We start from the raw sequence: 115,343 nt of genomic DNA, 5'->3' as shown, positions 1-115,343 counted from the left end.
CGGTATGCGTGCGAGTGCTGGTGGTGGCGGGGTTATTCTCGAAGCCTTCAAGCCTGGGACCTTGCCACCTGATAGCTATTCCGTGATTGGTTTTACCGAAGATATGGGGCGGCCAATTTCTGCGCAGGAAGCGGAGCGGGCTTTGACAGATGGCACAGGTGGACTGTTCTAGCTATCGCCTGATACTCAAAAATATAGCGGACATGGCTTATCAAGCTGTGTCCGTTTTCGTTATTACGATGGACTTCTGCCAATGAGCGCAGTATTTAAAGCACTTCATGCGATTGCTGCATCGCATAGAGTGCTTTAACTCTTTGTTTTGAAGCGAGTTCTTGTCTGAAAAGTGCTGCAACTTTTCAGGAACGCGCTTTTGCCGCAACGAATAAGTGATGAATGAAAAGGCATTGGACGACTATGCGTGCTGAAATTCAGAATGTGGTTGATGAAATCAAGCAGGGTCTTGCTCTGCTGAGGAGGCATCTTTGACTGGGATGCATCCCAGAAAAGACTGCTTGAACTGAACAATCTGGCAGAAGATCCCGATCTTTGGAATGATCCGCAAAATGCCCAGAAACTGATGCAGGAGCGTCAGAAGCTGGAGAGCGCGATCAATGGCTATCTCAAGGCTAATCAGGATCTGGAAGATTCCATCGAGCTGATCGAAATGGGCGAGATGGAAGAGGATCAGGACATCGTTGATGATGCTGAAGCGACCATTCAGGGCTTGCTCGCAGATATCAACCGTCAGCAGATTGAAACGCTGCTGTCTGGTGAAGCTGATGGCAATGATTGTTATATCGAAGTGCATTCTGGCGCTGGCGGTACCGAAAGCCAGGATTGGGCTTCGATGCTTCTGCGCATGTATACCCGTTGGGCGGAGAAGGCTGGCTTCAAGGTGGATGTGATGGAAGTCACTGCCGGTGAAGAAGCAGGTATCAAGGCTGCAACCATCATGATCAAGGGCGAGAATGCCTATGGTTGGGCCAAGACCGAATCCGGCGTTCATCGTCTGGTACGTATTTCGCCTTTTGATAGTCAGGCGCGCCGCCATACCTCTTTCTCGTCGATCTGGGTTTATCCGGTGATTGATGATTCCATTGACATCGAGATCAATGAGTCTGATTGCCGTATCGATACCTATCGCGCGTCTGGAGCTGGTGGTCAGCATGTGAATACCACAGACTCTGCTGTTCGTATTACGCACCAGCCGACCGGGATTGTGGTGCAATGTCAGAACCAGCGTTCTCAGCACAAGAACCGTGCACAAGCCTGGGACATGCTGAAGGCTCGTCTTTATGAGCGTGAATTGCAGATCCGCGAGGACAAGGCCAATGCGGAAGCGGCATCCAAGACCGATATCGGTTGGGGACACCAAATTCGCTCTTATGTCTTGCAGCCTTACCAGTTGGTCAAGGACTTGCGTACTGGTGTTGAATCCACCAGCCCTCAAGATGTGCTGGATGGTGCATTGACACCTTACATGGAAGCGGCTTTGGCGCAGCGTGCATTTGGCGATGCAGATGAACAGGCAGTTGAAGATCTGGTATAAGCCAATTGGTTGATATCAAAATAGAAAAGCCCGGCACTGCCGGGCTTTTATGTCTCTGGTGTATGCTGAAGACGAAGGGTGAATGATGCTTAAATATCTCCGCGCAGCTCAACGCCTGCTAGAAGGAATGAGCTTGGGTTCACCGCTTTGCCACGAATGCGGGTTTCGAAATGCAGGTGAGGGCCGGTTGAGCGGCCAGAAGAGCCAACCTTGCCAACCACGGCACCTTTCTTGATTCTGGTTCCCTTGCGAGCAATGACCTTGCTCATATGGGCGTAACGGCTGGTTACACCATTGCCGTGATCAATTTCGACCATCAAACCATAACCTGATTTGCGTCCTGCATGGACAACCTTGCCATCACCCGCAGCACGAATAGGGGTGCCGCGACGATGGGCAATGTCGATGCCAGAATGCATAGCCATGCGTCCTACGAACGGGTCACGGCGCGGGCCAAAGCGACTGGTCAAACGGCCGGATGGCAGCGGGTGAGCAATCGGCAACTTGCGAATATTTTCCTTCAGTCTCATATATTGGTCGAGGGCGATAGCCACTTGCTCAGCGTCTCTGGCAAGACGTTTCTGATCTGAATGGTGGGCCAATGGAAGGAAAGGACCACCCATTGCTACATCGGAATCCAGCTTTACACCCAAAGATGCAATGCGGCGTTCGACTCTTTCGGTTTTCTTGCGAATGTCCTGCAGAATATTTCCAAGAATTACGGCATTGTCGAAGATATCATCGTCCAATTGCTGAGCTGCGTCTGCCAGGCGCATAATGGTGTTGCTTGGTTGAGGGACGGCGCTTGTTGGCTCGTTATCGATGCTGGTATCACTTGCTGCCAGCATGGAAGGCTGTTCGAGATCAAGGGATGCAACCTGGGTTAGCTGATCGGTCTGATTGACCTCTGCTCCGCTCATGATTGGTTTGCTTGATCGAAATCCCAGTGAAGCAAGTTCCGTGAAACTGGTCTGAATTCTGCTTTCGGTTGCTTGTTGGATTTCGGCTTTTGCCTGTTGATCGGATTGCTTAATGCGCCATGGAGCTGTTTTGGGGGTCGGCATATCCAGCGTGTCGCGAATCTTTACGCCAGCGGCCTCGGCTTTTTCGAGAATCGGAGCAAGCACCGATGAGTAGGCTTCATAGTCAGCCTGCTTGCGCATCAGAATTTGAACACGGTTTTCGATCTCTTGCTGATCGATCATCTGGCGGCTGGCAACACGGTCCAATTGTGCACGCAAATTGGTTATGCGGTCCTCGTAGGCATTATGAATCATTGCTTGTTCAGAGCGGGAAAAGCTAATGATTTCATCTCTAAAGACAAGGTAAGTGGTGGCGGAAAGGTAAAGTGCACTGAAAATCAGACCTATGACGAACAAGGTAGAAAAGACCCAAGGCCGGATTGTGAAATCCTGTACTACATCGCCATGTGCAATGATGATACGGTGCGGTTCATTCCTACGCCCGAATGTTTTGTTTCTGTCCTGAGAGAGCATTCGAAACCACTTAACTTTATGATGCTTCTAGTTGCTTCTATTAAGGCTCAATTAGGGTTAACAAAACGTTTAAATCGGATCCGGGCGCGTGGATGAAATACCTGTCAATGGCTTGTAAAATCCCGGAGTTAGGCCAGCTTCGGCCCGTGCCAAATCGTTAAAGGGTGGCTTGAGAGAACCGCGAAAGTGATTGCGAACCAATTTATGAAAGGTTGATTCCGGGGGCAGGTTTCGGCGATCACACATATAGCGGAACCATTTTACTCCGAATGCTACATGGCGCTTCTCGTCGCGATAGATGATTTGCAGGATATCTGCGCTGTCACTGTCACCATTTTCTCGCATGCGAATGACGGTTGAAGGGGTTACATCCAAACCTCTTGCTTCCAGTACCAGAGGAATCAGAGCCAGCCGTGCCAGCAGATCGTAACTTGTATCCTGTGCTGCCTGCCAAAGACCATCATGAGCGGGAAGGGCACCATAGTGACTTCCCAGCTTTTGCAAATGATCGCTTAGGAGATTGAAGTGACAGGCTTCCTCCAGTCCAACCTGGACAAACTGATCGAAGAAGCTACGCGGCATTGTTTGATTGGCGTAGCGTCCTATCAGATCCCAGGTTAAATCAATGGCGTTGAGCTCAATATGTGCAAGGGAATGAAGAAGGGCAAGTTTTCCTTGTCCTTTTCCTTTTGAGCGCTTTGGCATTCTGTTAGGAGGCAGGAGTTCCGGTTTGTCCGGTCTTCCTGGGCGATCCGGCATACTATGAGCATGATGATCAGTTAGCGATAGCTTGCGGCCATACCAGGCGCGTGCTGCATCATAGGATAATTGTACCTTTTCACCCAGATCTGGCGTTGATGTGATTGCCTTTGCGTAGTCTGCGAGAGATGAATAATTCTGGGCATCGCGCATCGGAGCGGTTTTTAGATATGGATGGCTTAGCATTTGAACTTCAGAATTTCATATGGGTGCTGACAGCCGTTTGATAGGTTGCGGCAAAAGTTGATGATGTTTGGATGGTTCATGGATAGACATTCATGAACCCTGGATGGTCATGATAAGGTTTTTGCTGCTGTCAGCACTTCTTCCGCGTGACCTTTGACTTTTACCTTGCGCCAAATTCGGGTGAGCTTGCCGCTGGAATCCATCAGGAATGTTGCGCGCTCAATGCCCATGAAGGTTTTGCCATACATCTTCTTCTCTACCCAAACGCCATAGGCATTACACACTTCAGTGTTTTCGTCGGAAGCGAGGGTGATCCCAAGATCATGTTTGGTGATGAAGTTGTCATGCTTGCGCACGCTATCGGCAGAGACCCCGATGATTGCGGTATTCGCATTCGCGAATTGATCCTTCAGCGATGTAAAATCCAATGCTTCGGTGGTGCAGCCAGGCGTATTATCTTTGGGATAAAAATATACAACGACATTCTGGCCCCTTAGCTCAGCTAGATTGATTGTTCCGCCACCATTGGTTGGTAGAGAAAAGCTTGGTGCTGACATGCCTTCAACGAGTTCTGTTGTCATTTTGCCTTCCTTTTGACGATTTTAGGACGCAATGTGGTCCTGTATGGACAGGTTTGAAAGTAATGATGATTCGTTTGGTTTTACGGTGGCAATCAGCAATTGGATCCATTTTATTCTGTCCATGATATGAACAGAATAAAAGTATCGCCGGGGTCTTTGGTTCGTCGACAAATTTCTTTTCATTCCAATCGAATCTGGCATAACAAAATCAGAAATGCCAGCATCGCGTTGGTCTTGTACAGAAACAGTTCGGGACAGGTGGCGAGTTTTTGGAGGCTTCCCGTTTGGGTGGATCAGGATATTTCAAATACTCACGGACACCACAATGATTATGAGGCTCAAGACATGCCTTTATCTCCCACCATTCTCAGCAAGTAACGCCGAATAGTCGAGACACTTCTGCTATGCAGACAAACACTCAAAATGAAACAGACAAGCAGTCTTCATCTCGACGAACCTGGGGAATGAGGTTGCTGAAATATGCATCCATTGCGCTGTTTGTTTGTGTCATGGTGATTGGGCTTGTTTTTGTCCGGATTGCCATTTCTCCAATGTCCATTTCATCAGTGGCTGACAGGATTGAAAGCGCTGCTTCGGATTTGATGGCACCTGGACAGATATTGGAATTGGAGGATGCACAGGTCAGTCTGGCGGAGGGAGGAGGTCTGGCGCTACGCCTTACCGATGTTCGGCTAACCGAGGGCTCTGTTTCTCTTTTCTCAGCTCCGAGGATCGATCTGGAAATTGATTTTCTCTCCTTGTTAAAACAGAAGTTCATTCCCAGCCAGATTTATGTGCCGCAACTTGAAGCACAACTGGTTCGCGACAAGTTGGGTCGTTTCATCATTGCGGGACAAGATCCGGGCGGACTCTCGCAAACGTTTGGTCCTCCAGTGCGTTCGCAAGCCGACTATTATGATCCGGATGAGCCGGAATTTGTGTCGCTCATATATGGCATGAGACGTGCCATGCGCCCGCTTGCAGAGGAGGATTTTGACAAACGCCCGCCACGTATTCTTATTCGCGATACCAAACTTCACTTTACCGATCTTCTCGCCGACAAGTCGCGACTGCTGGATAATGTTGCTTTCTCCTACAAACCCAAGGGAGATGATGACAATGATTGGCGTATAGATTTTGCCGTTGATGGACGAAAAGGCCGTATCGCTTTTGCCATGGCAGAATATAAGCTGGATCAGACAACGGACGGGATTCCGGGAAAATCGATCGAATTTCGTTTTGCAGATGTGTCCTTGGCAGATATTTGGCCGCGCTTTTCCGAAAAGGCGAGACGTTTCAAGTTCAGCTCTCCGTTTTACGGTGCTGCTCGAATGGATTTTGATGGCCGCGAAAGCCTGATCGATATGAAGATTGCTCTGGATGTCGGGGCTGGGCAGCTTGATTTTGGTGACAATGATACTGCGCTTTTGGATGAGGCAAATTTCAGATTGGATTGGGAGCCTGAAAATCGGGTTCTGGCACTTGAATTTGCACAAGTTCTGTTCGGGGAAACCGGAGGACAATTCAAGGGAGTTGCTGTCTGGCCGAAAGACAGTGCTGGCGAAGTGAAGATGGTCGTTGAAGGCCAGGACATTACACTTGATGCCAGGGACAATCCTAACCCGTCAAAGAAACTCAATGAGATATTTGTGAAAGCTCGCATTGGGCGGGAAAGCGGAATTATGACTGTTGATCGCTTTGCGGCGATTGCAGATGAAGGCAAGGTTGAGGGATCTGGCTCCTTGGCGTTGGTTGATGATGTCTTGACGTCTGGCATGGCGTTTGATGTTTCGCCTATGCCCTATGATCTGCTATCGCAAATGTGGCCGGTCAATATTGCTGGCGGTGCGCGACGATGGGTTCTGGAGAATATTGAGTCTGGCCATACTACCGGGGGTACGATTGAAGCTACCCTTACGGATAAGATGTTTGAGAGAACGCCGGATGATCGTTTGGAATTACCTGATGAGGCGGTGAATGGTGTCTTTGGTTTGAAAGACGTATCCCTTAAGCCTTTTGGGGATTTGGCACCTGCTAAAAATATTTCCGGGACCGGGATCTTTACTGGTCGAACATTTCTGGCCAGCTTTACCAATGGAGAGTTCGTTTCCAATTCGGGCCACCGTCTTCCAATCTCCAGTGGACGTTTCGAAATTCCTGATCATGCTCAACGCCCTGCAACCGGGGTCTTGGTGCTTGAAACCAATGGTAGTGCCGCCGCATTGGGGGCGATTGTTGATCATGAGCCTTTGTCGGTTCTGAAAACAGAGAAGTTGAAAGCAGATAAGTTACGCGGCAAAGCTACGGCTAGGGTCAAGCTTAGTTTTCCCTTCAAAAAGAACTTGAAGAAGGAAGATGTTACTTACAGCGCCAAAGTGAATCTAAGGCAGTTTTCCTCTGCTCTGCCTGTGCGGGGGCGCAGGATCGAAAAAGCCAATCTCGCGATTAATACAGATGGCAAGCGTGTCGATATTTCGGGGAAAGGCATCATTGATGGGCTGCAAGCAAATATTGATGTGGAGACATCAACTGATGCGTCGGTCAAACTGAAGTCAAATGTGAAACTCGTTATGTCGGAGCGAGATCGCGCAAAAATCGGGCTGGATCTGGGGGAATGGTTGCAAGGACCAGTCTCTGTTGCAATCAAGCAAAATGGTTCACTGAAACACCGCTACGATGTGGAGGTTGACCTAAGCAAGTCTGTTTTGCGGTTGGATGAGATTGGATGGATCAAGAAATCGGGTGTGAAAGGTAAGGCAACTTTTCAGGTTTTGACCAAGGGTAACCTTTATGAAGTTTCGTCGCTGAACATTTCCGGTCAAGGCTTCAAAGCAACTGGTGAGGCAAAAATTCATGCCAAGCAAGGCCTGAAATCTCTCGTAATCCATAATCTTTCACTGAGCCGCGGAGATCGATTGTCTGTTCGTGCGACACAGAGAAAAGGAAAATTGCTAGATATCTTTGTTTCAGGCAAGTTGTTGGATTTACGCGGGAAATTGGTACAAGGCCCATTGAATTCACAAGGTTCATCATCGAAAAAAAGTACAAGCAGCTACCATCTCAAGGCCAAGATCGACCGTGTGATCGGTATGAATGGAAGTGTCATGTCTGGCTTAAATGCCCGTCATAGTGTGTCCAGGGGCAAGGATACGGAAATTTTCATATCGGCCAAATTGAACGGGCGCTCAGATTTCAAGGTGGATACAAAGAAAGGGACATCGCCAACATTTCATATCTCGGCGAGTGATGCAGGAAGCTTCCTGCGTTTCATGGGTGCTTATGATAAACTGGTTGGCGGTCGTTTGATCATTTCTGCTCAGATAATGAATGATCGGCGAAAAATGGCCGGCTCGGTATTCTTGAAAAAGTTTGCCATCAAAGGCGTTGAACGTCGTAATACGTCCAGTGGCAAGATAGAACGGGCTGATACAAGCTTTGACAAGTTGACCATGAATTTCTCGGACACGGATGGTGTGATTTCGATTTCCAATGGCGTCGTCAAAGGTCCCGCTTTGGGAGCTACAATGTATGGCACCGTGAATATGCGTAATAAAAACCTGCGTTTGACAGGTGTTTACATTCCAGCTTATGCGGTCAACAATCTGTTTTCTCGCCTGCCGGTGATTGGACGTGCGTTGGGAAATCGGAAGAATGAAGGTTTGCTGGGCATCACTTATAAGATCAAAGGAAATTTGAAAGATCCGAAAGTGTTTGTTAATCCGGCATCGGTTCTTGCGCCGGGAGCCTTGCGCAAGATTTTCGAGTTTGGTCGCAACTAGATCAAATAGACTAGGGAAATGAAAAGGCCAGCTGATGAGATCAGCTGGCCTTTTTTGTTTGGGTCTCAATGCTTGTGAGCAATTAGTCAGCCAGCTTGAGGAGAATGTGCTTTTTCTTGCCCATGGAGAGCTTGATGACACCGTCATCATTCATGGCATCCATGGTCAGAGACAGGGAATCATCTGTGATGGCCTTGTCATTCAGCTTCAAGGCGCCGCCTTTGATGTTACGGCGGGCTTCGCCGTTGGATTTTGCGAGACCCGCAGCCACAAAGGCATTGAGTATGCCCATGCCGGCTTCAAGATCTGATCTGTTGATCTCGATGGTTGGCAGATTTGCAGCTGCAGCCTGACCCGCTTCAAATGTTTTGCGAGCGGTTTCTGCGGCCTCGTCAGCTGCTGCGCGGCCATGAATGAGAGCTGTTGCTTCTGTTGCCAGAATCTTTTTGGCTTCGTTCAACTCATTGCCTTCCAGGGCTGCCAGACGGTTCACTTCGTCCATAGGCAGAGTGGTATAGAGCTTGAGGAAGCGGATGACATCAGCATCGCCGGTGTTCCGCCAGAACTGCCAGTAATCATAGGGGCTGTACATGTCTGCACGCAGCCATACAGCACCATCGACTGACTTGCCCATCTTGGAACCGTCAGATTTGGTGATCAAAGGCGTGGTCAGAGCAAAGGTCTCGGTGTTGTTCATGCGACGGCAGAGATCGATACCAGACACAATGTTGCCCCACTGATCAGATCCACCCATCTGCAGGCGGCAGCCATATTCCTTGTTCAGACGGGTGTAATCGTATGCCTGAAGAATCATGTAGTTGAATTCGATGAAGGAAAGCGGCTGCTCGCGCTCCAGTCGCAGTTTCACGGAATCGCGCGCCAGCATTTGGTTGACCGAGAATTTGGATCCGACATCGCGCAGGAAGTCGATATATTTCAGATCCAGCAGCCAATCGGCATTATCAGCCTGGACTGCGTCGTTGGGGCCATCACCAAAGTCCAGCAGGTTGGCGAAGATTTCGCGGATGCTTTCCTTGTTGGACTGAATTTTTTCTGCTGTCAGCAACTGACGGGTTTCATCGCGACCGGATGGATCGCCGACCATGGTTGTGCCGCCTCCCATCAGAGCGATCGGACGGTGACCGGTTTTCTGCAACCAGTGCAGCATCATCATGGAGACCAGATTGCCGACATGCACGGAAGGAGCCGTGCAGTCATAGCCGGTATATGCAGTGACTGTTTCGGTTGAGAAGAGTTTATCCAAACCTTGTGGATCGGAACATTGGTGGATGAAGCCACGCTCATTCAACGTGTGTAGAAATTCGGATTTGAAGGCGGTCATTGCCGCATTCCTCCTTAAATTCGGGTGTCACTGCTAAAGTGGCGTTCAGGGGCTGTCTTGGAACAGATAGTTCGCTATGCTGCACAATTGACAGATCTGAAGCCTTTCAAGGCGCACTATCTAACAAACTTCTTTTTAAAGATCACTATCTAGTGGGCCGGATTCGAGAGGAAATATAAAAAAATGCAGAAGAAAGCGCATTTGATGGAATTGGAAGCTCCTGTTTTGGCTCTAGGGCTGATGAGTGGCACCTCCTGTGATGGTGTTGATCTGGCTCTGATCCGAACGGATGGCGAGGATGCGTTTGAACCTGTAGCCAATGGATTTCATGCCTATTCTGCAGATCAGAAGGCTCTGCTCGGGCAAGCCATCAAGGCAGCGAAGGGAATGGAAGATCGAACGGATCGCTCCGGTGTCCTCGCGGAAGCGGAAGCTTTGGTTACCCAACACCATATTGAAGCGGCTCAAGTCTTTCTGGACTCTTTGGATGAAAATGTTTCTCGACCAGATTTGATTGGCTTTCATGGCCAGACGGTTTGGCATGATCCTGCAAAAGGCGTGACTGTTCAACTTGGAGATGGGGAGGCGCTGTCAAACATCCTGAATTGCCCGGTTGTTTTTGATCTGCGGGCCAATGATATGGAGCATGGAGGTGAGGGAGCACCAATGGTGCCTGCATTCCACCGCCTACTTGCAGCAAAACAGGAACTGCTCCGACCCTGTGCCTTCGTCAATATCGGCGGCGTGTCCAATATCACCTGGATTGGATCTGAGGACGAGCTGACGGCGTTTGATTGTGGTCCGGGCAATGCTCTGATTGATGATCTGGTGCGGCGAAAACTGAATAAGGATATGGATGAAGGTGGTCGTCTTGCCATGGCAGGACAAGTGGATTTCCTGGCATTGGTCGGCCTGATAGGCAATCCTTATTTCCAAAAACGTGCACCAAAATCACTGGACCGTAATGCTTTTGATGCTTCTGTGGTTGAGAGCCTTGGGGTTGAGGATGCTGTTGCCACATTGACCGCCTTTACTGTTGAGACCATTTGCCTGGGGTTGGAACAAATGGAGCAACTCAAGGGTGAACAACCAACCTGCCTTGTTGTGTGTGGTGGAGGACAGCATAATCCGGCAATTATTGGCCAATTGCAGGGTGCTCTGGATTGTGAGGTTAGACGAGCCGATGATCTTGGTCTTCAAGGCGATGCACTGGAAGCGCAAGCTTTTGCCTATCTGGCCGTTCGGTCAAGTCGGGGGCTTCCCTTGACCTTTCCAGGAACAACGGGCGTTCATGAGCCTGTGAGTGGTGGCGTGATGGTTGGAGGGTAACTTCAAATCTTGAGGGTTAGTCGGTAGCCTTTGATGTCGAGCTGATACCTTTTGATTCTCTTTGCTTTCGTTCCCACATTTCCGGATGTTCGATTTCTTTGAATGACCAGATACCAAGCTTGTGTTTCTGAGCATTGAGTACGGTGGCTGGAGATTTGCCGTTGTTTGTTTGAAGCCAGTTTCTCTGAAATGCTCCGCGTCAGCTGATGGCTGAAACTTGATAAAAATAGGATAAAGGGTAAAAAAGGCCGCCCAGATGGGCGGCCTGTAAATGGTGTTTATAGCTGGATAGCGTCTTCGCTTTTGTCATCACTGTCGGTGACGTCCAATAGCTGGGACGAATCAAAGCCGATGCGTTGATCCAGATAGTTGGCGCAGACATTGATGAGCTGATCCGTTTCTTCCTTGAAGAAGTGGTTGGCACCCGGAATGATTTCCTGATCAATCACGATGCCTTTTTGAGTTTTCAGCTTGTCCACAAGTGCCTGAACATCCTTGTGAGGTACAACCTTGTCCATTCCACCATGGGTGATGAGCCCTGAAGATGGGCACGGAGCCAGGAAGGAGAAATCATAGAGGTTTGCCGGTGGGGCAATGGAAATGAAACCTTCCACCTCTGGACGACGCATCAAGAGCTGCATGCCGATCCAGGCGCCGAAGGAGAAGCCGGCAATCCAAACGCCTGGGGCTTCTGAATGGAAGGTCTGAACCCAATCCAAGGCCGCTGCAGCATCTGATAACTCGCCTACACCATGGTCGAACTGACCTTGAGAGCGACCAACACCACGGAAGTTGAAGCGCAGAACAGTGAAGCCACGACGCGCAAACATGTAGTAAAGATGATAGATGATCTCATTGTTCATCGTCCCGCCGAAGCGTGGATGAGGATGCAAAATGAGTGCAATGGGAGCTTTGCGGTTTTTGGACGGATGTAGCCGGCCTTCCAAGCGCCCCGCAGGGCCGTTGAAGATCACCTCTGGCATAGGGTGCCCGATCCTCTCCTGAATACGATTGTCTTAATCATGATCTTGCCCGACCAATAATGCCCAAATACGTAATTTTGGGTATATCAGGCTGTGTTTAACTTGACTCAAAAAGACAAGTTCACTAGCTTCAATTTAGAATTATTCCAAATTGGAACTGGCAAGATCTATTTCTCAGTTTCTTTCATAGCATAAAGAAATGGGGAAATTTCAAGTCTTTTGGGATATTTACCGTCAATAAATCGCATATGCCCTTGTTCATTGGTTAAGAAGGCAGATCAAGGGCTGGTTGTCAGGTGTGAACAAAGCGAGTGATAGAGTGAGACATTATCTCGATTATAACGCTACTGCGCCGTTACGTCCCCAAGTGCGAGAGGCGGTGATACAGGCCATGGATCTAGTCGGTAATGCTTCGTCTATTCACGCGGAAGGACGCAAGGCGCGCGCGGCGATCGAACGAGCACGGTCGCAAGTTGCGCAACTTGTGAATGGTGATTCTGGTTGTGTAATTTTTATGTCTGGCGCGACAGAGGCCAACATGCAGGCCCTGACCCCAAATATGAAATGGGATTACGAGACAAAATCGGCTTCTCATCTTTATTACAGTGCGGTTGAGCATCCATCTGTTTTGGCCGGTGGACGCTTTGCTGAAAGCCAAATGACCTCAATTCCTGTTGACGAAAATGGTGTTGTGGATCTTGTGGAGCTGCGTGGCCTGCTCGAACAGCATGATGGTAGTCACGGCGTCGCCATGGTTGCAATTATGGCAGTGAATAGCGAAACCGGTGTGATACAGCCGATTGAAGAGATTGCGAAGCTGGCAAAAGAGTTCGACGCTTATTGCCATATTGATGCTGTTCAGGCAGCTGGTCGCATTCCACTTGATATTGGTCAGGTGGGATGCACATCGATGTCGCTATCTTCGCACAAACTTGGTGGCCCAAAAGGGATCGGGGCGCTGGTGATGGCGCGTGAAGGACTGGAACCAGAGCAGCTGATTACCGGTGGGCCGCAGGAAAATCGCAATCGGGCTGGAACAGAAGATGTTCAGGCCATTGTGGGCTTCGGAATTGCTGCCGAGTTGGCGTTCGAACAGGCGCAAGATACGAGTAACGACAGCGAGATGGCGCGCCTGCGTGGTCTGCGAGATCGCTTCGAGGCCGGTTTGCGGGACTTGGTACCGGATGTTGTGATCTTTGGTGAAGGAGCTGCCCGTATAGATAATTGCAGTCAGTTCGCCATCCCTGGCATGCGGGCTGAAACTATGTTGATTCAGCTGGATCTGGCCGGTGTTGCGGTGAGTTCTGGTTCTGCCTGTTCTTCGGGCAAGATTTCAGCCTCTCATGTGCTGATCGCCATGGGAGTTGATGCTGTTTTGGCTGGTGCTGCTGTTCGCGTCAGTCTGGGCTGGGCAAGCACGACGGAGGACGTCGAAAAATTATTGAGTGTCTTGGCGAAAATTTGTGCCAAACACTCAAAAAAGCTGAGTTTGGCATTGTGAAAGGGCCCCCCGGCCTCCTATATGATGCTCAAAATCAGTTATGCGTCACTTTGGCGGACCAACAGAGTGATGAAATAAAGGGTGTGTCGCAATTGCAAGTAAGGTTTGCTGGCGACATTTGATTGAAACGGAATGCTTTAATCTCTGCAATCAGGCATTTCGGGACGGTTTCAGTCAACTGGTAATGATTAAATTGCCAGACCGTGATAAGGCAGTTCAATGGACCGGCGGTCTTTGAAACCGCTTAGGATGGAGTAGCAGATGGCTGCTGTTAAGGAAACGGTCGATCAAGTACGCGAGATCGACGTTGACCAGTACAAATATGGCTTTGTTACCGATATTGAAACAGAAAAGGCTCCGAAGGGCCTGAATGAAGATATCATTCGGTTTATCTCTGCCAAAAAAGATGAACCACAATGGATGCTGGATTGGCGGCTTGATGCCTATAAGCGCTGGCAGACCATGGAAGAGCCAAGCTGGGCGCGAGTAAATTACCCGAAGATCGATTTCCAGGATTTGTATTATTATGCAGCTCCTAAAAATACCGAAGGCTTGAAGAGCTTGGATGAAGTGGATCCGGAGCTTCTACGTACCTATGAGAAGCTGGGTATTCCGCTTCAAGAGCAGGAGATTCTGGCTGGCGTTTCCGAAGAAAACCGCGTTCATACCAAGGTAGCAGTCGATGCGGTGTTCGATTCCGTTTCCGTTGCTACCACCTTCAAGGAAGAGTTGAAGAAAGCTGGGGTCATCTTCTGCCCGATTTCGGAAGCGGTCAAAGAATATCCTGAACTGGTACAAAAATATCTTGGTTCCGTTGTACCTGTAACAGATAATTTCTATGCGACACTGAACAGTGCGGTCTTCACTGATGGCTCATTCGTTTACATTCCCGAAGGCGTTCGTTGCCCAATGGAATTGTCGACCTATTTCCGTATCAATGAACAGAATACGGGTCAGTTCGAGCGCACGCTGATCATTGCAGACAAGGGCTCTTATGTGTCCTATCTGGAAGGTTGCACCGCGCCGCAGCGTGATGAAAATCAGCTGCATGCGGCCGTGGTTGAGCTGGTGGCTCTGGAAGACGCCGAGATCAAATACTCAACCGTCCAGAACTGGTATCCGGGTGATAGCGAAGGCAAGGGCGGAATTTATAATTTCGTGACCAAGCGTGGCGATTGCCGTGAGAAAAATGCCAAAATTTCCTGGACGCAGGTTGAGACTGGTTCTGCCATTACCTGGAAATATCCAAGCTGTATTCTGCGCGGTGAGAATAGCGTCGGAGAATTCTACTCCATTGCGATTTCCAACGGTCGTCAGCAGATTGATAGTGGCACCAAGATGTTCCATCTGGGCAAGAATACCTCCAGCCGTATCATCTCCAAGGGTATCTCCGCAGGTCGCTCCGAGAATACTTATCGTGGTCTGGTATCAGCACATAAGAAAGCCTCGAACGCTCGTAACTTCACCCAATGCGATAGCTTGTTGATCGGTGATCAGTGTGGTGCTCATACCATTCCATATATCGAGAGCAAGAATGCTTCTGCGGTGTTCGAGCATGAGGCGACAACCTCCAAGATCTCTGATGATCAGATGTTCTATTGCCGTGCACGCGGTATTGGCGAAGAAGAAGCCGTGGCGCTTATCGTCAATGGCTTTGTGAAGGATGTGATCCAGCAATTGCCAATGGAATTTGCAGTTGAAGCTCAGAAGCTGATCAATATCTCGCTTGAAGGAAGTGTTGGCTGATACAGGCTGAACATTCTTGGAAATATTATCTTAGGCGCGCTTGAAACAGCTGCGCTGACAAGGACAGACTACAATGCTCGAAATCAAAAATCTTCATGCTGAAGTGGATGGTAACAAAATCCTGCGTGGCATCAACCTCACCATCAATGCTGGTGAAATTCACGCCATCATGGGTCCAAACGGCTCTGGTAAATCCACCCTGTCATACGTTCTGGCTGGTAAGGATGACTATGAGATCACCGAAGGCGAAGTGCTTTTCTTCGGTGAGAATGTTCTGGAAATGGATCCGGAAGAGCGTGCTGCTGTTGGCCTGTTTCTGGCTATGCAATATCCGATCGAAATTCCAGGTGTTGCCAACATGACATTCCTGAAAACCGCTCTAAATGCTCAGCGTCAGACCCGCGGTGAGCCGGAAATGAAAACTCCGGATTTCATGAAGCGTGTGAAGGAATTGTCTGCCAAGCTCAATGTTTCTCAGGAAATGTTGCGTCGCCCGCTGAATGTGGGCTTCTCCGGTGGTGAGAAAAAGCGTAATGAGATCCTGCAGATGGCACTGCTTGAGCCCAAATTCTGCGTGCTCGATGAGACTGATTCAGGTCTGGATATCGATGCTCTGCGCATCGTGTCCGAAGGCGTGAACGCGCTTCGCTCAGAAGAGCGCTCCATGCTGATCATCACTCACTATCAGCGTCTTCTGGACTATATTGTGCCCGACATGGTGCATGTGATGTCTCAGGGCAAGATTGTGAAAACCGGTGGCAAGGATCTGGCGCTTGAGCTGGAAGAAAAAGGCTATGCTGAATATACCAGTGGAGCTGCGGCTTAGGGCCGGGAAGGGAGCATTTTGCGATGACTTTGACTATCGTAAAGACCCCTTCCGAGGAGGCGCTCGGAGCGCTTCTGGATGGGGCACAGGCCAAGCTGCCGGGTAAGGGGTTTTCCTCCCGCCGTGCTGATGCCGTTGCCAGGTTTCGTCAGGATGGTCTGCCAAATCGACGTGTTGAAGAATGGAAATATTCCGATCTGAAACGGGTTATGCCTGCAGATCTGTCTCTGGCAGGTGATGTCAGCGCAGACGATGTAGCCAAGCAGATGGCTGTTGTACCACGCCTTCGTGGTATTGAGTGTGATCGTCTTGTCCTGGTCAATGGTGTGTTTCGGGCAGATCTGTCTTCCATGGATGCACTGGAAGGCAAGGTAAGCATCATCCCAGTCGCCAAGGCACTGGAAGAGGGCACCTTCGTTCTGGATGATCCGGAAATTGCTGCCAATGACCATGCATTGAACCTCAATACCGCTTTGTTGCAAGATGGTGTCATCATTGATGTGGCGGATGGTGTCGAAGTCGAGCGTCCAATCGAGATCCTGTCTCTGATGATTGGTGGCGGAATGGCGACCACCCGCAATCGTGTAAGTGTTGGCAAGGGTGCCAAAGCGTTTATTCTCGAGACCTTTGTTGGCGACGAAAATGCCTATCAGGTCAATGAAGCGATTGATTTCCGCATTGCTGATGGTGCAAGCCTTTCTGTCTCCCGTCTGTTGTCGGAAGGCAAGAATGCACTTCATCTTGGATCGACCACTGTCGTTCTGGGTGAAAAATCTCATTTTGAGCATTTCACCATGTCCACTGGTGGTCAGTTCACACGCAACACTGCCTTTGTGAAGTTCACAGGTGAATATAGTGATGCGGAGCTGTTTGGTGCGACCATCATTGGTCGTGATCAGCATAGTGATCAGACATTACTCGTGGATCATGCTGTGCCAAACTGTAATTCCAAGGAACAGTATCGCACTGTGATGGATGACAAGGCGCAGGGTGTTTTCCAGGGCAAGATCTTTGTGCGTCAACCAGCGCAGAAGACCGACGGTCAGATGATGAGCCAGGCTTTGCTGCTCAGCGAAGATGCTGCCTTCTTCAACAAGCCAGAGTTGGAAATCTTTGCTGATGATGTGCAGTGCGCCCATGGTGCGACATGCGGTGAGCTGGATGAAGATCTGCTCTTCTATTTGCGTGCCCGTGGCATTCCTCTGGATCAGGCCAAGAAAATGTTGGTCTTGGCCTTCCTGGCGGAAGCTGTCGAGCATGTATCAAATGAGAGTGTAGTGGAAGCGCTGGAAGGTTTTATCGCCGACTGGTTGGGGCTGGACCACTAATTGTCATTGCTTTGAAGGGGCTGGCTTTGGACAGTCCCTTGAAGTGGTGGGGCAAGGAAATGGCATTATGAATGAGTATTCTGCAAATGTTGTGTCACTGGAGCCGTATGACGTAGAGGCAATTCGGGCTGATTTTCCGATCCTGTCTCGCGAGGTTTATGGCAAGCCTTTGGTTTATCTCGATAATGGTGCATCAGCTCAAAAGCCTCAGGCTGTGATTGATGCAATCAGTGAGTGCTATTCCAATGAATATGCCAATGTGCATCGCGGTCTTCATTATCTGTCCAATACAGCAACGGATCGATTCGAAGCAGCGCGCGAAACTGTTCGCGGTTTCCTGAACGCATCTTCGGTAAATAATATCATTTTCACCCGTTCTTCGACCGAAGCCATCAATCTGGTTGCATCTTCCTATGGTGGCATGGTGTTGGGTGAGGGGGATGAGATCATCCTTTCCATCATGGAGCATCATTCCAATATAGTGCCTTGGAATTATCATCGTGAGCGTTCTGGTGCCGTTATCAAATGGGCGCCGGTAGATGGTGATGGCAATTTTCTGATGGAAGAGTTTGAGGCTCTTCTGACAGATCGTACCAAGATCATCGCCATCACTCAGATGTCCAATGCGCTTGGCACTATCGTTCCGGTGAAGGAAATCATCAAAAAAGCCCACGAGCGTGGTATCAAGGTTCTGATTGATGGCAGCCAGAGTGCTGTTCATATGCCGATTGATGTACAGGATTTGGATGCCGATTTCTTTGTTATGACTGGCCATAAACTCTATGGACCTTCAGGCATTGGTATTCTCTATGGCAAGCACGAGCTGCTGGATGCCATGCCGCCTTACATGGGCGGTGGTGAGATGATCAAGGATGTTACTGTAGACGGTGTGACTTATGGCACAGCGCCTCACAAGTTTGAGGCTGGAACGCCACCAATTGCGCAAGCTATTGGATTGGGTGCTGCGTTGGACTACATGAACAAGATTGGCCGGGATCGTATTGCAGAGCATGAGGAAATGCTGCGTGCCTATGCCCATGAGCGTCTTGGTCAGATCAACAGTCTGCGGATTTTGGGTCAAGCCAAAGAGAAGGGGGCGATTGTTTCTTTTGAAATGGAAGGGGTTCATGCCCATGATATTTCAATGGTTATTGATCGTTCTGGTGTTGCAGTTCGTGCGGGGACGCATTGTGCTCAACCATTGTTGCAGCGCTTCGGTGTGACGTCTACCTGTCGTGCTTCTTTTGGTATGTACAACACTGTGGAAGAAATTGATCGTTTGGCTGAGGCCTTGATCAAGGCTCAGGATTTTTTTGCATAGCCGTTACCGGGTCTGACGGCTTACTGAAAATGCCCTCCATGTTTCGTCTGGGCTGTTTATGGTAAACTGCAAGACACGATCGGCTGGAAAGAGTATGACATGAGTGAGACGACTTCGAATATGGAAGAGATCGAGCCAAATGTGCCCGCTATGGAGCCTGGCTCCAATCTGGCTCCAGAAGAGCTTGAGCGTTTGACGCAAGATATCATTGCGGCGTTGAAGACTGTCTATGATCCAGAAATTCCATCAGATATCTACGAGATCGGCCTGATTTATCGTGTTGATATTGATGATGATCGTAATGTGGAAGTGGATATGACATTGACGGCTCCAGGATGCCCGGTAGCTGGCGAAATGCCGGGTTGGGTGGAGAATGCTGTTAGCTCCGTCGATGGAGTTGGTTTGGTGACAGTGAATATGGTGTTTGATCCACCATGGACGCCGGATCGCATGTCCGAAGAAGCAAAGGTTGCTATCAACTGGTATTGATCCCATATAATGCATAACAGTTGGTCTATGTGATTGTGATTGGTTGAGGGACCGGTACAAATTGTGTAGGAGCAAAGCGAGATTGATCAGGAAGGACGGCTAAATGACTGGACGGTTTCAAGTTCTGTCAATCACGGATGAAGCAGCGGAACGTATTCGCAGCATTGTCGATGGATCAGATGATTCTCTGCAAGGTATTCGCGTCGGCGTAAAGAATGGCGGCTGTGCGGGTATGGAATATGTCTTGGATAAAGTTACAGATCCTGATCCGAAGGATGATCTGGTCGAAGACAAGGGTGTCCGTGTTTATGTGGATCCCAAGGCTGTCTTGTTCCTGTTGGGAACCGAGATGGGTTATGAGGTCACCAAATTTCGCTCTGGTTTCACCTTCAATAATCCCAACCAATCTTCAGCATGTGGTTGCGGTGACTCGGTGTCTCTGACGCCAGTTGACCCCTCTGCGCTGGAAAAGCTGCGTGAGCATGCCTAACATTGATGGTTCAGGAATTCATTTAATAAAAAAGCGGCTTCAAAGCCGCTTTTTTGTTTCGATTTAATCTTAGGTCTTATGCGACATCGCTATTTTCTTGCAGTATGCCCGGATCGGTTTCTGCTTTTACGATATTGCGACCACCGCGTTTTGCCGCATAGAGGCACTGGTCTGCACGCTCAATCAAGCTTTGCGGAGTGTCGCCCGGTTTAAAAGTAGATGCACCAATCGAGATGGTGATACGACCCAGGTTTTCGCCAGTTGAGCGTTTTATCAGCTCTTTTGCCATGACGGCTTTGCGAATACTCTCGGCAACAGCGACCGCTTGGCGCAGATTGGTACGAGGCAAGATGACACCGAATTCCTCGCCACCATAGCGGCATGGAACATCCTGACCCTTCACATTCTGCTTTACGGATACAGCCACAAGACGCAAAACCTGATCACCGGTTTGATGGCCGAAAGTGTCGTTGAATTTTTTGAAATGATCGATATCCGTCATAAGCAAGCAAAGAGGTTCACCGGATTCGGCGGCTTCTTCCAAAGCATTTTCCAACGAACGGTCGAAATGCTTGCGATTTGCCAGAGTGGTCAGATCATCCGTCAAAGATTCGTAACGGATGGTGTCCAGACTTTCTCGTAATTCCAATACTTGTTCCTGGGAAGCTGCAAGTTGTTCGCTCAGGGCACGGTTTTGAGACTCAACCTCTTTTGTCTCAGAAATGAGCTGAGCAACGATCTCTCGAATGACCTGACGATCTTCAGTATTTGACAGATCTTGAGATGCCCCTACGAGAGAGTCGCCGTAACTTGATGCAGTTGAAACATAATCCTCAACTTCACGGACAATAGAGCGCAGCTCTCGTGAAATCTCGCTTCCCACCTCATCCACTCTGTCGCTCAGGCGACTAGGGGAAAGGTGTTCGTTATAAATGGTGTCGAGTTCCTGGGTCGATATCTTGCCCTTGGCACGCAAGATATCATTAATTGCTTTGTTCAGACCACGATTGAAACCTGCGGCGTAGGTATACCAGATTTCGTAATTGCGCGGATAGGCGGGAGTCTGGTTCTTCTTGAGATTCCCCAAGGCCGACTCTCCGTATATATATGTGCGCTTGAAGTCTATGTTATCCATTCTTATCACACACGCTAGCTAGAAGCGTGACCCCTCATTCGTCATCCCCGATTGGGATCAGATTAGAGGTTTAACCTTTAAGACGACGTTAAATACGGCATGTCAGCTACACAAAAACCTATATTTCTCAAAGGGTGCATGAGGAAATTCCCTATGTGCAGTTGTATTCCGGTAATACCGAAATCACCAAGTTGATATTGGCTTTGATCTCATTGTCTATTTTAAAAAATTTTGACTAAATGGGATGAAATAGAGACCGCTATTTCCCCGCCTTGAGGCGTATTTTGACAATCTGGTTGAGAAATTTGGGCATAAAAAACCCCGCTTGAAGCGGGGTTGATTTTATTCAGCGCTCTTGCTTTCAAGCTTTTTTGTTTTGCGTTTGGGAGGCCTGATCGGCGCCAACAGGAAGGCAGGCACATGGTCGCCCATACCGATGACTTGTTTGTCGTCACGATCTCTGCCTCGTCTGCCGCGCCCTTGCGGTGAGCGATTTCTGCTTGCACTTTCGGAGTTTTCGCTATGGCGCTCTTGGCGATCCTTGCGTGGGCGTGGTCTACGTTCCTCTTGGCTTTCAGATGAAGCCGGGCTTTCTTTTCTTTCGCGAGCCTCGCGTTGTGGTGAATTGTCCTTGTCTTTCTTTCCGGAGCGGGTGCGACGAGAATTACGGGACCCTTTGCGAGATCTGCTGCTCTCTTCGTCTTCATCGCTGCGTTCGGGGAATGATCCATCGCCTTGCCACGCTATTTTCTCGTCAATGAGTTTTTCAATGGAATCGAGATATTTGGTGTCATTGCGGGTGGCAATTGAAAGGGCAACTCCTTCGCGGCCAGCGCGTCCTGTACGACCAATTCGGTGGACATAGTCTTCTGCATGGGTTGGCAGATCAAAATTGAAGACGTGGCTTACCGTTGGAATGTCCAACCCACGAGCAGCAACATCACTGGCTACCAATATGCTCAGCTCACCAGACTTGAATTTATCCAATGTGGCCATACGTGAGGTTTGATCCATGTCACCATGCAAGGCTCCTGCATTGAAGCCATGTTTGTTCAGTGATCGGAACAGAGTTGCCACGTCACGCTTTCGGTTGCAGAAAATGATCGCATTTTGCAGCTCTTGTGCCTCTGTGATCAAGTTGCGCAACACTTCGCGCTTTTCCCAAGGCTTGTTGCCGGAAGCAACTATGCCTTGTGTGATTGTCTTTGCAGTTGAAGAAGGCGGAGCAACTTCAATTCGTTCCGGATTACGCAAGAACTGATCTACAAGAGATTGGATTTCCGATGGCATAGTCGCGGAGAAAAATACAGTCTGCCGAGATGGCGGTAGCAGTTTGCAAATCCGTTCGATATCAGGAATGAACCCCATATCCAGCATCCGGTCAGCTTCATCGACAACGAAAGTATCGACTGCATTCAGCAGCAATTTTCCGCGCTCAAAGTGATCCAATAGTCGACCAGGTGTGGCAATCAGAACATCTGCACCGCGATCAAGCTTCTTGAGCTGATCTGCAAATGAGACACCACCGATGAGGAGTGCTACAGTCAGGCGATGATTTTGCCCGTAAACAGTAAAGCTTTGTTCTACCTGTGCAGCAAGCTCACGGGTTGGTTCCAGAATGAGGGTCCGGGGCATTCTTGCCCGAGGACGACCACTTTCCAACAAGGACAGCATCGGCAAGGTGAATGATGCTGTCTTGCCGGTTCCGGTTTGGGCGACGCCAAGAACATCCTTGCGAGCAAGGACATGAGGAATGGCTTGCGCCTGAATAGGGGTGGGAGTTTCGTAACCAGCTGCCTCTACAGCAGCGAGCACTTTGGAACTCAGACCTAAATCCGAAAATTTCATCCGATGATGGAACCATATGTTGCTTTGTGCTCTCAATAAATGACAGCACAAGGGTTGCCGGAAATGTGGGCGAACCATACGATTTTGACACGATTTGTCAATCAAATGCGCTAAATAGGGTTGATTTGAGTGATTTTTTACCCTGTTTGCTGCCTTTTCCCCAATGTCGAACAAATTGAGCTAATCACTAGCGGTGAAATAGTGCCAGGTTCCGTCCGGACCTATAGCGATGCGATAGAACATATAATGTCCCAAAGCCTGCATTTCGGAATAATCACCTGCGGTTATCAATCGAAACAGTTCCACTCTTTGTGGTCTGGTAAGGCGTGACAATGGATAGTCAGCGAAATAGGGCCAAATATAGAGCTCCTGCGGAGTGCCTTTGTCTTGAATGATGTATCCGGCTTCCAGGATTTCATTCATGATAGCAAGAATTTCTGAACCCTCTGGGTCTCCTGATAGGGATCGTAATTGTGCGATCGGGTCCGTTTCACCTTCGTCAAAACCAATTATGGGAGGCAATTCATTGATCTCGATGGCTATGCGCATCTTTTCCATATCGCCGCTCTGTGTGGCTTCCAGCAATGTCGCATGCATTCGTTGTACACCACTGGGTGCACTGGAGATATCATAGAAAATTCTTGGCAATGGGGCATCGGGCGCAATAGTGATGGGCAGATCAGCCTCCAAAGGAGGGACAGCAAGCTGTCCTTCAGCACCTTCCGGTTCCTGGTTGATGATTTCATCACCATTCAGGCTTGCTCCGCTACCGGCAGAGTTGTTTATGTCACCGTTTAGCGTCGCCGGAGTCTCTTGACTTGACGTTGAATAGTTGGGAAGTCCGATGATGCGTTCCGTGGTGACGGAGCTCGCGGCAATTGCAGTAGGATTGCTGACAAGAGACGCCGCGAGGCAGGAGAATAAGGGAACAAGTCTTATTGACTGACGACGCATGAGCTGCTGTCCCATCCTGATAAACCGAAGAGCTTTTGAGAAAGGCTACCATCTTGAGCAAAAACTGGAAATATGTTTGTCCGGTTTTGTTTAAGATGGTATTGAACTGTGTTCTTCGGATCATAGAGGAGCGCTTATTGCAGGATGCGTCCGACTGTATAGTCGCCTGCCATGACGCGGCTGGACAGGTTCTTGCACATGTCTGAAACAGCTTCTTCACCATAAGCGAGAACGAAGCTGGAAAGAGCTTGAAATAATGCTGCATGGGCCAGCAAATCCTGATCAACACCTTCGTCTGATGCTTCATCCCAAAAATCATTCAGCAATGTCAGGACATGCTGTTTTTGACGCTCCAGTTCGATGCCTTCCAAGTCTGATGAATGCTGTTGTGTGGAATGATCATCGAATTTCATGGCCTGTCCCTCGCTGTTGATTGCCGGATTCTTCCTCGTGTCCGGATTGGCCAAATCTCCAGAAGCTTGATTTGTGTTACAAGTTATCAGTGGAGATATGGCACTGCTTCAACATAGGGATAGCACATTAGCCACGGGTTGCGTCTGTATGATTAAGAAAAAGTTAAAGTTATTCGTCGGGTTTTAAGAAATTTGGTTAACGCGCGTGTTTGAGCTGCAGATTTGTCAAAATCGATGTTGCTTCTTCGCGATACAGGCTGGTGACTTTGCGTGCCTGATTGTTACAAGTTTCATAGGTGGAAGAATAGGTGCGATAACTCTGATTGAAGCGATCGGTCAGCTGGCGGTTGCGTACATCATCAGGGTTTTCGGCCTTGAGGATTGCTGTCATGGTTTTGTGCCAGCTTTTGGGATCTGATTGATTGCAGAGAGGATCGAGATGCATCAGAGCTCCTACGATGGAACTCAGACGACGAAGCTGCGTCTCATAAGGTGGCAGGTTTTTGTCTGCTGCCCAGATCATCGTGGGAGAAATGCAAAGAAATAGCATCAGTATAAAGGGCAGGGCCAGTATCTGTACTTTTTGCAATTTCTTGTTCCAGGAAGCTGTCATTGCACGCCCAATCATCCGTATCAGATATCCAGATCAGTCGCAAATTCTGCATTTTCCTGAATGAACTGAAAGCGTGATTCCGGTTTATTGCCCATCAGGCGTGTTACCGCGTCCTTGGTTTCGCCCGGCTCGTTATCGATGATCTGTACTTTCAGCAAGATACGTTTGGAAGGATCCATGGTGGTTTCCTTCAGCTGTGCTGGCAGCATTTCACCAAGGCCCTTAAATCGGCCGATATCGATTTTGCCTCTACCAGTGAACTCGGTTTCCATCAACTCATCTTTATGAGCATCGTCACGGGCGTAAAGTGTTTTGCCGCCTTGGCTGATGCGATAAAGCGGTGGAATGGCCAAATAGAGATGACCATTCTGGATCAACTCTGGCATTTCACGTTGGAAGAATGTGAGCAGAAGTGAGGCAATATGGGCACCGTCGACATCAGCATCTGTCATGATGATGACGCGGTCATAGCGAAGCTCATCATCACTGTAGGTTTTGCGTGTTCCGCAGCCCAAGGCTTGGGTCAGGTCGGCCAACAACTGGTTGGCAGCAAGCTTGTCGCGACTGGCATTGGCCACGTTCAGGATTTTGCCGCGCAGTGGCAAGACCGCCTGGGTGGAGCGATTACGAGCCTGTTTGGCAGAGCCACCGGCCGAGTCACCCTCCACGATGAAGATCTCGGTATCGCCTTTGGCATTTTGTGAGCAATCAGCCAGTTTGCCCGGCAAGCGCAATTTGCGCACCGCTGATTTACGACTGACGTCTTTTTCCTTGCGGCGACGCAAGCGCTCTTCGGCGCGATCAACCACCCATTCCAGCAGACGATTGGCCTGTTGTGGGGCATTGGTTAGCCAGTGGTCAAACTGGTCACGCACGGCTTGATCAACTATGCGAGTTGCTGCAGTCGTTGCCAAACGATCCTTGGTCTGACCGACAAATTCCGGTTCGCGAATGAAGACGGAGAGCAGGGCGCCTGCGGATGTCATGACATCATCTGCCGTGAGCAAAGCGCCTTTTTTGTTGTTGGTCAGCTCGGCATAATTCTTCAAACCACGGAGCAGGGCGGTACGTAGGCCACTTTCGTGGGTGCCGCCCTCAGGCGTCGGAACAGTGTTACAGTAAGAATTTGAGAAACCGTCGCCTGCATACCAGCAAACGGCCCATTCTACAGCGCCATGGCCGCCTGTCTTTTCGGTCTTGCCCGCAAAGATTTCCGGTGTGACAAAGTTTTGCTTACCCAGTGATGCTGAGAGATAGTCCTTCAGACCGCCAGGGAAGTGGAAAGTCGCTTTAGGTGGAATCTCAGGTAGATTTTCCAGAAGTTCCGGTGCACAGGTCCAGCGAATTTCAACGCCACCAAAGAGATAGGCCTTGGAGCGTGCCATTTTCATCAGAATTTCCGGGCGAAAGCGTAGCTTGGTACCGAAAATCTCGTGGTCAGGTTTGAAGGAAACCTTGGTGCCACGACGATTATGGACATCACCCAGATGTTCTAGCGGACCTTGCGTTATACCACGTGAAAAGGTTTGACGGAAAAGCTTCTTGTTTCTGGCAACTTCCACAACAAGCGTTTCAGACAGGGCGTTTACCACAGAAACACCCACACCATGCAGACCACCGGAGGTTTCATAAACCTTGGAATCAAATTTACCGCCTGCATGCAGGGTGGTCAGGATTACTTCCAGAGCGGATTTGTCTTTGAATTTGGGGTGAGGGTCGACAGGAATACCACGTCCGTTATCTGTAACATTCAGGGTTCCATCTGCGTCAAGTTCGACCTCAATCCAGCTGGCAAAACCGGCAACGGCCTCATCCATCGAGTTGTCGATGACTTCTGCAAACAGATGATGAAGGGCTTTTTCATCCGTGCCACCTATATACATGCCAGGGCGACGGCGAACAGGTTCGAGACCTTCCAGTACCTCAATGTCTGCCGCTGTATAGTCAGCCTTGGATGCGGGAATAGGGGTAGGTGCGCTGGCCGGTTCTGGAGCCTTGGATTGTGACTTGGGTTTTGCTACCGCTTTGCTGGGTACTGGTTGAGCAGCAGGATCGGCAAAAAGATCGTCGGACGCAGACATCTATTTCCTTGGCTTTGCTTTTGAGGGCCGCACGAATCATACCTGTTTGACAGGCAGCCATTTTCGCACTTTTGGCGTCATCAGGCTGCTCAAGCCTTCTCAGAACGGCTCGAATCAACAGGGTTTGGTTTGCCCCACTTTGGCTTGTCGGTCTTTGCCGGGTCAATAGTGAGCGTAGAAAAAGTAACGATTTTCCCTTGATGGAATGGCAATTTATATTCTGGGTATGAAACTGGTCGTCTCAATCTGCACCTGATCAATGCAGAGCCGTTTTGTCTTTTCTAATCTGAGTGATCATTGGAAAAGAGGATTTAAGTTCCTTTGCTGGATGAGGCCAGATAATGCTTATCCTTTGAAATCAATATGAAATAACTCACTCACCAATGCTCTTGTTTTTGGGGAAAAGTGATATGGTTAATGTTTGTTTACTATTTGGGCGCTACAATGTCGGCTGAAATCGGGGGAGAGATTTGGGGCGCTGTATGGATAAGGTCGACGCAGAAATCGAGAATGTGCGTGCACATGTGTTTGAACTCAAACATACTTTGTATCGTGCTGATCGCGCGCATGCGAATCGTATCACGCCTACCCGTCTATCCATTGGCCTCAATTTGCTTTTTACCTCTCTTCTTGGTCTTTTCTTTTTGCTCATTTAAGCACTTGGCCCTAATCTGTCTGCATCTACCAATCGGGATGAGGCAAACATGCTGGTGCGTTACCTGACCCACCCTCAAATTGAGATCGAACCCTATATGCCAGTGCGGCAGTGGAGCTTGAGTGATCAGGGACAGGCCCGTATTGAGGCACTCATGAGTCAAAGCTGGCTTTTGGGCACCAAGTCCATCTATTGCAGCGATGAGCCCAAAGCTCTGGAGACGGCTGCTCCAATAGGGCGAGCTTTGGATATTCCCGTTATCGTGCGAGCGCAGATGGTTGAGAATGACCGATCTTCGACGGGCTTTGTCCCACCTGAAATGTTTGAAGATCTTGTTTCGCTCTTCTTTTCCAATCCGGATAAGTCGATCAGGGGTTGGGAATGTGCGAGTGATGCGCAAGCCCGGATCGTTGGGGCGTTCGAGTTGGCAATGAGTGAAGTGAAAGGGCGAGACCGCATGGGGGATGTGCTTATGGTAGGCCATGGAGGTGTTGGCACTTTGCTCTATTGTCATCTGACCGGACTGCCGATTGATGGTCGGTATGATCAGAAGAGCGGTGGTGGTTGCTATTTTACCTATGACTGGGCAGAGCGATCCATGCTGCACAGTTGGCTTCCCATGGAAGAGGAATTCTGAGTAAAAGGCTCAGTCCTTGGTGTCCAGTTTGTTTTCATTTTGATTATGCTTGATTTCATATATGAAAATCTTCATGTTTTGGTCAATCACATGATGAGGGGATTGCTCTATGGAATGGTCAGAAATAGCTTCTTTTGCCTTGGTGGCGTCACTTTTGGTGATTTCGCCAGGTCCCAATGGAGTGCTTGTTGCTCGAACAGTGCCTACATCCGGGCGCTCTGCCGGTTTTGCCAATGTCGCGGGATTTGTAACCGGCTTTTATCTGCATGGAGCATTTTCGATTTTCGGTATTTCGGTGATCCTTCTGCAATCGGCCACGGCATTCGCCATCGTGAAGCTTTTAGGAGCGGCATATTTGTGTTGGATTGGTATCAAAGCGCTCTATGCTGCTTTTCGGGGCGAAAGTGAGGTGCGTGATATCACACCAGCCAAGAGACCTCGCACTTTGGTCAAGGCCTATTTCGAGGGATTGCTGACCAATGCATTGAATCCCAAAGTTTCAATGTTTTATCTCGCCGCCTTTCCTCAATTTATCTCGATTGAAGAAGCATCTCTTACTTCGTCCTTCCTGCTTGTCTCTGTTCATTCTCTCATCAATGCGGTGTGGTTTGGAGCCATGGTTCTGTTGTTGAACAGGCTGACATCTGCTGCACAAAGTGGTGCTTTTCAGCGTTGGTTGAAGGGGGTGACAGGTGTTGTCTTCATTGGCTTTGGGGTGAAGCTGGCAAGCTATCGTTTGGAGACTTGAGATTGGCGATCCTGCTAATGAGGCAAACAAAAAAGGGCAGCTGAAAAGCTGCCCTTTTGTATTCTTGGTCTATCTGTCTGATTAGACAGAATAGTACATGTCATATTCGACCGGATGCGGGGTGTGCTCGAGTTTGATGACTTCTTCCATTTTCAGTTCGATGTAAGCATCGATCTGATCGTCATCAAATACACCACCAGCTTTCAGGAAGTCACGGTCAGCGTCCAGAGAGTCCAGAGCTTCGCGCAGGGAACCTGCAACGGTTGGGATGTCCTTCAACTCTTCAGCAGGCAGATCATAGAGGTTCTTGTCCATTGGATCGCCAGGATGGATCTTGTTCTTGATGCCGTCCAGGCCAGCCATCAGCAGAGCGGTGAAGGCCAGGTATGGGTTGGCAGCAGGATCCGGGAAGCGGATTTCCATACGTTTCGCCTTCGGAGAGGTGGAGTATGGAATACGGCAAGAAGCAGAACGGTTACGTGCAGAATAAGCCAGCAGAACAGGTGCTTCGAAACCAGGAACCAGACGCTTATAGGAGTTGGTTGATGGGTTTGTGAAAGCGTTGATGGCTTTAGCGTGCTTCAGAATGCCGCCGATATAATACAGAGCGTTTTCAGACAGATCAGCATACTGGTTGCCAGCGAAGGTTGGCTCGCCGTCTTTCCAGATGGACATGTGGCAGTGCATGCCGGTGCCGTTGTCGCCATATACTGGCTTTGGCATGAAGGTTGCTGTTTTGCCGTAAGCATGTGCAACCTGATGTACTACATATTTGTAGATCTGTTGCTTGTCAGCCATGGAAACCATGTCTTCAAACTGAATGCAGAGCTCATGCTGGGCAGCAGCCACTTCGTGGTGGTGCTTTTCAACGCGCACGCCCATTTCTTTCATCACAGCAAGCATTTCACCACGGAAATCCTGGCCAGAATCGATTGGAGGTACCGGGAAGTAGCCGCCTTTCATGCGTGGGCGATGGCCCATGTTGCCTGCTTCATATTCAGCGTCGGTGTTGGATGGCAGTTCACCGCAATCAACTTCGAAACCGGTCTTGTAAGGATCTGCAGAGAAACGTACATCGTCGAATACGAAGAATTCTGCTTCAGGGCCGAAATAGATGGTGTCGCCGATACCAGTGGACTGCAGGTAAGCAACAGCTTTTTTCGCGGTCATGCGTGGATCGCGGCCATAGCCTTCGCCAGTGGATGGCTCAAGCACGTCACAGGTCATGATCAGGGTGGACTGAGCAAAGAAAGGATCCATAACAGCGGTGGATGGATCAGGCATCATCACCATGTCGGAATCGTTGATGGCTTTCCAGCCTTCAATGGAGGAGCCGTCGAACATCATGCCATCGGCGAAGAAATCTTCATCACAGAAGTCTGCATCAATGGTGACATGCTGCCACTTGCCGCGTGGGTCGGTGAAGCGCAGGTCGACATATTTGATGTCGTTGTCGGCAATCATCTTGATTACGTCAGCTACGGTGGTCATTCCACTTTTCCTTTACTGCCTGAGGTCGCCTGATTCTGATCGGGAATGTCAGAGAGACAGGGACAGATTTTGTGTTGTTACTTTGACCAATCCTGTCCGAGCGGTTCAATGACTTGTTCTATTGAGCCGTTGTCATATTGGTCGGAATAGCATGTCTTGCTTGTTAAGTTGCCTAGATAGCTTCGTTACCAGTTTCGCCGGTACGAATGCGAATAGCCTGCTCAACAGAGGAGATGAAGATCTTGCCGTCGCCGATGCGACCGGTTTGGGCAGCCTTCTGAATGGCTTCAATTGCAGCATCTACCTGCTCGTCTGCCAGAATGACTTCAACTTTTACCTTGGGGAGGAAGTCGACGACATATTCCGCACCGCGATACAGTTCGGTATGGCCTTTTTGGCGCCCAAAGCCTTTGGCTTCAATGACGGTAATGCCCTGCAGGCCAACTTCCTGCAATGCTTCCTTCACTTCATCAAGCTTGAAGGGCTTGATGATTGCCTCGATCTTTTTCATGGCACTCAGGCTCCCGAATATACCCGTTGACTGGGTATCTGCTTTGCGTAATTTGTGACTTCGGCTCTAATTTTTCTCGCTGGACTATAAAAATCCTAAACGATGAAATTTTAAGCAGAGCCTATGCCAACTCAATTCGGGCACATAGAAGCAGAGTTTTATGACCCAAGCCAGTGTCAGAAGGTCGAATTATCAGGCAAAATGGGGAAAGCTTCTGGTGCAAAATTGAGCAATTGCCTAAAAATTGTGCAATTGTCAATTTTGTTCCGTAATCTGTGTCTTTTGGGGTATGGCGATGTGCCGGTGGACAGCCTGCCAAAATACTATTTTGTTGCCTGCTGTTTGCTATCCTTTCTTCAGGATGAATTGGGCTGTTATTGAGTCTCTATTCGCCTTCGATCAGATTGAAGGAGGAAAGCATGAGCTTGTCACGTGATCCCTTGGAAATTCTTCTCCCTGACCAGATGTCGGAAGCTGACCGTCTGACTATTGAAGGCGGGATCCCCGGCTATGATCTTATGGAAAAAGCAGGAGAGGCGGTCGCACGTGCCGCACAGGATTTACTCGAGGAGCAAACCGGGTCTTCGGCTTCCGGTATGGTCTGTATACTTTGTGGCCCCGGAAATAATGGTGGCGACGGGTTGGTTGCTGCTCGTTTACTGGAAGAAGAAGGCTGGAGCGCGATTGTTGGCTGCTCGGTTGAGGTGGATATGCTGAGGGGGGATGCACGACTTGCGGCGGATGATTGGGGGGAGGAGATTTACCCTCTGAGTTCAGGACTTTGGCAAGATGCAGATCTTGTGATCGATGCCCTTTTTGGTGCAGGACTTGATCGCCCGGTAACAGGTGAGCTGTCAGAGCTGGTTGATAAACTTAATGAAAGCAGCTTGCCGGTGTTGTCGGTTGATCTACCCAGCGGTGTCGAGGGTGCCAGTGGATTGGTTCGCGGAGCTGCCGTGAAGGCGCAGAGGACAGTAACTTTCTTTGCTCGCAAGCCAGGTCATCTGCTTTATCCCGGTTCGGCTTATTGCGGGGATCTGAAGTTGGCACAAATTGGTATCGAAGCAAATGTGTTGGACGAATGCGGTTTTGTTGCTTTGGTCAATGATCCGTGGTTGTGGCGATCTGATCTGCCAGAAGCAATAAAGCCGATAGAACAAATGGATGCATTCCGTTTGGCAGATCACAAATTTCATCGGGGTCATTGTCTTGTGGTGAGTGGAGGGGTGTCATCAAGTGGTGCGGCAAGGCTTGCCGCGCGGGCTGCTCTTCGTGCTGGCACTGGATTGGTCACGTTGGCTCCGCCTCATGATGCGGTTGGCGTGGTTGCGGCGCAAGTGACGTCCGTAATGGTGGAGCCGATTTCAGAGTTCATGTCATTCAGCAAAATTCTCTCAGAGCGTAATTATGATGCGCTTCTTCTCGGACCGGGTATGGGGCTGGATAAGGAACATGCGGGTCTTGTCTCTGAAGCTCTTCAGCAAGATGGCGTTGTTGTTCTGGATGCGGATGCTCTTACCTTGGTTGCCAGATTTGGTATGGATGGTATCGAAATGCTGGGTGCCAGTGTACCTGCAAAAAATGGGCAATTGATTCTGACGCCACATGAAGGTGAGTTTGCGCGGCTCTTTCCTGATCTATCCCATCGCTTGCGCGGACAGAATGGGAGATCGAAACTCTCTTGTGCAATCGAAGCATCCAAACGAAGTGGCGCCATCATTATATTGAAGGGCGCTGATACCGTGATCGCCAGTCCGGAAGGAGCTGCGGTCATTCAGTCTGATGGTGTTCCGTATTTGGCAACCGCCGGGTCGGGGGATGTTTTGGCTGGAACCGTAGCAGGTCTCGCCGGGCAGGGCATGATTCCCTTTGAAGCAGCATGTGCCGCAGTCTGGTTTCACAAAGAAGCAGGCAAGATACTTGGTGCCGGGTTGATATCTGAAGACCTGCCGGATTGTATGCCGATGTTGTTTGCCAGACTTTTTGGAGAATAACTGAAAAAGTGGGGGGCTTTTTTTGCTTTGATTGCTGGTTTGAGATGGCTTTTTAGCGCAATAAATCAGGGGAAAAGGTGACTTTTTTGTCAAATTCTCTTATATGTGTGGGGAATTGGGGGCAAATGCAGAAAATGTCTTTGCTCTTTTGAAAAGCTATTGCTATAGAGGCCCCGCTCGATTTGCTGGCGCTGGGCGCCAAATGTGCGGGTGTGGTGGAATTGGTAGACACGCCAGATTTAGGTTCTGGTGGCGCGAGCCGTGGGGGTTCAAGTCCCTCCACCCGTACCAAATCTCTCCCTTGCTTTGTTGGTTCGGGGGTGGCTGGATTGAAGTGTGGCTGCTGCGGCGGCCTCTCTTCGTTGGGCGACAGGTGAATCAGCAAGTGAAAGGGTGAGGACGATGCACGACCTCCCCAAGAGTACAGAAATTTGATCTAACTACGAAAGCAGATTGATATGCAGGTGACTGAAACCCTGTCCGAAGGACTGAAACGCGAATTGAACGTCGTTGTTCCTGCTTCTGATCTTGAAGCTCGTCTGGTGAGCAAGATTGAAGAGATCAAAGGGCAGATCCAGATCAATGGTTTCCGCCCGGGCAAAGTGCCAGCATCTCATGTCCGCAAACTGCACGGGAAAGCTCTGATGGGCGATATCGTGCAGGAGCTGATCGGTGAGACCACTCGCACCTCTTTGGAAGAGCGTAGTGAGAAAGCTGCCATGCAGCCTCAGTACAAACTGACCGAAGATCAGGACGAAGCCGATAAAATCATGGATGCAAAAGCCGATCTGGTTTTTGATATCGTCTATGAGATTCTGCCAGCCATCGAAGTTGCTGATGTTTCCGGTGTTGAGATCGAGCGCCCGGTCGTTGAAGTTGAGGAAGCTGAGATTGAAGAGCGCCTCAATATGATTGCTGAAGGCTCTCGTCCCTTTGAAACAAAAGAAGGCGCAGCCGAAGATAAAGACCGTGTTCAGATGTCCTATCTTGGCAAGGTTGACGGTGAGCCTTTTGAAGGCGGTGCCGATGAGAATGCTCAGCTGGTTCTGGGTTCTGGTCAGTTCATTCCTGGCTTTGAAGATCAGTTGATCGGCTGCAAAGCTGGTGATGAGAAAACCATCAAGGTGACGTTCCCTGCTGATTATGGTGCTGAGCATCTGGCTGGCAAGGATGCCGAGTTCGATGTTGTTGTCAAAGAAATTCAAGCTCCTGGTGAGTTGGAAATGGATGATGAATTCGCTTCCAAGCTTGGTCTTGAATCCATGGAAAAACTGAAGGAAGTGGTCAAGGATCAGATCACCTCTCAATATGGTTCCATGACCCGCCAGCGTGTTAAGCGTCAGCTGTTGGACAAGATGGACGAGCTGCACAAGTTCGACGTTCCACCAACCTTGCTGGAGCAGGAATTCAACAACATTTGGCAGCAAGTGACTGCTGAAATGAACGAAAACAGCAAGACCTTCGAAGACGAAGACACCACTGAAGAGAAAGCCAAGGAAGAATATCAGACCATCGCGGAACGTCGCGTACGTCTGGGACTGGTTCTCTCTGAAATCGGTGAGAAAAACGAAATCCAGGTTTCTGACGAAGAAGTTCAGCGCGGCATCATGTCCCGTGCGCAGCAGTTCCCAGGTCAGGAGCGTCAGGTGTTCGAATATTACACCCAGAATGCTGAAGCTCTGGCTTCCATTCGCGCTCCAATCTTCGAAGAGAAGGTTGTTGACTATCTTCTGGAGCTGGTCAAAGTCGAAGACAAGACCGTCTCCAAAGAAGAACTGGAAACCTTGGTTTCTGAAGACGAAGAATAAAGTCTTCTCGTCGGTTGAAAATTCTGAAGGCGCCCCTAGCTTTGGCTATGGGCGCTTTTCTTGTCTCTAGGTGAGGTTGTCGGATGATCGATGGCGAGATTTGGAAATATTTCTTTCGGTTTCTGTATATTGCCAATATTGGCCTTCCGCTTGTCTTGTGTGTTGTTTCCATGGTGCCAGTGTTGCAAAACGCCTCACAATTATTATGAAGAGCGAGGGCAATCCATTTTCATTGAAAAGCGGAAGAATATTTTTCGGTTTTTTGTAGGATTGATATGGGTTGGCCTGACCCTGTTTCTCTCATCAGTTATCGCTCCCTATATAAACTGAGCAATGATCCATGCTTTGTCTGGGGAGTATGATGCTTGAAGAGTTGCTGGATAGAGTAACCTTTTCTTGGGGCAGGACTTGATCGGGATAGAGAGAATCCTATTTAGTAGGGCTGTGCATTTGTTCCATATTTTCCTCTGTATGGTTGGAATGCTCGGCTATCTGCATATTCGTCAGTAAATTATTTATGTTCCTGCGTTTATCTGGAAAACACCATGTTGGTGTGATTCGAATGCAGATTGCCGTTGAGAGGGAATTTCTAACTTTCTCGCGGTATGGTCTGGGATGAGCAAATTTTTCGCAGTTGGATTTGTTAAATCCAGTTGCCGAGAATTTGAATTGAAGTTTGGTCTTGCGACGAGGAAGAGTGATGAAGGATCCAATCGATCTTGCGATGAATCTGGTGCCGATGGTTGTGGAGCAATCCAACCGTGGTGAGCGCGCCTATGATATTTATTCCCGCCTTTTGAAAGAGCGGATCATTTTTGTGACTGGACCGATCGAGGATCATATGGCGACCTTGATCTGTGCCCAGCTTTTGTTTCTGGAAGCAGATAACCCCAAGAAAGAGATTTCTCTTTATATCAATAGTCCAGGTGGTGTGGTGACTGCTGGTATGTCGGTTTATGACACCATGCAATTCATCAAACCCCCTGTTGCGACCCTTTGTATGGGACAAGCCGCTTCCATGGGCTCACTGTTGCTATGCGCGGGTCACAAGGATATGCGTTTTGCGCTACCAAATGCTCGCATCATGGTGCATCAGCCTTCCGGTGGCTTTCAGGGGCAGGCCTCTGATATTCAGCGTCATGCGGAAGACATTCTGAAAATGAAGCGCCGTTTGAATGAAGTTTATGTCAAGCATTGTGGTCAGGACTACGACACGGTTGAAACGACACTTGATCGCGATCATTTCATGACGGCCGATGAAGCCAAGGAATGGGGCTTGGTCGACCGTGTTGTCGAGAGCCGTGAGACATTGGCCGAAGATTCCGAAAAGTCCGAAGGCGACAAGGATAAAAGCTGATCACGCACTTTGCCGGATGAATCTGGCAAAGTTTGATTAAGCTTGGTGATTGAAAAATCGCATCTTTCTGGGGAAGCTGGCTACAACTGGTTGCTGTTAAGCGAATATTGAAGTTTTGATGGCCAAGCTAACAGAAACATATGAACCGGGTACCAAGTGTTCTATTTTGTAGTAAAATAATACTCTTGGTGCCAATTTTAGGGTCTGGTTTTGCTTGCAGTGTTTGTCAGGCACCATAAACTGAGACTGGTAAGGGGCTTAGGCCCGATTGATAACCGAAAAGAGGCAATTACATGAGTAAGGCCGGTGGTGGCGATAACAAGAATACGCTGTACTGCTCCTTTTGTGGTAAGAGCCAGCATGAAGTGCGCAAGCTGATCGCAGGTCCAACTGTGTTCATCTGTGATGAATGTGTCGAATTATGCATGGACATCATCCGTGAAGAGAATAAATCTTCTCTGGTGAAATCCAAGGATGGCATTCCAACGCCACAAGAGATTTGCGAAGTTCTGGATGATTATGTAATCGGTCAGGCGCAAGCCAAGCGCGTGCTGTCTGTTGCGGTTCATAACCATTACAAACGTCTCGCGCATGGTAAAAAGAATGCCGACATCGAACTGGCCAAGTCCAATATCATGCTGATTGGTCCGACCGGTTGCGGTAAAACGCTTCTCGCACAGACACTTGCGCGTATCATTGACGTGCCCTTCACCATGGCCGATGCGACCACATTGACAGAAGCTGGCTATGTTGGTGAAGATGTCGAGAATATCATTCTGAAGCTTCTTCAGTCTGCCGACTATAATGTTGAACAGGCTCAACGTGGTATCGTTTATATCGATGAGATCGACAAGATCTCCCGCAAGTCCGATAACCCAAGCATCACTCGTGATGTGTCCGGCGAGGGGGTTCAGCAGGCTCTGTTGAAGATCATGGAAGGCACTGTTGCTTCCGTTCCGCCACAAGGTGGTCGCAAGCATCCGCAGCAGGAATTCTTGCAGGTGGATACAGCGAACATCCTGTTCATCTGTGGTGGTGCGTTTGCTGGCCTCGATAAGATCATCTCTGCTCGTGGGAATGACACCTCCATTGGCTTCTCTGCCAAGGTGGAAGATCCTGAAGAGCGTGGCGTCGGCGAATTGTTCAAGGAACTTGAGCCGGAAGATCTGCTAAAATTTGGTCTGATTCCTGAATTTGTTGGTCGTTTGCCTGTTCTGGCAACACTGGAAGATCTGGATGAAGATGCGCTGATCACCATTCTGTCCGAGCCAAAGAACGCTTTGGTCAAGCAGTATCAGATGCTGTTCGAGATGGAAGGTGTTCGTCTGACATTCCACGAAGACGCGTTGCGCGCTATTGCTGCCAAGGCGATTGAACGTAAGACTGGTGCTCGTGGTTTGCGCTCCATTCTGGAAGGCATTTTGCTAGACACCATGTATGAGCTGCCTGGAATGGAAGGTGTGGAAGAGGTTGTCATCTCTGGCGATGTCGTCAAGGGAGAGGCAAGACCGCTCTATATCTATAGCGATATTCAGAACGAGGCCGAGTCAACTTCTGCCTGATCCAATCAGGTATAGTGAGTTTGAAAAAGGCGGCCTCAGGGTCGCCTTTTTTGTCGGTTAGGTTGGGATAACGATTCTCAAGGGATTTCCTCAAGAATCACATGCTGATATCTGAGGAAGCTGAATTTTGTTGGCGGGCTTATTCACATTCACATCATTGTAATTGTGGAGTGCCTTGAAAGTTATTGAGGCAAGCCCCACCTAGGATGATACCGTGGTGAGAGTTGGTTTTGAGTCTTTGCCACAAATCGTCGCCGATGACACTGATCGGACTTTTGGGCTGTGTAGCGAAAAGGCCTTGTATCGGCTTCAGGCGGGCCATTGTGTGCCGCATTTGGAATATCCCTTGGCTATTATGCAAGGGACAAAACAGAAAGGTAGGAGAGCATGACCGAAGGAACCCATATTACTGATGGAGATCCAACGGCCGGGACCATGTATCCCGTCCTGCCCCTCAGAGACATTGTTGTCTTCCCTCATATGATTGTGCCTCTCTTCGTTGGTCGCGAGAAGTCTATTCGCGCATTGGAAGAGGTGATGCAGTCCGACAAGCAGGTGTTGCTTGTTACCCAAAAGAATGCCGGTGATGATGATCCTGCGCCGCAGGATATATACAAGATTGGTACCCTTGCCACCGTATTGCAGCTGCTGAAGCTGCCAGATGGAACTGTAAAGGTACTGGTTGAAGGTCTGGACCGTGCATCACTGGATGAATTCTCTGATCGCAAGGATCTGTTCGAAGCGACCGCTACCATTTTGCCGGAAGAAGACGGTGATAAGGTAGAAGTGGAAGCCTTGGCGCGTTCCGTTGCGACCGAGTTTGAAAATTATGTGAAATTGAACAAGAAGGTTTCTCCGGAAGTCATCGGTGCAGTTTCACAGATTGAAGATTATTCCAAGCTTGCTGATACCGTTGCTTCTCATCTGGCTATCAAGATCCAGGAAAAGCAGGAAATTCTCGGTATCGTCAGCGTTGTTGAGCGTCTTGAGCAGGTCCTTGGCCTTATGGAGAGCGAGATTTCCGTTCTTCAGGTGGAGAAGCGTATCCGCACACGCGTGAAACGTCAGATGGAGAAGACCCAGCGCGAATATTATCTCAACGAGCAGATGAAGGCCATTCAGAAGGAATTGGGTGATTCTGAAGAAGGTGGAGATGAGATCAAAGAGCTGGAACAGGCCATCGAGAAAACCAAGCTGTCCAAGGAAGCCCGCGAGAAGGCCGATGCTGAGCTGAAGAAGCTCAAGCAAATGAGCCCGATGTCCGCTGAGGCGACCGTGGTGCGCAACTATCTGGATTGGTTGATTGGTATTCCTTGGGGCAAGAAAACCCGCGTCAAGGTTGATCTGGAAAAGGCTGAAGATGTGCTGGATACAGATCATTACGGTCTTGAGAAGGTCAAGGAACGTATTGTTGAATACTTGGCCGTCCAGAAGCGTACCAACAAGCTGAAAGGCCCGATCCTGTGTCTGGTAGGACCTCCAGGTGTTGGTAAGACCTCTCTTGGCAAGTCCATCGCCAAGGCAACCGGCCGTGAATTCGTTCGTATGGCCCTTGGTGGTGTACGTGATGAAGCTGAAATTCGTGGACATCGTCGGACGTATATCGGTTCCATGCCGGGCAAAGTCGTTCAATCCATGAAGAAGGCCAAGAAGGCCAATCCGCTCTTCTTGCTCGATGAGATCGACAAGATGGGTATGGATTTCCGTGGTGATCCGTCTTCTGCGCTTCTGGAAGTGCTTGATCCGGAACAGAACCATGCTTTCATGGATCATTATCTGGAAGTGGAATATGACCTGTCCAATGTCATGTTCATCACCACAGCTAACACACTGAACATCCCGGCACCTTTGATGGACCGTATGGAAGTGATCCGTATTGCTGGTTACACCGAAGATGAGAAAGTCGAGATTGCGCGTCGTCACCTGATTCCGAAAGCCATGAAAGACCATGGTCTGAAAGAGAAGGAGTTCTCGCTGGATGATGCTGGTCTTCGCAAGGTGGTTCAGCTTTACACCCGTGAAGCGGGCGTACGTAACCTCGAACGCGAGATGATGAAACTCGCACGGAAGGTGGTCAAGGAGCTCTTGATGAGCAAAAAGGACCGCATTGAGGTAAGTGTCGACAATGTCGAGGAGTTCCTTGGTGTGCCGCGCTTCCGCTTTGGTGAGGTTGAATCGGAAGATCAAGTTGGTGTTGTCACTGGTCTGGCTTGGACTGAAGTGGGAGGCGAATTGCTGACCATTGAAGGCGTCATGATGCCGGGTAAAGGCAAGATGACCGTTACTGGTAACCTGCGTGATGTGATGAAGGAATCCATTCAGGCAGCGGCATCCTATGTTCGCTCACGTGCCGTGGATTTCGGTGTCGAACCTCCGGTCTTTGATCGCAAGGATATCCATGTTCACGTGCCAGAAGGTGCAACACCAAAAGATGGTCCATCTGCTGGTATTGCCATGGCAACGGCGATTGTCTCGCTGATGACCGGTATTGAAGTGCGCAAGGATATCGCCATGACAGGTGAAATCACCCTGCGTGGTCGTGTTCTTCCAATCGGCGGCTTGAAGGAAAAGCTGCTGGCAGCGCTTCGTGGTGGTATCAAGACCGTTCTTATTCCGGAGGAAAACGCCAAGGATCTGGCCGATATTCCGGATAATGTAAAAAATGGTCTGGAGATCATTCCTGTCTCAAATGTTGGCCAGGTACTGGAGCATGCGCTTGTCTCCCAGCCTGTCGCCATCGAATGGGATGAAGAGGCCGCGCTGCTGGAGAAGAAGGCCCTTGAGGCAAAGAATGAGAGTTCTGCCACAATGCAGCATTAGGTTTTGATTCTGATTAATGACCTGAGAATCCCTGAAATCCGCCAATTTTTCGGATTTTGTCTGTGGGAAAATGAGGTTGTTCTGCAAAACATTCTGCTGAAAAGGCGCATCTGGTGCTAGATGCGCCTTTTTTATGAAAGGTCAAGCATTCTTTTTTGTTTAAAGCTTGAAAAATGGCGGAATTCCGCGAATTTTGGCCTTGATTTCTGAGTGATTTAGCCAGATTGTCCAAGTTCACGTCTGGAAATGAATCTGGTGAATTTGATTCTGATGACGAAGAATTGCCTGGTTGCAAAGAGGCATTCGTTATTACATCGAGAAGGAAGAAACTATGAATAAGAATGAGTTGATCTCTGCCGTTGCTGACAAGTCTGGTCTGACTAAAGCGCAGGCTGGCGATGCAGTTGATGCATTGTTCGACACCATCTCTTCCACCCTCAAGGGTGGTGACGAAGTTCGGGTCATCGGCTTTGGCAATTTCTCTGTAACTGAGCGCGCTGCGACCGAAGGCCGTAACCCACGTACAGGTGAAACCATTCAGATCCCTGCGTCCAAGACTCCTAAGTTCAAGGCTGGTAAAGGCCTGAAGGATGCCGTGAACGGCTAATCTTGCCGCTGTAGCTGGATTTAAAGACCCCCGGTCGCTGAAAAGCGCCGGGGGTTTTTGTTTGGTGACACATAGCATGGAAGATTATCTGTTGGTCTTGGGATCTTCCACATAAAAACCCCGAGGACATAGAACATGCGTCTGCTTGTATTTCCGATTTTATGAATATTTTCAACGCATTGATATCACAACAGGTTTGGCCGGTGATGCGATTGGGGAAATCTGCGTATCAGATGAAGTGAATGGCAAAGTGGTGAAATTGAACAGATTTTAAATTGACTCTTATACTCATATTATAATTATTTGCGGGGTGCCTTTGGGCTCGTTACTCATCTGCAGACTTTGACTCTGTTAAAGGATACCTCATGAAAAACAATAGTTTGTTTCACCTGGTTGCCAAGGCTGCCATAATTGTTGGTCTTGTTGCTGGTTTGGGCAGTACATCTGCGCTGGCCGAGAAAATTACAGTGACTGACATTGCCGGTCGTAGTGTTTCCCTGGAAAAGAATCCGTCCAAGATTGTTTTGGGTGAGGGACGGATGATCTATTCAATCGCGTTGTTGGATCGGAAAAATCCGTTTGAGCGTGTGGTGGGATGGAAAGACGATCTGATCCGTTTTGATCCAGACCATTATCGTAAATATAAAGCCAAATTTCCTGCCGTCGACAAGATCAAGAATTTCGGTAGCCCGTATTCCAGTGAGTTCAGCTTGGAGGCCGTTGTGGCGTCTGGTGCTGAAGTCATGATCCTCAATTTGGGCAAGTTGTTGCAGGCGCAGGAGAGTGGACTGCTGGAAAAGCTCGAAAAAGCAGGAGTAGCCGTTCTCTTTGTCGACTTCCGCCAACGCCCGACACAAAATACTGTCCCAAGCCTACAACTTCTGGGGCGTGTTCTGGACCGTCGGGAACAGGCTGATGAATTCATCGACTTCTATATCCAGAATATGCAGACGGTGTTGAACCGGGTTGAGAAGATCAAGGAATCTGATCGTCCTGTCGTTTTTGTAGAGCGAGCTGCCGGTTACAATCCGGATAAATGCTGCAGTACCTTTGGAGATGCCAATCTCGGCCGTCTGGTTGATCTTGCTGGTGGAGCCAATTGGGGTAGCAAGAAGTTTTCCGGTCATGGCGGCAAGGTCAACCCGGAAGCCATTTTCGTTGATGACCCTGATGTGATCATTGGTACCGGTGCCAATTGGGCAGAAGCAAACCCAGCGACCACCGCCGTTCTGTTTGGCTATGAGGCTGATGACAAGATGGTCCAGGAACGTCTTGGCAATCTGGCTGCTCGCAAAGGTTGGGAGGAGTTGAAGGCGGTCAAAAACGGTAATTTCCGCTCCATCTATCACCAATTCTACAACAGCCCATATCATTTTGTTGCTTTGCAGACATTTGCGAAATGGTTCTATCCGGATGAATTCAAGGATGTTGAACCAGAAAAAACCTTTACCGAGCTGCATGACCGTTTTCTACCAATCGATTATAGCGGTGTCTTTTGGGGCACCCTCGAAAAATAGAGCGTAAAACCAAGTGGCCCTGTCTGCATTCGGTGGGCAGGGCTTTTATTTCGGATCAGGAGATGATTTCATGGTGATTGCAATTGAAAGCGATCATATGCAAGCTCGCTATCGTGGGCGGATAGCAAGACGATTTGGTACGCTCGGTGTCGTGTTTGCACTTTTAGTGATTAGCTTTTTTATCGATATTACCAATGGTCCGGGTGATTTCCCTGTTAGCGTCATATGGGATGTTTTATGGGATAAGGCATCCCATGGCGTTCAGATGGAAGTGGTGATCTGGGATTACCGGATCGCAGTTGCTGTCACTGCAATTGTGGTTGGTGCCATCTTGTCTGTGGCCGGTGCGCAAATGCAGACGATTTTGAACAATCCTCTGGCTGAACCTTTCACCCTTGGCGTTTCCAGTGCTGCAAGTTTCGGCGCATCCCTAGCCATTGTATTGGGTTGGAGCATCATACCCAATGTTGGCCATCTGATCGTGACATTGAATGCCTTTCTGTTTGCTCTTGGGACTTGTGCCTTCATATTGTTTGCGACCAGATTGAAGGGGGTAGGGGCCGAGACCATGATATTGTTTGGTATCGCCATCTTCTTTACGTTCAATGCGGCACTTGCCATGATGCAGTATATTGCATCGGAAGATCAGCTGGCACGTATCATTTTCTGGATGATGGGTTCGCTATCGCGTGCCAGTTGGGACAAGATTTCCATCGCGGTTTTATTGCTCGCCGTAGCTGTTCCTTTTTCACTGTTCCGTACCTGGCAACTGACGGCATTGAGGATGGGCGAGGAAAGTGCCATCAGTCTTGGTATAGATGTTTCCCGGTTGCGAATAGAGATGCTGATACTGATTTCTTTTCTGGCGGCAACTGCGGTGGCATTTGTCGGAGCGGTCGGGTTTATTGGTCTGGTTGGGCCCCATATTGCCCGCATGATTGTGGGTGAAGATCAGCGTTTCTTCATTCCGCTTTCTGCGCTGGTTGGAGCCTTGGCTATGTCCGTTACATCCATTGTCAGCAAAAGCATCACTCCCGGGGTGATATATCCTATTGGCATCATAACGGCATTGATTGGCGTACCTATCTTCGTCTCGGTTATTCTTTCGACCAGAAAGGATCGCTTGTCATGAGTTTGCAGATATCAAGTCTCAACGCGGGTTATGGGAGACAGCAAATTCTTCATGACGTCAGTATCGACGACATGAAATCTGGTGAGATGGTTGGTGTTATTGGACCCAATGCGGCTGGAAAATCTACCTTTTTCAAGAGCCTGACAGGTATTGTGAGGCCGCGATCAGGTTATGTGAGCCTTGATGATCAGGATATCTTGTCCATGCGGCGCAAGCAAAGGGCCCGTCAAGTTGCCTATATGCCGCAGAGCATTGGCTGCAACGCTGCTCTTACGGTTTTTGAAAGTGTATTGCTTGCCTTAAAGCAAACAACAGGATGGCGGGTTGGCGCAGATCACTTGAACAAGGTTTCCAATATTCTATCCATGCTTGGCCTTTGTCATTTGGCGGATAGGGGAATTGGAGCGCTAAGTGGCGGACAATCGCAAATGGTGGCTGTCGCGCAAGTGTTGGTTCGCAAACCAAAACTGCTTTTGCTGGATGAACCGACCAGTGCGTTGGATTTGCATCATCAATTATCTATCCTTTCTGCCATTCGCGATGCGGCAAAGGAGTTCGATATCATCGTGATGGCGGCATTGCATGATCTAAATCTGGCTGCAAAATTTTGCGATCGCCTGGTTCTGATCCGGGAAGGGCGGGTTTTGGCAGATGGGGAGCCACGGGAGATCTTGGGGCTTGAGGCTCTTAACGAGACCTATCGCATTCGGGCCTCTATCGAGAAATCCAGTCTTGGTACCTATTATGTGGATGCGCAATTGCCCTGATGGCGTATTTGACTGTGCCGATTGCTATCAATAAACCAACTTGAAATGCTCAAGACTGAGCATTTCATCTTCCGACATGGATTGGCCAATCTCAGCCAGTTCGCGGGTGAAGAAGTCCCAGTGGATCTTTCTCCACCAGTGATAGCTTTTGTCGCCTTCCCCTTCTTCAATCGCGAAGCTGGCGTCGACGTCCTTGAAAGCGCATTTCTGGATATTCGTGAACTCAATTATGCAAACGGGATTACGGTTCCAATCCTGTACGACCATCAAGTCGCCAGCCTTGATCTGTTGCTCCTTTCCCAGATCATACCAGCGCGTCAGTCCGCAGGTCGCTCGTTTTTCGCCCTGTTTGATCAGTTCGGCGCAAATATTGGCATTTTCTTCGTCTGCACAAAAATAGTCGTAGTGAACCGCACGTTCTTTTTGTCGCAAGGGTAAGGGAAGGGTTGCCAGATAGGCATGCAGGAATTTTTGAGAAGAGGAATTCATTTCACAGATAAGCACATGCCGTCGGATAGAGGCGACTTGCATAGTTCAAGTATGTAGGCAAGAAATGGTGGGTGATGAGAGATTCGAACTCCCGACCCCCTCGGTGTAAACGAGGTGCTCTAACCAGCTGAGCTAATCACCCTTCACGGTTCTGCAGAAATGGTGGGTGATGAGAGATTCGAACTCCCGACCCCCTCGGTGTAAACGAGGTGCTCTAACCAGCTGAGCTAATCACCCGCTCTGCATTTCGTGTGAGGTGCTTTTAGGGGTTGGCAACCAGACATGCAACAAAAAAATGACAAGGATTTTTATTCCTTGGGGAAATCTGAATATCTGATTGGGCGATAACTCCTTTAAACAATTCTCTTCTGTCTGCTGCAAACAAATATCAAATATGGGTTTGGATGCATGTCGATTCAGTATTTGTTTTCAGAGCATTGATTTTTGAGACTTTCTTTTGAGAGGAGAAGAAAAGGTGGTTTGGTGGTGCTACAAATCTGCAGGCTCGTCCACATCTGATTTTGGCCAGCTTTCTGCCAGTTTGCGACATAGATGTGAAATACACACAGAAAGAGTTTACTGCGTGCTTGACTTCAAGTGACCGGCGTCGTATTTCAGCGCCACTCCACACGAACGGAGCGTATAAAAACGCTTCATCATGTGGTCCGGGTAGGGGGGTGTAGCTCAGTTGGTTAGAGCGTCGGCCTGTCACGCCGAAGGTCGCGGGTTCGAGTCCCGTCACTCTCGCCACCCTGTTCCAAACAAGATATCTTGTGGCGAGATATCTTGTAACCCTGTTGTGGGGGTGTAGCTCAGTTGGTTAGAGCGTCGGCCTGTCACGCCGAAGGTCGCGGGTTCGAGTCCCGTCACTCTCGCCACTTCTGGATTGTCTGACCAGATAATCTGGCCCACGTTATTGGGGGTGTAGCTCAGTTGGTTAGAGCGTCGGCCTGTCACGCCGAAGGTCGCGGGTTCGAGTCCCGTCACTCTCGCCACTTTCCCGTGAACGCCCGCTCGGATGAGTGAGGCGTTTTTTCGTATCCATATTTCCTTAGTGTTGCAGATTTTATTGATAGAAAACCCTGCCGACTTCAGCAGGGTTTTGAAGTATTGTTGATGTGACTGTTAAAGGTGTTCATTTCAATTGAGTTGCCGGGGCTCTTGCTGCCATGGCCAGAATTGAATGGGTAGTTTGTCGACATGGATCTTGAGGCGCTTCTTCAATTCGTCCATGGATAGCAGGCCTGTTTGGGTGTCGACATATTCCACCACGCTGGATGCATTGATTGAAGCCAGCTGTAGAGCTTTTGCAGGTTCTGTTCCTGCGGCCAACTGTAGGCCGGACGTGGATGTGAAGCTGTCACCTGCGCCAGCGGAACCTTTTACCTCTGTTTTCAAAATTGGGCAATGATAGAGGCCCTCCGGTGTTGCCAGATATGCACCGCCTGTGCCGTCAGTTACCAGAACGTGGCGGCAGCCAAGATTTTGAATAGCGCTCATGAAGCCTGCAAGTGTGCAATGATGATGTTCATTCAAAAGCCCGCGTGTTAGCAGGCCGGACGCGTGATCGTCTGATATCTGGATGGATTTGATTGCAGAGCCTTTTGTCTGTTTCATCAGCAAGGGAAGGAGTGTCTCGGCTTCATGGCGGTTGATGTTGATGAGATCAAGATTCTGAATGGAGCCAAGAAGATCTTCGCCTCTGCGCGTGATCTGTCTTTTGCCTGGATTGGCAACAACAAATGCGCCTGCTTCTTTGCCTCGTTTTGCAATCGCGGGGAAGGCATCTGCAGATTCGTTCGACATTGGTGCGATGTGCAGAAGATCTATGCCGGCAAATAGCTCTTGCGTGATCTCTTTCTCCGTAATCAGGCAGTTTGCGCCGCGCATGGTGAAAATGGATGCGTTGCGGTCATGAGAGGCGATTATGACAGAGCGACCGGTGGTGGCTTTGTCTGTCTGCATGAGGTTGCTGGTTTTCAGTCCCTCTCTGTCCAATAGAGCCTGAACCTGTTTTCCTTCCAGATCTTTGCCGATTTTTACCGTTGGTGTTGTTTCGTGTCCCTGACGGGCAAAGGCTACCGCTGCGTTGATTGCGCCGCCGCCAACATGGGTAGTTATGTTAAGGGCGTCGATCTTGCGACCTTGTTCCAGCATGAGGAAGGAATTGTCGGCATTGGTCATGGATATGCGTTCAATGTCATGATCGGCGACAACGGTGATGATGTCGATCATGGCAGAACCAATGGTAGCTGTCTTCATTTGCTTTGTTCCACCTGAATGGGGATGAGATTTCTCAAAAACAGGTTAGGCTCTATGATGTATGGATCAAGTGAAAAGCGAGTGTCTGCGAAAGAATTTACAGGTGTTTTTCGAGGCGGAGGTGAAAACTGTTACCGGTAACAGTACGGGATGTCTGAATGTTGTGGATGGCGCGTTCGAATGTCGGGTTTCCGACAAGAATATGATTTTGGTCAAAAACTGACAAACGGATCTGCATAGGATAAGCTGGGGTAGTTTCGTTATTTGGTCAACCTGTTACGACTTTCAGAGTTTAGTCACAGGAGGGTCGGATCGTTAGGCTAGTATGGGTTTAAATGTGACAAATTTGCACACTTGCTCTTGCCTCTTTGCGGTCGCTGCTTTAAGCGTGCCACCAACAAGTGATACATCTTAGCTGGATGTGCTCTTGATTCTATTTTGAAACGCCTAGGGAGTCTCGGGGTCACATCTGGGGCATCAGATTGACCGTCTTGCTGGGCATTGAGGACCGGAACACTATGGAAGACCTGCTAAGGGAATACCTTCCCATCGTTATCTTCATCGGTATCTCGCTTGTTATCGGACTGGCGCTGCTTGTGTCCCCTTTCTTGCTTGCCTATAAAAATCCTGATCCGGAAAAATTGTCGGCATATGAATGTGGCTTCAATGCGTTTGACGATGCTCGTATGACCTTTGATGTGCGCTTCTATCTTGTCGCAATCCTGTTCATCATTTTCGATTTGGAAGTTGCTTTCTTGTTCCCATGGGCGGTTGCCTTTGGTGATTTGGGCATGTTCGGTTTTGTTTCGATGATGATTTTCCTGGGTGTGTTGACCATCGGCTTCATCTATGAATGGAAAAAAGGAGCCTTGGAGTGGGATTGATGACTGAAAATCAGACTCTGGTTTCGCCTGAGCCGAAGGGAATCCTGGATCCGAAAACCGGTAAGCCAATCGGTGCGGAAGATCCGTTCTTCATGCAAGTGAATGAAGAATTGTCCGACAAGGGATTTATTGTCACTGCAACGGATGATCTGATCAATTGGGCGCGCACCGGATCCTTGATGTGGATGACGTTTGGTCTTGCCTGTTGCGCGGTCGAGATGATTCAAATGTCCATGCCGCGTTATGACTGTGAGCGTTTCGGTTTCGCGCCTCGCGGTTCCCCGCGCCAATCTGACGTGATGATCGTTGCCGGTACGCTGACCAATAAGATGGCTCCGGCTTTGCGCAAGGTTTATGACCAGATGCCAGAGCCACGCTATGTGATCTCCATGGGTTCGTGCGCCAATGGCGGTGGCTATTATCACTATTCCTACAGTGTTGTACGCGGATGCGACCGGGTGGTTCCCGTGGATATTTATGTCCCCGGATGTCCTCCGACGGCCGAAGCGCTTCTCTATGGTGTGATGCTATTGCAGAAGAAAATTCGCCGCACCGGTACAATTGAGCGGTAGGCTCAAGAATTCATCATCGCCACTTCTCAAGTGAGCGATGATTTCTGTTTGACCCGATTGGGTAGGAAGGAGTTTCTTTATAGCTTCTTCTGTTAAGGACCTCTTAGGGCAGTCTTGCCCGCAACAGGACATTAAGCCATGGACGAGACACTTAAGGATCTCGGCGATTATATCGCGTCCAAGCTCGACACCAAGATTGTTGGCTGGGATGTTGCTTTTGGTGAGTTGACCGTAAATGCAGCACGCGCCGATATTGTCGAGGTTGTTCGGTTTCTGCGTGACGATGCGCGTTGCCAGTTCATCTGCTTCATTGATGTAACGGCTGTTGATTATCCCGAGCGCGAAGAACGCTTCGATGTTGTCTATCATCTTTTGAGCCCAAAGCAGAATGTACGGATCCGCGTGAAGGTGACCACTGATGAGACCACTCAAGTGGATTCCATTTGTGATGTCTTTGCGGGTGCGAACTGGTTCGAGCGCGAAACCTATGACATGTATGGCATCCTGTTTGCCGGTCATCCTGATTTGCGCCGCTTGCTGACGGATTATGGCTTTGACGGGCATCCTTTGCGTAAGGATTTCCCGCTTACCGGCTATTATGAAGTCCGCTATGACGACGAGAAGAAGCGTGTGGTTTATGAACCTGTGAAGTTGGCGCAGGAATTCCGATCCTTTGATTTCCTGTCTCCGTGGGAAGGCACTGATTATGTCATCCCTGGTGATGAAAAAGCGAACGGCTGAGAGGAAGGCAAAATCTGATGGCTGAAGCTCACGTACGCAATTTTAATATCAACTTCGGACCACAGCATCCTGCTGCGCACGGCGTGTTGCGCATGATTTTGGAGCTGAATGGTGAGATCGTTGAGCGTGCCGACCCGCATATCGGCTTACTGCATCGCGGTACTGAGAAGCTGATCGAGCACAAGATTTATGCTCAGGCGACCCCGTATTTTGATCGTCTGGACTATGTTGGCACCATGAACCAGGAACATGCTTTCGTCATGGCAGTTGAGAAACTGCTGGGTCTGGAAGTTCCGCGTCGTGGTCAGTTGATCCGTGTTCTATACTGCGAAATCGGTCGTATTCTGAACCATATCCTGAACATCACCACACAAGCTTTGGACGTTGGTGCCTTGACGCCGCCGCTCTGGGGCTTTGAAGAGCGCGAAAAGCTCATGGTATTCTATGAGCGTGCTTGTGGTGCCCGTCTTCATGCCAACTATTTCCGTGTTGGTGGTGTTGCGCAGGATCTTCCAGAAGATCTGATTGATGATATTGAAGACTGGTGTGATCCGTTCCTCAAGGTTGTCGAAGACATTGATGGCCTTCTGACCGAAAACCGTATCTTCAAGCAACGTAATGCTGATATCGGTATCGTGAAGCTGGATGACGCTTGGGCATGGGGTTTCTCTGGTTGTATGGTTCGCTCTTGTGGTGTTGCATGGGATCTGCGGCGCTCGCAGCCATATGAATGCTATGAAGAGATGGAATTCGATATTCCTGTCGGCAAGAATGGTGACAACTACGACCGTTATCTGATGCGCATGGAAGAAATGCGTCAGTCTGTACGGATTATGAAGCAGTGCATTACCAAGTTGCGTGAACCGGAAGGCAAAGGCCCTGTGGCCACTGAGGACCAGAAGGTTGTTCCACCACGTCGCGCCGAGATGAAGCGCTCGATGGAGGCGCTGATCAATCACTTCAAACTGCATACTGAAGGGTTCCATGTTCCTGCCGGCGAGGTTTATGCCGCAGTGGAGGCGCCTAAAGGCGAGTTTGGTGTCTATCTCGTCTCCGATGGCTCCAATATGCCATACAAGTGCAAGATCCGCGCACCGGGATATGCCCATCTGTCGGCCATGGACTTCCTGTCCCGTGGTTATCAGCTGGCCGATGTCTCTGCGATCATCGGATCTCTGGACGTCGTGTTCGGTGAGATTGACCGGTAAAGATATTGAGTGGTGGCTGAGGGTTTCGCCCCGGCCACTGTGAAATGCAACAAGATCCAGCTTTCGGACTTTGATCCGTCGGGTAGATCTAACCAAGAATAGGAACGGCAGACATGAGTGTCCGTCGCCTGCATAGCGAACAGCCAGCCTCTTTTGAATTCTCACCTGAGAATATGGAATGGGCGAAGCACACAATCGGCAAATATCCTGATGGCCGTCAGGCGTCTGCCGTAATTCCTCTTCTCATGCGTGCGCAGGAGCAGGAAGGCTGGGTAACCCAGCCTGCGATCGAATATATCGCTGACATGCTATCCATGCCCTATATCCGCGTTTTGGAAGTTGCTACTTTCTACACCCAGTTCCAGCTTCAGCCCGTTGGCAAGAAAGCCCATATTCAGGTATGTGGCACCACCCCTTGCCAATTGCGCGGTGCGGAAGATCTGATCAAGGTCTGCAAAAACAAGATTTCCAAGCAGCAATTCACTCTTTCCGAGGATGGTAATTTCTCTTGGGAAGAAGTGGAATGCGCGGGCGCTTGTGTGAATGCTCCGATGGTTCAGATCTTCAAGGACACTTATGAAGATTTGACACCAGAAGTTCTGGAAGATCTGATTGGCAAGATCGAACGCGGTGAAGAGATCCTTCCGGGCACACAACAGCCGGGCCGCATTCATTCTGCGCCAGCTGCTGGTGCCGTAACGTTGACTGATCCATCTCTCTTTGACGGTTCCATGGTCAAATATGGCCTTGGTGCTGGCATGGGGGATGATGCTGCTCCTGCTGCTGAAAAATCGGAAGAGAAAGCTGCTCCCGCCAAGGCAGAGAAGAAAGCCAAGGCTGAAAAGCCGAAAGCTGACGCTAAACCCAAGGCGAAAGCTAAAGCAAAGAGCGAGCCTGCTCCTGCAGTTGAAGCAGAAGAAGTGGCTCCTGCGCTTCTGGATGCGCCAAGTGGTGGTGTTGCAGACGATCTGAAACAAATTTCTGGCGTTGGTCCCGTGATTGAAGGCAAGCTGAATGCAATGGGTGTTTATCACTTTGCGCAGGTTGCTGAATGGACCAGCGAGAATTGTGCTTTTGTCGACAGCAAGCTGTCCTTCAAGGGCCGCATTCAGCGTGAGAACTGGATTGAGCAGGCCAAGGTACTGGCCGCTGGTGGTGAGACCGATTTCTCCAAACGCGTTGAAGCCGGAGAAGTTGCTTCCAGCAAGGGCGAGGAGGACTAATCCATGACCACAATGCTTGAAGATAAGGATCGCATCTTTACCAATATCTATGGCATCCATGACTGGGGCTTGGAAGGCGCTTTGAAGCGTGGTTCTTGGGATGGTACCAAAGGCCTGTTGGAAAAAGGGCGTGACTGGATCATCAACGAGATGAAGGCCTCCGGCCTGCGCGGCCGTGGCGGTGCTGGCTTTCCGACTGGTTTGAAATGGTCTTTCATGCCGCCAAAGCAGGAAGGTCGTCCTCATTATCTCGTCGTCAATGCCGATGAATCCGAGCCTGGCACCTGTAAGGACCGCGAAATTTTGCGTCATGACCCGCACCATCTGGTGGAAGGCTGTCTGATTGCCGGTTTTGCGATGCAGGCCGAAGCTGCTTTCATTTATGTCCGTGGTGAGTTCATTCGTGAGCGCGAGCGTCTGCAGGCAGCAATTGATCAGGCATATGAGAAAAAGCTGATAGGCAAGAATAATATCCATGGTTATGATTTCGATATCATCGTGCACCATGGAGCAGGGGCTTATATCTGCGGTGAAGAAACTGCATTGATCGAGTCCATTGAAGGTAAGAAAGGCCAGCCGCGCCTGAAACCTCCATTTCCTGCCAATGTTGGCCTTTATGGTTTGCCTACCACGGTGAACAATGTGGAATCCATTGCCGTTGCGCCGACCATTCTGCGCCGTGGTGCTTCCTGGTTCAAAAGCTTTGGTGCGGAGAACAACCACGGCACCAAGCTGTTCTGTGTGTCTGGCCATGTGAACCAGCCAGCAACCTTTGAAGAGGCCATGTCTGTGCCTTTCAAAGAGCTGATCGACAAGCATTGTGGTGGTATTCGTGGTGGTTGGGACAATCTGCTGGCAGTTATTCCAGGCGGTTCTTCCGTTCCCATGGTTCCAGCGTCCGAGATCATGGATTGTCCAATGGACTTTGATAGCCTGCGTGCGAAAGGCTCCGGCCTTGGTACGGCTGCTGTCATCGTCATGGACAAGTCGACTGATGTGATCAAGGCAATTGCCCGTCTGTCCTACTTCTACAAGCATGAGAGTTGCGGTCAGTGCACTCCATGTCGTGAGGGCACAGGCTGGATGTGGCGCGTCATGGAACGCATGGTGCGCGGCGAAGCACAGAAAAAAGAAATTGACATGCTCTTTGAAGTTACCAAGCAGGTGGAAGGTCATACCATTTGCGCGCTTGGTGATGCTGCGGCATGGCCGATCCAAGGTTTGATCCGCCATTTCCGCCCTGTGATTGAAGAGCGAATTGATCAGTATACGGCCAATCCGAAACCGGACGAAGCCCCACTGGTTGCGGCTGAATAGTCGCGCAATTGAGACTGGAGAAACGATCGATGGCTAAGCTGGTCGTTGACGGAAACGAAGTTGAGGTACCTGCGGAATATACGCTTCTGCAGGCTGCTGAAGAGGCAGGCGCAGAAATTCCGCGCTTTTGTTTCCACGAGCGTTTGTCGGTAGCGGGTAACTGCCGCATGTGTCTTGTCGAGGTGAAGGGCGGACCACCCAAGCCTGCGGCAAGTTGCGCCATGCGAGTAGGGGATCTGCGGCCTGGGCCAGAGGGACAGGCACCGGAGATTTTCACCAAATCACCTATGGTCAAGAAGGCACGCGAAGGTGTGATGGAGTTTTTGCTCATCAACCATCCGCTTGATTGCCCTATCTGTGACCAGGCTGGTGAGTGCGATCTGCAGGACCAGGCCATGGCCTACGGAAAAGGTGGGTCGCGCTATGGTGAAAACAAGAGAGCCGTCGAAAATAAATATATCGGCCCGTTGGTAAAAACCATCATGACGCGCTGCATTCACTGCACCCGTTGTGTTCGTTTCACCACCGAAGTTGCCGGTATCCAGGAATTGGGTCTGATTGGTCGCGGCGAAGATGCCGAGATCACCACCTATCTGGAAGCCGCTCTTTCTTCCGAACTTCAGGGCAACGTGATTGATCTTTGCCCGGTTGGTGCTTTGACCTCGCGTCCTTACGAGTTTACGGCACGTCCCTGGGAGCTGAACAAGACCGAGAGCATTGATCTGATGGATGCCGTTGGCTCCAATATTCGTGTCGATACCCGTGGTCGTGAAGTGATGCGTATCATGCCTCGTCTGAATGAAGAGGTGAATGAGGAATGGATTTCCGATAAGTCCCGTTTCATCTGGGATGGTTTGAAATCACAGCGCCTCGATCGCCCATTTGTCCGCAAAGCCGGCAAGCTGGTTCCAGTTGGCTGGGGTGATGCATTCGCTGCTATTTCCGAGAAAGTATCGAGCACGACTGGTGACAAGATCGGCGCGATTGCAGGCGATATGGCCAGTGTTGAAGAGCTTTACGCTCTGAAAGCTCTGATGTCTTCTCTTGGCTCTGGCAACATGGACGCCCGTCAGGACGGCTCTGTGCTGTCTTCCAGGGATGGCCGCGCTTCCTATCTCTTCAATTCCACTATCGAAGGCATTGAAGACGCTGATGCGATCTTGCTGGTTGGTGCCAATCCACGTCTGGAAGCTGCCGTTCTGAACGCACGCATCCGCAAGACATGGTTAGCTGGTAACACAAAGATCGGTCTGATCGGTGAACAGGAAGATCTGAAATACAAGTATGATTATCTTGGTGCCGGTTCTGATACATTGGAAGGCCTTGCTTCTGGCAAAGGTGACTTCTTCAAGGTTCTGAAAGATGCCGAGCGTCCGCTGATCATTGTTGGCCAAGGTGCAATCAACCATGAAGATGGGGAAGCAGTTCTGGCTCAAGCCGCGAAGCTTGCCGTTGAGGTTGGTGCTACTGGCGATGATTGGAATGGTTTCAGCATCCTGCACACTTCTGCAAGTGCCGTTGGTGCCTTTGAAGTTGGCTTCGAGCCAGCCGAGGGTGGCAAAGACATTGCGCAGATGCAGAATGGCGGCGTTGATGTTGTGTTTCTGCTGGGGGCTGACGAGCTTGCATTCGATGCTCTGGCAGACAGTTTCAAGGTTTATATCGGAACACACGGTGATGCTGGTGCACATGCTGCGGATGTTATTCTGCCAGCATCGACCTACACCGAGAAGTCCGGTCTTTATCTGAATACTGAAGGCCGTGTTCAACAGGCAAACCGTGCGAATTTCGCACCGGGCGAAGGTAAGGAAGATTGGGCCATATTGCGTGCTCTGTCTGACGTGCTTGGTCACAAGTTGCCGTTTGATAGCCTTGCCGCACTTCGCAGCCAGTTGTTTGAAGCGCATCCGGATCTCGCAAATGAGGGCGAATGCGTGAAGGGTGATGCTGGTGCGATTGCTGATCTTGCCAAAAAAGCCGGTGCAGTCAAAGGTCAGGCCTTTGTCTCTCCGATCCATGATTTCTATCTGACCAACCCGATTGCGCGGGCCTCTGCCATCATGGCCGAGTGTTCCCAGCTCAAAAAGGGTCTGGCCGCTGATGCAGCAGAGTAAGAGGACTGATTGATGGAAGATTTCCTCTATAACTGGCTCATTCCCGGAGCAATCATCGTAGGGCAGTCCTTGCTGCTTCTGGTGCTGCTTTTGGTCATGATCGCCTATATCCTTCTTGCCGACCGCAAGATCTGGGCTGCTGTTCAGATGCGCCGCGGACCGAACGTCGTTGGTCCTTGGGGACTGTTTCAGTCCTTTGCGGATTTGCTGAAGTTCGTGCTGAAAGAGCCTGTGGTCCCTTCTGGTTCCAACAAGGGCGTCTTTTTGCTTGGCCCTTTGGTCACAGTGACTGTTGCGCTAGCTGCTTGGGCTGTTGTGCCGGTCTCGGAAGGCTGGGCGATTGCAGACATCAATGTCGGTGTTCTCTACATTCTGGCGGTTTCCTCGCTCGGTGTTTATGGCATCATCATGGGTGGCTGGGCATCCAACTCCAAATATCCGTTCCTGTCGGCTTTGCGCTCTGCTGCGCAAATGGTGTCTTACGAAGTCTCTATCGGCTTCGTGATCATCACCGTTCTGCTCTGCGTTGGTTCGCTGAACCTGACCGACATCGTGAATGCGCAGAAAATTGGCCTTGCCAGCTGGATGGGGGTGCCAAGCCTGACATTCCTGAACTGGTACTGGTTGCCATTGTTCCCGATGTTCATCATTTTCTTCATCTCTGCTCTGGCAGAGACAAACCGTCCTCCATTCGATCTGCCAGAAGCGGAATCCGAGCTGGTTGCCGGTTTCATGGTAGAATATGGCTCCACGCCATACATGATGTACATGCTGGGTGAATATGTGGCGATTGCACTGATGTGCTCCATGACAGCGATCCTGTTCATGGGCGGTTGGCTGCCACCGTTTGATTTTGCACCATTTACCTGGGTGCCGGGCGTTGTCTGGTTCATCCTGAAATCCGGTGCAGTCTTCTTCATGTTCGCGATGGTGAAAGCATTTGTTCCCCGTTATCGCTATGATCAGTTGATGCGTCTTGGCTGGAAAGTCTTCCTGCCGATCTCACTGTTCTATGTGGTTCTGGTTGCGGGTGTACTGCAATTCACCGGATGGGCTCCTTAAGGTGTGAGCCTTGAAGGGCAGGAGATAAGTTTGATGGATCTGTCTTTACCCGGAATGATCGGGGCGGCAATTGGATTGGCCATAGGTTGGGTCGACTTCAAGATGCTTGGCGGCATGATCCGAGCGAAGTATTTGCAAAAGAGGAGAGATGCTGGACTGGCTGATCATCCGAACACCGTAAAAACTGCTGACATGATACAGGCAGCAATTTTTGTCCTCACTATCGGGCTCTTTCCCTTCATCGGGTATTGGGCAGGATCATCCCTCACGGGAAGCTAGAAAAGCGCTCACTGGAGGCTAGTAAAATGGCACTTGCACAGGCAGCAAAATCGCTCATGCTCAAGGAGTTTGTTCACGCATTCGTCTTGTCCATGCGCTATTTCTTTGCGCCGAAGGCGACGGTTAACTACCCGTTTGAAAAAGGGCCGGTTAGTCCGCGTTTTCGTGGAGAACATGCATTGCGCCGATACCCCAATGGGGAAGAGCGCTGCATCGCGTGTAAATTGTGCGAGGCAATTTGCCCAGCGCAGGCCATCACCATCGAGGCCGGTCCTCGACGCAATGATGGGACACGCCGCACCACACGTTATGATCTGGACATGACAAAATGCATCTATTGCGGCTTCTGTCAGGAAGCTTGTCCGGTAGAGGCAATTGTTGAAGGACCAAACTTCGAATTCGCTACCGAAACGCGCGAGGAGCTCTTCTATACCAAGGAGAAGCTGCTTGAGAATGGCGAGCGGTGGGAGCAGGAAATTGCGCGTAATATCGCAATGGATGCACCTTATCGATAAGTTTTGAAGACCGGGCAGGGCGTCTGGTCTTTCATTGAGAGAGCATGGGGGCGCCCGTCAGGGCGAAGAGGGCCAAAAATGATCCTTCAAACCTTTTTCTTCTATCTGTTTGCAGCCATTTTGCTTGGCTCGGCCCTGATGGTCATTGCCTCACGCAATCCGGTGCATTCAGTATTGTTTCTCATTCTGGCCTTTTTCAACGCCGCGGGTCTGTTCGTGCTGGTCGGTGCTGAATTCCTGGCGATGTTGCTGGTTGTTGTTTATGTCGGGGCTGTGGCGGTTCTGTTCCTCTTCATCGTGATGATGCTGGATGTGGACTTTGTCGAGCTGCGATCAGGTTTCCTGCAATATTTGCCAACCGGTCTTGTGGTCGGCATTGTGCTGGTTGCCGAGCTGCTGATCGCGCTGGGTGGTTGGGCGCTAAGCCCGGATGTGACCGCGAATATCGCAGAGCCTATTCCGGCACTGGCTGAGAAATCGAACATCGAGGCAATCGGTGCGCTGCTCTATACGAAGTATATCTACTACTTCCAGAGCGCAGCAATGATCCTTCTGGTGGCGATGATTGGTGCAATTGTACTTACCTTGCATCATCGCAAGGATGTTCAGCGTCAGAATATCTCTCGTCAGGTTGGTCGTACGGTGGCCAATTCCATCGAAATCAAACAAGTGGAATCTGGCAAGGGCATTTAGACCCGTTGCCGGTTCCGCTAGAGTTTAACTCTAGAGGACCGAGAAGTCGGTAAGGCAGACCAAAAATGGAAATTGGACTTAGCCATTATCTGACCGTTGGAGCGATCCTGTTCGTGATCGGTATGTTCGGTATTTTCCTGAACCGGAAAAACGTGATCGTCATTCTGATGTCGGTCGAACTGATCCTGCTCGCGGTCAACATCAACTTCGTTGCCTTCTCGTCCTATCTGGGCGATTTGGTCGGGCAGATCTTTGCTCTGCTTATTCTCACTGTTGCGGCTGCTGAAGCTGCAATTGGCTTGGCAATTCTGGTAGTCTTCTATCGCAATCGTGGCTCGATTGCTGTTGAAGATATCAATATGATGAAGGGCTGATAATCATGTACTCGGCCATCGTCTTTCTTCCGCTGATCGGTTTTTTGATTGCAGGCCTCTTTGGTCGCTCAATCGGCCATAAGGCGTCTGAATATATTACTTCCAGTTTTCTGGTTATCGCAGCACTCCTTTCATGGATCGCATTCTTCTCGGTTGCCCTTGGTTCCGGCGAGACAGAGAAGGTTCCGCTCCTGAGCTGGATTGCATCTGGTACGCTTGTTTTTGACTGGGCCATTCGCGTTGACACGCTGACTGCTGTCATGCTGGTGGTTGTGAATTCGGTATCTGCGTTGGTGCATATCTATTCCATCGGATATATGCATCACGATCCAAACCGTTCACGCTTCTTTGCTTACCTGTCGCTCTTCACCTTTGCCATGTTGATGCTTGTCACCTCTGACAACCTGATGCAGATGTTCTTTGGCTGGGAAGGTGTGGGTCTGGCTTCTTACTTGCTGATCGGTTTCTGGTTTCAGAAACCGTCTGCGAACGCGGCCAGCATGAAAGCTTTCGTTGTCAACCGTGTTGGTGACTTTGGTTTCCTGCTTGGTATCTTTGGCGTCTATTACATCTTCGGTTCTACCGATTTCGATGTGATCTTCGGTAAAGTTCCTGAGATTGTTTCTCAGATCAACGCTGCTGAAAACCCACTGCGTCTGACATTCCTTTGGAGTGAGTGGAACCCGCTGACCGTTATCTGTCTGCTGCTGTTCACCGGCGCGATGGGTAAATCAGCTCAATTCCTGCTGCATACCTGGTTGCCAGATGCGATGGAAGGCCCAACCCCAGTGTCCGCGCTGATCCATGCTGCGACAATGGTGACGGCTGGTGTCTTCATGGTGGCGCGTATGTCCCCACTGTTCGAGGTAACGCCAGATGCTCTGGTTGTTGTGACCTTCGTCGGTGCGACCACTGCATTCTTTGCGGCGACAGTTGGTCTCGTACAGAACGACATCAAACGTGTGATTGCCTATTCCACCTGTTCCCAGCTCGGTTACATGTTTGTAGCTCTCGGTATCGGTGCATATGGTGCAGCTATCTTCCACCTGTTCACGCATGCCTTCTTCAAGGCTTTGTTGTTCCTTGGTGCGGGTTCTGTGATCCATGCCGTCTCTGACGAGCAGGATATGCGCAAGATGGGTGGTTTGGCCAAGCATGTCAAAATCACATACTGGATGATGATGATTGGTACGCTGGCGCTGACCGGGGTTGGTATCCCAGGCACAGTGATTGGTTTCGCTGGCTTCAATTCCAAAGACGCGATCATTGAGAGTGCCTTTGCTGCAACGAACCCGTTTGCTGGTTATGCATTTGCTCTGACGGTCGTTGCGGCCCTGTTCACCAGCTTCTACTCCTGGCGTCTGGTCTTCATGACCTTCCATGGCAAAGAGCGGATGAGTGCTGATGTGAAAGCGCACATTCATGAAAGCCCGCTGGTCATGACCGTTCCGCTGATGCTTCTGGCGGTAGGCGCTGTCTTTGCCGGTATGATCTTCTCCAGTTTCTTCTATGGTGCCAATTTCGATGCCTTCTGGAAAGGTGCGTTGTTTGTCGGTCCTGAGAACAATCTGATCGAAGAGTTCCATCACGTGCCATGGGCGGTCAAGCTTGCACCATTCGTGATGATGCTGACCGGCCTGGTGACAGCTTGGTATATGTATATCAAGAATCCAAGCCTGCCGAAGCAATTGGCTAATCGTCACCATGGGCTCTATCAGTTCCTCTTGAACAAGTGGTACTTCGATGAGCTCTATGATCTCATCTTTGTCCGTCCTGCCATGAAGATCGGCTCCTTCCTCTGGAAGAAAGGCGATGAGCGTACCATCGACTATTATGGTCCAAATGGTATTGCCGCTCGTGTCGTCGACATGACCAACCGTGTCGTTCGTCTTCAAACTGGTTATGTTTATCACTATGCCTTTGCCATGATGATCGGTGTTGCCGTTCTCATCACTTGGGCCATGTTTACCGGAGGGGCACACTAATGAGTGAATGGCCACTTCTCTCAACGGTCGCTTTTTTGCCACTGGTCGGTGCATTCCTGATCCTGCTGGTCAAAGGCGACAGCGAAGTCTCCCGACGTAACATCAATAATGTTGCGCTGTGGACGACGATCGTGACATTCCTGATCTCTCTATTGATCTGGAACCAGTTTGATCCGACCACCGCCGGTTTCCAGATGCAGGAAGAGGCCGCATGGCTTTCCTCCAGCATCAGTTATCGGATGGGCGTTGACGGCATTTCCATGCTGTTTGTCATTTTGACCACCGCCCTGATGCCAGCTGCCATTTATGCTGGTCGTAACTCAGTGACCAAGCGCGTGAAGGAATATATGATTGCTTTCCTCGTGCTGGAAACGATGATGATCGGAGTGTTCTGTGCGCTGGACCTGGTGCTCTTCTATTTGTTTTTCGAAGCAGGCCTTATTCCGATGTTCATCATCATCGGTGTTTGGGGCGGTCAGAACCGCGTTTATGCCAGCTTCAAGTTCTTCCTCTATACGCTGATTGGCTCCGTGCTGATGCTGTTGGCCATCATGGCCATGTATTGGGAAGCGGGCACCACAGATATCATCACGCTGCTGAACTATAACTTCCCGCCTGAGATGCAAACATGGCTGTGGTTGGCTTTCTTTGCGTCCTTTGCCGTGAAGATGCCAATGTGGCCGGTTCATACCTGGTTACCAGACGCGCACGTTCAGGCCCCGACTGCAGGTTCCGTAATTCTGGCTGGTATTCTGTTGAAGATGGGGGGGTACGGCTTCCTTCGTTTCTCCTTGCCAATGTTCCCGCTGGCGTCTGAGTTCTTCGCGCCGATGGTCTATGTGATGAGCGTTGTTGCCATAATCTATACCTCCTTGGTTGCCTTGATGCAGGAAGATATCAAGAAGCTGATCGCTTACTCATCTGTTGCCCATATGGGCTATGTGACCATGGGTTTGTTTACCATGACCATGCAGGGTGTGCAGGGCGGTATCTTCCAGATGCTGTCCCACGGTATCGTGTCTGGTGCGCTCTTCCTCTGTGTGGGGGTTGTGTATGATCGCATGCATACTCGTGAGATCGCTGCTTATGGTGGACTGGTTCACCGGATGCCGTGGTTTGCGACAATCTTCATGATCTTCACGATGGCCAATGTCGGTTTGCCTGGTACATCTGGCTTCGTTGGGGAATTCCTGACCTTGGTCGGTGCATTCCAGGATAATACCTGGGTTGCCTTCTTTGCGACCACCGGAGTGATCCTCTCCGCTGCCTATGCTCTATGGCTCTATCGCCGCGTGGTGTTTGGCAAGCTGGAAAAGGAAAGCCTGAAAACCATTCTCGATATGAACATGCGTGAGAAAATCATCCTCGTGCCGCTGGTCGTGCTGACCATTTTGTTTGGTGTTTATCCTGCGCCAATCATGGATGTCACGGCCGTTTCCGTCGAGAATCTGATCAATAATTACGAAGCAGCTCTGGCTGCTGCGGACAAGGTTGCTCTCCTCAGTAATTGAGGGGAGTTGACCGCAACATGAAGAGAGAAAGTTATGGCAACTGAAATGGCTATGCTTCCAGATCTCATGCCGGCACTGCCGGAAATTCTGTTGGCCGTGGGTGCTATGGTGCTGCTGATGCTGGGTGCCTTTGGTGGGCAGAAATCCACCATGGCGGTTACCGGCCTCACCGTTGCCTTGATTATCATTGCAGGCGCGATCCTTTTGCTGAGCCCGGTTGAAAAGGCTGTCACCTTCAATGGTGCCTTTGTGCTGGATTCCTTCGCGCGTCTGATGAAGATCATCATCCTGATTGGCGCCGGCTTTGCCATTGCCATGTCTGTTGGATATGCCCGGGCCGAGAAGTTCGAGAAATTTGAATATCCGATCCTGATCATGCTGGCGACGCTTGGTATGATGATGATGGTGTCGTCCAACGACATGATCGCCGTCTATCTGGGTCTGGAGCTCCAGTCTCTGTCTCTGTATGTGATTGCATCCATCAAGCGTGATAGTGAGCGGGCAACTGAGGCGGGTCTGAAATATTTCGTTCTTGGCGCTCTGTCTTCTGGCATGCTGCTCTATGGTATGTCACTGATTTATGGCTTTACCGGTCATATTTCTTTGGAAGGTATTGCAGAATCTTTGCATGCTAGCGAAGCGGGCATTGGTGCGATCTTCGGTTTGGTCTTCATTCTGGCTGGCCTGACCTTCAAGATCTCTGCGGTTCCATTCCATATGTGGACACCGGATGTATATGAAGGTGCACCAACGCCAGTAACGGCATTCTTTGCAGCCGCTCCGAAAGTTGCTGCGATGGGGCTCATCGTTCGCGTCGTGTTTGGTGCCTTCGAGCCTTTGGAAGCACAATGGCAGCAGATCATCGTCTTTGTGGCGATCCTGTCCATGGTATTGGGTGCGTTTGCGGCAATCGGTCAACGTAACATCAAACGTCTGATGGCTTACTCCTCCATCGGTCATATGGGTTACGCGCTGGTTGGTTTGGCGGCTGGCAGTCAAGCCGGTGTCGAAGGTGTGATCATCTACATGATTACTTATGTCATCATGACGCTTGGTGCCTTTGCTGCTATTCTGGCAATGCGCCGCAAGGATGGTATGGTTGAGACCATTGATGAACTCTCTGGCTTGTCCAAGACAAATCTGCCAATGGCCTTCTTGCTTGCCATGATCATGTTCTCGCTTGCTGGTATTCCTCCTCTGGGTGGTTTCTTTGCCAAGTGGTTTGTCTTCTCAGCAGCAATTGAAGCTGGTCTCTATCCATTGGCGATCATCGGTGTTCTGGCATCTGTTGTGGGTGCCTATTATTATCTACGTATCGTCAAGATCATGTTCTTTGATGATCCAGCACCAATGTTCGAGAAGATGACAAGCGAATTGCGTGTCGTTCTTGGTGCGAGCGGTATCATCGTTCTGACCATGGTCTTTTATATCGGCTCCATTCGTGAAATGGCCGAAGTTGCAGCCAAGAGCTTCTTCTAGTTCTTGTCTTTTGCGCTGAAACAGTTTAAGGCCTGCCAGACTCTTAGCTGGCAGGCCTTTTTCGTTAAATGTTGGCGGAATGCCAACGATTGGCACAATGTGATAAATATAGAGGGACCCTTGAGCAGTTTTCCAAGCCATTATCGTCATCAGGCATATGACGCTGTTGTTTCCACCAATGAGCTGGCTTTGCAAGCTGGTCAGAGGGGAGAGATAGGAAATCTATGGATTACTGCTCGGGAGCAAACGGGAGGTCGTGGCAGACGTGGGCGCGCATGGGTGTCGGAGACTGGTAATCTCTATTCTTCTCTGTTGCTCATTAACCCAGCGCCTTCGGCTAAGGTTGCACAACTTCCTCTGGTAATTGCAACGGCCGCTCATAGAGCTGTCTGTAATGCTCTACCGCCCAATCTTCGCGCGCAGGTCTCGATCAAATGGCCCAATGATCTCTTGATGGAAGATCGCAAGATTTCGGGTATTTTGCTGGAAGGCTCCAACCGTGGCAATGGTGATCAGATCGTAGTGGTTGGTATTGGTATCAATTGCCGAACGCATCCAGGTCAAACGGATGGGTTGGGTGCAGCCAATCTGTCTGAAGGTGGCTTTGATATTGACCCTGATATTCTGTTTCCGCTATTGGCGCAGCAGGTTGATCGCCAGATTGGCGTATGGCGACAGGGTGCAGGTTTTGATGATATTCGTCGTGATTGGTTGATGCGTGCCAGAGGCGTTGGAAAACCGATTGTGGTACGTCTGCCCAATGAGGAATTGCATGGGCATTTCGAGCATCTGGACGATGATGGTGCGCTTGTGCTGCTAATGGACAAGGGATCGCGGCGCAAAATTCTGGCCGGTGAGGTCTTTTGGCCGCAGTGCTGATCAAAGCTGAAGTTACCTGATCGGCTAATTGGATGGATGGCCGCAAGATTTTGAATAGGATTGATAATGATTTCTTCTGAACTGATATTCATGCCATTGGGTGGTGTTGGCGAAATCGGCATGAATATGGCGCTCTATGGTATTGGACCGGAGGGCGATAAAAGATGGATCATTGTTGATTTTGGCGTGGCCTTTGCCCATGAAGCGCATCCCGGAGCCGATCTTATTTTTGCCGATATCCGGTTTCTGGAGGAAGAGAAAGACCGGATAGAAGGTATTGTGATCACTCACGGTCACGAAGATCATTTCGGGGCTCTTCCTTATCTTTGGGAAAAGCTGGGCATACCAGTCTACGCTACGGGGTTTCTGGCTGATCTTGTTGAAGCCAAAATGGCGTCTGAGCCTGGCGCGCCAAAGGTTCCGGTCAAGCGTGTAGAGCAAGGTGGCCGTGTGAAACTCGGGCCGTTTGAGGTCGAGTTCGTGCCAATGTCTCACTCCATTCCGGAAGCCAATGGTTTGGCCATTCGGACCGAGCATGGCCTTGTGTTGCATACTGGTGATTGGAAATTGGACGATCAACCCGGCATTGGACGTGCAACCGATAAGAAACGTCTTCAGGAACTGGGCGAAGAGGGTGTGCTGGCACTGATATGCGACTCTACCAATGCCATGAGTGAAGGATCTTCGATTTCAGAAGCGGATGTTGAGGAAGAGCTTTATCAGCAGATCCGAAATGCCCCCAAACGCGTGGCCGTGACGACCTTCGCCTCCAATGTTGCGCGTGTTCAGGCTGTTGCTCGTGCGGCAAGGAAAGCTGATCGTCAGGTTGTTGTGGTTGGTCGGGCTCTTTGGCGCTTCATTGAAGTGGCTCAGGAGCAAGGCTATCTGAGCGATGTTCCAGAATTTCTGTCTGATGAGGAATATGGCTATCTTCCGCGCAACAAGGTGGTTGCCATTCTGACGGGCAGTCAGGGTGAAAAACGCGCAGCGTTAGCTCGGATCGCCGGAGGTGAGCATCGTTCCGTGCAATTCACCAAAGGCGATCGGGTGATCATGTCATCCAAGGCGATCCCTGGAAATGAACGGGCTATTGGTGAAGTGATCAACAATCTGGCACAGCAGGGGGTTGAGGTGATCACGGATCGCGATGCTCCTGTTCATGTGTCCGGCCATCCACGTCGTGATGATCTGCGCAAGATGTATCAATGGACCAAACCGAAGATCGCGATTCCCGTTCACGGTGAAGAGATGCATCTGAAAGCCCATGGTGCATTGGCGGAAGATATGGGTGCGCGCGAAGTGGTACATGTGCGCAATGGTTGGATGGCGCGTCTGGCTGGCGGTACGGTCAAGAGCTGGGATGAATATCTCGGCGGGCGTCTCTATAAAGATGGCGATGTGATCGGCACCTTTGAGGAATGTGGTATCCAGCAGCGGCGGAAACTGTCCTTTGTTGGCCATATCTCTGTGGCACTGACCGTCAATCGCAAGGGTGAGATCTTGGGACATCCGCAAATGGCGTTGGCGGGTATTCCTGACCGAGATAAGGACGACAAACTGTTTATGGAGATCGTGGAAGCTGGAGTCTTTGGTGCTTTGCGCGGTATGCCGGGTAAGAAACGCAAGGATGTCGAGGTTTTGAGAGAGGCGGTGCGTCGCTCGGTTAGGAATGAAGTCTACCAACACTGGGCCAAAAAGCCCATTGTTGCAGTGATGGTGAACCTTGTATGACTGGTATGAGTTGTTTTGCGCCTGACGGTGATGGTTCGGGCGAGCTTATATAAGGATTATTATCATGATTGGTCGTCTCAACCACGTCGCCATTGCTGTATCTGATCTGAAAGCTGGTGTGGCTACTTATGCCGGTGTGCTGGGCGCAAAGGTTTCGGACCCACAGGACGAGCCTGATCACGGTGTTCGAGTGGTGTTTGTGGAATTGCCCAATACAAAGATCGAACTTCTTGAGCCACTTGGCGAGAATTCTCCAATTGCTAAATTTCTTGAGAAGAATCCTGCTGGCGGTATTCATCATGTTTGCTACGAAGTGGACGATATCATCGCCGCTCGTGACAAGTTGAAAGCCGAAGGCGCGCGCGTGTTGGGTGATGGTGAACCTAAAATTGGTGCCCATGGCAAACCAGTTGTGTTTTTGCACCCAAAAGATTTCTGCGGCACATTGACAGAGCTGGAACAGGTCTAGAATGTAAGGACTTATCCTTATCTCGATGATGAGGAATTGGACCTCAAGAACAAGAAAGTGATGCTCCATGGGATTGATCAGCGGATTGGCTATTTATTTCATTATCTGGTGGATCTCACTGTTTCTGGTTTTGCCTTTTGGTGTGCGCACCCAAGCTGAGGCGGAGGATATGCGTCTTGGCACCATGCCTAGTGCACCTGTCCGCAGTCGGATGTTATTGCGGGTGATTGCCACAACCATTTTGGCCACGGCACTTTTTGGTGCTTACTATTGGGCAGTTGAGATCAAAGGACTTGGGCTGGATGATCTGACTTTCCTGCCTATGCCAGACAGTTTGCGTTAGATCTGCATCCTACGAAGTTTGAAAGGCTCCCATTGAGGAGCCTTTTTTGTATGAAATTTCAATGGAACCGGGTTGGTCAGAAATTCAGGCAAAAAAAAACAAGGCCAGAAGCCTTGTTTGAATAGGGTACGCGATGGTGATCCCATTGCTCTTACTGCTTTTTGATTTTTGCTAGATGAGAGCGGCTGCGGGTTAACGCGCCAGAGATCTGTATCCTCCCAAGACATTTATCGCGTTGGATATTGAGATATCAGTGGTGAGCGTATCTCTTATCATTATGGCAGCACATTACTTGCCCACTTGGCATTTGTCATCATTCTTTTTTGACTAACAGGCATTTTTTTTTGATTTGGCTAATTTTTCGCATTTTGCGCCATTCTGACGCACTAGGATAGCGTTTGAGGGTAGAGGTTGTTTCCGGATTTTTGCGTAGAAAATGGGCTTGCCTGTGTAAAAGAAGCTGCGATCGAGGCATTTAAGCTTATTTGCTGCCTTCATCGATTTCTCACGCTATAAAGTGCGCAAACCAACAGATCCGCGATGGCCGCATTCGGGAATGTCCCTTTGCTTGCTGCGCGAAAGTGAAGGAAGAAGTTGCTATGCGTCTTTCCCGTTATTTTCTGCCAATTTTGAAGGAAAACCCCAAAGAGGCTGAAATTGTTTCTCACCGCTATATGTTGCGCGCAGGTATGATTCGTCAGCAACAAGCGGGGATCTATTCCTGGTTGCCATTGGGGCTGAAAGTTCTGCGTAAAATTGAACAGATTGTACGTGAGGAGCAGAATAGAGCAGGGGCAGTGGAGCTGTTAATGCCTACCATGCAGCCAGCTGATCTGTGGAAAGAAAGTGGCCGTTACGATGATTATGGCAAGGAAATGCTGCGTATCGTCGATCGTCATGAACGCGATATGCTGTTTGGTCCAACCAATGAAGAGATGATCACTGATATTTTCCGCTCATCTGTCAAATCCTATCGTGACCTGCCACTCAACCTTTATCATATTCAATGGAAGTTCCGCGATGAAATCCGCCCTCGCTTTGGTGTTATGCGTGGTCGTGAGTTTCTGATGAAGGATGCCTACAGTTTCGATATGGATGAGGAGAGTGCACGCGAGGCTTACCATCGCATGTTCGTGGCTTACCTGCGCACCTTCAAGCGACTCGGTTTGACCGCAATCCCGATGAAAGCCGACACTGGCCCAATTGGAGGTGATCTCAGCCATGAATTCATCATTCTGGCCGATACCGGCGAGAGTGAAGTTTTTTGTCACAAGGATTACCTTTCCAAGGAAATTCCGGGTGATGGTGTTGATTTTGACGGCGATCTGTCGGGCATCGTTGCAGATTGGACCAGCGAATATGCTGCAACCGAAGAAATGCATGATGAAGCTGCCTTCAATGCAGTCTCAGAGGCTGATCGTATCGCCGCACGTGGTATCGAAGTTGGTCATATCTTCTATTTCGGGACCAAATATTCTGATGCGATGAATGCCAAGGTCACAGGTGCTGATGGCAAGGATGTTCCTGTTCATATGGGATCTTACGGAGTTGGTGTGTCTCGCCTTCTTGGCGGTATCATCGAGGCTTGCCATGATGAGAACGGTATTGTTTGGCCAAAGTCAGTTGCTCCATTTGATATTGGTCTGATCAATATGAAAGCTGGCAATGAAGACACCAACAGTGCTTGCGAGCAGATTTATGAGCGCCTTGGAAATGCCGGATTTGACGTGCTTTATGATGATCGTTCCGGTCAGGCTGGTGCCAAATTTGCTACTATGGATCTTATCGGTCTTCCATGGCAGGTCATCGTTGGTCCACGTGGCCTGAAGAGTGGCGAAGTGGAAATCAAAGAGCGCGCGACTGGCAAGAGGGAAATGGTTTCCCTTGATGCGGTCGTTGAGCGTATGATTGCCGAGAAATGATTCTGATTTGGAATCACAATAAGTAAGAGGGACCTTCAGGCAGTGCGGTTTGTCTGAGGGTCTTGCTATCAAGTTGGAGATGTGAATGTCCGCTGAAGAGGCCAAACGGCCGTTCGCATTGTTTGAATGGATGATGGCATTTCGTTATTTGCGTTCGCGCAGGCGGGAAGCTTTTATTTCCATCATTTCATGGTTATCTTTTTTTGGAATCATGCTGGGTGTAGCTACCCTTATCATCGTCATGGCGGTGATGAATGGTTTTCGTTCGGAATTACTGGACAAGATTCTGGGCATTAACGGTCATTTGGTTATCCAGCCAGTGGATTCTGATCTCACCGACTATGATGCTGTTGCCAAGCGTATCGAGGGTGTGAATGGTGTTAGCTATGTCATTCCCTTTGTGGAAGGGCAAGTTTTGGCATCTGGCTCTGGCGGTGCTGTTGGTGCATTGGTTCGTGGTATGTCGCGCGAAAGTTTGGATAAGCTAAAGCTTGTTTCAAACAATGTTTTACAAGGAAACCTTGAGAAGTTTGATGAAGAAGAAGGCATTGCCATTGGCTCTCGTCTGGCCCGCTCACTCGGTGTTGTTGCTGGTGATCATATCAAACTGATCTCTCCAAAAGGTGCTGTTACTCCAATGGGAGTTGCGCCTCGTATCAAATCCTATCCGGTCAAGGCCATCTTCGAAATTGGCATGTCCGAATATGACAGCACTTTCGTGTTCATGCCTCTGCAACATGCCCAACTCTATTTCAATCATGAAGGCAAGGTTTCGGCGATTGAAGCCTATGTTGAAGATCCTGATATGGTTGGTGAGATGAGAGCTTCTGTTGAAGAAGCTGCTGGCAGGCCGATTTTTGTGACGGATTGGCGCTTTAGAAATGTGACCTTCTTCTCCGCGCTGGAAGTTGAACGCAATCTGATGTTCATTATCCTGACATTGATCATTCTGGTGGCGGCTCTGAACATCATTTCCGGCCTTATCATGCTGGTAAAAGACAAAGGGCATGACATCGCTATTTTGCGCACAATGGGAGCGACCCGAGCATCCATCATGCGGATCTTTGTGATAACCGGTGCCGCTATTGGCTTTGTCGGAACCATGGCGGGTTTCATTCTCGGGTTGATCGTATGTCTGAATATTGAAGCCATTCGCCAGTTCGTTTCCTATATCACTCGTACTGAATTGTTCAGCCCTGAGCTCTATTTCCTCTCCAAACTGCCTGCCGATATGGATGTTAGTGAAACTGTAAGCGTCTTGGTGATTGCACTTCTTCTGTCGTTCCTGGCGACGCTTTATCCTGCATGGCGCGCGGCGACACTCGATCCGGTGGAGGCATTGCGGTATGAATGATCTTCCGACGGATGAAATGAAGACGGTGGAGAATACTCAACCAGCATTGGAAGAGAGCCGTTTGATCGCTAATGACGAGCTTCTTGTCTTGAGAGACGTTCAGAGGAGCTATATTCAGGCAGACAACGAGTTGCCGATTTTGGTTGGAGCCAATCTTAGTGTCAAGGCTGGTGAGATGGTGGCGTTAGTTGCTCCGTCCGGGGCTGGTAAATCTACATTGCTGCATGTCGCAGGTCTGTTGGAGCGACCGAATGGTGGCGAAGTTTATATCGCTGGAAAACCACAGAGTGGAGCGGTTGATCGGGCTCGTACTGTTACCCGACGGGATGAGATTGGTTTTGTCTATCAGTTTCACCATCTGCTTGCTGAATTCTCGGCTTTGGAAAATGTGGTTCTGCCACAATTAATCAGCGGTGCGAATAAATCCGAAGCAGAGAGCAGGGCGCTGGAATTGTTGAAATACATGCGCGTGGATCACCGCGCGGCTCATCGTCCTGCAGAATTGTCCGGTGGTGAACAGCAACGTGTTGCCATTGCCCGTGCCATGGCCAATGGTCCGCGTGTGTTGTTGGCTGACGAACCAACGGGAAATTTGGATCCGACTACCTCTGACTATGTGTTCAAGGCGCTCAATTCTCTGGTGAAACAGTCTGGAATTTCCGCGCTGGTTGCTACTCATAATTTGTTTCTTGCGGAACGTATGGATCGCCAGATTACTCTGGTGGATGGTAAGGTTGTCGAGATCTGATAGGCCATATTGTCGAATTTTGAACCCCGTGATCAGTTTCTGACTGCGGGGTTTTGTTTTCTTTTTGTTCTTATTGTTCTGATTTGTCATGCTTTTCTCGGGGTACGATGTTTATTGAAAAAAACGCTTGAAATAAGAACAAAACATATACATAATAAGTTCAAATAAAGAACTTTGAGGTGTAGTAATGATTATTCGTGATGTGCTGGCGCTTGGTTCCCTGATCACCTTCATGTCCATGTTGAGCCTTTGGACTGAAGTCCTGGCTCGACTCTCAAGCTAAATTCCTTATTGCTGCCTTCCTTTGAAGCTTGCTGTAAAAAACGTCACAAGATTTATCGGAAAGCAGGGGGGAACAAGAATGCCGGTCTTGGTGTTTTAGCATCGGTCTTTTAGACTGCATGCTTGGCTAGGAAAGGACGTCTTGTTATGGCTGAACTAAACAGTGATTTGAAATTCATTCATCTTCATGTGCATTCAGCCTATTCCTTGCTGGAAGGTGCTCTCCCTGTCGGCAAATTGATCAAGCAGGCATTGAAAGCCGATATGCCTGCGGTGGCCATGACAGATACGCGTAATTTGTTTGGCGCATTGGAGTTTTCGCAAAAAGCTGTAGGTGAGGGCCTGCAACCTATTCTGGGATGCCAGATCGAGGTTGATTTTGGTGATCCAGCGCAAGCAGATGCATCCGGCTTCAAACTACCATCTCTTGTCTTCATTGGTATGAATGATGAAGGATGGTCTAATCTTGTCCGCCTCGTCAGTCGCTCATTTCTTGCCTCTCATGATGACGCAGATCCCCATGTTAGCATTGATGATGTTCGCGAATTTTCGAGCGGCATGATCTGTCTTACTGGTGGGGGCAATGGACCGATTGATGGCCCTCTCGTTCACCATCATGTGGAAGTTGCCGGTGCACGTCTTTCTCAACTGAAAGAGATGTTTGGTGATCGCCTCTATATAGAGGTGATGCGTCATGGTTTGCCGGATGAACATGTCGTTGAACCGCAACTACTCGATCTCGCCTATGAAATGCATCTGCCGCTGGTCGCTACCAATGACGTTTATTTTTCTGAACGAGAAGATTTCGAAGCCCATGATGCGTTGATTGCCATTGCCGAAGGCAAGGTGCTTGTTATGGATGATAGACGCCGTCTGACACCAGAGCATTATTTCAAAAGTCAGGAGGAGATGGCAGAGCTCTTTTCTGATTTGCCAGAGGCAATAGAAAATACAATCGAGATTGCAAGGCGATGTCACGCGAGAGCCCGAACCATCAATCCGATCTTACCACGTTTTGCTGGTGCAGATGCCGATCCTGCCGAAGCAGAAAAACATGAGGCGGCTGAATTGCGCCGTCAGGCGGAAGAGGGTTTGCGTCGCCGGATTGAAATACATGGTATCTCTCCAGATATGCAGGAGCAGGACTATTGGGATCGACTTAAGTTTGAACTTGATATCATTGAGAACATGAAATTCCCCGGTTACTTCCTGATCGTTGCGGATTTTATCAAATGGGCCAAGGATCAGGATATTCCAGTTGGCCCGGGCCGTGGTTCCGGTGCTGGCTCGCTTGTGGCTTATTCCCTTACCATTACTGATCTGGATCCCCTGCGATTTGCCTTGCTGTTCGAACGTTTCCTCAACCCGGAACGCGTCTCCATGCCCGATTTCGATATTGATTTCTGTCAGGATCGGCGTGAGGAAGTGATCCTCTATGTTCAGCGCAAATATGGCCGCGATAATGTAGGGCAGATCATTACATATGGTACGCTTCAGGCTCGCGCAGTGTTGCGAGATGTCGGTCGTGTCTTGCAGATGCCATTTGGTCAAGTCGACAAGCTCTGCAAAATGGTGCCGATGAAAGGTGCTGTATCAGTTTCCCTGCCTGAGGCGTTGGAGCAGGAACCCCGTCTAACGGATGCGCGCAAGGAAGAAGAGATTGTTGATCGCCTGATCAATATGTCGCTCAAGCTCGAAGGGCTTTATCGACATGCGTCCACTCATGCCGCTGGTATTGTTATTGGGGACCGCTCGCTCGATAAATTGGTACCGATGTATCGAGATCCACGCTCCGATATGCCGGTAACCCAATATAATATGAAATGGGTCGAGCAAGCGGGGCTGGTGAAGTTTGACTTCTTGGGCCTTAAGACCCTGACGGTGCTGGATACGGCTGTTCGGTTCGTGAAACAGCGCGATATTGATATCAACCTGGCTGAAATTCCGATTGACGATAAAGCTTCCTATGAGATTTTGGCCAAAGGTGAGACCGTTGGGGTTTTCCAGCTGGAATCCATGGGCATGCGCAAAGCACTTTTGGATATGAAACCTGACCAATTCGAAGACATCATTGCTATCGTGGCGCTTTATCGTCCAGGACCAATGGCCAATATTCCGACCTATTGTGCGCGAAAGCGTGGCGATGAAACCTTCGAGTATATGCATGAGTTGCTCGAATCCGTTCTCAAGGAAACCTATGGCATCATCATCTATCAGGAACAGGTGATGCAGATCGCCCAGATTCTCTCCGGCTACTCACTTGGTGAAGCGGATATGCTGCGCCGAGCCATGGGTAAGAAAATCCGTGAGGAGATGGAAAAGCAGCGGGTTCGTTTCTGTGATGGTGCGGAAGAGCGTGGCGTGAAACGAGAACAAGCGTCTGAGATTTATGATCTTGTTGCCAAATTTGCCGACTATGGTTTTAACAAATCACACGCTGCTGCCTATGCTTTGGTTGCCTATCAAACGGCTTATATGAAAGCCAATTACCCGGTTGAATTTCTGGCAGCGATCATGACGCTGGATATGAACAATACCGATAAGCTGTCGGAATTCCGCCGTGATGCCATTCGTTTGGGAATTGAGGTGCGTCCTCCTTCCATCAATGAATCGGGTGTTGAATTCGTTGTGAAGGAAGGTGCCATTGTCTACTCCATGGCTGCGATCAAAGGGGTGGGTCAGCCTGCAGCTGAGCATGTTATGGAGGTGCGCGGGGACAAGCCGTTCAAGGATCTGGCAGATTTTGCCAAACGTATCAGTCCGCGGGTTCTTAACAAACGTACCATTGAAAATCTGGCCGCTGCAGGTACCTTTGACTGTCTTAATCCAAACCGGGCGCAAGTTGTTGCGTCAATTGATGTGATCATGGGTGAGGCGGCGCGTGCCAGTCAGAATGCTTCATCCGGGCAAGGTGATATTTTCGGAACTGCCGATATAGAAGTCGCGCCCCTTATTCTTCCTGATATGCGTCCGTGGACCAATGAAGAGAAATTGCAGCGCGAATATGGTGCTGTGGGGTTTTATCTTTCCGCTCACCCATTGGACGACTATATCTCTGTTCTGGAGGAAAAGCGTATTCAGCTCTGGCAACCATTTGAGAATGCGGTCAAGCAAGGTGCCAGTGCTGGTCGATTGGCAGGCACCATTACGGGTCGACAGGAGCGCAAGACCAAAACCGGTAATCGTATGGGGATCATCAATATCTCGGATCCAACTGGTCAGTATGAAGCAGTGCTGTTTTCTGAAGCTTTGCACCGGTTTCGAGATATGCTGGAGCCGGGAAAGACTGTAATTCTGGAAGTGGGAGCAGATGAGCGCCCTGAAGGTGTATCTGTTCGTATCAACAATGTGCGTCCGCTTGATGGGGGGGGCTTGCAGAAGAATATGCGCGTTTTTGTGCGTGATGAGAAACCACTGACGTCCCTTCGCAAACAGCTGGATGAACGTGGTGATGGCGATGTCTCTGTCATCGTCATGATTGATGAGGGCGAATGTGAAGTTGAAATGCGTCTCAAAGGAACATTCTATGTGTCCAATGAGGTGGGCCGTGCACTGAAAGCCATCCCTGGTATTGTCGATGTTCAGGTGGGAAGCTTTTAGATTTCGACGTTTCCCAAATTCTGAAGAGCGTGCATTCTTGCTAAAACCAGTCGAGATTCCTGATTTCTTCGGTTAACAAGTGAATGAAATGGTCCAGTTCCGGCCTTGGCCCCTGACGTGACTGGATGGCGCAATAATAATTGATGCTGATTTGTGGCTCAAACCGTCGTTGTACAACACCGTGATGCCGCCATAGATGGGCCGCCAGTGGCTCGACCACTCCGATTGCCAGACCTTGAGCTACAAGGGAGTAGGCTGTGTGAGAATTGTTGATTTCATAGTTTCTTTTGATTGTTACGCCACGGTCAGCCAATGTTCGATCCAATTCGTCCCAATGCATTGGTCCGTCTGGCATGATGCCAATTACTGATTGTCCGGATAGATCTTCTGGTTCGATGACTGATTTCTTTGCCAATGGATGATCGTGACGGATTATGCATGCCTGGGGTGCCGTTCCCAAAAGCAAGCGTTTGGTATTCTGAAGGTTTGGAAGACCTGAGGCGATGGCTATGTCGACGGAGGCATTCTGCAATCGCATGACGGTTTGTGCCAATCGATGAGAATGGATCGAAATGCGGGTGTTTGGATGTTTTGCGGAAAAACGGCCTACGACTTGCGGAAGTAGCGTGGTGGCTACTGAATGCCCTGCTGCTACGCGAAAAACGTCTGTGCTATTTTCGCGAATGTCTCTGGCAATATTTTCAAGACGATCCAACCCAAGAAAATTTTCCTCTACACTCTCATAGAATTGCAAGCCCGCTCTGGTCAATTCCAGCGATCCCTGTTTGCGTTCGAACAGCTTGAATTTCAGGTTATATTCCAGATCACGGATCAATCGGCTGATAGCCGATTGCGTGACATGCATTTGTGTAGCAGCCCCAACCATGGAACCGGTGATCATGATATAGCGGAATGCTTCCAGTTGACGAAACTTCATGATGATTCCCTATCACATTTTTGCATAACATATTCGATAAAATGATTTGATAAAATGCCTGCTTTTTGGTCTGTAACAGAAAAGAAGATTTAAAGACCATTGAGGGGTCAGGCGTTTATGATCGATTTTCGCGATTGCTATTCAGCAGATTATTTTGAAGCGCGAGAAAGATTTCTCAAGCATGCGAAGGAGTTGGATCTACCCAGTGAGACTTTTTTGCACCCTCAATCCAGCGAGTTTGATCAGGATGTTGCCGTTGATGTGGTTAGAATAGGTTCGATCGAGGCCAAATATGTTCTCTTTGTCACATCTGGCGTACATGGTACTGAATTAACCGCTGGATCTGGCCCGCAATTGCAGATGCTGTCCCATTTCAACGAAAGCTTGCCAGCGGATACGGCTTTGGTTCTCGTTCATGCGATGAATGCTTATGGTTCTGCCAAGCTGACCCGTACCGATGAGAATAATGTCGATCCGAATCGTAACATTCGTGCCGACTTCTCAAAACTCCCCGTAAATGAATCTTATAGAGAGCTGCATTCTGCTCTTTGCCCTAAAGAGTGGCAGGGAGAGGGGCGTGAGAAAGCGGATGCAGGTATCACGCATTATGTAGAAGAGAAGGGCGTGCTGGCGCTGACACAGGATGTGTTGCAGGGACAATATGAATATCCTGATGGGATCTTCTATGGCGGCAAAACTGAGAGTTGGTGTGTGAGCAATTTCACGCAGATCGTCAAAGACCATGCCAAAGATGCTGATCAAATTGCTATTGTTGATATCCATACTGGTGTCGGCCCTTACGGGTTTGGCGAAGTCATGCGCGTTGATCGTCCTGCACCTGCTGATGTGGAGTGGGAGAATATCGGCGGTTTTGTCTGCGATATTCTGGATCGGGCAGATTGCCCGAAAGCACCTATCAAGATTCTTCTTGAGTTTGGTACTTATGAGTTCGATCGGGTGCTGACAGGTTTACGTGGGGACAATTGGCTTCGTCATCATGGGGATCCGCAATCGTCGTGGGGACGGCAGATCAAGCGGAACCTGCGAGATGCCCTTTTTGCCAATGACGAGAAATGGTTGGGTGACATCTCTCGGCAGAGTTTGGAAGTGTGCGAGGCAACATTACAGGAATTGAAAGGTGCAAGTGAAACTATTTAGTCTGTGGTTGTGGATTGGTTGAATTTCTCTGTGAGAGAGTGGGGATTGTTCAGACAAATAGCTGAAATGTCCATATTTACTCTTTTCAGATGGTGAAACACCTGTTTCAATTGCGCGACCAAAGTTTATCAGACTTCGGTCGTATCTTCGGCGATAGTCCATTCGTCAGTTTTCAATCGGAAATGCTCTGTTTCTGTATCTTGAATATGTTCAGTCTAATGAGGGGCTATGCAACACGTCAAAGACATGATTTCGAAACTGGTATCATTTGATACGGTCTCGTCGAAAAGCAATCTTCCCATTCTTGATTATATCGAGGCTTACTTGGCCGAGTATGGTGTCGAGAGCCATCGCGTGTATAACGCAGAAGGCGACAAGGCCAATCTTTATGCCACGATTGGTCCCAAGGTTGCGGGCGGTGTCGTACTGAGTGGTCACACCGATGTTGTGCCGGTAGACAATCAGGATTGGAGCACCGATCCTTTCGACGTGATTGAGAAAGATGGTAAGCTCTATGGCCGTGGTACTGCGGACATGAAGAGTTACTCTGCCATCAATCTGGCTTTGGTGCCAGACATGATCAAGGCTGATTTGAAGCGTCCAATTCATCTGGCTTTGTCTTATGATGAGGAGGTCGGCTGTCTTGGCGCGCCAAGCATGATCGACGAGATGGTCAAAACTTTACCTCCAGTTCATGCCGTGATCGTTGGTGAGCCCACAAATATGCAGATTGCCAATATGCATAAGGGCATGAATGCGGGCCGGGTTTATGTTCGTGGCCTGGAAGCCCATTCCAGCCAGCCTCATCTTGGTTGTTCGGCCAATCTCTATGCGGCCAGACTGATGGTCGAAATTGGAAAGATCTCTGATGAGCTGAAAGAGAACAAACTTGAAGGCATTGATCTGGAACCAAATTACAGCACACTGAATATGGGGATCGTGCAGGGTGGTATTGCCGCCAATATCATCGCACGTGATTGCATGTTCAGCTGGGATTACCGCAATTTGCCAGATGATGATGTTTCTATCGTTCTCAATCGAATTTACGACTATGCCAATAAGCTGGAAGCCGAGATGAAGGCTATCTATAGTGAGGCATCCATCCGTATAGAACTGCTACAAGTTACCGGCCTGAAGCCGGAGCATGGCGGAGCGGCGGAAACACTGGTTCGAGAATTGTCTGGTCGGAATTCCGTGATGGCTGTGCCATATGGCACGGAAGCCGGACAATTTCAGGAGAGGGGCTATAGCACAGTAATTTGTGGCCCTGGTTCCATTGATCAGGCTCACAAGCCTGATGAATTCATCACTCTCGATCAGGTGCAAAAAGGCTTGGCCTTTACCCAGCGCCTGATTGCAAAACAAGCACAATAACCTATCACCACCACCTCATTACAAAGCAAAACAAGCGAATAGAACCGTATAAGGGGAATATAATGAGAAAATCATCAAAGCTGCTTACCGCTCTCGCGGTTACCACCATGCTGGCTGCTCCAGCTTCTGCTGAAACCTTCAAATATGCCTTTCAGGGCGATGCGCAGGGTCTTGACCCGCATGGTCTGAACGAAACTTTCTCTCTGGGTTTTCTTGGCAACGTCTATGAAGGTTTGACCAAATATGATGGCAATCTTCAGTTGCAACCTGCTCTGGCTACGTCTTGGGAAACAACAAGCCCAACCACTTGGAAAGTAACCCTGCGCAAGGGCGTCAAATTCCACAATGGCAGTGATTTTAACGCCGATGATGTGATCTTCTCCTGGAAGCGGACACTGACAGAAGGATCTGATCAGAAGGCCCGCGGCGGCATGATTTCCGATATCAAGAAGATTGATGATCATACGATTGAGCTGATCACGGCTGTTCCGCAACCGGTCCTCATGCAGGAACTGACCTTCATCTATATCATGGACAAGGAATGGTCAGAGGCCAATGATGCTGCCGAAGCAGCGAATGTGAAAGACACCACCAAGACCGGTTACGCGTCCAACCATTCCAATGGTACGGGTCCTTTCAAAATTACCGAGCGCAAGGCTGGCGTCAAATCGGTGTTCGAGCGGTTCGATGGCTATTGGGACAAGGATATTCCAACCAATCTGACACGCGTAGAATTCACCCCGGTCAAGGAAGCCGCGACCCGTGTTGCAGCCCTGATTTCAAAGCAACTTGATCTGGTTTTCCCAGTTCCTGTACAGGACTGGCAGCGTCTGGAAGATGCGGAAGGCGTTCGTCCGTTGGCTGGCCCTGAAGCTCGCACCATCTTCCTTGGCATGGACCAGGGTCGTGATGAGTTGCTGCATTCATCCGTGAAAGGCAAAAACCCGTTCAAGGACAAGCGCGTCCGTCAGGCTTTTGCCCATGCGATCAATCTGGATGCCATCAAGAAGAAAATTATGCGTGGAGCTTCAACGCCGACCGGCCTGATGGTTGCTCCGCAAATCAACGGCTTCAACAAGGCTCTGAATACTCCATATGCCTATGATCCGGAAAAATCCAAGGCTCTGCTTGCCGAAGCCGGATATGGCGATGGCTTTACCGTGACCATGGATTGCCCGAACAACCGCTACGTGAACGATGAGAAGATCTGTCAGGCTGTTGCGTCCATGATGGCTCGGGTTGGCGTGAAAATCGATCTGTTGGCTCAGCCAAAGTCCAAATATTTCGGTAAGGTTCTGGCGCAGAATGGTTATGATACCAGCTTCTATCTGCTGGGCTGGACCCCAGGTTCTATTGACAGCCACAATGTCTACCAGAACCTGCTTTCCTGCCAGAATCCCGAAAAGCGTCTTGGTGCGTTCAACCTTGGCAATTTCTGTAATGCCCGCGTTGATGAAATCGCCGGTCTGATGGGTTCCGAGACGGATCCTGCAAAGCGTCAGGCTCTGATCGATGAAGGTTTCAAGATTGTGCAGGATGAAGTTGGCTATCTGCCTCTGCATCAGCAGCCTCTCTCTTGGGGTGCGTCCGAGAAGGTTGAAGCTGTTCAGCGTGCAGACAATATTCTTGATCTGCGCAATGTCGTCATCAAGAAATAATCTTTGAAAACAGACCTGCCGCGAGAGAGCTTCTTCTTCGCGGCGGGTTTTTTATATGTCTGACAAGCTTGCACTGCAAACAACAAGAACAAGCAGGTGCAAAGACAGATAGGTAAACTTTATGTTGGGATTTATCGTCAAACGGCTGCTTCAGAGCATCTTGGTGATGCTTGCCGTTGCCTTCATAACATTCGGGCTGTTCCGCTTCGTCGGCGATCCGATCAATAACATGGTCGGTCAGGATACGACGGTCGAAGAGCGTGCTCAATTGCGCAAGGATTTGGGTTTGGACGACCCATTTGTTGTTCAGTTCGCCCGGTTCACTGTCAATGCGATGAAAGGCGAGTTCGGCCAAAGCTATAGCTTGCGTGTGCCAGTCAGTGAGCTTATGCGTGAGCGTCTTCCGGCAACGCTCGAATTGTCCATCATTTCAGCCATCCTGGCGCTGGTGCTTGGCTTGCCCATGGGGATTTATGCCGCTATTCGCCGCGACAGTTGGGTGACGAAATTCTTCCTGACCAGTTCGCTTGTCGGGGTCTCGTTACCGACCTTTCTGATCGGTATTCTGTTGATCCTGATTTTTGGTGTGATGCTGCGTTGGTTGCCGACCTTCGGTCGGGGAGAGGTGGTCTATATCGGGTGGTGGTCCACCGGGTTGCTGACCGTATCCGGTTTGAAAGCCATGATCCTGCCAGCGATCACACTTGCCATTTTCCAGATGACTTTGATCATGCGTCTGGTTCGTGCCGAGATGCTGGAAGTCTTGCGGACTGATTTCATCAAGTTTGGCCGTGCGCGTGGACTTGGTAATCGGTCGCTGCATTTCCGTCATGCGTTGAAGAATACCCTTATTCCTGTGATCACCATCACGGGTCTTCAGCTTGGATCCATCATCGCCTTCTCACTGATCACAGAGAGTGTGTTCCAATGGCCAGGTATGGGCTTGCTGTTCATTCAGGCGATTGGTAATGCCGATATTCCGATCATGGCTGCCTATCTGGTTCTGATTGCCTTCATTTTTGTGGCGATCAACCTGATTGTTGACATTCTCTATGTTCGCGTCGACCCGCGTTTACGCGTAAGCGGAGGCAAAAAATGAGCGATATAAGTAAAGTTCCCGCTCAGGAAGAGCGTGGTGCTCTTGCCGATTTCATTCACCGCTTGCGTGACAATGATGTCTGGTATTCCTTCTGGCACACGCCAATGGCGATGATTTCTGCTGCCATTGCGATTGTGATGATTATGTCTGCGGTCTTTGCTCCGGTTCTAGCACCGCAGAACCCGTTTGATTTGTCTGTGATTGATCTGTTGGATTCCAATTTGCCACCAGCATGGATGGAGGAGGGTGACCCTCGTTACCTTTTGGGAACTGACGATCAGGGGCGCGATATTCTGTCGACTGTTTTGTATGGTTCTCGCATTTCCCTGCTTGTCGGCTTTGCCGCGGTGGTCCTTTCACTGATCGTCGGTGTCGGTCTTGGTTTGATTTCTGGCTATGTCGGCGGCCGTACGGATGCGATCATCATGCGTATCGCTGATATTCAGTTGTCTTTCCCGGCTATTCTGATTGCGCTACTGATCGACGGTGTCGTGCGGACGATCATGACCAAGGAAAGTCATGAATCTCTCGCGCTGTATGTGATTATTTTCGCTATCGCCATTTCCGGATGGGTGCAATATGCCCGTACTGTTCGCTCATCGGTCATGACCGAAAAAGTGAAGGAATATGTTCAAGCCGGTCAGGTGATCGGTCTTGGTTCCTTCACCATCATGATACGTCATATTTTGCCAAATGTTCTGGGTCCTGTTTTCGTGATTGGTACCATCCACCTGGCTTTGGCGATCATCATTGAAGCTACCCTGAGTTTCCTTGGTGTCGGTTTGCCGCCGACCACGCCTTCTCTTGGGACGCTTATTCGTGTCGGTAACGAATATTTGTTCTCAGGCGAATGGTGGATCACCATTTTCCCAGGCATGACCCTCGTAATTCTGGCTCTCGCGGTGAACCTCTTCGGTGACTGGTTGCGTGACGCCATGAACCCGAAATTGCAGTAAGGAGCGGCTTATGTCTTTATTGGAAATTGAAGACCTTAAGGTCGAATTCCCGTCTCGTCGCGGCAATTTCGTGGCTGTAGAAGGTGTGGATCTGACGATCAATCCCGGCGAAATTCTGGGGGTTGTAGGGGAATCCGGCGCCGGTAAGTCTACCGTCGGTAATGCTGTGATTTCACTGCTGCAGTCTCCGGGTCGTGTTGCCAACGGTATCATCAAACTCAAAGGCGAGCGGATTGATGATCTGGATGAAAATCTGATGCGGGCCATTCGTGGCCGCCGTATTGGTATGATCTTTCAGGATCCACTGACCTCGCTTAACCCACTTGAAACTGTCGGGGCTCAGCTGATTGAAACCATTCAGCTGCATTTGAAGCTGAATGATGCAGATGCGCGTGCTCGTGCGGTTGATCTACTGACGCAAGTCGGAATTTCTGATCCGGATATGCGTATTGATCACTATCCGCATCAATTCTCTGGCGGCATGCGTCAGCGAGTTGTGATCGCCTTGGCACTTTGTTCTGATCCTGAAGTGGTGATTGCTGATGAACCCACTACTGCACTGGATGTATCGGTTCAGGCGCAAATACTTGAACTGCTCAAAAAGCTCTGTTCCGAACGCAATGTCGGTATGATGCTGGTGACCCATGATATGGGGGTGATTGCAGAAACGGCTGATCGTGTTGCAGTCATGTATCGCGGTAAGCTGGTGGAACTCGGAACAACCGAACAGGTTCTCAAGGATCCTCAGCATGATTATACCAAATCTTTGATTTCTGCTGTGCCACGTCCGGACAAGCGTATTCATCGCTTCCCGTTGGTGACCTATATCGAAGACGCTCATGACAGCAAGGAAGATCTGGACATTGCCAGTCACTGGCTTGGCAAGACGCGTGATTATGAAAGCGTGGATGGTCCACTTTTGAGCGTTGATAACCTTCACATGCGTTTCATTACCAAGCATGCCTTCTTCAAACGGAATGAAAAGTATCTTGATGCTGTGAAGAATATCTCCTTTGATATCAAGCAAGGGGAAGTGTTTGGTCTGGTTGGAGAGTCGGGATCTGGCAAGTCGACCGTTGCACGTATGATTACGGGTATCTATCACCCAACAGGCGGTGCGGTGAACTTTGCGGGCGCTGATCTTACGCAGATCAATCTACAGAAAGATCTGAACCATTATCGTCGTCAGATGCAAATGGTGTTTCAGGATCCGTTTTCCTCTCTCAATGGTCGCATGAGGGTTGAAGATATCGTTGCTGAGCCGATCCATTTCCATAAACAGGCAGGTTCCAAAGCCGAAGCCAAGGAAATTGTCCATGATCTTCTGGAGATTGTTGGTTTGGGCGCGCAGGCTGCGCGCAAATTCCCGCATGAATTTTCAGGTGGTCAACGTCAGCGTATTTCCATTGCACGTGCTTTGGCGACCCGTCCGCGCTTTCTGGTTTGTGATGAGCCGACATCTGCACTGGATGTGTCCATTCAGGCGCAGATTCTCAACCTGCTGAAAGATTTGCAGGAAGAGCTGGGGCTGACCATGCTCTTCATTTCCCACGATTTGCCGGTTATTCGTCAGATGTGTGACCGCGTTGGAGTGATGCGGCATGGGGAATTGCTGGAAGTGGCAGAGACAGAGAACCTCTTCCAGAATCCGCAGCATGACTATTCCAAGCATCTGCTGGATCTCATGCCCAAGTTCGAGGGACCGGCACTGGCTTCCTAGATTGTTTGCCAGTTTGATGATAGAAGAGGGCAGCTCAATCGGGCTGCCCTTAGTTTTGGGCTATTGATACTCGTTTGAGTGCGAATGATGTGCTTTGAAAAATGCCAGCAATGCTTATCGGTGTAGAAGCAATCCATTGGCTCTTGCAATGCTGCGCAAAGCTGGTATAAAGCGCCTCGAATCCACATGCGGGATCGGGTAGATGCTGGAGAAATGGCCTCTATCCATCCGGTGCCCAATCTGGCCACTTCCCGCAGAGGTTAAACCGGTAAAAGGATAAAGACATGGCTCTTCCTGAAGTCTCCATGCGTTCCCTGCTTGAAGCAGGCGTGCATTTTGGTCACCAGACTCACCGCTGGAATCCGAAAATGGGCAAGTTCATTTTCGGCGCTCGCAACAATATTCATATCATTGATCTGTCCCAGACCGTTCCTCTGATGAACGAAGCTCTGAAGGCTGTTTCCGACACGGTTGCTCGTGGTGGTCGCGTTCTGATCGTTGGTACCAAGCGTCAGGCATCTGCTCCTGTTGCTGAAGCTGCCAAGTCTTGCGCTCAGTATTATGTGAATTCCCGCTGGTTGGGTGGCATGCTCACCAACTGGAAAACCATCACCCAGTCCATTCAGCGTCTGCGTAAGCTGGACGAAATCCTCGATAACGAAGGCAAAGGTTTCACCAAAAAAGAAACCCTGACCCTGACCCGTGAGCGTGACAAGCTTGAGCGTGCTCTTGGTGGTATCAAGGATATGGGCGGTGTTCCTGACCTGATTTTTGTGATCGATACCAACAAAGAAACCATTGCTATCAACGAAGCGCGCCGCCTGAACATTCCTGTGGCTGCGATTGTTGATACCAACTCCGATCCAGATGGCATCGACTTCCCGGTTCCTGGTAACGATGACGCTTCCCGCGCTCTGTCTCTGTACTGCGATCTGATCGTTGGTGCTGCCATTGACGGCATCTCCCGTGCAGAAGGCGATTCTGGTGTTGATCTTGGCGAATCTGAAGAAGGTTTGCTGGAGCCAGCACTGGCTGAAGCCGGGGAAGGCGAAGAAGCTGCTGTTGAAGCATCTGCAGAATAAGACAATTCGGGGTGAGCTTCTCGCCCCGCTATGAATAATGGGCCGCCCCGCGATTGTGCCGGGCGGCTTCTGGCTTGTTTAAAAAGGACGTGAGGCTGCAATGGCGATTACAGCATCAATGGTTAAAGAACTGCGTGAGACTTCTGGCGCAGGTATGATGGACTGCAAAAAAGCTCTTACCGAGAATGACGGCAACATGGAAGCTGCAATCGATTGGTTGCGCACCAAAGGCCTCTCCAAGGCTGCCAAAAAATCTGATCGTGTTGCAGCAGAAGGTCTGATCGCTCTGTCTGGCGCTGGTAACAAAGCTGCCATGGTTGAAGTGAATGCTGAGACCGACTTTGTTTCCCGTAACGAACAGTTTCAGGATCTGGCTCGCAACATTGCTGGTGTTGCTATTGAAGCAGGCTCTGACGCTGAAGCAATTCTTGCAGCAAACTATCCTGGTGGAGCTTCCGTTGCTGAGACGATCACCAACGCGGTTGCCACCATTGGCGAGAACATGAACCTGCGTCGTGGTGTGGTTCTGAGCGTAGAAAAGGGCTCTGTTGCTTCCTACGTTCACAACGCTACCGCTGCTGGCCTTGGTCGTCTTGGTGTTCTGGTTGCTCTCGAATCTGATGGCGATGCGGCTGCTCTGGATGCATTGGGTAAGCAGATTGCGATGCATGTTGCTGCGACCAATCCACTTGCTGCCACTGTTGATGAAATCGACGCAGCGACTGTGGAACGCGAAAAAGCTGTGTTCTCCGAGCAAGCTCGTGAATCCGGTAAGCCGGATAATATCATCGAGAAGATGGTTGAAGGTCGTCTGCGTAAATTCTACGAAGAAGTTGTTCTGCTGAAGCAGACCTTTGTTATTGATGGTGAAAATACCGTTGAGCAGGCGATCAAGAATGCCGAAGGCTCTGTCGGTGCTCCGATCAAGCTGGCTGGTTTTGCTCGCTTTGCCCTGGGTGAAGGCATCGAGAAAAAAGAAGAAGACTTCGCTGCTGAAGTTGCTGCTGCCAGCGGTCAGGCATAAGTTCTGTCTTCGCACTCCATTTTACATGGAGTTGAAATGTTGAAAAACGAAGGGCGTTGGGGATGACGAACCGACGCCCTTCGTGTATGCAAGGGCAACAATTGGACCCTTGGGCATTACGCACTTTGGGTGTTGAAGAAGATCGACGGGATTTGGAAATGGGGCAACTGAAATATAAACGGGTTCTGGTCAAGGTTTCTGGTGAAGCGCTCATGGGCGAGCAGGAATTTGGCATTGATCAGGATGTGGTCAATCGGGTTGCTGGCGAAATTCGTGATGCGCGTGATCTGGGGGCCGAAGTTTGTGTTGTCATAGGCGGCGGGAATATTTTCCGTGGAGTTTCAGTGGCGGCCAAGGGTGGTGATCGCGTGCGCGGCGATCATATGGGCATGCTGGCGACTGTCATGAATTGTCTGGCCATGACCAATGCTTTGGAAAGCTTGGATGTTCCAGCTGTACCAATGTCTGCTATTGCCATGGACGAAATTTGCGAGACATTTACTCAGCGTGGCGCAAAAACGCATCTTGAGGCTGGCAAAGTGGTTCTGTTTGCTGCCGGTACCGGCAACCCGTACTTCACGACTGATTCTGGTGCTGCCCTGCGTGCAGCCGAGATGCAATGTGATGCCTTGCTGAAAGGCACCCAGGTCGATGGCGTCTATTCCGCCGATCCGAAGAAAGACCCGAATGCTGTTCGGTTTGAGACCATTTCCCATGGTGAAGTTCTGGCAAAAGGCCTCAAGGTTATGGATGCTGCTGCGATTGCGCTTGCTCAGGACGGGAATATTCCGATAATTGTATTCTCAATTCACGAATCCGACGGGCTTGTTGAGGTTTTGCAAGGCAAGGGGCGTGCAACTGTTGTGTCGGGCTAACTCAGGTTTTACAAGATCCTGTGACAAATAGAAATTTCAAATAAGAGGCTTTACCATGTCTGCCGAAGAATTGGACCTTGATGATCTGCAACGTCGTATGAACGGTGCATTGTCTGTTTTGAAAACCGAGTTGTCCGGATTGAGAACTGGTCGTGCCTCTATCGCGCTGGTTGAGCCAATTACTGTCGAAGCTTATGGTCAATCCATGCCGATCAATCAGGTCGGTACCGTTTCTGTGCCGGAGCCACGCATGCTTTCCATTCAGGTTTGGGATAAAGGTATGGTGAGCGCGGTCGAGAAGGCTATTCGTGAATCCAACATCGGAATCAATCCTGTTGTTGATGGTCAATTGCTGCGTCTTCCCATTCCCGAAATGAACCAGGAACGTCGACAGGAAATGGTCAAGGTCGCTCATTCTTATGCAGAGGGTGCCAAAGTGGCCATTCGTCATGTTCGCCGTGATGGAATGGAAATGTGTAAAAAGGCTGAGAAAGACGGTATGAGCGAAGATGAAGCTCATATCTATCAAGAGGAAATTCAGGAACTTACCGATAAGGCTGTCAAGGATGTCGATGAAATGCTGGCAGTAAAAGAACAGGATATCATGCAGGTCTAAACCTGTATTACGAGCACTTTATCGTGTTTGTTCTGTCCAGCTTCAAATATTTGATCTCGGGGGAGTTTAGAGACGAATGAGTGGTCATGGCACAATTGCAGATCTACCATCTCTGGTGGAACAGATGGCCATTCCTCGTCATCTTGCAGTTATCATGGATGGTAACGGGCGCTGGGCCAAAGAGCGTGGACTCAGCCGTACTCAAGGACACCGTCAGGGTGTTGTTGCTGTTCGCGAGATTGTGAAGAACTCCATCGAACTGGGTATTGATTATCTGACCCTGTTCAGCTTCAGCTCCGAGAACTGGTCTCGCCCGGAAAGTGAAGTGCGAGATCTGATGGGCTTGCTCAAGCTTTTCATCCGTAATGATCTGGCCAAGCTGAACAAGAAAAATGTAAAGGTTGTTGTGATCGGATGTCGCGAGAGCCTGACATCCGATATTGCTGATCTTCTGGTTGAAGCTGAGGAGAAGACCAAGGATAACACGGGCCTCAATCTTGTAATCGCATTCAATTATGGTGCTCGTCAGGAATTAACGCAGGCGGTGAAGCAATTGGCTGGTCGTGTTGCAAAGGGTGAGTTATCGGTGGATGAGATCGATGAAGCTGCTGTATCAGCTGCTCTCTATTCAAACTCCATTCCTGATCCCGATGTTATTCTGCGTACATCTGGTGAGCAGCGCCTGAGTAATTTTCTTCTCTGGCAAGCTGCTTATTCCGAGTTTGTTTTTGTTGATTGCTACTGGCCCGATTTTGATCGTGTCAGGCTTGAAGAGGCTCTTGTGGAATATTCAGGACGTGACCGCCGTTATGGCGGTGTCGTGACCCAAAATCGTGCTGCAGGAGGCGCGTAATGGGAGACCCTGAACATCCTGTTGAACCTGTATCATCTCCTTCAAGAAAATTGTGGGCAGATCTGGCACCAAGGGTAATGTCTGCAATTGTCATGGCGATTGCTGCTTTTGCCGTTACCTATTGGGGTGGATTGGCCTTTGCTGTTTTCTTTGGTCTTGTCTCGCTTCTGATTTATCATGAATGGGCGCTGATGGTAGGAGAGAAGAGAGCCGGTGTACCAGCTTTGATTGGTCATATTAGCATTGCTGGCAGTCTGATTGCATTTTATTTGGGGGCATGGCAAGCGGCATTGATTATCCCATTCATCGGTGCCGGTTTCTTATGGTTTGCGCGATGTTCTTATGATACTGCGCGCTGGTGTGCATGGGGTATCCTCTATGCCAGTATTTTTGGGCTATCCATTATATCGTTGCGAGCGGATGCAGACTATGGATTTGCGGCGATCATTCTGTTGTTTGCGCTGGTATGGGGGACGGACATCGCCGCCTATTTCAGTGGTCGTTTGATTGGTGGGCCAAAATTACTTCCACGTGTTTCTCCCAAAAAGACCTGGTCTGGCTCTATTGGAGGCCTGACTGTTGGTACGGCTTTGGCTCTTGGGGCAGCAGAGATGTTTGGCATTGACGCTACATTGAAACTCGCTGTGTTGCTGGCATTCTTATCGATTGCGTCTCAGTTGGGCGATCTTGCGGAATCTCATATGAAACGAATGTTTGATGTTAAGGATTCCAGCAACTTGATTCCCGGGCATGGTGGAGTTATGGATCGGGTTGATGGCTTGCTGGTTGCTGTAGTGTTTGCCGCTATTTTGGGCCTGATTTTCGGCGAGGGGGATGCCCTCGCTACCGGATTTCTGATCTGGTAGTGCCATTGATCATTCCAAAGAAGGATCTTGAATTGTATGCGTCGTGTTAAGAGTGAGCCCAAGGTAATATCCATTTTGGGAGCGACGGGATCCGTTGGTCAATCCAGTCTTGATATCGTTTCCTCATCGCCTGAACGATACCGTATCAATGCTTTGAGTGCTCATAATAGTGTGGAAGGTTTGGCACAGGCTGCTTTGTCTTGCGGTGCCGAATTTGCCGCTATTGGGGATGTCCGAGCTTATTCCAAACTGAAGGAATTTCTGGCTGGCAGCGATATTGAAATAGCAGCTGGTGAAGATGGGTTACTGGAAGCTGCGTCTCGAAACTGCGATATCGTGATTGGTTCCATCGTGGGAGCTGCTGGAATTCGTCCGACTATGGCGGCTTTGCAGGCAGGCAATCAGGTCGCATTGGCCAATAAGGAAGCATTGGTTTGTGCAGGTGATCTGATCATGGCCGAGGCCAAACGTCAGCGCTTGCGTATTTTGCCAGTCGATTCCGAGCATAATGCAATTTTTCAGATCTTTGATGAAACCAGTATCGAAGAAATTGAAGAGGTCACGATTACCGCCTCTGGCGGACCCTTCCGAACCTGGCCGCAGGAAGAAATCGAGAAGGCTACGGCCGTTCAAGCGCTGAAGCATCCCAATTGGGATATGGGTGCCAAGATCACGATTGATTCCGCTTCCATGATGAATAAAGGATTGGAAGTGATCGAGGCGCATCATCTCTATGATGTTCCTCAGAGTAAATTCAACGTCGTCGTGCATCCTCAGTCCATCATTCATGGTATGGTCAGCTATAGCGATGGATCTGTGCTGGCTCATCTCGCTGCGCCGGATATGCGTACGCCAATTGCTCATTGTTTGGCATGGCCTGAGCGTGCAGCGGCAAATACCAAGCGGCTCAATCTGGTTGAGTTGGGGCAGATGACATTTGAAGCACCGGATCCGGTTCGCTTTCCCTGTTTGCGTCTTGCACTGGAGGCGATGGGTGAAGGAGGAAATTTACCCAACATCATGAATGCTGCCAACGAGGTTGCTGTTGCTGCATTCTTGAAGGGCGAGATTGCATTTGGTGGTATTCCGAAGCTTGTTGAGGCTGTTATGAGTAAAATGGCAGAGCAGGGACGGTTGCCTGTTTCCAGCTTGGATCTTGTTTTGGAACTGGATGAAATGGCGCGCATATATGCGCGAGAATTGCTTTCAGAGTTGACCATATTGGAAGTGTAAATTGAGGGCATTGCCTCATATGTCTCTGTAACAAGGCCGTGAATTGTGCCTTGATTTTCTTATTTTTACCCAATTTACGCCTTCTTTATAGAGTGTGCGTTAGGGTGCGCCCAATTATGGAGTTTGGGAATGGAATTTCTGGAAGGCCTGTTTTCTGCGGGTGGTGGCTTATTTGGTTATCTGATACCTGCTTTGTTCGTTCTGACGATCGTGGTCTTTATTCATGAACTGGGCCATTTTATGGTTGGGCGTTGGTGTGGAGTGACCATTAAGGCTTTTTCTGTCGGTTTTGGACCGGAGCTGTTTGGCTTTTACGACAAGCACGGAACGCGCTGGAAATTCAGTGCTATCCCTCTTGGTGGTTATGTAAAGTTTCTGGGTGATGAAAATGCAGCCAGCGTTCCTGATCAGGATGCAATATCCCAGATGAGTGACGAAGATAGAGCTGGTGCTCTGCATACCAAGCCACTCTGGGCGCGTGCAGCGATTGTTGCCGCTGGCCCAATCGCTAATTTCCTGTTGGCGATAGTCATTTTTGCAGGACTTTTGATGGTTTATGGCAAAGCGATCACGCCTGCACGGGTTGATAGCATTGTGCCAAATAGCGCCGCTGAAACCGCCGGTTTTGAGGTTGGCGATATCATGATTGCCATCGATGGCAACGAAATTGAAGCCTTCTCCGATATTCAGCGTATTGTCGCACTAAGCTCTGAAAGCACCTTGCAGATCACCGTAGATCGTGGGGGTGAATTGGTTACGTTGTCGACCACGCCACGCCGTCAGGAAATTACTGATCAATTTGGCAATAAACAGAAAATCGGTGTTCTTGGCATTCGCCACCAGGCAAGTCCGGAGGACGTGCGCCGAGTTGCCTATGGTCCAGGTGAGGCGCTGGTAGGCGGGGTCAAGGAAACTTACTTCATCATTGATCGCACTCTTGGTTATATCGGTCGGATCTTTGTCGGTAAGGAAGATGCGGATCAGCTTGGAGGCCCAATTCGTGTTGCGCAGGTATCAGGCCAAGTGGCAACATTGGGTATTGCTGCTTTGATCAATTTGGCTGGAATGCTCTCTGTGAGCATCGGATTGATCAATTTGTTTCCGGTACCTATGCTGGATGGTGGGCATTTGTTGTTCTTTGCTATCGAGGCTGTTCGTGGCAAACCATTGTCAGAGAAAAACCAGGAATTGGGTTTCAAAATCGGCTTGGCCATGGTTCTGAGTTTAATGGTCTTTGCGACCTTCAACGATATTTCCTACGTCTTCCTTAGTGACTGATATCTGTGGTTAGACAGTTGGAGATTTTGGGTAAATGTGGCTTAAAGGCCACTAAAGGGCGAGAATCCTGCCCATAATTGTTATAAGGGGTTGAACCATTTTTATTTACCGGTAAAACCCTTGTAGAGAAAAAGAATCTATATTCGCAGGATCAATGTGTCCTGTTTGAATTTATGCCACCAAAAAGAGTGTTCGGGCTGATGAAAAATTTGAAGACCATCGCTTGGGGAGCCGCTATTGCAACTGTGATGACAGCTGTTATGCCGTTGACACCAGTTGATCTTTTCGCAGCAAACCCAGCATTTGCTCAGTCAGTGAGCCGTATTGTGGTTCGCGGGAACGAGCGAGTGGCCGCTGATACCATCGAATCGTATGTCGCGGTGAAGCCAGGTCAGCGCGCTTCGGCTTTTGCAATTGATGAGTCTCTGAAAAATCTCTATCAGACTGGTCTTTTCAAGGATGTTTCCATCAAGCGCTCCGGCTCCAGCCTTGTGGTTGAGGTGGTCGAAAATGCTGTGATCAATCGCATCGCGTTTGAAGGCAATAGTCGTTTGAAAGACGATATGCTCGAAGGCATCGTGACATCGAAGGGGCGCGGTATTCTTTCTGAGAGCCGTGTTCAAACCGATGTTCAACGTGTTTTGGAAGCTTATCGCCGTGTCGGTCGTTTTGGTGCTGTGGTGGAGCCAAAGATTATCGATCTCGGTCGTAACCGTGCGGACCTGGTTTTTGAAATCAATGAAGGCGGCAAAACAGCTGTTTCTCGCATCTCCATTATTGGAAATCAGAAATTCAGTGATGGTCGGCTTCGTAAAGTCATGACCACCAAGGAAACCGGTTGGCTGAGCTTCCTGTCTTCCAAGGATGTTTACGATTCGGATCGTCTGGCTGCCGATGAAGAGCGCCTTCGTAAATTCTATCTGAACGAAGGCTACGCTGACTTCCGTGTTGTTTCTGCCGTTGCTGATCTCGACCGTGAACGTAATGTTTTCTTTGTGACCATCACGGTTGACGAAGGTGAACGTTATCGCGTCGGCGATGTCGAAGTGGATAGTGCTATCCCTGATGTCGACGCTGAAAGTCTTCGTAGACTCGTGCGTCTTGACAGTGGTGACGTATACAGCGCTGTGGAGGTTGAGAAATCCCTTGAGGATATCACTATTGAGATCGCCAAATCGGGTTATGCTTTCGCACGCGTGTCACCGCGCGGTGACCGTGACTATGAGAATAAGACGATCAATCTGGTTTTTCAGGTAGATGAAGGTGCTCGTGCTTACGTCGAGCGCATCAATATTCGCGGTAATGATCGTACTCGCGACTATGTGATCCGTCGTGAATTCGATATGGCTGAGGGTGATGCCTTCAATCGTGTATTGCTTGACCGGGCAAAGCGTCGTCTGAATGCACTTGGTTTCTTCAAGAATGTTGAAATTACCACTCAACCTGGTTCTACACCTGATCGTGTGGTGCTGAATGTTGTGGTGGAAGAAAAGGGAACCGGTAGTGTCGCTGTTGGTGGTGGTTATTCCACAACAGATGGTTTTCTTGCTGATATTTCTCTGACTGAGACCAACTTCATGGGGCGTGGTCAATATCTGAAAGTTGCAGGTACGACGGGGACTAGCAAGCGGTCTTACGAGTTCTCCTTCACGGAGCCGTATTTCCTCGGACGTCGTATGTCAGCTGGGTTTGATGTTTATCAACGCAGACTGAAGGATAATGATACGAGCCGTGAATATGATTCCCGTGCGTTTGGCGGTAAGATCCGTTTCGGTTTGCCTATCATGACCGACCTCTCGTTCAATCCTTATTATGCGGTTGAACAAAAAGAGATCTCCAATTACGAGCTATATGGTAAGGCCAACGCCTCCACAGCCATCACTCAGGCGGTTGATGAGGGCAAAACGCTTAAATCAGCGCTTGGTTATACACTGGTTTACAACACCATTGATAACATGGGTGATCCAAGTGACGGTATCTTCGTTAAATTCGGTCAGGAATTTGCTGGTCTTGGCGGTGACGTGAAGTTCATCCAGTCTACATTGGATGCACGTTATTACCGTGAATTGTATCCTGCCTGGGGTTTGGTTGGTGTGTTTAAAGTAGCTGCCGGTCATATTCAGGGCATTGCCGGTGATGATGTGCGCCTGCTTGACTCCTTCTTCAAAGGTGGTGAAACCATCCGTGGATTTGACTCTGGTGGTTATGGTCCACGTGATAAGGCATCGGGCGATGCATTGGGCGGGAAAACCTACTTTAACGTAACCGCAGAAGCTCAGTTCCCGATTCCGGGTTTGGACGAACTTGGCTTCAAAGGATCGGTTTTTGCTGATGCTGGTACCCTGTTCGGTTCTGATGCAACCAAGGGCTCGTTTAGCAATTCCAAAACCATCCGTTCCTCCGTAGGTGCTGGTGTCATCTGGAATAGCCCGTTTGGTCTTATCCGTGCTGACTATGCTTATGCACTTAGCAAGGCGAAGGAAGATAAGACACAAGCGTTCCGCTTTGGTGCAGCTTCCCAATTCTAAGCTTTGCTTGGAGAAAATATTCCAGAGCCGCTGCTCATTCGGGCGGCGGCTTTTTTTATGAAGGATGTCATGTCAGAGCCTCATTTCTTCACGAAATCCAACCCAATTTCGGTAGCTTCCATTGTTGAACATGTGGGAGCGAACTGCGCTGAAGATGTAAATCTGGATCAGTCCATTACGGATATTGCACCTATATCGGAAGCAAGAACCGGGCATGTTACGTTTTTGGATAATCCCAAATATGTAGAAGACTTGGCTAACACTGAGGCGACAGCTGTTTTGTGTTCCAAACGATATGTTGCCAAAGTTCCGGATGGCGTGCTCGCTTTGGAAGTGAAAAATCCTTACCAAGCTTTTTCACAAGTCTCTGCTCTGTTTTACCCGCAAGCCATGTCTCCTCTGCCTTTCTTTGGTTCGGAGGGGGGGATCTCTCAGGGGGCACATATTCATCCCACAGCGCAGGTTGAAAGCGGTGTCACAATTGAGCCTGGAGCAAGTGTTGGAGCTGGTGCTGAAGTCGGTGCGGGCACGACCATAGGCGTCAATGCAGTGATTGGGCAGGGAGTTCGAATTGGTCGCTCTTGCCATATTGGTGCGAATGTGGTGCTCCAGCACAGTCTGGTGGGCGATCATGTTATCTTGCATCCTGGTGTTTGTGTTGGGCAGGATGGTTTTGGGTTCGCTATGAGTCCCAAGGGGCATCAGAAAGTCCCACAGGTCGGTCGCGTGATTATTCAGGATCGTGTGGAGATTGGTGCCAATAGCACCATTGATCGAGGGGCCAACAAGGATACCGTTATTGGCGAAGGCACAAAGATAGATAATCAGGTACAGATTGGCCACAATGTTGAAGTTGGTCGCCATTGTGTGCTTGTATCGCAGGTCGGTATTTCCGGATCTTCCATTTTGGAGGATTTTGTCGCAATTGGTGGTCAATCTGGTGTTGCAGGACATATTCGTATTGGAATGGGAGCGCAGGTTGCTGCTGTGTCTGTAGCCAAGGATGACCTGCCTGCTGGTGGTCGATATGGAGGTGTTCCCGCGAAACCCGTACGACAATGGTTCCGTGAGTTGGCAGCTATAAAAAAGCTGACCGAGAAAGAATAATGGATATTTGCCAAGGTGATTTGGCTAAAAACAAGGTGAAAAGGATATGAGCGAAAAGGCGAGTCTGGATAGTGCTGACATCATGCGCGTACTGGAGCTTTTACCCCACCGTTACCCGTTTTTGATGATTGACCGTATCATCGAAATGGATGGTGATGATTCCTGTATCGGTATCAAGAATGTGACGTTTAATGAACCACATTTTATTGGTCATTTCCCCCAGCAACCTGTCATGCCTGGTGTTCTGATCATCGAAGCAATGGCACAAACTGCTGGTGCATTATGTGTGAATAATCGTTCGGAGCTAGGGCAGCCGAAGGTGGTTTATTTCATGACCATTGATCGCGCCAAGTTCCGTAAACCGGTTGTGCCAGGCGATGTTGTTCATATTCATGTCCAAAAGGTGAAAAACCGTGCCAATATCTGGAAATTTGCCTGTGAAGCAAAAGTCGATGGTACGAAGGTTGCTGAGGCCGAGGTGAGTGCAATGCTTATCGGGGAAGATCAGAACTAATGGCAGAAATCCATCCAACCGCTATCGTTGCGGACGGAGCTCAGATCGCAGACGATGTCGTGATCGGTCCCTATACCATTATCGGAGCGAATGTTTCCATCGCGGAAGGGGGTAAACTTCACTCCCATGTGGTGGTGGATGGTAATACTCGAATAGGCAAGAATGTCGAGATTTTTCCATTTGCAGCTGTCGGTCTAATTCCTCAAGATCTGAAGTTCGGGGGAGAAGATGTTGGTACTGAGATCGGTGATAATTGTAATATTCGCGAATATGTAACCATCAATCCGGGCACAAAAGGCGGTGGTGCGGTTACCCGGATTGGCAACAATGTTCATATGATGGTCGGGGCTCATGTGGCCCATGATTGTATCGTTGGTGATCATGTTATTCTTGTCAATCATGCGACCTTGGCTGGGCATTGTGTGATTGGCGATCACGCCATTATTGCAGGGATGTCGGCCGTCATTCAATTCGCCCGTGTTGGAGAACATGCTTTTGTTGGCGGTATGTCCGGGATTGAAAATGATGTTATTCCATTCGGTTCGGCACTCGGTAACCGGGCTCACCTTGGTGGTCTGAATATTGTTGGTTTGAAACGCCGTGGTTTTGCCCGTGAGCAAATTCATAATTTGCGTCGTGCCTATCGAATGCTATTCTCTGATGAGGGCACCATGTCTGAACGAGTTGATGATGTTGCCGAGATGTTTTCAGATGATGAAAATGTCATGAAGATCGTCGATTTCATTCGGGCAGATACAAAGAAAGCACTTTGTACACCACGGACGCATAAGGACTAGCATATGGTTGCTCGTTTGGATGGGCCTGTTGGCATCATCGCCGGTGGGCAATCTTTACCCTTGGAGATAGCAGCAAAGCTACAGGCTCAGGGGCGCGATTATGTTTTGTTTGGTCTTATGGGTGAGGCCGATATCGCAATCGAATCTCACCCCCATTATTGGTTGAAATGGGGTGAGATCGGACGCATGTTCAAGCTGTTCGAGCAGCATTCCATCCGTCATCTTCTTTGTATTGGTTCGGTAAGCAAGCGACCGGATTACAAATCCATTCGTCTGGACCTTGGCGCGGTGAGGGCGTTACCTGATATTTTGCGTATCATGTCCAGCGGAGGGGATGAAGGTGTCTTGGGTGGTGTTGCCAACTTCATGGAAAAGCGTGGCATTGAACTGCTAAGCGTTCCACAATTGACACCGGAGCTTGTTGTCGGAGATAACTTCTCCATTAATTCTTCTCTTGCTGCACCACTTGCCAACGATATTCTTCTGGCGGCCAAGGCTGCATTACTTGTTGGCGAACTGGATGCGGGACAGGGGGCAGTCGTTGCTGATGGGCGTATTTTAGCATTGGAAGGCCCGGAAGGAACGGATCAGATGTTGGCGCGGGTTGCCGATATCAGAGAACAAAAGCGTGCACGCTGGAACTTTGGTACTCAAGGTGTTTTGTTGAAACGGGCCCGGCCGGCGCAGGATTTGCGTTTCGATATGCCGACGATCGGCCCAAGAACCTTGATCGGTCTAGAAAAAGCCGGACTCGCCGGGTTGATTTGCGCGCAAGGCGAGGTTTTGTGTGCATCTCATGAAGAAGTTTGCAATATCGCCAAGCGTGACAAGCTTTTTGTGGTGGCACGGAAATTGACACTATGATCTGCGCCACTTTCTCATAACGTTGTGCTGGAACGGTGTTGCTTGACGATCTGGCCAGAATTTAAGGTCTGTTCATGAACGAGAAAAAGCCACTTATCTATATCGTTATTGGTGAGGAGTCCGGTGATCAGCTGGGTGCTCAACTGGTATCTGCCATCCGGGAGAAGTTTGGTAAAGATATTGAATTTTCTGGCCTCGCTGGCGAGCGAATGCAACAGCTTGGATTGCCCAGTTTGTTTCCCCTGCAAGATATAGCTGTGATGGGCGTGATCAATATCATCAAGCAATACCCATTTCTTCGTAGGCGCGGGTTGGAGGTCGTGGCTGATGTGGTTCAAAAGAAACCAGATCTTCTGGTGATTATTGATAGCCCCGAATTCACTCACGCAGTTGCCAAACGCGTCAGAAATCAACTCCCCAACTTGCCAGTTGTCAATTATGTCTCCCCGTCTGTTTGGGCATGGCGCCCCGGTCGCGCCAAGAGAATGGCACGCTATGTCGACCATGTTCTGGCTTTGTTACCATTTGAGCCCAGGGCTCATAAAGAATTGCAAGGGCCGGATTGTACCTATGTTGGGCATCCTCTTATTGAGCGATTGGATCTGTTACGACCGCATGATGGTGAGAAGAGCTCCATTGGAGAGCCCGTTCTGCTGGTTTTGCCAGGCAGTCGACGCAGTGAAGTGACACGTTTGATGGAAGAGTTTGGTATCGTTGTGAAGATGGCGATGGAAACACATCCCGATTTACGTGTCATTTTGCCAGCGGTGTCTCATCTACGCCCTCTGATTGACGAAGCTCTCAAAAGTTGGCCTTCTCAGCCAGAAATTGTTGAAGGAGAAGACGCCAAGTTTGCAGCTTTTCGCCAAGCTCACGCAGCTTTGGCCGCATCTGGGACTGTTACTTTGGAACTGGGTTTGGCAGGGGTGCCGATGGTTGTCGCCTATAAAGTAGATTGGCTCACCACTCGACTTGGGTTTTTAATCAAGGTGCCGTCAATGGTATTGACCAATCTGATATTGGGACGCAAGGCGATCCCGGAATTCCTCAATGATGATGCCAACGCACATCAACTCTGGAATCATCTCGCTCCGTTGCTGGAAGAAAGTGAAACTCGGTCCAGGCAGATTGAAGCTTTTAGAAATCTGGATGCCATCATGCACTTGCCCAAGGGTACACCAAGCCAAAAAGCAGCTGAGATTACCTTGAGTTACTTGAAATCCTGATTGAAAGATCTCTTTTCTTTTGAATTTGCCAATAAAAAAGGCTCCCACAGGGGAGCCTTTTTTTGATTATTAGGTTGCTTAGCGCTTGTTGATATCAACATAGTCACGCTGAGTGGCACCGGTATAAAGCTGACGCGGGCGACCAATGCGCTGGGATGGATCTTCCACCATTTCTTTCCATTGTGCGATCCAGCCAACAGTACGAGCCAGAGCAAAGAGCACGGTGAACATCTCAGCTGGGAAACCGAGAGCACGTAGAGTGATACCTGAGTAGAAGTCGATGTTTGGATATAGCTTCTTCTCAACGAAATATTCGTCTGACAGAGCAATTTTCTCGAGCTCGATTGCCACGTCCAAAGCAGGATCGTCTTTGATGCCCAGTTCGTTGAGCACTTCGTGACAGGTCGTTTGCATGATACGAGCGCGTGGATCGTAGTTTTTGTAAACGCGGTGACCAAAGCCCATCAGACGAAATGGATCATTCTTGTCTTTTGCCTTGGCAACATATTTGTCAACACTGTCTAGATTGCCGATTTCATGCAGCATATTGAGTGCTGCTTCGTTGGCACCACCATGTGCAGGTCCCCAAAGACAAGCAATGCCAGCTGCAATGCAGGCAAATGGGTTGGCACCAGAAGATCCAGCGAGACGCACAGTAGAGGTGGATGCGTTTTGCTCATGATCTGCATGCAGAATGAAGATACGATCCATAGCGCGAGCCAGAACCGGATTTACTTCATATTTTTCTGCTGGAACAGAGAAACACATATTGAGGAAGTTTGCAGCATATCCCAATTCGTTGTTAGGATACACGAACGGCTGGCCGATGGAATATTTGTATGCCATGGCAGCGATGGTTGGCATTTTCGCGACCATGCGTAGGGAGGCTACCATACGCTGGTGTGGATCAGAAATGTCAGTGCTGTCATGATAGAATGCAGCCAAGGCGCCAACGACACCAACCATGATGGCCATTGGATGCGCATCACGACGGAAGCCTGAGAAGAAACGAGCCATCTGCTCATGGAGCATGGTATGGCGGGTTACGCGTGTATCGAAATCTTGCTTTTGTACAGGAGTTGGCAGCTCACCGTAAAGAAGCAAATAGCAGGTTTCCAAAAAGTCGCCATGCTCGGCCAATTGTTCGATTGGGTAACCACGATAGAGCAGCGTTCCTTCGTCACCATCAATATAAGTGATTTTGGATTCGCATGATGCGGTGGAGGTGAAACCTGGATCGTAGGTGAAAGCGCCAGTGTTTTTATAGAGTGGCGCGATGTCGATAACATCGGGACCGATGGTTCCGTTTTTGACGGGGAAATCCCACTTCCGGTCTCCGAGTGTCAAGGTTGCATTCTGATCGCTCATTCGGCCAACTCCCATATCATGAAACATAAGACTGCTTGATTGGATCTCAGGTCGGATCCAGCTTGAAAAACCGGTATGGTCAACCGGTTCCTTCAACGCAGTAATTCGGACTGCGCATTGGGTATCTGATTTTTCGCTGCACTGCAACCTCTTCCATCCTAAAGCATGAAAAGAAGGCTATGTTTTTGAAGCGAAAATTAATTTTCACCCCTACAAAAGTATGAATGTTTTTTATCCAAATCTGAACTCCTCAGTGCGTGGCACGCTGACGCAGGGGAAATTGATTCTGTTTGGTTTTGAGAAGAGCTGAGGGAAAAACCGTAAGGATTATTGCGAAAGGTGCAAGAGTCATTGCTGAGAAAGGAGAAGGTGAGAAACGCTTGATCGAGCCAAGGCTGCTGATGGAAATGAAAACGGTTCTTTGACTGCAGGTTTAAACCTGGATCATTCATTCGTGATGCGAATGGATGGAGTGCGCATATCTCAGAAGACGCATTTTGTGCAGCTGCAAAAAGACCCGGCTGGTACCGGGTCTTGGATTTTTTAATTGATTGGAGGAACTAAACGCACTGATCTTTGAGACGCGCAATGCTTTCCTCTTTGCCAAGAACGATAAGAACATCAAAAATACCTGGAGAGGTTGAGCGTCCGGTAAGTGCCGCACGCAATGGCTGGGCAACCTTGCCGAGCTTAAGCTCTTTTTCTTCTGCAAATGCACGAACTGCGGCATCTGTGCTGTCGAGCGACCATTCAGTCAGACCTTCGAAAACTGGAATGATGTCACGTAATAAGGCGCGTGCATCGTCGGTTAGCAATTTTGCGGCCTTTTCTTCCAGATTGAGTGGACGTTGATCGAAAACGAATGCTAGACCTGCTTTTAAATCAAGGAGAGTTTTGGCTCGTTCTTTAACACCTGACATAGCAAGCATGATTTGCTTCTTTTTGCCATCATCCAGTTGGTTCAGCATATCCTTGCCGTCTTCCAGATGTGGAAGCACGTCGATTAGAGCGTCATAAAGCTGGGAATCGTCTGTGTTACGCATATGCTGGCCATTCAGGTTTTCCAGCTTCTTGAAGTCAAAGCGTGCGGCGGCCTTGCCGATGCCGGACAGATCGAACCATTCGATCATTTGCTGAGTGGAGAAGAATTCATCATCCCCGTGGCTCCAACCAAGACGAACCAGATAGTTGCGCATGGCTTCTGGCAAATACCCCATATCACGATAGGCTTCGACGCCAAGAGCACCATGGCGTTTGGAGAGCTTCGCACCATCTGGGCCATGGATCAGCGGAATATGCGCCATAGTTGGAACATCCCAGTCCATTGCCTGATACACCAATGTCTGGCGAGCTGCGTTAGTCAAGTGGTCATCACCACGTACGATATGAGTGATACCCATATCATGATCATCGACAACTACTGCAAGGTTGTAGGTTGGGTTGCCATCAGATCGCATGATGATCATATCATCAAGATCCTTATTTGGTATCACGACCGTGCCCTGAACCTGATCGTTGATGGTGGTTTTACCTTCCAATGGTGCCTTGATGCGAATGGCGGCTTTGGCGCCTGCTGGTGCCTCGGAAGGATCACGATCTCGCCAACGACCATCATAGCGAGGGGGCAGTTTGTTAGCGCGAGCTGTTTCGCGCATTTCGGCTAGTTCTTCCGGAGTGCAGTAACAACGATAGGCCTTGCCCTCAGCCAGCAACTGTTCAACGATTTCGCGGTGGCGTTCTACGCGAGAATATTGGGAGACGGCTTCGCCATCATAGTCCAGTCCCATCCATTCCATACCAGCCAGAATAGCGTCGATAGCTGCGTCGGTTGACCGTTCACGGTCGGTATCTTCAATGCGCAAAACCATCTTGCCGCTGTTGGCTTTTGCATAAAGCCAGTTGAACAGAGCGGTACGAGCCCCACCGATATGAAGAAATCCAGTCGGGGAAGGGGCAAAGCGTGTTACAACCTGTGCGCACATAATGCTATCAGTTACCTGTCGTTGTGGGATAGGATGGGTATTGGCCATGTTAACCACCATTTGGTGGAGCCATTGCCATGATTTGCTAAGCATCTAGCACAGCTTCCTAGGCAGGTGAAAGACCTCATGCGCCATAGAGCAACGGAAAAAGGTGTAAAAGGGGAAGATTTCGCTGCACCAGCCTCAGAGCTGGGTGGCGGGATGCATCGGGATGGTAAGGTCTCCGAATTTTCTGATAATGCTTATTCCGGCTTTTTGCCCCCTGATAAAGGGCGGCGCTTTCGTTTTTGGTCTGAGCGCTTCTGGTTTCAGGTTCAAGATCAATGGCGTCGGGATTGTGATTTCAACAATGCCATGTTGTTGTGGTCCGCATTCTTATTGGCGCTGGGAGCGGCAACCTACATTTATTTGCCGGATGAACCTGTTTGGTGGCTACTTTTGCTAATGTGTTTGATGTTTGGTGGTATTGCCTTTCGTGCTGCAAAAAGAGGAAAGAGCTTTACTGTTCCGGTACTTTTTGCCTCTTTCTTGTTTGGACTAAGTGCTGCCTGTTTGCATGGGCAATTTGGAGGCACGCCCATTCTGACCTCTTCTATGTCTACCACGTTTATCGGAAGACTTGAGCAGATCGAATATCGTTCCGCAGATGAGAGATGGACAATAGCCATAGAGAATATTGAAGGTCTGGCAATTTCAAATACTCCCAGAAAGTTGTTGTTGATCCGTCGTGCGAAAGAACCGAAGTTTCAAGCAGGTGATCGAATTGAAGCATGGGCAAGACTTATCCCCCTACAAAGACAAGCTTTTCCGGGTAGTTTTGATTATGGACGTTACCTTTGGGCAAGACAGATTGGCGGACAAGGTTATTTGGGTCGAAGGGTGAAACTGCTTGCTGATGGAGCTGGGGCCACCAACATCTCACTGTGGCTGGATGTATGGATGAGGATTGAGCAAGTGCGGTCCAATATGGCGAGCTATTTGTTTGCCCATATGGAGGTAGGGCCTGCTGGTCTTGCATCTGCATTGGTTGTCGGGAAACGTGATTACCTGACCGTTGAGACCAAAGATGCTCTACGCCTCTCTGGGCTTGCTCATATTCTTGCAATATCCGGACTGCATATGGCTCTTGTGACCCTGACGATCTTTGGTGGGGTTCGTTTGGCTGGTAGCTTTATTGAACCGTTGGTTTTGCGTTACGATATTAAGAAATTGGCTGCTTGGGCTGCTCTGCTGGCTGCAACTTGTTATTTGGTTCTGTCGGGACATGGCGTGGCAACCATTCGAGCCTATGTGATGATGGTCATTTTTCTAGGTGCTATTTTGGCTGGGCGCCCAGCACTGACGATGCATAATGTGGCTCTAGCCTTGATTATTCTTGTTCTGTTTCAACCGTTTTCAATTGTCGAGCCAGGCCTGCAAATGTCATTTGGTGCTACTGTAGCACTTATAGCAGGCTATCGGTCTTTGGAAGGAATGACGAAATGGAGAGCTTGGGGTGGAAGGTTTGCAGGAAATGTTCGGGATGATTTCAATCGCCAGATAGAACGCCAAGGCAGCGTGATCCATCGTGGTGTCATGCAGATTGTGCGTTGGTTTGCGGGGCTTTGCATCACTGCATTATTGGCGGGTTTAGCCACCACACCGTTTTCAATTGCTTTTTTCCATCAAATGGCACCTATGGGATTGATAGCCAACCTAATGGCGATGCCGATTTTAAGCTTGATTGTGATGCCTTCTGCTTTGATTTCCGCACTGTTGATTCCAGTTGGATTACAGCAATGGTCATTGGCTGTGATGGAATGGGGACTGGAGCAAATCATATATGTTGCCCAATGGGTTGTTGATATATCTCCGCAGATTGCATTGTTGGTAGCTGGGCCAGCGGGATTGGCATTGGCAAGTGCCGTAATATTGACGTCTATCGCAATTCATCCCAACCGATTGGCAGTTGGGGCGTCGCTTATTGCTGGGGCAGGGCTGTTGGTATTCAATCAATTACAAATGCAACCTGATATCTGGATTGCTGAAAATGGAAGATCAATAGCAGTACGTGATGGCAAGGGGCATTGGGTTTTTGCTGGTATCAAGGAGGACCGTTTTCTGGCACAAGCTTTATTGAAGGCAGATGGAGACACTCGGGCCTTGCCATCCATCGCTACTCGCAATCAGAATTCACCGGCGATCGGCGACGCATCAGGAGAGGTGCGATGCGATGGAGATGCATGCCGTCTCAATGTTTCTTCTAATGGGCTGCAATGGGCTGCCGAGCCGAAAAGAGAAGTTTGGAGCGTTTCACTGATAAAGACCATGCGGGCATTTGCCGAAGAATGTGCTGTTTCAGATATCGTGATCTCAGCTCTGCAGGTGCCGGAAAGCTGTAGCCGACCGCTTTTGGTTGTTGACAAATATCGCCTCAAGCAACACGGCAGCCATTTTCTCTGGCTGCCTCGAAGTGATGCAAGTGACCGCGCAGCAAGGTATTCAGGAGAGTTGGAGCGGAAGGAGAAGCTTGTCAGTTACTCAAGCGCTCCGAATATGGTCAAGAACGACCAGCCAGTCGTCCATCGAGCTGGAAATTTGTCGGCAAACTGGCTGGTTTGGCCAGATCCCGATCTGAAACAAGTCTGGCATTTGCCTTCCGGAACTGTTTCTAAGTTGAAAATAAAGTCTTCTCAGCCTTATGCTGGTCGACCTTGGCAGAAAACAACAATATCTGAGAATGATTAGGTGTCGCTACATAAGGAATGGCTTCTGTCAGATAGCTGAACAAAATGTTTCGAGTTTTTTGATGTCAATCATACCTAAAACTGCGTGATCTGTATTGGGAGGAAACAAACCACGCAGGATTGAGAGGCAAATCCTCAAAAGATCTATAGACCTTAATACTGACGCATCAAGCCAACCAGTTTACCTTGTACGCGTACCCGATCTGGACCAAAAATACGTGTCTCATAGGCAGGGTTGGCGGCTTCCAGAGCAATGGAGGCTCCCTTCTTCCGAATCCGTTTCAAGGTTGCTTCTTCTTCATCTACGAGTGCGACGACGATCTCTCCTGAGGAAGCATCATCGGATTTTTTGATGACAACCGTATCACCATCCAGAATACCAGCTTCAATCATGGAATCTCCGCGCACTTCCAGTGCAAAATGTTCGCCACCACGAAGCATTTCAACCGGGACAGAAATTGTATGAGACTGGTTTTGGATGGCCGAAATCGGAACCCCGGCAGCGATACGACCCATGACAGGAACGGCAACACCTGATGTATTTTCATCATTGGAGGGAGCACTGGATTCTGGTGCCGGAGTACGCAGCTTTCCAAGCCCTCCTTCAACAACGCTGGGTGAGAAACCCTTTGTGGTTTTGGCAAGGCTGGGAGAATTGGCCTCTGGGAGCTTCAAAACTTCCAAAGCACGGGCACGATTTGGTAGACGGCGAATAAAGCCACGTTCTTCCAGCGCGGTGATCAATCGATGAATACCGGATTTCGAACGTAGATCCAGCGCATCTTTCATCTCATCAAATGATGGAGGAACGCCGGATTCCTTTATCCGTTCATGAATGAACATGAGCAATTCATGTTGCTTTCGAGTCAGCATTTTCCTCTCCCAATAATATTGCACCATATATCACGAGTTTTCATTGATGAAACATCATTCACTGGTCAAAACCCAAGACATCACACACTGGCCAAGGTGCGTCGAAACTTCGAGAATATTTAGGTCGTGAATATTCGTTTCCAACAAACAATCACTGAGCTGTATTCCCTTAGAGACTCACTTGGCACAAATCACGAACAAAATATAGCTGTTCTTGCTGTGTTCCGCAAGTTCTTTCGCCTTGCGGCCAAAAGAGGAGCTGCCCATTATCGCTTAAACCCATCGTATTTTTAAAAGCCGACGGCTTTGCGGAGCATGTTCATGGCAACGATTATCAGGAAAACCGCAAAGACCCGTTTGAGCGGTTTGGGATCCAACGCATGAGCCAACTTTGCTCCATATGGAGTGGTGATCAGCGTCATGGCGATGATGATGAAAAAGGCTGGCAGGTTGATGGCACCGATCGTGAAAGGAGGTCGAACCGTCTGCGCGATATCGACCATCATAAAACCAGGAAGCGAGGGCACTGAGATAGCAAGGCCGAAGCCCGCTGCGGTTGCCACAGCACGGTGAATGGCAACATTATGCAAGCTCATGAGTGGAACTCCCAAGCTACCTCCGCCAATGCCCATGAGCACCGACAGGAAACCCAATATCGATGCGAGAATGCTGCGCAAGATGCCAGTCGGCATCTGCTCGGCAATTTGCCAACTCTGACGACCAAAGCCGAGATAGAGGCCGACCAGGATACCAAGTCCGCCGAAAATAGCTTGCAACACGTCTGAACGAAGTTCAGAGGCGGTGAAGCCACCGATGATCGCACCTACTGAGATGAAGATGGACCAGATCTTCAGGATATCCCAATCCACCGCTCCTTTTTTGTGATGGGAATGGAGCGAACGGATGGATGTCACAACGATTGTGGCGAGCGATGTACCAAGGCAAAGCTGCATGACTTGATCACCACCATATCCCAGTGATGAGAAAAGATAGAAGAAGGCTGGAACCAGCACGATACCTCCGCCTACGCCCAAAAGGCCCGCAATAACACCGGCAAAGGCTCCTATTGCCAGCATGAAGGCAAGGAGGGGGAGATAGCTGCTTATTGTTTCCATGAGAGTTTCCGTATGGCCACTTGGTCGGTTGCGTGGAGAATAGTGTTAAATCAGAGGTCGGAAAAGAGCTGGCCGAAGCCGGGGAGTTGACCCTTTATACCTACAGATCGAAGACAATTCCACATACTGGCCTTATTACTGCAAACTGCTTGTTTATCTATCAATCAAGGGAACTCGTTCGTGTGTCTGACTGATTAATATGTCCGGTGTTTGGGCCTCTAATCTTGAGACTGCGGAATATGTGAATGGTGTTTTTGAACGCCTGAAAGGACGAAATTGGTCTAATGGAGAAATTTGATCTTCGATTAGTCTGCGAACTCGGTTATTCTTTTTACAATCATTTATTTCGAAGCAGAGCCTATCGCTCTTCGTATGTGGCAATTGTTTCATAATTGCCTACTTGCGCTTGTTTTGATCAGATTGCCGAACTTCGGTATTTGAAATTTTATAAGAACCAAAAGCGGGGATAGCCCGTCCTAGAGATGTTGAAATATTTTGGGAGATTTTAGTCATGGATATTCGAAATGGTTTGAAACATCATTTGCGCCATGCTCCGCTGCCCCTGATATTTTGTCTGTCTGTATTAGCGACGCCTGTTGCACATTCGGAAGAGGTGAAATGGCGCTTGCCCAAGCTCTCGTCTCCTTCCAGCCCGGGTGCGACTGGTGCGGAACAGCAGACAGATGGGGAGGGGTATGAGATTTTTGCCGCTGGCGGCGCGTCGCTTTTGGAACCGAGCATTCGGCCTCAAGCGCGTTTGTTCAAAGGCGCTAGCGCAGCCACATCGGGCTTTTCCGGTTCTTATATAAGATTACCACTTGTTGCTCCTGGTGAGACACCAGAGGTGAATGCGTCGCCGGAAATGCGATTCATTGATCCAAATGGTGCGTCAGTCACGCTTTTGGGTCTGGATAATATGGAGGCGGCGATGGTTGCGCAGGAGATCAAACGTCGCCCTTATGATCAAATTCTGGCCAAGGATGTTGGGCAGGTATTTGGTCTGGCCATGGATGATGCAAAAGATCCAAGCCTCTTTATTGCTGCGGCATCTGCTTATGGCCTTCCAATCGTTGGAGGGGATGAGAATGGTGATGGCGTTGAAGATCGTCTATTCTCTGGCCAGGAGGGCGCTCGTTTCATGGATGCACTCTTTGGTTCCAATCCTGAGAGCGGTCCTGGCACCATTTATCGTGTTGATGGCACCACAGGCCAGATTGAGGTCTTTGCCAATATTGAACTGGATGGGGTGAAAAATTCCGGCCCTGGCCTTGGGCAAGTGGCTTATGATCCGGTCAGTCGTCAGATCTTTGTCTCCGATCTGGATACCGGCATGATCCATCGTCTGGATATGAGCGGAGCAGATCAAGAGCAATTTGATCATGGCGTGACGGCTCGCTCGCTTGCTGGGCGGCCTGAGATTGCATTTGATCCTGCTAATCGTCTGAATATTGAAGACGAAGCCTTTGATGCCGAGGATCCTTCTACCTGGCACTATACAGCGCCAGAGCGGCGCGTCTGGGGTTTGGCCGTCCATAACGGGCGGCTTTATTATGCTGTGGGGGACGGTCCGGAGATCTGGTCTGTCGGTATTGATCCTACGAGCGGAGCTTTCTCTTTTGATGCGCGTTGGGAGCTGACGCTGTCTGATGAGCATGGTGATGAGGAAATCTCCGATATCGCCTTTGGTGCCGATGGTTCCATGATTCTTGCGCAGCGTGGCAAACGGGTCGCACGGTTTGATTTCACGGAATTGGTGGAGGGTGGAAACGCCAAGACACTTCGCTTTTACCGTGAAAAGCCAGACGATCCGGCGACACCTTCCAAATGGGTCGAGAAACCAATTGAATATGCAGTCGGTTTTCCCGCCAGTCATGATAATGGCTCTGGCGGAATTGGTCTTGGACCTGCCTATGATGAGTTTGGCCGTTTGAATTTCAAGGCCTGCAAAGGCACACTCTGGAATAGCGGTGATCGTCTGCGTGGTGGAGAGGCTTATGCCGATGCTCTGCGCTCTGGTGGTGCTTTGGCCATCGATGGCTTGCAGGGACAACCTGTCGGTCTTTCAAAGGCTGAGAACAGCCCGCCATGGGTGAGTTATTTCCATGACTATGACGGCCGTTATCCAAGCAAGAAGAATGCAGGGCATGTCGGCGATGTCGAGATTCTTGGTTGTCAGGGTGAGCCGGAATATGGCTATTTTGATCCGGGTATACCGGACTGGCCGGGAGATCCCGGTGGTGAATGGTGGCCATGTCTGTTCAATCCGCAATGGTGCGAGCCGCCAAAGCGTGATGTCTGTGTGAATACCAAAGCCAAACTGGTTTGTGATGCGACCAAGGGCAAATATGTGCTGAAACTGATTGCATCCGAAGGCAAGGATTACGGGTTCGACACCATGTCCATCATGGATCCAACGTCCCGTATGACGGAACTGCCCGGTGATAAGCCATTTCCTGGTTCTGTTTCTGTGCCGACAACTGGTTTGCTGAATGGATCGCTCGGTCAGGTCAATGTTTGTGCTTTCAATAGTGCAGACAAAGCCACAGGCCAGCCATTCGATTGCTGCAAGGTCAGCGTCGAGTTCACCATCCCTGACATCAACTGCTCACTGGGAGAATGATCATGTTTCTTTCTCTTATCTCAAAACCGAAGCTGAGCGGCTTGAAGCGTCTTGGTTTGGTTTGTTTAAGTCTGGCTTTCGCTACACCGAGCTATGCAGCAACAACTCCTTCAGCTATTGATTGGTCTGTTGCTCCATGGCAAAGCGTTCAACCCGTAGAAAATGCACCTGTGCGTATGCAGGTAGCGCAAGCCAAAACGGTTGAAAATCTGCGCCCGAAAGAGGAGGGAGCAGAACGTGACCCAGACCGTGACAGAGATCCTGATCGTGGTAAGGGTTGTAGTCCGTTCAAACCCGAATTTGAATGTGATGAAGAGACCGGAGAGGTTATCGTCACTCTGGTCAATAGTGTTGGTGACTTCGATGCAGATGACATTTCCATCAAGGTTCTGACACCTGGCATTACTCTGTCATGGCCAGATCCGACTGATCCTTTGCGCGTTCGTTTGGAAGGTGCATTGCCAGGTCAGGTGATTGTTCTGGAAACCAGTGCTGTTCAAGTCGGTGGCGGCTCCGAGCCAGGCTTGGATAAGTGTTGCATGGGTAAAATCCGCATCAAGGTGCCGAGATTGCCATGTAATGAGGATAAGCCAAAGCTGAAGGTCAAGAAGAATTGCCGCAAGGCAGATGATAGCGAAGGCGGTGCCAACGCGATCTGTGACATCAGTGTTTTTTATAGTGGTCCAGCTCCAACTGCTGCCAACCCGTTGCGTCTGAACGATGTCATGAGCGGTGGTGGCAACTGGCAGATCCTGAATGTACAGGTGCCCCATGTTTGGAGCTGCGATGCAATCCCGCATAATGGTCCGGTGCCATTTGGATGTGAGTTGAAATCAGAAAATCAACTGGCACCAATCGATTGGAGCAATTTCAGTACTTTCCTGCGTCTACATATGAAAGTGGACAAGGAGTTCGAAAATTGTGCGACCATTTCCACTCAATCCCGTGGTGGCAAGGTTGAAGCAAAGGATTGCGATAAGCTGGGCGGTGAAAGACCTCGGCTGACATTGGAGAAAACCGGTCCTGCATCCTGTGTGGCTGGTGCTGATTGTAATTTCAATATCACGATCCGCAATGTCGGGGCAGGTGACTTTGATGCATCAACTTTGATGATTGATCAGATGAACCTGAATGAAGCCCGTATTCTGGATATGAACCCAATGCCAGCGGGCTGCTCTGCTGAAATGCTGGGCGCATCCGGTTTTGCTTGCATCCGCAATCTGGAACTGGGTGCCGGTGAGAGCCAGAGTTTTGTGGTTACCACACGTGTGCCTGCCAACAGCAATGCTCGTGAGTTGAGAAACTGTGTTGGCCTTTATCGTGATGGCAACGGGTTTGAAGCTGGTGGTTATAGCGTGGATCCTGATGCTGGTGTGGACCTGCCTGGTGATGTATTGACCATTCTGGGTGATGATGATCGTCTTGGTTACGATTGTGCCGAAGTGCCTCTTACGCAAGTGATTGCTCCGGAACCACAACAACCAGAGGAGCCGCAAGATCCACAAACTCCGCCTGCACCGCAGGGGCGTCCGGATCTGGGCTTTGAGAAGACCTCCCTTGGTGATTGTCTGGTCAATGAGCGTAATCGCAGTTATTCCTGTGAGTTCCAGCTCACCACGACCAATGAAGGCAACGCTGTCTATGAAGGTCCGTTGGTGATCAGTGAGCAGCTGGGTCGTCCACGTGCACTCAATCTCGATGTCGTTGGTGGCGATGGTTGGTCTTGCCGACTGGCTGGTGGCTCCTCTGCGACCTGCATCCAGCCATATGCTGAATTGGCGCCGGGTGCCAGTGCAAGCGTGACGGTTCGTGTGCAATTGCCTGCAGTGGAGCGTGATGCTCGCTATACCAATTGCGCCCGCCTTGGCGTCGGCTCTGGTCGTCGCGAGCGCGTTGCAGTAGCTCAGCAAGCCATGGAAAATCTCGGCATTGATGTCGGGGGCGTTGATGGCGTGATGGGACGAAAAACCCGCGCGGGTTTGCGTGAGTTGCAGGGTCGCCTTGGAATGCCGGTCAATGGTCAGATCAGTGATGAATTGTTCACCCGACTTGGTGTGCCGCAAGCTGCTCAGAACCGTCGTTCCTGTGCATCTGTGTCATTGCCTGGCATGCCGCGGCCCTATGAGCCACCGGTTCAGCGACCTCCAGTGCAGCCGGATCCTCCAATCTATGATGATCCAAATCCACTGCCGCTTCCTCTGCCGCTGCCAATCCCTCCTGGTTTGATTGATCCATTGCCACGCTGTGATGGTGTGACTGCCGTGCCTTCCAATGGACGTTGTGTTTGTCGCTATCGCGGTATGCGCAAGGTATCGGCAACGAGCTGTCGTTGTCGCAAGGGCTCAAGCTTTGTACGTGGCAAAGGTTGCCTTGTGATCACTCCACCGGTTAATCCGTTGAAATGTGATCGTGCAACCACGGTAAAGAAGGGCAAAAGCTGTGTCTGCCGCTACCGTGGCATGAACAAGGTGTCCAAGACCCGTTGTGCTTGTAAGAAGGGTCGCACCTTCGTGCCAGGACAGGGTTGCATCAAGATCAGACCACCAGTGGTTACTCCGCCCGTGGATCTGCTGAAATGCAATCGCGCCACGACCGTGAAGAAGGGCAATAGCTGTGTCTGCCGCTATCGTGGCATGAACAAGGTGTCCAAGACCCGTTGTGCCTGTAAGAAAGGTCGTACTTTCGTACCGGGACAAGGTTGCCTTCGGCTCAAGCCGCCAGTTGTGAAACCACCAGTCGTGATACCGCTAAGGTGTGATGCTCGGTCGACCATTCGCAAGGGCAACAAGTGTGTCTGTCGCAAAGGCTTCAAACGGGCAAGTGCCACACGCTGTGTCCCGCGCCGGATCGTCAAGCCACCGGTTGTTATCAAACCTCCAGTGGTCATCAAGCCACCAGTTGTTGTAAAGCCTCCAAGGGTGGTTCGTCCAAGATGTGATCGTGGTTCGACCATTGTTCGCGGCAACAAATGTGTCTGTCGCAAGGGCTTCAAGCGGGCATCGGCTACACGCTGTGTGAAACGGGCCGTACGGCAGAAGCCGCAGCGGGTTAAGCCTCCTGCGCAACAGAAGCCTATTCGGGTTAACCCGAAAATCGTGATCCCGAATACTCCGTTTGTTATTCAATAACGGCGTGTCAGGTTCAAAAATACAAGTAATCCCGGGGATGGTGACATCTCCGGGATTTTTCGTTGGAAATGCTTTTCTCATCTGAACTGCAGATGAGCAATTCTATTGCTCACATGTCGTCAGGTTTAGGACGGTAAAAGATCTCAACGGTGGGCAATGATGGCCTCTTTTCTCCAAAAAGGCTGATTTGGAGAACAAAATCATGTGCAAGGCGATATGGGGAGTGCATTGTTCGGCCTGCGAAATTTGAACCGGATTGGTTTTTTAAAGTCCATTGCCCGTGATTGTTGGCAAGCCTCTTCCTCTCTATCTAACAGACAGGAAAGTTTGGCAGATCTCAGGACCAAAGTGCGATTTGTCAACCACGCTTTTGAAAGACCAATTTGGGAGATCAGCATGTTTGTTGTTACCGGCAACCGATTGTTGGACGGGATTGTTGTATTTCTGGCGCCTGCAGTGCGCTGGGATGAGGATCTACAGCAAGCACGCTGTTATGAGGTTGAGTCTGATGCTGAAGCAGCGCTTGAAGAGATCCGCAATCAAGGCGTAATTGATCTGGCTGTGATTTCTGTGAGCCGCGCCAGTGATGATGAGCCCCTGATTGCAGATCGTCTGCGTGAGCGTATTCGAGCTGATGGCCCTACCATCGATCCATTTGAGGGCTTGCACCTTTCCCGCAAATTTGACAGGCCCGCTAATCGCCTGCACGCATAGGAGAGCGTTATGTATCGCTATGATGAGTTTGATGCAGACTTTGTGCGCCAGCGTGTGGCGCAGTTTCGCAATCAGGTTGAACGCCGTTTGTCTGGGGAGTTGACCGAAGACCAGTTCAAACCGCTTCGCCTGATGAATGGTCTGTATCTTCAGCTGCATGCCTATATGCTGCGTGTTGCCATTCCTTATGGCACGCTGAACAGCAAGCAGATGCACAAGCTGGCTGACATTGCCACCAAATATGATCGTGGTTATGGGCATTTCACCACCCGTCAGAACTTGCAGTATAACTGGCCTAGCCTGAAGGATACGCCGGATATTCTGGAAGAGCTGGCTGAAGTTGAAATGCATGCCATCCAGACATCAGGTAACTGTATCCGCAACGTGACCACCGATCACTTTGCCGGTGCGGCGCATGACGAGATTGCCGATCCTCGTGTTTATGCCGAGATCATTCGCCAGTGGTCCAGTCTGCATCCGGAATTCACCTTCCTGCCGCGTAAGTTCAAGATCGCGATCAATGGCGCCAAGGCAGACCGAGCTGCCATTCAGGTGCATGACATTGGCTTGCAGTTGGTTGAACGTGCGGATGGCGGCATTGGCTTCACCGTTTATGTTGGCGGCGGGCAGGGGCGTACCCCAATGATTGCCAAGAAGGTAGCCGATAATATCGCTGAAGAAGATATCTTGAGCTATCTGGAAGCGATCTTGCGGGTTTATAACCGCTATGGCCGCCGTGATAACAAGTATAAAGCTCGTATCAAGATCCTCGTTCACGAGACCGGTTTGGAAGAGCTGAAAACTGCGATTGATGCTGAATGGGCCGAGATCAAGGATAGCGTGCTGAAAGTGCCTCAGTCCGAGATTGACCGCATCAATGCCTATTTCGCGATACCGTCTTTGAAAGATGATAACGAAGGTGCTGCGAAACTGACTCACGCTCGTGCTCGCGATGCAGGCTTCAGCCAGTGGGTTAGCCAGAACAGCTTTGGTCACAAGATCAAGGATCATTCTTGCGTGACCATTTCCCTGAAGCCCGTTGGAGGTGTTCCGGGTGATGCAACAGACAAGCAAATGCATGTGGTCGCCGATCTGGCTGCACAATATGGGTATGATGAACTACGCATTTCCCATGAGCAGAATATCATTCTGCCACATGTTGCGAAGTCCGATCTCTATCCGCTCTATCTAGCGTTGGTAGAGGCTGAGCTGGCGGAAGCCAATGCGGGTCTTGTGACCGATATCATCGCTTGCCCGGGTCTTGATTATTGTGCTCTTGCCAATGCACGTTCCATTCCGATCTCTCAGGATATTTCCAATCGTCTTGGCTCGGCTGAACGTCAGAAAGAAATTGGTGAGCTGAAAATCAAGATTTCCGGCTGTATCAATGCCTGTGGTCACCATCATGTGGGACATATCGGTATCTTGGGTGTGGATCGTAAAGGTGAAGAGCTTTATCAGATCACACTTGGCGGATCTGCCGATGAGAACACCTCCATTGGTGCCATTCTCGGACGTGGCTTCCTGGCTGAGGAAGTGACCGATGCGATCGAGAAGGTGATCGATACCTATCTGGCTCTGCGGCTTTCAGACGATGAGATCTTTATTGACGCTTATCGTCGACTTGGACCGGTGCCCTTCAAAGAGGCGCTGTATCCAGCCAAAGCTGCGTAAGGTAAGGACATTGGACTATGTCAGGACCGAAGGGACAAACGAGCAGTCAACTAAGTGATGCTGATCTGGCTGCTCTCAATGCAGAATATGAAGGCCAGTCCCCGCAGGCTATCCTGCAGTGGCTCGCCGATAATCACGATAAAACCGGCGGGCCAGTGCCTCTTGTTTCAAGCTTTGGGGCAGACAGTGTCGTCTTGTTGCATCTGGTCTCACAAATTGATGCGGGCTATCCCGTTCTGTTTGTCGATACCCGCAAGCATTTTGATGAAACGCTGGCCTATCGCGATCAGATCGAGCGTCAGTTTGGTTTGAGCAATCTGCAGTCAATTGTGCCTGATCCGGTGAAACTCAAGGAAGTGGATCCCTTTGGGGCGCTGTGGATGACGGATCCGGATACTTGTTGTGATATGCGCAAGACCGTGCCGCTTGATCTGGCAATGAGTGGTTATGTTGGTTGGATTACCGGCCGTAAGCGATATCAGACCGCAGACCGTGCCAATATGGCGATCTTTGAGCAGGACAAGGGCAAGCTGAAGGTCAATCCGCTCGCCAATTGGGTGGCCAAAGATGTTGCTGATTATGTCAAGCAGAATAGCCTTCCAGGCCATCCACTTATTCCGAAGGGCTTTTTATCCATCGGTTGTGCACCTTGCACCAGTCCCGTGAAAGAGGGCGAAGATGCAAGAGCCGGACGTTGGAAAGGCCAGGACAAAACAGAATGCGGCCTGCATGTGGCCAAAGGGTAGAGATTATGAGCAATCAAACTGAGAATCAGGCGGAAGCCACCTTGTATAAGCCACATGCTTTTCATGTCGATGAATGGCAGACTTTGGATGCCGAGGCTGAACTGCCTGCTGCTGGCGCCTATTTCCTTGGCTTGGACCGTGCTTTGGAGCTATTGGAAGCTGGCAAACCAGCATTTCGTCTGGGCGTGATTGTCGATGCTGGCGAGGATGTGACCCGCATTGGTGACCATCTGGATAAGAT

Annotated in this window: 93 protein-coding genes and 6 tRNA genes (2 of these 99 running past the window's edge); 77 read left to right on the top strand and 22 right to left on the bottom strand. The window is 49.7% G+C overall.

The window, feature by feature from the left end:
• Positions 1-172 carry the 3' portion of a penicillin-binding protein 1A gene (locus tag CRO57_RS06940; RefSeq protein ID WP_097153263.1) on the top strand. 2,276 nt of this gene lie to the left of the window's left edge, so only the last 172 of its 2,448 coding nucleotides appear in the window; its start codon lies beyond the left edge, outside the window; it ends in the stop codon at positions 170-172.
• A 242-nt stretch (positions 173-414) separates the two neighbouring features.
• Positions 415-1,549, top strand: a protein-coding gene (prfB, locus tag CRO57_RS06935) for a peptide chain release factor 2 (RefSeq protein ID WP_097152566.1) whose coding sequence is annotated in 2 segments (ribosomal slippage) — positions 415-483 and positions 485-1,549 — 1,134 coding nt in all. Because the reading frame shifts where the segments join, the coding sequence is not laid out codon by codon here.
• An 89-nt stretch (positions 1,550-1,638) separates the two neighbouring features.
• On the opposite strand, the gene CRO57_RS06930 is transcribed toward prfB, so the two are convergent.
• The 3 genes from CRO57_RS06930 to bcp form a co-directional block, all read right to left on the bottom strand.
• On the bottom strand, positions 1,639-3,045 hold the full coding sequence (locus tag CRO57_RS06930; protein WP_244580027.1) for a M23 family metallopeptidase: 1,407 nt from the start codon (positions 3,043-3,045) through the stop codon (positions 1,639-1,641).
• Positions 3,046-3,114: 69 nt separating this feature from the next.
• Positions 3,115-3,990, bottom strand: a complete 876-nt coding sequence (locus CRO57_RS06925; RefSeq protein ID WP_097152565.1) for a ferritin-like domain-containing protein — start codon at positions 3,988-3,990, stop codon at positions 3,115-3,117.
• Between the two features lie 107 nt (positions 3,991-4,097).
• Entirely contained in the window at positions 4,098-4,571 is a 474-nt protein-coding gene (gene bcp, locus CRO57_RS06920) for a thioredoxin-dependent thiol peroxidase (RefSeq protein WP_097152564.1), read from the bottom strand.
• A 464-nt stretch (positions 4,572-5,035) separates the two neighbouring features.
• Here bcp and CRO57_RS06915 point away from each other — a divergent pair, with 464 nt between their 5' ends.
• Positions 5,036-8,350, top strand: a complete 3,315-nt coding sequence (locus tag CRO57_RS06915) for a YhdP family protein (protein WP_170955980.1) — start codon at positions 5,036-5,038, stop codon at positions 8,348-8,350.
• 82 nt (positions 8,351-8,432) lie between these two features.
• On the opposite strand, the gene tyrS is transcribed toward CRO57_RS06915, so the two are convergent.
• Entirely contained in the window at positions 8,433-9,692 is a 1,260-nt protein-coding gene (gene tyrS, locus CRO57_RS06910) for a tyrosine--tRNA ligase (RefSeq protein WP_097152562.1), read from the bottom strand.
• 183 nt (positions 9,693-9,875) lie between these two features.
• Here tyrS and CRO57_RS06905 point away from each other — a divergent pair, with 183 nt between their 5' ends.
• Positions 9,876-11,021, top strand: a complete 1,146-nt coding sequence (locus CRO57_RS06905) for an anhydro-N-acetylmuramic acid kinase (protein WP_244580026.1) — start codon at positions 9,876-9,878, stop codon at positions 11,019-11,021.
• A 278-nt stretch (positions 11,022-11,299) separates the two neighbouring features.
• On the opposite strand, the gene CRO57_RS06900 is transcribed toward CRO57_RS06905, so the two are convergent.
• On the bottom strand, positions 11,300-12,004 hold the full coding sequence (locus CRO57_RS06900; protein ID WP_097152561.1) for an alpha/beta hydrolase: 705 nt from the start codon (positions 12,002-12,004) through the stop codon (positions 11,300-11,302).
• A gap of 319 nt (positions 12,005-12,323) precedes the next feature.
• Here CRO57_RS06900 and CRO57_RS06895 point away from each other — a divergent pair, with 319 nt between their 5' ends.
• The 7 genes from CRO57_RS06895 to sufA all read left to right on the top strand — a co-directional run bounded on the left by CRO57_RS06895 (position 12,324) and on the right by sufA (position 19,705).
• Positions 12,324-13,505, top strand: coding sequence for a cysteine desulfurase family protein (locus tag CRO57_RS06895; RefSeq protein ID WP_097153260.1), 1,182 nt, complete (start codon positions 12,324-12,326; stop codon positions 13,503-13,505).
• 261 nt (positions 13,506-13,766) lie between these two features.
• Positions 13,767-15,251 (top strand): Fe-S cluster assembly protein SufB, encoded by a 1,485-nt coding sequence (gene sufB, locus CRO57_RS06890; RefSeq protein WP_097152560.1) that lies wholly within the window; start codon positions 13,767-13,769, stop codon positions 15,249-15,251.
• A 73-nt stretch (positions 15,252-15,324) separates the two neighbouring features.
• Positions 15,325-16,077 (top strand): Fe-S cluster assembly ATPase SufC, encoded by a 753-nt coding sequence (gene sufC, locus CRO57_RS06885; protein WP_097152559.1) that lies wholly within the window; start codon positions 15,325-15,327, stop codon positions 16,075-16,077.
• A gap of 23 nt (positions 16,078-16,100) precedes the next feature.
• The gene (sufD, locus tag CRO57_RS06880; RefSeq protein WP_097152558.1) at positions 16,101-17,405 is read left to right on the top strand and encodes a Fe-S cluster assembly protein SufD; all 1,305 of its coding nucleotides are present in this window, start codon (positions 16,101-16,103) and stop codon (positions 17,403-17,405) included.
• Positions 17,406-17,472: 67 nt separating this feature from the next.
• Positions 17,473-18,726, top strand: coding sequence for a cysteine desulfurase (locus tag CRO57_RS06875; protein ID WP_097152557.1), 1,254 nt, complete (start codon positions 17,473-17,475; stop codon positions 18,724-18,726).
• A gap of 120 nt (positions 18,727-18,846) precedes the next feature.
• Positions 18,847-19,215 (top strand): SUF system Fe-S cluster assembly protein, encoded by a 369-nt coding sequence (locus CRO57_RS06870; RefSeq protein ID WP_244580061.1) that lies wholly within the window; start codon positions 18,847-18,849, stop codon positions 19,213-19,215.
• A 103-nt stretch (positions 19,216-19,318) separates the two neighbouring features.
• On the top strand, positions 19,319-19,705 hold the full coding sequence (gene sufA, locus CRO57_RS06865) for a Fe-S cluster assembly scaffold SufA (RefSeq protein ID WP_097152555.1): 387 nt from the start codon (positions 19,319-19,321) through the stop codon (positions 19,703-19,705).
• Between the two features lie 76 nt (positions 19,706-19,781).
• On the opposite strand, the gene CRO57_RS06860 is transcribed toward sufA, so the two are convergent.
• The 6 genes from CRO57_RS06860 to parE form a co-directional block, all read right to left on the bottom strand.
• Positions 19,782-20,840 (bottom strand): GGDEF domain-containing protein, encoded by a 1,059-nt coding sequence (locus tag CRO57_RS06860; protein WP_097152554.1) that lies wholly within the window; start codon positions 20,838-20,840, stop codon positions 19,782-19,784.
• A 342-nt stretch (positions 20,841-21,182) separates the two neighbouring features.
• Positions 21,183-22,688, bottom strand: coding sequence for a DEAD/DEAH box helicase (locus CRO57_RS06855; RefSeq protein WP_097152553.1), 1,506 nt, complete (start codon positions 22,686-22,688; stop codon positions 21,183-21,185).
• Between the two features lie 180 nt (positions 22,689-22,868).
• On the bottom strand, positions 22,869-23,642 hold the full coding sequence (locus CRO57_RS06850) for a hypothetical protein (RefSeq protein ID WP_210200772.1): 774 nt from the start codon (positions 23,640-23,642) through the stop codon (positions 22,869-22,871).
• Between the two features lie 134 nt (positions 23,643-23,776).
• Positions 23,777-24,055 (bottom strand): hypothetical protein, encoded by a 279-nt coding sequence (locus CRO57_RS06845; RefSeq protein WP_097152552.1) that lies wholly within the window; start codon positions 24,053-24,055, stop codon positions 23,777-23,779.
• Positions 24,056-24,251: 196 nt separating this feature from the next.
• A complete protein-coding gene (locus CRO57_RS06840; protein WP_097152551.1) occupies positions 24,252-24,683 on the bottom strand; it encodes a TIGR02301 family protein in 432 nt (143 codons plus the stop codon).
• Between the two features lie 5 nt (positions 24,684-24,688).
• Positions 24,689-26,749 (bottom strand): DNA topoisomerase IV subunit B, encoded by a 2,061-nt coding sequence (gene parE / locus CRO57_RS06835; protein WP_097152550.1) that lies wholly within the window; start codon positions 26,747-26,749, stop codon positions 24,689-24,691.
• 482 nt (positions 26,750-27,231) lie between these two features.
• Here parE and CRO57_RS24720 point away from each other — a divergent pair, with 482 nt between their 5' ends.
• The 3 genes from CRO57_RS24720 to CRO57_RS06825 all read left to right on the top strand — a co-directional run bounded on the left by CRO57_RS24720 (position 27,232) and on the right by CRO57_RS06825 (position 28,789).
• The gene (locus tag CRO57_RS24720) at positions 27,232-27,405 is read left to right on the top strand and encodes a hypothetical protein (protein WP_170955979.1); all 174 of its coding nucleotides are present in this window, start codon (positions 27,232-27,234) and stop codon (positions 27,403-27,405) included.
• A gap of 48 nt (positions 27,406-27,453) precedes the next feature.
• On the top strand, positions 27,454-28,041 hold the full coding sequence (locus CRO57_RS06830) for a histidine phosphatase family protein (protein ID WP_097152549.1): 588 nt from the start codon (positions 27,454-27,456) through the stop codon (positions 28,039-28,041).
• A gap of 109 nt (positions 28,042-28,150) precedes the next feature.
• Positions 28,151-28,789 carry a LysE family translocator gene (locus CRO57_RS06825; RefSeq protein WP_097152548.1) on the top strand — a complete coding sequence of 213 codons (639 nt, stop codon included), beginning with the start codon at positions 28,151-28,153 and terminating at the stop codon, positions 28,787-28,789.
• An 81-nt stretch (positions 28,790-28,870) separates the two neighbouring features.
• Here CRO57_RS06825 and glnA read toward each other — a convergent pair whose 3' ends face one another.
• The gene (glnA, locus tag CRO57_RS06820; protein WP_097152547.1) at positions 28,871-30,280 is read right to left on the bottom strand and encodes a type I glutamate--ammonia ligase; all 1,410 of its coding nucleotides are present in this window, start codon (positions 30,278-30,280) and stop codon (positions 28,871-28,873) included.
• 172 nt (positions 30,281-30,452) lie between these two features.
• Positions 30,453-30,791 (bottom strand): P-II family nitrogen regulator, encoded by a 339-nt coding sequence (locus CRO57_RS06815; protein ID WP_097152546.1) that lies wholly within the window; start codon positions 30,789-30,791, stop codon positions 30,453-30,455.
• Positions 30,792-31,210: 419 nt separating this feature from the next.
• Here CRO57_RS06815 and CRO57_RS06805 point away from each other — a divergent pair, with 419 nt between their 5' ends.
• The 10 genes from CRO57_RS06805 to CRO57_RS06760 all read left to right on the top strand — a co-directional run bounded on the left by CRO57_RS06805 (position 31,211) and on the right by CRO57_RS06760 (position 44,355).
• Complete coding sequence (locus tag CRO57_RS06805; RefSeq protein ID WP_244580025.1) at positions 31,211-32,785, top strand: NAD(P)H-hydrate dehydratase; 1,575 nt, start codon at positions 31,211-31,213, stop codon at positions 32,783-32,785.
• A 206-nt stretch (positions 32,786-32,991) separates the two neighbouring features.
• A tRNA-Leu gene (locus CRO57_RS06800) sits at positions 32,992-33,076 on the top strand.
• Positions 33,077-33,243: 167 nt separating this feature from the next.
• Entirely contained in the window at positions 33,244-34,593 is a 1,350-nt protein-coding gene (gene tig / locus CRO57_RS06795) for a trigger factor (RefSeq protein ID WP_097152544.1), read from the top strand.
• 700 nt (positions 34,594-35,293) lie between these two features.
• A complete protein-coding gene (locus CRO57_RS06790; RefSeq protein ID WP_097152543.1) occupies positions 35,294-35,950 on the top strand; it encodes an ATP-dependent Clp protease proteolytic subunit in 657 nt (218 codons plus the stop codon).
• A 293-nt stretch (positions 35,951-36,243) separates the two neighbouring features.
• A complete protein-coding gene (clpX, locus tag CRO57_RS06785) occupies positions 36,244-37,512 on the top strand; it encodes an ATP-dependent Clp protease ATP-binding subunit ClpX (RefSeq protein ID WP_097152542.1) in 1,269 nt (422 codons plus the stop codon).
• Between the two features lie 387 nt (positions 37,513-37,899).
• On the top strand, positions 37,900-40,332 hold the full coding sequence (gene lon, locus CRO57_RS06780; RefSeq protein WP_170955978.1) for an endopeptidase La: 2,433 nt from the start codon (positions 37,900-37,902) through the stop codon (positions 40,330-40,332).
• Between the two features lie 313 nt (positions 40,333-40,645).
• The gene (locus CRO57_RS06775; RefSeq protein ID WP_280176174.1) at positions 40,646-40,939 is read left to right on the top strand and encodes an HU family DNA-binding protein; all 294 of its coding nucleotides are present in this window, start codon (positions 40,646-40,648) and stop codon (positions 40,937-40,939) included.
• A 365-nt stretch (positions 40,940-41,304) separates the two neighbouring features.
• Entirely contained in the window at positions 41,305-42,456 is a 1,152-nt protein-coding gene (locus CRO57_RS06770) for an ABC transporter substrate-binding protein (protein WP_097152540.1), read from the top strand.
• 70 nt (positions 42,457-42,526) lie between these two features.
• On the top strand, positions 42,527-43,588 hold the full coding sequence (locus CRO57_RS06765; protein ID WP_170955977.1) for a FecCD family ABC transporter permease: 1,062 nt from the start codon (positions 42,527-42,529) through the stop codon (positions 43,586-43,588).
• Entirely contained in the window at positions 43,585-44,355 is a 771-nt protein-coding gene (locus CRO57_RS06760) for an ABC transporter ATP-binding protein (protein WP_097152539.1), read from the top strand. The genes CRO57_RS06765 and CRO57_RS06760 overlap by 4 nt, the downstream gene beginning before the upstream one ends.
• Before the next feature lie 27 nt (positions 44,356-44,382).
• On the opposite strand, the gene CRO57_RS06755 is transcribed toward CRO57_RS06760, so the two are convergent.
• The 3 genes from CRO57_RS06755 to CRO57_RS06745 form a co-directional block, all read right to left on the bottom strand.
• Complete coding sequence (locus CRO57_RS06755; protein WP_097152538.1) at positions 44,383-44,844, bottom strand: ASCH domain-containing protein; 462 nt, start codon at positions 44,842-44,844, stop codon at positions 44,383-44,385.
• A gap of 65 nt (positions 44,845-44,909) precedes the next feature.
• Positions 44,910-44,986: transfer RNA gene (locus CRO57_RS06750), tRNA-Val, on the bottom strand.
• An 18-nt stretch (positions 44,987-45,004) separates the two neighbouring features.
• Positions 45,005-45,081 (bottom strand) — tRNA-Val (locus CRO57_RS06745).
• Positions 45,082-45,517: 436 nt separating this feature from the next.
• On the opposite strand from CRO57_RS06745, the gene CRO57_RS06740 reads away from it, so the two are divergent.
• The 3 genes from CRO57_RS06740 (at position 45,518) to CRO57_RS06730 (ending at position 45,839) form a co-directional block, all read left to right on the top strand.
• A tRNA-Asp gene (locus tag CRO57_RS06740) sits at positions 45,518-45,594 on the top strand.
• Between the two features lie 51 nt (positions 45,595-45,645).
• Positions 45,646-45,722, top strand: a tRNA-Asp gene (locus tag CRO57_RS06735).
• Between the two features lie 40 nt (positions 45,723-45,762).
• A tRNA-Asp gene (locus CRO57_RS06730) sits at positions 45,763-45,839 on the top strand.
• A gap of 145 nt (positions 45,840-45,984) precedes the next feature.
• On the opposite strand, the gene CRO57_RS06725 is transcribed toward CRO57_RS06730, so the two are convergent.
• A complete protein-coding gene (locus tag CRO57_RS06725) occupies positions 45,985-47,106 on the bottom strand; it encodes a carbohydrate kinase family protein (RefSeq protein WP_097152537.1) in 1,122 nt (373 codons plus the stop codon).
• Positions 47,107-47,624: 518 nt separating this feature from the next.
• Here CRO57_RS06725 and CRO57_RS06720 point away from each other — a divergent pair.
• The 23 genes from CRO57_RS06720 (at position 47,625) to dnaE (ending at position 74,391) form a co-directional block, all read left to right on the top strand.
• The gene (locus CRO57_RS06720) at positions 47,625-47,990 is read left to right on the top strand and encodes an NADH-quinone oxidoreductase subunit A (RefSeq protein ID WP_097152536.1); all 366 of its coding nucleotides are present in this window, start codon (positions 47,625-47,627) and stop codon (positions 47,988-47,990) included.
• The gene (locus tag CRO57_RS06715) at positions 47,960-48,562 is read left to right on the top strand and encodes a NuoB/complex I 20 kDa subunit family protein (protein WP_097152535.1); all 603 of its coding nucleotides are present in this window, start codon (positions 47,960-47,962) and stop codon (positions 48,560-48,562) included. The genes CRO57_RS06720 and CRO57_RS06715 overlap by 31 nt, the downstream gene beginning before the upstream one ends.
• Positions 48,563-48,700: 138 nt before the next feature.
• Complete coding sequence (locus CRO57_RS06710) at positions 48,701-49,303, top strand: NADH-quinone oxidoreductase subunit C (RefSeq protein ID WP_097152534.1); 603 nt, start codon at positions 48,701-48,703, stop codon at positions 49,301-49,303.
• Positions 49,304-49,320: 17 nt separating this feature from the next.
• The gene (locus tag CRO57_RS06705) at positions 49,321-50,511 is read left to right on the top strand and encodes an NADH-quinone oxidoreductase subunit D (RefSeq protein WP_097152533.1); all 1,191 of its coding nucleotides are present in this window, start codon (positions 49,321-49,323) and stop codon (positions 50,509-50,511) included.
• 113 nt (positions 50,512-50,624) lie between these two features.
• Positions 50,625-51,734, top strand: coding sequence for an NADH-quinone oxidoreductase subunit NuoE (nuoE, locus tag CRO57_RS06700; RefSeq protein ID WP_097152532.1), 1,110 nt, complete (start codon positions 50,625-50,627; stop codon positions 51,732-51,734).
• 12 nt (positions 51,735-51,746) lie between these two features.
• On the top strand, positions 51,747-53,051 hold the full coding sequence (gene nuoF, locus CRO57_RS06695) for an NADH-quinone oxidoreductase subunit NuoF (protein ID WP_097153255.1): 1,305 nt from the start codon (positions 51,747-51,749) through the stop codon (positions 53,049-53,051).
• Between the two features lie 29 nt (positions 53,052-53,080).
• The gene (nuoG, locus tag CRO57_RS06690; protein ID WP_097152531.1) at positions 53,081-55,165 is read left to right on the top strand and encodes an NADH-quinone oxidoreductase subunit NuoG; all 2,085 of its coding nucleotides are present in this window, start codon (positions 53,081-53,083) and stop codon (positions 55,163-55,165) included.
• 12 nt (positions 55,166-55,177) lie between these two features.
• Positions 55,178-56,227: an NADH-quinone oxidoreductase subunit NuoH gene (gene nuoH / locus CRO57_RS06685; RefSeq protein ID WP_097152530.1), complete on the top strand. Its 1,050-nt coding sequence runs from the start codon at positions 55,178-55,180 to the stop codon at positions 56,225-56,227.
• A gap of 33 nt (positions 56,228-56,260) precedes the next feature.
• A complete protein-coding gene (locus CRO57_RS06680) occupies positions 56,261-56,506 on the top strand; it encodes a hypothetical protein (protein WP_097152529.1) in 246 nt (81 codons plus the stop codon).
• Positions 56,507-56,532: 26 nt separating this feature from the next.
• Entirely contained in the window at positions 56,533-57,021 is a 489-nt protein-coding gene (nuoI, locus tag CRO57_RS06675) for an NADH-quinone oxidoreductase subunit NuoI (protein WP_097152528.1), read from the top strand.
• Positions 57,022-57,099: 78 nt separating this feature from the next.
• A complete protein-coding gene (locus CRO57_RS06670) occupies positions 57,100-57,714 on the top strand; it encodes an NADH-quinone oxidoreductase subunit J (RefSeq protein ID WP_097152527.1) in 615 nt (204 codons plus the stop codon).
• Positions 57,715-57,779: 65 nt separating this feature from the next.
• Positions 57,780-58,088 (top strand): NADH-quinone oxidoreductase subunit NuoK, encoded by a 309-nt coding sequence (nuoK, locus tag CRO57_RS06665; protein WP_097152526.1) that lies wholly within the window; start codon positions 57,780-57,782, stop codon positions 58,086-58,088.
• Between the two features lie 2 nt (positions 58,089-58,090).
• Positions 58,091-60,073 (top strand): NADH-quinone oxidoreductase subunit L, encoded by a 1,983-nt coding sequence (gene nuoL / locus CRO57_RS06660; RefSeq protein WP_170956027.1) that lies wholly within the window; start codon positions 58,091-58,093, stop codon positions 60,071-60,073.
• On the top strand, positions 60,073-61,584 hold the full coding sequence (locus CRO57_RS06655; RefSeq protein ID WP_097152524.1) for an NADH-quinone oxidoreductase subunit M: 1,512 nt from the start codon (positions 60,073-60,075) through the stop codon (positions 61,582-61,584). The genes nuoL and CRO57_RS06655 overlap by 1 nt, the downstream gene beginning before the upstream one ends.
• 33 nt (positions 61,585-61,617) lie before the next feature.
• Positions 61,618-63,063, top strand: coding sequence for an NADH-quinone oxidoreductase subunit NuoN (gene nuoN / locus CRO57_RS06650; protein ID WP_210200771.1), 1,446 nt, complete (start codon positions 61,618-61,620; stop codon positions 63,061-63,063).
• A 120-nt stretch (positions 63,064-63,183) separates the two neighbouring features.
• The gene (locus CRO57_RS06645; protein ID WP_170955975.1) at positions 63,184-63,942 is read left to right on the top strand and encodes a biotin--[acetyl-CoA-carboxylase] ligase; all 759 of its coding nucleotides are present in this window, start codon (positions 63,184-63,186) and stop codon (positions 63,940-63,942) included.
• Between the two features lie 66 nt (positions 63,943-64,008).
• On the top strand, positions 64,009-65,673 hold the full coding sequence (locus CRO57_RS06640) for a ribonuclease J (protein WP_097152522.1): 1,665 nt from the start codon (positions 64,009-64,011) through the stop codon (positions 65,671-65,673).
• 64 nt (positions 65,674-65,737) lie between these two features.
• Entirely contained in the window at positions 65,738-66,142 is a 405-nt protein-coding gene (gene mce, locus CRO57_RS06635) for a methylmalonyl-CoA epimerase (protein WP_097152521.1), read from the top strand.
• A gap of 67 nt (positions 66,143-66,209) precedes the next feature.
• On the top strand, positions 66,210-66,485 hold the full coding sequence (locus tag CRO57_RS06630; protein WP_097152520.1) for a DUF1467 family protein: 276 nt from the start codon (positions 66,210-66,212) through the stop codon (positions 66,483-66,485).
• Positions 66,486-67,084: 599 nt separating this feature from the next.
• Positions 67,085-68,407 carry a proline--tRNA ligase gene (proS, locus tag CRO57_RS06625; protein ID WP_097152519.1) on the top strand — a complete coding sequence of 441 codons (1,323 nt, stop codon included), beginning with the start codon at positions 67,085-67,087 and terminating at the stop codon, positions 68,405-68,407.
• An 85-nt stretch (positions 68,408-68,492) separates the two neighbouring features.
• Positions 68,493-69,761, top strand: a complete 1,269-nt coding sequence (locus CRO57_RS06620) for a lipoprotein-releasing ABC transporter permease subunit (protein ID WP_244580024.1) — start codon at positions 68,493-68,495, stop codon at positions 69,759-69,761.
• 64 nt (positions 69,762-69,825) lie between these two features.
• Entirely contained in the window at positions 69,826-70,509 is a 684-nt protein-coding gene (locus CRO57_RS06615; RefSeq protein ID WP_097153252.1) for an ABC transporter ATP-binding protein, read from the top strand.
• A gap of 429 nt (positions 70,510-70,938) precedes the next feature.
• Positions 70,939-74,391, top strand: coding sequence for a DNA polymerase III subunit alpha (gene dnaE / locus CRO57_RS06610; protein ID WP_097152518.1), 3,453 nt, complete (start codon positions 70,939-70,941; stop codon positions 74,389-74,391).
• A gap of 40 nt (positions 74,392-74,431) precedes the next feature.
• On the opposite strand, the gene CRO57_RS06605 is transcribed toward dnaE, so the two are convergent.
• Positions 74,432-75,328, bottom strand: a complete 897-nt coding sequence (locus CRO57_RS06605; RefSeq protein WP_097152517.1) for a LysR family transcriptional regulator — start codon at positions 75,326-75,328, stop codon at positions 74,432-74,434.
• Positions 75,329-75,445: 117 nt separating this feature from the next.
• On the opposite strand from CRO57_RS06605, the gene CRO57_RS06600 reads away from it, so the two are divergent.
• From CRO57_RS06600 to lpxB, 20 genes are all read left to right on the top strand, one after another.
• On the top strand, positions 75,446-76,486 hold the full coding sequence (locus tag CRO57_RS06600) for a DUF2817 domain-containing protein (protein WP_097152516.1): 1,041 nt from the start codon (positions 75,446-75,448) through the stop codon (positions 76,484-76,486).
• Between the two features lie 228 nt (positions 76,487-76,714).
• On the top strand, positions 76,715-77,860 hold the full coding sequence (gene argE / locus CRO57_RS06595) for an acetylornithine deacetylase (RefSeq protein WP_097152515.1): 1,146 nt from the start codon (positions 76,715-76,717) through the stop codon (positions 77,858-77,860).
• Positions 77,861-77,922: 62 nt separating this feature from the next.
• Positions 77,923-79,518: an ABC transporter substrate-binding protein gene (locus CRO57_RS06590; RefSeq protein WP_097152514.1), complete on the top strand. Its 1,596-nt coding sequence runs from the start codon at positions 77,923-77,925 to the stop codon at positions 79,516-79,518.
• Between the two features lie 121 nt (positions 79,519-79,639).
• Positions 79,640-80,617, top strand: coding sequence for an ABC transporter permease (locus tag CRO57_RS06585; protein WP_097152513.1), 978 nt, complete (start codon positions 79,640-79,642; stop codon positions 80,615-80,617).
• Positions 80,614-81,573: an ABC transporter permease gene (locus tag CRO57_RS06580; RefSeq protein ID WP_097152512.1), complete on the top strand. Its 960-nt coding sequence runs from the start codon at positions 80,614-80,616 to the stop codon at positions 81,571-81,573. Before CRO57_RS06585 ends, CRO57_RS06580 begins: the two co-directional genes overlap by 4 nt.
• 10 nt (positions 81,574-81,583) lie before the next feature.
• A complete protein-coding gene (locus tag CRO57_RS06575; RefSeq protein ID WP_097152511.1) occupies positions 81,584-83,293 on the top strand; it encodes an ABC transporter ATP-binding protein in 1,710 nt (569 codons plus the stop codon).
• A 284-nt stretch (positions 83,294-83,577) separates the two neighbouring features.
• Positions 83,578-84,375, top strand: coding sequence for a 30S ribosomal protein S2 (gene rpsB, locus CRO57_RS06570; RefSeq protein WP_097152510.1), 798 nt, complete (start codon positions 83,578-83,580; stop codon positions 84,373-84,375).
• Between the two features lie 100 nt (positions 84,376-84,475).
• Positions 84,476-85,399, top strand: a complete 924-nt coding sequence (gene tsf / locus CRO57_RS06565) for a translation elongation factor Ts (protein ID WP_097152509.1) — start codon at positions 84,476-84,478, stop codon at positions 85,397-85,399.
• A 158-nt stretch (positions 85,400-85,557) separates the two neighbouring features.
• Positions 85,558-86,274, top strand: coding sequence for a UMP kinase (gene pyrH / locus CRO57_RS06560; protein WP_097153251.1), 717 nt, complete (start codon positions 85,558-85,560; stop codon positions 86,272-86,274).
• A 55-nt stretch (positions 86,275-86,329) separates the two neighbouring features.
• Positions 86,330-86,890, top strand: coding sequence for a ribosome recycling factor (frr, locus tag CRO57_RS06555; RefSeq protein WP_097152508.1), 561 nt, complete (start codon positions 86,330-86,332; stop codon positions 86,888-86,890).
• A gap of 124 nt (positions 86,891-87,014) precedes the next feature.
• Positions 87,015-87,743: an isoprenyl transferase gene (locus CRO57_RS06550; RefSeq protein WP_097153250.1), complete on the top strand. Its 729-nt coding sequence runs from the start codon at positions 87,015-87,017 to the stop codon at positions 87,741-87,743.
• A complete protein-coding gene (locus CRO57_RS06545) occupies positions 87,743-88,609 on the top strand; it encodes a phosphatidate cytidylyltransferase (RefSeq protein WP_097152507.1) in 867 nt (288 codons plus the stop codon). The genes CRO57_RS06550 and CRO57_RS06545 overlap by 1 nt, the downstream gene beginning before the upstream one ends.
• Before the next feature lie 36 nt (positions 88,610-88,645).
• On the top strand, positions 88,646-89,842 hold the full coding sequence (locus CRO57_RS06540) for a 1-deoxy-D-xylulose-5-phosphate reductoisomerase (RefSeq protein WP_097152506.1): 1,197 nt from the start codon (positions 88,646-88,648) through the stop codon (positions 89,840-89,842).
• Positions 89,843-89,971: 129 nt separating this feature from the next.
• A complete protein-coding gene (gene rseP / locus CRO57_RS06535; protein ID WP_097152505.1) occupies positions 89,972-91,120 on the top strand; it encodes an RIP metalloprotease RseP in 1,149 nt (382 codons plus the stop codon).
• A 200-nt stretch (positions 91,121-91,320) separates the two neighbouring features.
• Positions 91,321-93,648, top strand: coding sequence for an outer membrane protein assembly factor BamA (gene bamA, locus CRO57_RS06530; RefSeq protein ID WP_097153249.1), 2,328 nt, complete (start codon positions 91,321-91,323; stop codon positions 93,646-93,648).
• A gap of 69 nt (positions 93,649-93,717) precedes the next feature.
• Entirely contained in the window at positions 93,718-94,755 is a 1,038-nt protein-coding gene (gene lpxD, locus CRO57_RS06525; protein ID WP_097152504.1) for a UDP-3-O-(3-hydroxymyristoyl)glucosamine N-acyltransferase, read from the top strand.
• Positions 94,756-94,801: 46 nt separating this feature from the next.
• On the top strand, positions 94,802-95,269 hold the full coding sequence (gene fabZ, locus CRO57_RS06520) for a 3-hydroxyacyl-ACP dehydratase FabZ (RefSeq protein WP_097152503.1): 468 nt from the start codon (positions 94,802-94,804) through the stop codon (positions 95,267-95,269).
• On the top strand, positions 95,269-96,066 hold the full coding sequence (gene lpxA, locus CRO57_RS06515; protein WP_097152502.1) for an acyl-ACP--UDP-N-acetylglucosamine O-acyltransferase: 798 nt from the start codon (positions 95,269-95,271) through the stop codon (positions 96,064-96,066). The genes fabZ and lpxA overlap by 1 nt, the downstream gene beginning before the upstream one ends.
• Before the next feature lie 3 nt (positions 96,067-96,069).
• Positions 96,070-96,930, top strand: coding sequence for an LpxI family protein (locus CRO57_RS06510; RefSeq protein ID WP_097152501.1), 861 nt, complete (start codon positions 96,070-96,072; stop codon positions 96,928-96,930).
• A 74-nt stretch (positions 96,931-97,004) separates the two neighbouring features.
• Positions 97,005-98,156 (top strand): lipid-A-disaccharide synthase, encoded by a 1,152-nt coding sequence (gene lpxB / locus CRO57_RS06505; protein WP_097152500.1) that lies wholly within the window; start codon positions 97,005-97,007, stop codon positions 98,154-98,156.
• Positions 98,157-98,234: 78 nt separating this feature from the next.
• Here lpxB and gltA read toward each other — a convergent pair whose 3' ends face one another.
• Complete coding sequence (gene gltA / locus CRO57_RS06500; protein ID WP_097153248.1) at positions 98,235-99,524, bottom strand: citrate synthase; 1,290 nt, start codon at positions 99,522-99,524, stop codon at positions 98,235-98,237.
• Positions 99,525-100,084: 560 nt separating this feature from the next.
• Entirely contained in the window at positions 100,085-101,506 is a 1,422-nt protein-coding gene (gene gltX, locus CRO57_RS06495; protein WP_097153247.1) for a glutamate--tRNA ligase, read from the bottom strand.
• A gap of 378 nt (positions 101,507-101,884) precedes the next feature.
• On the opposite strand from gltX, the gene CRO57_RS06490 reads away from it, so the two are divergent.
• Positions 101,885-104,233, top strand: a complete 2,349-nt coding sequence (locus CRO57_RS06490; protein WP_170955974.1) for a ComEC/Rec2 family competence protein — start codon at positions 101,885-101,887, stop codon at positions 104,231-104,233.
• 152 nt (positions 104,234-104,385) lie between these two features.
• Here the strand turns inward: CRO57_RS06490 and lexA are convergent, their stop codons facing one another.
• Both lexA and CRO57_RS06480 read right to left on the bottom strand, forming a co-directional pair.
• Positions 104,386-105,105 carry a transcriptional repressor LexA gene (gene lexA, locus CRO57_RS06485; protein ID WP_097152498.1) on the bottom strand — a complete coding sequence of 240 codons (720 nt, stop codon included), beginning with the start codon at positions 105,103-105,105 and terminating at the stop codon, positions 104,386-104,388.
• Between the two features lie 290 nt (positions 105,106-105,395).
• Positions 105,396-106,220, bottom strand: a complete 825-nt coding sequence (locus CRO57_RS06480; protein WP_097152497.1) for a sulfite exporter TauE/SafE family protein — start codon at positions 106,218-106,220, stop codon at positions 105,396-105,398.
• 511 nt (positions 106,221-106,731) lie between these two features.
• On the opposite strand from CRO57_RS06480, the gene CRO57_RS06475 reads away from it, so the two are divergent.
• The 6 genes from CRO57_RS06475 to CRO57_RS06450 all read left to right on the top strand — a co-directional run.
• A complete protein-coding gene (locus CRO57_RS06475; protein WP_097152496.1) occupies positions 106,732-108,840 on the top strand; it encodes an NHL repeat-containing protein in 2,109 nt (702 codons plus the stop codon).
• Between the two features lie 2 nt (positions 108,841-108,842).
• A complete protein-coding gene (locus tag CRO57_RS06470) occupies positions 108,843-111,968 on the top strand; it encodes a peptidoglycan-binding domain-containing protein (RefSeq protein ID WP_170955973.1) in 3,126 nt (1,041 codons plus the stop codon).
• Positions 111,969-112,364: 396 nt separating this feature from the next.
• Entirely contained in the window at positions 112,365-112,682 is a 318-nt protein-coding gene (locus CRO57_RS24975; protein WP_244580022.1) for a DUF2849 domain-containing protein, read from the top strand.
• Positions 112,683-112,691: 9 nt separating this feature from the next.
• Positions 112,692-114,356 carry a nitrite/sulfite reductase gene (locus tag CRO57_RS06460; protein WP_097152494.1) on the top strand — a complete coding sequence of 555 codons (1,665 nt, stop codon included), beginning with the start codon at positions 112,692-112,694 and terminating at the stop codon, positions 114,354-114,356.
• A gap of 17 nt (positions 114,357-114,373) precedes the next feature.
• Positions 114,374-115,102, top strand: coding sequence for a phosphoadenylyl-sulfate reductase (locus CRO57_RS06455; protein ID WP_097152493.1), 729 nt, complete (start codon positions 114,374-114,376; stop codon positions 115,100-115,102).
• A gap of 5 nt (positions 115,103-115,107) precedes the next feature.
• A protein-coding gene (locus tag CRO57_RS06450; RefSeq protein WP_170955972.1) for a DUF934 domain-containing protein crosses the window boundary here: on the top strand, positions 115,108-115,343 show its 5' portion. 301 nt of this gene lie beyond the right edge of the window; only the first 236 of its 537 coding nucleotides appear in the window; its start codon is at positions 115,108-115,110; its stop codon lies beyond the right edge, outside the window.

Origin of the sequence: Cohaesibacter gelatinilyticus (genome assembly GCF_900215605.1) — a bacterium.
GTDB classification, from domain to species: Bacteria; Pseudomonadota; Alphaproteobacteria; order Rhizobiales; family Cohaesibacteraceae; genus Cohaesibacter; species Cohaesibacter gelatinilyticus.
The sequence above is the reverse complement of the archived record's forward strand: the minus strand, read 5'-3'. Positions and strand labels throughout refer to the sequence as shown.

Excerpts from the sequence above, each read along its gene's own strand:
- CRO57_RS06930 (WP_244580027.1), bottom strand. The coding sequence starts at position 3,045 with ATGCTCTCTCAGGACAGAAACAAAACATTCGGGCGTAGGAATGAACCG.
- CRO57_RS06925 (WP_097152565.1), bottom strand. The coding sequence starts at position 3,990 with ATGCTAAGCCATCCATATCTAAAAACCGCTCCGATGCGCGATGCCCAG.
- bcp (WP_097152564.1), bottom strand. The coding sequence starts at position 4,571 with ATGACAACAGAACTCGTTGAAGGCATGTCAGCACCAAGCTTTTCTCTA.
- CRO57_RS06915 (WP_170955980.1), top strand. The coding sequence starts at position 5,036 with ATGAGGTTGCTGAAATATGCATCCATTGCGCTGTTTGTTTGTGTCATG.
- tyrS (WP_097152562.1), bottom strand. The coding sequence starts at position 9,692 with ATGACCGCCTTCAAATCCGAATTTCTACACACGTTGAATGAGCGTGGC.
- CRO57_RS06905 (WP_244580026.1), top strand. The coding sequence starts at position 9,876 with ATGCAGAAGAAAGCGCATTTGATGGAATTGGAAGCTCCTGTTTTGGCT.
- CRO57_RS06900 (WP_097152561.1), bottom strand. The coding sequence starts at position 12,004 with ATGCCAGAGGTGATCTTCAACGGCCCTGCGGGGCGCTTGGAAGGCCGG.
- sufB (WP_097152560.1), top strand. The coding sequence starts at position 13,767 with ATGGCTGCTGTTAAGGAAACGGTCGATCAAGTACGCGAGATCGACGTT.
- sufC (WP_097152559.1), top strand. The coding sequence starts at position 15,325 with ATGCTCGAAATCAAAAATCTTCATGCTGAAGTGGATGGTAACAAAATC.
- sufD (WP_097152558.1), top strand. The coding sequence starts at position 16,101 with ATGACTTTGACTATCGTAAAGACCCCTTCCGAGGAGGCGCTCGGAGCG.
- CRO57_RS06875 (WP_097152557.1), top strand. The coding sequence starts at position 17,473 with ATGAATGAGTATTCTGCAAATGTTGTGTCACTGGAGCCGTATGACGTA.
- CRO57_RS06870 (WP_244580061.1), top strand. The coding sequence starts at position 18,847 with ATGGAAGAGATCGAGCCAAATGTGCCCGCTATGGAGCCTGGCTCCAAT.
- sufA (WP_097152555.1), top strand. The coding sequence starts at position 19,319 with ATGACTGGACGGTTTCAAGTTCTGTCAATCACGGATGAAGCAGCGGAA.
- CRO57_RS06860 (WP_097152554.1), bottom strand. The coding sequence starts at position 20,840 with ATGGATAACATAGACTTCAAGCGCACATATATATACGGAGAGTCGGCC.
- CRO57_RS06855 (WP_097152553.1), bottom strand. The coding sequence starts at position 22,688 with ATGAAATTTTCGGATTTAGGTCTGAGTTCCAAAGTGCTCGCTGCTGTA.
- CRO57_RS06850 (WP_210200772.1), bottom strand. The coding sequence starts at position 23,642 with ATGCGTCGTCAGTCAATAAGACTTGTTCCCTTATTCTCCTGCCTCGCG.
- CRO57_RS06845 (WP_097152552.1), bottom strand. The coding sequence starts at position 24,055 with ATGAAATTCGATGATCATTCCACACAACAGCATTCATCAGACTTGGAA.
- CRO57_RS06840 (WP_097152551.1), bottom strand. The coding sequence starts at position 24,683 with ATGATTGGGCGTGCAATGACAGCTTCCTGGAACAAGAAATTGCAAAAA.
- parE (WP_097152550.1), bottom strand. The coding sequence starts at position 26,749 with ATGTCTGCGTCCGACGATCTTTTTGCCGATCCTGCTGCTCAACCAGTA.
- CRO57_RS24720 (WP_170955979.1), top strand. The coding sequence starts at position 27,232 with ATGGATAAGGTCGACGCAGAAATCGAGAATGTGCGTGCACATGTGTTT.
- CRO57_RS06830 (WP_097152549.1), top strand. The coding sequence starts at position 27,454 with ATGCTGGTGCGTTACCTGACCCACCCTCAAATTGAGATCGAACCCTAT.
- CRO57_RS06825 (WP_097152548.1), top strand. The coding sequence starts at position 28,151 with ATGGAATGGTCAGAAATAGCTTCTTTTGCCTTGGTGGCGTCACTTTTG.
- glnA (WP_097152547.1), bottom strand. The coding sequence starts at position 30,280 with ATGACCACCGTAGCTGACGTAATCAAGATGATTGCCGACAACGACATC.
- CRO57_RS06815 (WP_097152546.1), bottom strand. The coding sequence starts at position 30,791 with ATGAAAAAGATCGAGGCAATCATCAAGCCCTTCAAGCTTGATGAAGTG.
- CRO57_RS06805 (WP_244580025.1), top strand. The coding sequence starts at position 31,211 with ATGAGCTTGTCACGTGATCCCTTGGAAATTCTTCTCCCTGACCAGATG.
- tig (WP_097152544.1), top strand. The coding sequence starts at position 33,244 with ATGCAGGTGACTGAAACCCTGTCCGAAGGACTGAAACGCGAATTGAAC.
- CRO57_RS06790 (WP_097152543.1), top strand. The coding sequence starts at position 35,294 with ATGAAGGATCCAATCGATCTTGCGATGAATCTGGTGCCGATGGTTGTG.
- clpX (WP_097152542.1), top strand. The coding sequence starts at position 36,244 with ATGAGTAAGGCCGGTGGTGGCGATAACAAGAATACGCTGTACTGCTCC.
- lon (WP_170955978.1), top strand. The coding sequence starts at position 37,900 with ATGACCGAAGGAACCCATATTACTGATGGAGATCCAACGGCCGGGACC.
- CRO57_RS06770 (WP_097152540.1), top strand. The coding sequence starts at position 41,305 with ATGAAAAACAATAGTTTGTTTCACCTGGTTGCCAAGGCTGCCATAATT.
- CRO57_RS06765 (WP_170955977.1), top strand. The coding sequence starts at position 42,527 with ATGGTGATTGCAATTGAAAGCGATCATATGCAAGCTCGCTATCGTGGG.
- CRO57_RS06760 (WP_097152539.1), top strand. The coding sequence starts at position 43,585 with ATGAGTTTGCAGATATCAAGTCTCAACGCGGGTTATGGGAGACAGCAA.
- CRO57_RS06755 (WP_097152538.1), bottom strand. The coding sequence starts at position 44,844 with ATGAATTCCTCTTCTCAAAAATTCCTGCATGCCTATCTGGCAACCCTT.
- CRO57_RS06725 (WP_097152537.1), bottom strand. The coding sequence starts at position 47,106 with ATGAAGACAGCTACCATTGGTTCTGCCATGATCGACATCATCACCGTT.
- CRO57_RS06720 (WP_097152536.1), top strand. The coding sequence starts at position 47,625 with ATGGAAGACCTGCTAAGGGAATACCTTCCCATCGTTATCTTCATCGGT.
- CRO57_RS06715 (WP_097152535.1), top strand. The coding sequence starts at position 47,960 with ATGGAAAAAAGGAGCCTTGGAGTGGGATTGATGACTGAAAATCAGACT.
- CRO57_RS06710 (WP_097152534.1), top strand. The coding sequence starts at position 48,701 with ATGGACGAGACACTTAAGGATCTCGGCGATTATATCGCGTCCAAGCTC.
- CRO57_RS06705 (WP_097152533.1), top strand. The coding sequence starts at position 49,321 with ATGGCTGAAGCTCACGTACGCAATTTTAATATCAACTTCGGACCACAG.
- nuoE (WP_097152532.1), top strand. The coding sequence starts at position 50,625 with ATGAGTGTCCGTCGCCTGCATAGCGAACAGCCAGCCTCTTTTGAATTC.
- nuoF (WP_097153255.1), top strand. The coding sequence starts at position 51,747 with ATGCTTGAAGATAAGGATCGCATCTTTACCAATATCTATGGCATCCAT.
- nuoG (WP_097152531.1), top strand. The coding sequence starts at position 53,081 with ATGGCTAAGCTGGTCGTTGACGGAAACGAAGTTGAGGTACCTGCGGAA.
- nuoH (WP_097152530.1), top strand. The coding sequence starts at position 55,178 with ATGGAAGATTTCCTCTATAACTGGCTCATTCCCGGAGCAATCATCGTA.
- CRO57_RS06680 (WP_097152529.1), top strand. The coding sequence starts at position 56,261 with ATGGATCTGTCTTTACCCGGAATGATCGGGGCGGCAATTGGATTGGCC.
- nuoI (WP_097152528.1), top strand. The coding sequence starts at position 56,533 with ATGGCACTTGCACAGGCAGCAAAATCGCTCATGCTCAAGGAGTTTGTT.
- CRO57_RS06670 (WP_097152527.1), top strand. The coding sequence starts at position 57,100 with ATGATCCTTCAAACCTTTTTCTTCTATCTGTTTGCAGCCATTTTGCTT.
- nuoK (WP_097152526.1), top strand. The coding sequence starts at position 57,780 with ATGGAAATTGGACTTAGCCATTATCTGACCGTTGGAGCGATCCTGTTC.
- CRO57_RS06655 (WP_097152524.1), top strand. The coding sequence starts at position 60,073 with ATGAGTGAATGGCCACTTCTCTCAACGGTCGCTTTTTTGCCACTGGTC.
- nuoN (WP_210200771.1), top strand. The coding sequence starts at position 61,618 with ATGGCAACTGAAATGGCTATGCTTCCAGATCTCATGCCGGCACTGCCG.
- CRO57_RS06640 (WP_097152522.1), top strand. The coding sequence starts at position 64,009 with ATGATTTCTTCTGAACTGATATTCATGCCATTGGGTGGTGTTGGCGAA.
- mce (WP_097152521.1), top strand. The coding sequence starts at position 65,738 with ATGATTGGTCGTCTCAACCACGTCGCCATTGCTGTATCTGATCTGAAA.
- CRO57_RS06630 (WP_097152520.1), top strand. The coding sequence starts at position 66,210 with ATGGGATTGATCAGCGGATTGGCTATTTATTTCATTATCTGGTGGATC.
- proS (WP_097152519.1), top strand. The coding sequence starts at position 67,085 with ATGCGTCTTTCCCGTTATTTTCTGCCAATTTTGAAGGAAAACCCCAAA.
- CRO57_RS06620 (WP_244580024.1), top strand. The coding sequence starts at position 68,493 with ATGTCCGCTGAAGAGGCCAAACGGCCGTTCGCATTGTTTGAATGGATG.
- dnaE (WP_097152518.1), top strand. The coding sequence starts at position 70,939 with ATGGCTGAACTAAACAGTGATTTGAAATTCATTCATCTTCATGTGCAT.
- CRO57_RS06605 (WP_097152517.1), bottom strand. The coding sequence starts at position 75,328 with ATGAAGTTTCGTCAACTGGAAGCATTCCGCTATATCATGATCACCGGT.
- CRO57_RS06600 (WP_097152516.1), top strand. The coding sequence starts at position 75,446 with ATGATCGATTTTCGCGATTGCTATTCAGCAGATTATTTTGAAGCGCGA.
- argE (WP_097152515.1), top strand. The coding sequence starts at position 76,715 with ATGCAACACGTCAAAGACATGATTTCGAAACTGGTATCATTTGATACG.
- CRO57_RS06590 (WP_097152514.1), top strand. The coding sequence starts at position 77,923 with ATGAGAAAATCATCAAAGCTGCTTACCGCTCTCGCGGTTACCACCATG.
- CRO57_RS06585 (WP_097152513.1), top strand. The coding sequence starts at position 79,640 with ATGTTGGGATTTATCGTCAAACGGCTGCTTCAGAGCATCTTGGTGATG.
- CRO57_RS06580 (WP_097152512.1), top strand. The coding sequence starts at position 80,614 with ATGAGCGATATAAGTAAAGTTCCCGCTCAGGAAGAGCGTGGTGCTCTT.
- CRO57_RS06575 (WP_097152511.1), top strand. The coding sequence starts at position 81,584 with ATGTCTTTATTGGAAATTGAAGACCTTAAGGTCGAATTCCCGTCTCGT.
- rpsB (WP_097152510.1), top strand. The coding sequence starts at position 83,578 with ATGGCTCTTCCTGAAGTCTCCATGCGTTCCCTGCTTGAAGCAGGCGTG.
- tsf (WP_097152509.1), top strand. The coding sequence starts at position 84,476 with ATGGCGATTACAGCATCAATGGTTAAAGAACTGCGTGAGACTTCTGGC.
- pyrH (WP_097153251.1), top strand. The coding sequence starts at position 85,558 with ATGGGGCAACTGAAATATAAACGGGTTCTGGTCAAGGTTTCTGGTGAA.
- frr (WP_097152508.1), top strand. The coding sequence starts at position 86,330 with ATGTCTGCCGAAGAATTGGACCTTGATGATCTGCAACGTCGTATGAAC.
- CRO57_RS06550 (WP_097153250.1), top strand. The coding sequence starts at position 87,015 with ATGGCCATTCCTCGTCATCTTGCAGTTATCATGGATGGTAACGGGCGC.
- CRO57_RS06545 (WP_097152507.1), top strand. The coding sequence starts at position 87,743 with ATGGGAGACCCTGAACATCCTGTTGAACCTGTATCATCTCCTTCAAGA.
- CRO57_RS06540 (WP_097152506.1), top strand. The coding sequence starts at position 88,646 with ATGCGTCGTGTTAAGAGTGAGCCCAAGGTAATATCCATTTTGGGAGCG.
- rseP (WP_097152505.1), top strand. The coding sequence starts at position 89,972 with ATGGAATTTCTGGAAGGCCTGTTTTCTGCGGGTGGTGGCTTATTTGGT.
- bamA (WP_097153249.1), top strand. The coding sequence starts at position 91,321 with ATGAAAAATTTGAAGACCATCGCTTGGGGAGCCGCTATTGCAACTGTG.
- lpxD (WP_097152504.1), top strand. The coding sequence starts at position 93,718 with ATGTCAGAGCCTCATTTCTTCACGAAATCCAACCCAATTTCGGTAGCT.
- fabZ (WP_097152503.1), top strand. The coding sequence starts at position 94,802 with ATGAGCGAAAAGGCGAGTCTGGATAGTGCTGACATCATGCGCGTACTG.
- lpxA (WP_097152502.1), top strand. The coding sequence starts at position 95,269 with ATGGCAGAAATCCATCCAACCGCTATCGTTGCGGACGGAGCTCAGATC.
- CRO57_RS06510 (WP_097152501.1), top strand. The coding sequence starts at position 96,070 with ATGGTTGCTCGTTTGGATGGGCCTGTTGGCATCATCGCCGGTGGGCAA.
- lpxB (WP_097152500.1), top strand. The coding sequence starts at position 97,005 with ATGAACGAGAAAAAGCCACTTATCTATATCGTTATTGGTGAGGAGTCC.
- gltA (WP_097153248.1), bottom strand. The coding sequence starts at position 99,524 with ATGAGCGATCAGAATGCAACCTTGACACTCGGAGACCGGAAGTGGGAT.
- gltX (WP_097153247.1), bottom strand. The coding sequence starts at position 101,506 with ATGTGCGCACAGGTTGTAACACGCTTTGCCCCTTCCCCGACTGGATTT.
- lexA (WP_097152498.1), bottom strand. The coding sequence starts at position 105,105 with ATGCTGACTCGAAAGCAACATGAATTGCTCATGTTCATTCATGAACGG.
- CRO57_RS06480 (WP_097152497.1), bottom strand. The coding sequence starts at position 106,220 with ATGGAAACAATAAGCAGCTATCTCCCCCTCCTTGCCTTCATGCTGGCA.
- CRO57_RS06475 (WP_097152496.1), top strand. The coding sequence starts at position 106,732 with ATGGATATTCGAAATGGTTTGAAACATCATTTGCGCCATGCTCCGCTG.
- CRO57_RS06470 (WP_170955973.1), top strand. The coding sequence starts at position 108,843 with ATGTTTCTTTCTCTTATCTCAAAACCGAAGCTGAGCGGCTTGAAGCGT.
- CRO57_RS24975 (WP_244580022.1), top strand. The coding sequence starts at position 112,365 with ATGTTTGTTGTTACCGGCAACCGATTGTTGGACGGGATTGTTGTATTT.
- CRO57_RS06460 (WP_097152494.1), top strand. The coding sequence starts at position 112,692 with ATGTATCGCTATGATGAGTTTGATGCAGACTTTGTGCGCCAGCGTGTG.
- CRO57_RS06455 (WP_097152493.1), top strand. The coding sequence starts at position 114,374 with ATGTCAGGACCGAAGGGACAAACGAGCAGTCAACTAAGTGATGCTGAT.